Annotated in this window: 114 protein-coding genes and 1 tRNA gene (2 of these 115 only partly in view); 55 read left to right on the forward strand and 60 right to left on the reverse strand. The window is 64.9% G+C overall.

What is annotated here, in order from left to right:
• Positions 1-212 carry the end of a CGNR zinc finger domain-containing protein gene (locus tag ACX3O0_RS10555; protein ID WP_459088654.1) on the forward strand. 361 nt of this gene lie to the left of the window's left edge, so the window shows 212 of its 573 coding nt (coding positions 362-573); the start codon falls outside the window, past its left edge; it ends in the stop codon at positions 210-212.
• Position 213: 1 nt separating this feature from the next.
• Here ACX3O0_RS10555 and ACX3O0_RS10560 read toward each other — a convergent pair whose 3' ends face one another.
• The 14 genes from ACX3O0_RS10560 to ACX3O0_RS10625 all read right to left on the reverse strand — a co-directional run bounded on the left by ACX3O0_RS10560 (position 214) and on the right by ACX3O0_RS10625 (position 14,217).
• Positions 214-705, reverse strand: coding sequence for a 2-phosphosulfolactate phosphatase (locus ACX3O0_RS10560; RefSeq protein WP_459107674.1), 492 nt, complete (start codon positions 703-705; stop codon positions 214-216).
• A gap of 87 nt (positions 706-792) precedes the next feature.
• Positions 793-2,277, reverse strand: coding sequence for an aldehyde dehydrogenase (NADP(+)) (locus ACX3O0_RS10565; protein ID WP_459107675.1), 1,485 nt, complete (start codon positions 2,275-2,277; stop codon positions 793-795).
• A gap of 142 nt (positions 2,278-2,419) precedes the next feature.
• The gene (locus ACX3O0_RS10570; protein ID WP_459107676.1) at positions 2,420-3,421 is read right to left on the reverse strand and encodes a proline racemase family protein; all 1,002 of its coding nucleotides are present in this window, start codon (positions 3,419-3,421) and stop codon (positions 2,420-2,422) included.
• 2 nt (positions 3,422-3,423) lie between these two features.
• Positions 3,424-4,344: a dihydrodipicolinate synthase family protein gene (locus ACX3O0_RS10575; RefSeq protein ID WP_459107677.1), complete on the reverse strand. Its 921-nt coding sequence runs from the start codon at positions 4,342-4,344 to the stop codon at positions 3,424-3,426.
• Positions 4,341-5,801, reverse strand: a complete 1,461-nt coding sequence (locus tag ACX3O0_RS10580) for an FAD-dependent oxidoreductase (protein ID WP_459107678.1) — start codon at positions 5,799-5,801, stop codon at positions 4,341-4,343. Before ACX3O0_RS10580 ends, ACX3O0_RS10575 begins: the two co-directional genes overlap by 4 nt.
• Entirely contained in the window at positions 5,798-6,139 is a 342-nt protein-coding gene (locus tag ACX3O0_RS10585) for a (2Fe-2S)-binding protein (RefSeq protein WP_459107679.1), read from the reverse strand. Before ACX3O0_RS10585 ends, ACX3O0_RS10580 begins: the two co-directional genes overlap by 4 nt.
• Entirely contained in the window at positions 6,139-7,323 is a 1,185-nt protein-coding gene (locus tag ACX3O0_RS10590; protein ID WP_459107680.1) for an NAD(P)/FAD-dependent oxidoreductase, read from the reverse strand. Before ACX3O0_RS10590 ends, ACX3O0_RS10585 begins: the two co-directional genes overlap by 1 nt.
• Before the next feature lie 155 nt (positions 7,324-7,478).
• The gene (locus ACX3O0_RS10595) at positions 7,479-8,189 is read right to left on the reverse strand and encodes an ABC transporter ATP-binding protein (protein WP_459088670.1); all 711 of its coding nucleotides are present in this window, start codon (positions 8,187-8,189) and stop codon (positions 7,479-7,481) included.
• Positions 8,176-8,970: an ABC transporter ATP-binding protein gene (locus tag ACX3O0_RS10600; RefSeq protein ID WP_459107681.1), complete on the reverse strand. Its 795-nt coding sequence runs from the start codon at positions 8,968-8,970 to the stop codon at positions 8,176-8,178. Before ACX3O0_RS10600 ends, ACX3O0_RS10595 begins: the two co-directional genes overlap by 14 nt.
• Entirely contained in the window at positions 8,967-10,025 is a 1,059-nt protein-coding gene (locus ACX3O0_RS10605; protein WP_459107682.1) for a branched-chain amino acid ABC transporter permease, read from the reverse strand. Before ACX3O0_RS10605 ends, ACX3O0_RS10600 begins: the two co-directional genes overlap by 4 nt.
• A 1-nt stretch (position 10,026) precedes the next feature.
• Complete coding sequence (locus tag ACX3O0_RS10610; protein WP_459088674.1) at positions 10,027-10,920, reverse strand: branched-chain amino acid ABC transporter permease; 894 nt, start codon at positions 10,918-10,920, stop codon at positions 10,027-10,029.
• Positions 10,921-11,007: 87 nt separating this feature from the next.
• The gene (locus ACX3O0_RS10615) at positions 11,008-12,177 is read right to left on the reverse strand and encodes a branched-chain amino acid ABC transporter substrate-binding protein (protein ID WP_459088676.1); all 1,170 of its coding nucleotides are present in this window, start codon (positions 12,175-12,177) and stop codon (positions 11,008-11,010) included.
• 119 nt (positions 12,178-12,296) lie between these two features.
• Positions 12,297-12,962, reverse strand: a complete 666-nt coding sequence (locus ACX3O0_RS10620) for a GntR family transcriptional regulator (RefSeq protein WP_459107683.1) — start codon at positions 12,960-12,962, stop codon at positions 12,297-12,299.
• 142 nt (positions 12,963-13,104) lie between these two features.
• Positions 13,105-14,217, reverse strand: coding sequence for a mandelate racemase/muconate lactonizing enzyme family protein (locus ACX3O0_RS10625; protein ID WP_459088680.1), 1,113 nt, complete (start codon positions 14,215-14,217; stop codon positions 13,105-13,107).
• A 72-nt stretch (positions 14,218-14,289) separates the two neighbouring features.
• On the opposite strand from ACX3O0_RS10625, the gene ACX3O0_RS10630 reads away from it, so the two are divergent.
• Entirely contained in the window at positions 14,290-15,297 is a 1,008-nt protein-coding gene (locus tag ACX3O0_RS10630; RefSeq protein WP_459107684.1) for a proline racemase family protein, read from the forward strand.
• Positions 15,294-16,220, forward strand: a complete 927-nt coding sequence (locus ACX3O0_RS10635) for an ornithine cyclodeaminase family protein (protein ID WP_459107685.1) — start codon at positions 15,294-15,296, stop codon at positions 16,218-16,220. The genes ACX3O0_RS10630 and ACX3O0_RS10635 overlap by 4 nt, the downstream gene beginning before the upstream one ends.
• On the opposite strand, the gene ACX3O0_RS10640 is transcribed toward ACX3O0_RS10635, so the two are convergent.
• Complete coding sequence (locus ACX3O0_RS10640; RefSeq protein WP_459107686.1) at positions 16,217-17,497, reverse strand: alpha/beta fold hydrolase; 1,281 nt, start codon at positions 17,495-17,497, stop codon at positions 16,217-16,219. The genes ACX3O0_RS10635 and ACX3O0_RS10640 overlap by 4 nt on opposite strands.
• Positions 17,498-17,824: 327 nt before the next feature.
• Between ACX3O0_RS10640 and ACX3O0_RS10645 the strand changes: the two genes are divergently transcribed.
• The gene (locus tag ACX3O0_RS10645; protein WP_459107687.1) at positions 17,825-19,330 is read left to right on the forward strand and encodes a DEAD/DEAH box helicase; all 1,506 of its coding nucleotides are present in this window, start codon (positions 17,825-17,827) and stop codon (positions 19,328-19,330) included.
• 254 nt (positions 19,331-19,584) lie between these two features.
• Here the strand turns inward: ACX3O0_RS10645 and ACX3O0_RS10650 are convergent, their stop codons facing one another.
• The gene (locus ACX3O0_RS10650; protein ID WP_459088690.1) at positions 19,585-20,127 is read right to left on the reverse strand and encodes an NUDIX hydrolase family protein; all 543 of its coding nucleotides are present in this window, start codon (positions 20,125-20,127) and stop codon (positions 19,585-19,587) included.
• Positions 20,128-20,206: 79 nt separating this feature from the next.
• On the opposite strand from ACX3O0_RS10650, the gene ACX3O0_RS10655 reads away from it, so the two are divergent.
• The 3 genes from ACX3O0_RS10655 to ACX3O0_RS10665 are packed head-to-tail and all read left to right on the forward strand — an operon-like array spanning position 20,207 to position 26,239.
• Positions 20,207-24,850 (forward strand): ATP-dependent helicase, encoded by a 4,644-nt coding sequence (locus ACX3O0_RS10655; RefSeq protein ID WP_459107688.1) that lies wholly within the window; start codon positions 20,207-20,209, stop codon positions 24,848-24,850.
• Between the two features lie 33 nt (positions 24,851-24,883).
• Entirely contained in the window at positions 24,884-25,456 is a 573-nt protein-coding gene (locus ACX3O0_RS10660; RefSeq protein ID WP_459107689.1) for a thermonuclease family protein, read from the forward strand.
• A 6-nt stretch (positions 25,457-25,462) separates the two neighbouring features.
• A complete protein-coding gene (locus tag ACX3O0_RS10665) occupies positions 25,463-26,239 on the forward strand; it encodes a DNA-formamidopyrimidine glycosylase family protein (RefSeq protein ID WP_459107690.1) in 777 nt (258 codons plus the stop codon).
• A gap of 8 nt (positions 26,240-26,247) precedes the next feature.
• Here ACX3O0_RS10665 and ACX3O0_RS10670 read toward each other — a convergent pair whose 3' ends face one another.
• A complete protein-coding gene (locus ACX3O0_RS10670; RefSeq protein ID WP_459088698.1) occupies positions 26,248-26,925 on the reverse strand; it encodes a DedA family protein in 678 nt (225 codons plus the stop codon).
• Positions 26,926-27,094: 169 nt separating this feature from the next.
• Between ACX3O0_RS10670 and ACX3O0_RS10675 the strand changes: the two genes are divergently transcribed.
• The 3 genes from ACX3O0_RS10675 (at position 27,095) to ACX3O0_RS10685 (ending at position 28,601) form a co-directional block, all read left to right on the forward strand.
• Positions 27,095-27,871 carry a hypothetical protein gene (locus ACX3O0_RS10675; RefSeq protein ID WP_459107691.1) on the forward strand — a complete coding sequence of 259 codons (777 nt, stop codon included), beginning with the start codon at positions 27,095-27,097 and terminating at the stop codon, positions 27,869-27,871.
• 86 nt (positions 27,872-27,957) lie between these two features.
• Complete coding sequence (locus tag ACX3O0_RS10680; protein WP_459107692.1) at positions 27,958-28,212, forward strand: type II toxin-antitoxin system Phd/YefM family antitoxin; 255 nt, start codon at positions 27,958-27,960, stop codon at positions 28,210-28,212.
• On the forward strand, positions 28,209-28,601 hold the full coding sequence (locus tag ACX3O0_RS10685; protein ID WP_459088704.1) for a type II toxin-antitoxin system VapC family toxin: 393 nt from the start codon (positions 28,209-28,211) through the stop codon (positions 28,599-28,601). The genes ACX3O0_RS10680 and ACX3O0_RS10685 overlap by 4 nt, the downstream gene beginning before the upstream one ends.
• 9 nt (positions 28,602-28,610) lie before the next feature.
• Here the strand turns inward: ACX3O0_RS10685 and ACX3O0_RS10690 are convergent, their stop codons facing one another.
• Complete coding sequence (locus ACX3O0_RS10690) at positions 28,611-30,134, reverse strand: glycerol-3-phosphate dehydrogenase/oxidase (protein WP_459107693.1); 1,524 nt, start codon at positions 30,132-30,134, stop codon at positions 28,611-28,613.
• 4 nt (positions 30,135-30,138) lie between these two features.
• Positions 30,139-30,738 carry a TetR/AcrR family transcriptional regulator gene (locus tag ACX3O0_RS10695; RefSeq protein WP_459107694.1) on the reverse strand — a complete coding sequence of 200 codons (600 nt, stop codon included), beginning with the start codon at positions 30,736-30,738 and terminating at the stop codon, positions 30,139-30,141.
• A gap of 17 nt (positions 30,739-30,755) precedes the next feature.
• Between ACX3O0_RS10695 and ACX3O0_RS10700 the strand changes: the two genes are divergently transcribed.
• The 10 genes from ACX3O0_RS10700 (at position 30,756) to pcaC (ending at position 38,991) form a co-directional block, all read left to right on the forward strand.
• Positions 30,756-32,429 carry an FAD-binding oxidoreductase gene (locus tag ACX3O0_RS10700; protein WP_459107695.1) on the forward strand — a complete coding sequence of 558 codons (1,674 nt, stop codon included), beginning with the start codon at positions 30,756-30,758 and terminating at the stop codon, positions 32,427-32,429.
• Positions 32,422-33,252 (forward strand): SDR family NAD(P)-dependent oxidoreductase, encoded by an 831-nt coding sequence (locus tag ACX3O0_RS10705; RefSeq protein WP_459107696.1) that lies wholly within the window; start codon positions 32,422-32,424, stop codon positions 33,250-33,252. The genes ACX3O0_RS10700 and ACX3O0_RS10705 overlap by 8 nt, the downstream gene beginning before the upstream one ends.
• Before the next feature lie 29 nt (positions 33,253-33,281).
• The gene (locus tag ACX3O0_RS10710) at positions 33,282-34,067 is read left to right on the forward strand and encodes a glucosamine-6-phosphate deaminase (RefSeq protein WP_459088714.1); all 786 of its coding nucleotides are present in this window, start codon (positions 33,282-33,284) and stop codon (positions 34,065-34,067) included.
• Between the two features lie 57 nt (positions 34,068-34,124).
• Entirely contained in the window at positions 34,125-34,310 is a 186-nt protein-coding gene (locus tag ACX3O0_RS10715) for a DUF1918 domain-containing protein (protein ID WP_459088716.1), read from the forward strand.
• A 30-nt stretch (positions 34,311-34,340) separates the two neighbouring features.
• A complete protein-coding gene (locus ACX3O0_RS10720) occupies positions 34,341-35,129 on the forward strand; it encodes an IclR family transcriptional regulator (protein WP_459088718.1) in 789 nt (262 codons plus the stop codon).
• Between the two features lie 93 nt (positions 35,130-35,222).
• On the forward strand, positions 35,223-35,996 hold the full coding sequence (gene pcaH, locus ACX3O0_RS10725) for a protocatechuate 3,4-dioxygenase subunit beta (protein ID WP_459107697.1): 774 nt from the start codon (positions 35,223-35,225) through the stop codon (positions 35,994-35,996).
• The gene (gene pcaG, locus ACX3O0_RS10730; protein ID WP_459107698.1) at positions 35,993-36,526 is read left to right on the forward strand and encodes a protocatechuate 3,4-dioxygenase subunit alpha; all 534 of its coding nucleotides are present in this window, start codon (positions 35,993-35,995) and stop codon (positions 36,524-36,526) included. The genes pcaH and pcaG overlap by 4 nt, the downstream gene beginning before the upstream one ends.
• Positions 36,513-37,856: a 3-carboxy-cis,cis-muconate cycloisomerase gene (gene pcaB / locus ACX3O0_RS10735; protein WP_459107699.1), complete on the forward strand. Its 1,344-nt coding sequence runs from the start codon at positions 36,513-36,515 to the stop codon at positions 37,854-37,856. Before pcaG ends, pcaB begins: the two co-directional genes overlap by 14 nt.
• Complete coding sequence (locus tag ACX3O0_RS10740; protein ID WP_459088726.1) at positions 37,853-38,617, forward strand: alpha/beta fold hydrolase; 765 nt, start codon at positions 37,853-37,855, stop codon at positions 38,615-38,617. Before pcaB ends, ACX3O0_RS10740 begins: the two co-directional genes overlap by 4 nt.
• Positions 38,617-38,991 (forward strand): 4-carboxymuconolactone decarboxylase, encoded by a 375-nt coding sequence (pcaC, locus tag ACX3O0_RS10745; protein WP_459088728.1) that lies wholly within the window; start codon positions 38,617-38,619, stop codon positions 38,989-38,991. Before ACX3O0_RS10740 ends, pcaC begins: the two co-directional genes overlap by 1 nt.
• On the opposite strand, the gene ACX3O0_RS10750 is transcribed toward pcaC, so the two are convergent.
• Positions 38,988-40,211 carry a 4-hydroxybenzoate 3-monooxygenase gene (locus tag ACX3O0_RS10750; RefSeq protein ID WP_459088730.1) on the reverse strand — a complete coding sequence of 408 codons (1,224 nt, stop codon included), beginning with the start codon at positions 40,209-40,211 and terminating at the stop codon, positions 38,988-38,990. The two genes, pcaC and ACX3O0_RS10750, sit on opposite strands and share 4 nt — an antisense overlap.
• Positions 40,212-40,317: 106 nt before the next feature.
• Between ACX3O0_RS10750 and ACX3O0_RS10755 the strand changes: the two genes are divergently transcribed.
• The 6 genes from ACX3O0_RS10755 to ACX3O0_RS10780 all read left to right on the forward strand — a co-directional run bounded on the left by ACX3O0_RS10755 (position 40,318) and on the right by ACX3O0_RS10780 (position 45,716).
• Positions 40,318-41,490, forward strand: coding sequence for a thiolase family protein (locus ACX3O0_RS10755; protein ID WP_459107700.1), 1,173 nt, complete (start codon positions 40,318-40,320; stop codon positions 41,488-41,490).
• A gap of 48 nt (positions 41,491-41,538) precedes the next feature.
• A complete protein-coding gene (locus ACX3O0_RS10760; protein ID WP_459107701.1) occupies positions 41,539-42,393 on the forward strand; it encodes an IclR family transcriptional regulator domain-containing protein in 855 nt (284 codons plus the stop codon).
• 240 nt (positions 42,394-42,633) lie between these two features.
• A complete protein-coding gene (locus ACX3O0_RS10765) occupies positions 42,634-43,704 on the forward strand; it encodes a cupin domain-containing protein (RefSeq protein WP_459108473.1) in 1,071 nt (356 codons plus the stop codon).
• Positions 43,701-44,534: a fumarylacetoacetate hydrolase family protein gene (locus tag ACX3O0_RS10770; protein ID WP_459107702.1), complete on the forward strand. Its 834-nt coding sequence runs from the start codon at positions 43,701-43,703 to the stop codon at positions 44,532-44,534. The genes ACX3O0_RS10765 and ACX3O0_RS10770 overlap by 4 nt, the downstream gene beginning before the upstream one ends.
• A 4-nt stretch (positions 44,535-44,538) precedes the next feature.
• Entirely contained in the window at positions 44,539-45,291 is a 753-nt protein-coding gene (locus ACX3O0_RS10775) for a maleylpyruvate isomerase family mycothiol-dependent enzyme (RefSeq protein WP_459088740.1), read from the forward strand.
• The gene (locus tag ACX3O0_RS10780) at positions 45,282-45,716 is read left to right on the forward strand and encodes a MarR family winged helix-turn-helix transcriptional regulator (RefSeq protein WP_459107703.1); all 435 of its coding nucleotides are present in this window, start codon (positions 45,282-45,284) and stop codon (positions 45,714-45,716) included. The genes ACX3O0_RS10775 and ACX3O0_RS10780 overlap by 10 nt, the downstream gene beginning before the upstream one ends.
• Positions 45,717-45,895: 179 nt before the next feature.
• On the opposite strand, the gene ACX3O0_RS10785 is transcribed toward ACX3O0_RS10780, so the two are convergent.
• On the reverse strand, positions 45,896-46,678 hold the full coding sequence (locus tag ACX3O0_RS10785; RefSeq protein WP_459088744.1) for an IclR family transcriptional regulator: 783 nt from the start codon (positions 46,676-46,678) through the stop codon (positions 45,896-45,898).
• Positions 46,679-46,801: 123 nt separating this feature from the next.
• Between ACX3O0_RS10785 and ACX3O0_RS10790 the strand changes: the two genes are divergently transcribed.
• The 9 genes from ACX3O0_RS10790 to ACX3O0_RS10830 all read left to right on the forward strand — a co-directional run bounded on the left by ACX3O0_RS10790 (position 46,802) and on the right by ACX3O0_RS10830 (position 56,103).
• The gene (locus tag ACX3O0_RS10790; protein ID WP_459107704.1) at positions 46,802-48,007 is read left to right on the forward strand and encodes an FAD-dependent monooxygenase; all 1,206 of its coding nucleotides are present in this window, start codon (positions 46,802-46,804) and stop codon (positions 48,005-48,007) included.
• A gap of 92 nt (positions 48,008-48,099) precedes the next feature.
• A complete protein-coding gene (locus ACX3O0_RS10795; protein WP_459088748.1) occupies positions 48,100-49,059 on the forward strand; it encodes an ABC transporter substrate-binding protein in 960 nt (319 codons plus the stop codon).
• 58 nt (positions 49,060-49,117) lie between these two features.
• Positions 49,118-49,900, forward strand: a complete 783-nt coding sequence (locus ACX3O0_RS10800; RefSeq protein WP_459088752.1) for an ABC transporter permease — start codon at positions 49,118-49,120, stop codon at positions 49,898-49,900.
• Entirely contained in the window at positions 49,897-50,670 is a 774-nt protein-coding gene (locus tag ACX3O0_RS10805; RefSeq protein ID WP_459088754.1) for an ABC transporter permease, read from the forward strand. Before ACX3O0_RS10800 ends, ACX3O0_RS10805 begins: the two co-directional genes overlap by 4 nt.
• Before the next feature lie 16 nt (positions 50,671-50,686).
• Entirely contained in the window at positions 50,687-51,508 is an 822-nt protein-coding gene (locus tag ACX3O0_RS10810; protein ID WP_459088756.1) for an ABC transporter ATP-binding protein, read from the forward strand.
• Positions 51,505-53,157 carry a thiamine pyrophosphate-binding protein gene (locus tag ACX3O0_RS10815; RefSeq protein ID WP_459107705.1) on the forward strand — a complete coding sequence of 551 codons (1,653 nt, stop codon included), beginning with the start codon at positions 51,505-51,507 and terminating at the stop codon, positions 53,155-53,157. The genes ACX3O0_RS10810 and ACX3O0_RS10815 overlap by 4 nt, the downstream gene beginning before the upstream one ends.
• A gap of 134 nt (positions 53,158-53,291) precedes the next feature.
• Complete coding sequence (locus tag ACX3O0_RS10820) at positions 53,292-54,752, forward strand: benzaldehyde dehydrogenase (RefSeq protein ID WP_459088760.1); 1,461 nt, start codon at positions 53,292-53,294, stop codon at positions 54,750-54,752.
• A 20-nt stretch (positions 54,753-54,772) separates the two neighbouring features.
• On the forward strand, positions 54,773-55,465 hold the full coding sequence (locus tag ACX3O0_RS10825) for a 3-oxoacid CoA-transferase subunit A (protein ID WP_459107706.1): 693 nt from the start codon (positions 54,773-54,775) through the stop codon (positions 55,463-55,465).
• Positions 55,465-56,103 (forward strand): 3-oxoacid CoA-transferase subunit B, encoded by a 639-nt coding sequence (locus ACX3O0_RS10830; RefSeq protein WP_459107707.1) that lies wholly within the window; start codon positions 55,465-55,467, stop codon positions 56,101-56,103. The genes ACX3O0_RS10825 and ACX3O0_RS10830 overlap by 1 nt, the downstream gene beginning before the upstream one ends.
• 440 nt (positions 56,104-56,543) lie before the next feature.
• On the opposite strand, the gene ACX3O0_RS10835 is transcribed toward ACX3O0_RS10830, so the two are convergent.
• From ACX3O0_RS10835 to ACX3O0_RS10850, 4 genes are all read right to left on the reverse strand, one after another.
• The gene (locus tag ACX3O0_RS10835; protein ID WP_459107708.1) at positions 56,544-57,668 is read right to left on the reverse strand and encodes an ABC transporter ATP-binding protein; all 1,125 of its coding nucleotides are present in this window, start codon (positions 57,666-57,668) and stop codon (positions 56,544-56,546) included.
• 20 nt (positions 57,669-57,688) lie between these two features.
• Complete coding sequence (locus ACX3O0_RS10840; protein ID WP_459107709.1) at positions 57,689-59,425, reverse strand: ABC transporter permease; 1,737 nt, start codon at positions 59,423-59,425, stop codon at positions 57,689-57,691.
• Positions 59,426-59,480: 55 nt separating this feature from the next.
• Complete coding sequence (locus tag ACX3O0_RS10845) at positions 59,481-60,557, reverse strand: ABC transporter substrate-binding protein (RefSeq protein ID WP_459107710.1); 1,077 nt, start codon at positions 60,555-60,557, stop codon at positions 59,481-59,483.
• A 62-nt stretch (positions 60,558-60,619) separates the two neighbouring features.
• The gene (locus ACX3O0_RS10850; RefSeq protein ID WP_459107711.1) at positions 60,620-61,846 is read right to left on the reverse strand and encodes a M24 family metallopeptidase; all 1,227 of its coding nucleotides are present in this window, start codon (positions 61,844-61,846) and stop codon (positions 60,620-60,622) included.
• Between the two features lie 169 nt (positions 61,847-62,015).
• Between ACX3O0_RS10850 and ACX3O0_RS10855 the strand changes: the two genes are divergently transcribed.
• Together ACX3O0_RS10855 and ACX3O0_RS10860 are read left to right on the forward strand one after the other, a co-directional pair.
• Complete coding sequence (locus ACX3O0_RS10855; protein WP_459107712.1) at positions 62,016-63,140, forward strand: FAD-dependent monooxygenase; 1,125 nt, start codon at positions 62,016-62,018, stop codon at positions 63,138-63,140.
• Positions 63,119-63,907 (forward strand): IclR family transcriptional regulator, encoded by a 789-nt coding sequence (locus tag ACX3O0_RS10860; protein ID WP_459107713.1) that lies wholly within the window; start codon positions 63,119-63,121, stop codon positions 63,905-63,907. Before ACX3O0_RS10855 ends, ACX3O0_RS10860 begins: the two co-directional genes overlap by 22 nt.
• A gap of 23 nt (positions 63,908-63,930) precedes the next feature.
• On the opposite strand, the gene ACX3O0_RS10865 is transcribed toward ACX3O0_RS10860, so the two are convergent.
• From ACX3O0_RS10865 to ACX3O0_RS10895, 7 genes are all read right to left on the reverse strand, one after another.
• Positions 63,931-65,583, reverse strand: coding sequence for a thiamine pyrophosphate-binding protein (locus tag ACX3O0_RS10865; RefSeq protein WP_459107714.1), 1,653 nt, complete (start codon positions 65,581-65,583; stop codon positions 63,931-63,933).
• Positions 65,576-66,364 carry an SDR family oxidoreductase gene (locus ACX3O0_RS10870; protein WP_459107715.1) on the reverse strand — a complete coding sequence of 263 codons (789 nt, stop codon included), beginning with the start codon at positions 66,362-66,364 and terminating at the stop codon, positions 65,576-65,578. The genes ACX3O0_RS10865 and ACX3O0_RS10870 overlap by 8 nt, the downstream gene beginning before the upstream one ends.
• A gap of 64 nt (positions 66,365-66,428) precedes the next feature.
• Positions 66,429-67,334, reverse strand: a complete 906-nt coding sequence (locus ACX3O0_RS10875) for a VOC family protein (protein WP_459107716.1) — start codon at positions 67,332-67,334, stop codon at positions 66,429-66,431.
• Between the two features lie 38 nt (positions 67,335-67,372).
• Positions 67,373-68,185: an alpha/beta fold hydrolase gene (locus ACX3O0_RS10880; protein WP_459107717.1), complete on the reverse strand. Its 813-nt coding sequence runs from the start codon at positions 68,183-68,185 to the stop codon at positions 67,373-67,375.
• Positions 68,186-68,210: 25 nt separating this feature from the next.
• Entirely contained in the window at positions 68,211-68,555 is a 345-nt protein-coding gene (locus ACX3O0_RS10885; protein WP_459107718.1) for a RidA family protein, read from the reverse strand.
• A gap of 39 nt (positions 68,556-68,594) precedes the next feature.
• Positions 68,595-70,112, reverse strand: coding sequence for an aldehyde dehydrogenase (locus tag ACX3O0_RS10890; protein ID WP_459107719.1), 1,518 nt, complete (start codon positions 70,110-70,112; stop codon positions 68,595-68,597).
• Between the two features lie 89 nt (positions 70,113-70,201).
• The gene (locus ACX3O0_RS10895) at positions 70,202-70,717 is read right to left on the reverse strand and encodes a cupin domain-containing protein (protein ID WP_459107720.1); all 516 of its coding nucleotides are present in this window, start codon (positions 70,715-70,717) and stop codon (positions 70,202-70,204) included.
• A gap of 187 nt (positions 70,718-70,904) precedes the next feature.
• Between ACX3O0_RS10895 and ACX3O0_RS10900 the strand changes: the two genes are divergently transcribed.
• The 3 genes from ACX3O0_RS10900 to ACX3O0_RS10910 are packed head-to-tail and all read left to right on the forward strand — an operon-like array spanning position 70,905 to position 72,312.
• Positions 70,905-71,456: a MarR family winged helix-turn-helix transcriptional regulator gene (locus ACX3O0_RS10900; RefSeq protein ID WP_459107721.1), complete on the forward strand. Its 552-nt coding sequence runs from the start codon at positions 70,905-70,907 to the stop codon at positions 71,454-71,456.
• Between the two features lie 47 nt (positions 71,457-71,503).
• Entirely contained in the window at positions 71,504-71,851 is a 348-nt protein-coding gene (locus ACX3O0_RS10905) for an ArsR/SmtB family transcription factor (RefSeq protein WP_459107722.1), read from the forward strand.
• Positions 71,848-72,312, forward strand: coding sequence for an SRPBCC family protein (locus ACX3O0_RS10910; RefSeq protein ID WP_459107723.1), 465 nt, complete (start codon positions 71,848-71,850; stop codon positions 72,310-72,312). Before ACX3O0_RS10905 ends, ACX3O0_RS10910 begins: the two co-directional genes overlap by 4 nt.
• A gap of 9 nt (positions 72,313-72,321) precedes the next feature.
• On the opposite strand, the gene ACX3O0_RS10915 is transcribed toward ACX3O0_RS10910, so the two are convergent.
• From ACX3O0_RS10915 to ACX3O0_RS10970, 12 genes are all read right to left on the reverse strand, one after another.
• Positions 72,322-73,197: an alpha/beta fold hydrolase gene (locus ACX3O0_RS10915; RefSeq protein WP_459107724.1), complete on the reverse strand. Its 876-nt coding sequence runs from the start codon at positions 73,195-73,197 to the stop codon at positions 72,322-72,324.
• 5 nt (positions 73,198-73,202) lie between these two features.
• Positions 73,203-74,027 carry an enoyl-CoA hydratase/isomerase family protein gene (locus ACX3O0_RS10920; protein ID WP_459107725.1) on the reverse strand — a complete coding sequence of 275 codons (825 nt, stop codon included), beginning with the start codon at positions 74,025-74,027 and terminating at the stop codon, positions 73,203-73,205.
• A 29-nt stretch (positions 74,028-74,056) separates the two neighbouring features.
• Positions 74,057-74,887: an ABC transporter permease gene (locus tag ACX3O0_RS10925; RefSeq protein WP_459107726.1), complete on the reverse strand. Its 831-nt coding sequence runs from the start codon at positions 74,885-74,887 to the stop codon at positions 74,057-74,059.
• The gene (locus tag ACX3O0_RS10930) at positions 74,884-75,675 is read right to left on the reverse strand and encodes an ABC transporter permease (protein ID WP_459107727.1); all 792 of its coding nucleotides are present in this window, start codon (positions 75,673-75,675) and stop codon (positions 74,884-74,886) included. Before ACX3O0_RS10930 ends, ACX3O0_RS10925 begins: the two co-directional genes overlap by 4 nt.
• Positions 75,676-75,700: 25 nt before the next feature.
• Positions 75,701-76,516, reverse strand: coding sequence for an ABC transporter ATP-binding protein (locus ACX3O0_RS10935; RefSeq protein WP_459107728.1), 816 nt, complete (start codon positions 76,514-76,516; stop codon positions 75,701-75,703).
• Positions 76,517-76,590: 74 nt separating this feature from the next.
• Positions 76,591-77,598 (reverse strand): ABC transporter substrate-binding protein, encoded by a 1,008-nt coding sequence (locus tag ACX3O0_RS10940; protein ID WP_459107729.1) that lies wholly within the window; start codon positions 77,596-77,598, stop codon positions 76,591-76,593.
• A gap of 91 nt (positions 77,599-77,689) precedes the next feature.
• Entirely contained in the window at positions 77,690-79,087 is a 1,398-nt protein-coding gene (locus ACX3O0_RS10945) for an acetyl-CoA carboxylase biotin carboxylase subunit (RefSeq protein ID WP_459107730.1), read from the reverse strand.
• Complete coding sequence (locus ACX3O0_RS10950) at positions 79,084-79,296, reverse strand: biotin/lipoyl-binding carrier protein (RefSeq protein ID WP_459107731.1); 213 nt, start codon at positions 79,294-79,296, stop codon at positions 79,084-79,086. Before ACX3O0_RS10950 ends, ACX3O0_RS10945 begins: the two co-directional genes overlap by 4 nt.
• Positions 79,297-79,318: 22 nt before the next feature.
• Positions 79,319-80,890 (reverse strand): acyl-CoA carboxylase subunit beta, encoded by a 1,572-nt coding sequence (locus ACX3O0_RS10955; RefSeq protein ID WP_459107732.1) that lies wholly within the window; start codon positions 80,888-80,890, stop codon positions 79,319-79,321.
• Positions 80,887-82,437, reverse strand: coding sequence for a class I adenylate-forming enzyme family protein (locus tag ACX3O0_RS10960; protein WP_459107733.1), 1,551 nt, complete (start codon positions 82,435-82,437; stop codon positions 80,887-80,889). The genes ACX3O0_RS10955 and ACX3O0_RS10960 overlap by 4 nt, the downstream gene beginning before the upstream one ends.
• A 19-nt stretch (positions 82,438-82,456) precedes the next feature.
• Complete coding sequence (locus ACX3O0_RS10965; RefSeq protein WP_459107734.1) at positions 82,457-84,070, reverse strand: acyl-CoA carboxylase subunit beta; 1,614 nt, start codon at positions 84,068-84,070, stop codon at positions 82,457-82,459.
• The gene (locus ACX3O0_RS10970) at positions 84,067-85,461 is read right to left on the reverse strand and encodes a 4-hydroxyphenylacetate 3-hydroxylase N-terminal domain-containing protein (RefSeq protein WP_459107735.1); all 1,395 of its coding nucleotides are present in this window, start codon (positions 85,459-85,461) and stop codon (positions 84,067-84,069) included. The genes ACX3O0_RS10965 and ACX3O0_RS10970 overlap by 4 nt, the downstream gene beginning before the upstream one ends.
• A 107-nt stretch (positions 85,462-85,568) precedes the next feature.
• On the opposite strand from ACX3O0_RS10970, the gene ACX3O0_RS10975 reads away from it, so the two are divergent.
• The 4 genes from ACX3O0_RS10975 to ACX3O0_RS10990 all read left to right on the forward strand — a co-directional run bounded on the left by ACX3O0_RS10975 (position 85,569) and on the right by ACX3O0_RS10990 (position 88,420).
• On the forward strand, positions 85,569-86,063 hold the full coding sequence (locus tag ACX3O0_RS10975) for a MarR family winged helix-turn-helix transcriptional regulator (RefSeq protein WP_459107736.1): 495 nt from the start codon (positions 85,569-85,571) through the stop codon (positions 86,061-86,063).
• 121 nt (positions 86,064-86,184) lie between these two features.
• Positions 86,185-86,805, forward strand: coding sequence for a biotin transporter BioY (locus tag ACX3O0_RS10980; RefSeq protein ID WP_459107737.1), 621 nt, complete (start codon positions 86,185-86,187; stop codon positions 86,803-86,805).
• Complete coding sequence (gene fgd, locus ACX3O0_RS10985; RefSeq protein ID WP_459107738.1) at positions 86,802-87,821, forward strand: glucose-6-phosphate dehydrogenase (coenzyme-F420); 1,020 nt, start codon at positions 86,802-86,804, stop codon at positions 87,819-87,821. The genes ACX3O0_RS10980 and fgd overlap by 4 nt, the downstream gene beginning before the upstream one ends.
• Positions 87,818-88,420: a TetR/AcrR family transcriptional regulator gene (locus ACX3O0_RS10990; protein WP_459107739.1), complete on the forward strand. Its 603-nt coding sequence runs from the start codon at positions 87,818-87,820 to the stop codon at positions 88,418-88,420. Before fgd ends, ACX3O0_RS10990 begins: the two co-directional genes overlap by 4 nt.
• A gap of 16 nt (positions 88,421-88,436) precedes the next feature.
• On the opposite strand, the gene ACX3O0_RS10995 is transcribed toward ACX3O0_RS10990, so the two are convergent.
• The 5 genes from ACX3O0_RS10995 to ACX3O0_RS11015 all read right to left on the reverse strand — a co-directional run bounded on the left by ACX3O0_RS10995 (position 88,437) and on the right by ACX3O0_RS11015 (position 92,866).
• Positions 88,437-88,904: a DUF3237 family protein gene (locus ACX3O0_RS10995; protein WP_459107740.1), complete on the reverse strand. Its 468-nt coding sequence runs from the start codon at positions 88,902-88,904 to the stop codon at positions 88,437-88,439.
• Positions 88,905-88,906: 2 nt separating this feature from the next.
• Complete coding sequence (locus ACX3O0_RS11000; protein ID WP_459107741.1) at positions 88,907-90,415, reverse strand: acyl-CoA synthetase; 1,509 nt, start codon at positions 90,413-90,415, stop codon at positions 88,907-88,909.
• An 86-nt stretch (positions 90,416-90,501) separates the two neighbouring features.
• Complete coding sequence (locus ACX3O0_RS11005) at positions 90,502-90,954, reverse strand: MaoC family dehydratase (RefSeq protein WP_459107742.1); 453 nt, start codon at positions 90,952-90,954, stop codon at positions 90,502-90,504.
• A 64-nt stretch (positions 90,955-91,018) separates the two neighbouring features.
• Complete coding sequence (locus tag ACX3O0_RS11010; RefSeq protein WP_459107743.1) at positions 91,019-91,939, reverse strand: amidohydrolase family protein; 921 nt, start codon at positions 91,937-91,939, stop codon at positions 91,019-91,021.
• Positions 91,940-91,942: 3 nt separating this feature from the next.
• Positions 91,943-92,866: an SDR family oxidoreductase gene (locus ACX3O0_RS11015; protein WP_459107744.1), complete on the reverse strand. Its 924-nt coding sequence runs from the start codon at positions 92,864-92,866 to the stop codon at positions 91,943-91,945.
• Between the two features lie 83 nt (positions 92,867-92,949).
• Between ACX3O0_RS11015 and ACX3O0_RS11020 the strand changes: the two genes are divergently transcribed.
• The 4 genes from ACX3O0_RS11020 (at position 92,950) to ACX3O0_RS11035 (ending at position 95,560) form a co-directional block, all read left to right on the forward strand.
• Positions 92,950-93,417, forward strand: a complete 468-nt coding sequence (locus ACX3O0_RS11020) for a MarR family winged helix-turn-helix transcriptional regulator (protein WP_459107745.1) — start codon at positions 92,950-92,952, stop codon at positions 93,415-93,417.
• A gap of 61 nt (positions 93,418-93,478) precedes the next feature.
• Positions 93,479-94,648, forward strand: coding sequence for an acyl-CoA dehydrogenase family protein (locus tag ACX3O0_RS11025; RefSeq protein ID WP_459107746.1), 1,170 nt, complete (start codon positions 93,479-93,481; stop codon positions 94,646-94,648).
• A gap of 103 nt (positions 94,649-94,751) precedes the next feature.
• Positions 94,752-95,099, forward strand: a complete 348-nt coding sequence (locus ACX3O0_RS11030) for an ArsR/SmtB family transcription factor (RefSeq protein WP_459107747.1) — start codon at positions 94,752-94,754, stop codon at positions 95,097-95,099.
• Positions 95,096-95,560 carry an SRPBCC family protein gene (locus ACX3O0_RS11035; RefSeq protein ID WP_459107748.1) on the forward strand — a complete coding sequence of 155 codons (465 nt, stop codon included), beginning with the start codon at positions 95,096-95,098 and terminating at the stop codon, positions 95,558-95,560. Before ACX3O0_RS11030 ends, ACX3O0_RS11035 begins: the two co-directional genes overlap by 4 nt.
• 342 nt (positions 95,561-95,902) lie before the next feature.
• Here the strand turns inward: ACX3O0_RS11035 and ACX3O0_RS11040 are convergent, their stop codons facing one another.
• Both ACX3O0_RS11040 and ACX3O0_RS11045 read right to left on the reverse strand, forming a co-directional pair.
• Positions 95,903-97,555: a GMC family oxidoreductase gene (locus tag ACX3O0_RS11040; RefSeq protein WP_459108474.1), complete on the reverse strand. Its 1,653-nt coding sequence runs from the start codon at positions 97,553-97,555 to the stop codon at positions 95,903-95,905.
• Between the two features lie 68 nt (positions 97,556-97,623).
• The gene (locus ACX3O0_RS11045; protein WP_459107749.1) at positions 97,624-98,238 is read right to left on the reverse strand and encodes a TetR family transcriptional regulator; all 615 of its coding nucleotides are present in this window, start codon (positions 98,236-98,238) and stop codon (positions 97,624-97,626) included.
• A gap of 207 nt (positions 98,239-98,445) precedes the next feature.
• Between ACX3O0_RS11045 and ACX3O0_RS11050 the strand changes: the two genes are divergently transcribed.
• Positions 98,446-99,192 (forward strand): glucose 1-dehydrogenase, encoded by a 747-nt coding sequence (locus ACX3O0_RS11050; RefSeq protein WP_459088777.1) that lies wholly within the window; start codon positions 98,446-98,448, stop codon positions 99,190-99,192.
• 640 nt (positions 99,193-99,832) lie between these two features.
• Here ACX3O0_RS11050 and ACX3O0_RS11055 read toward each other — a convergent pair.
• Positions 99,833-99,920 (reverse strand) — tRNA-Ser (locus ACX3O0_RS11055).
• 74 nt (positions 99,921-99,994) lie between these two features.
• On the opposite strand from ACX3O0_RS11055, the gene ACX3O0_RS11060 reads away from it, so the two are divergent.
• Together ACX3O0_RS11060 and radA are read left to right on the forward strand one after the other, a co-directional pair.
• Positions 99,995-100,741, forward strand: coding sequence for an SGNH/GDSL hydrolase family protein (locus ACX3O0_RS11060; RefSeq protein ID WP_459107750.1), 747 nt, complete (start codon positions 99,995-99,997; stop codon positions 100,739-100,741).
• 42 nt (positions 100,742-100,783) lie between these two features.
• Positions 100,784-102,151, forward strand: a complete 1,368-nt coding sequence (gene radA / locus ACX3O0_RS11065) for a DNA repair protein RadA (RefSeq protein ID WP_459088783.1) — start codon at positions 100,784-100,786, stop codon at positions 102,149-102,151.
• A gap of 149 nt (positions 102,152-102,300) precedes the next feature.
• Here the strand turns inward: radA and ACX3O0_RS11070 are convergent, their stop codons facing one another.
• The 4 genes from ACX3O0_RS11070 to ACX3O0_RS11085 form a co-directional block, all read right to left on the reverse strand.
• A complete protein-coding gene (locus tag ACX3O0_RS11070) occupies positions 102,301-102,915 on the reverse strand; it encodes a hypothetical protein (protein ID WP_459088785.1) in 615 nt (204 codons plus the stop codon).
• Positions 102,916-102,928: 13 nt separating this feature from the next.
• Entirely contained in the window at positions 102,929-103,429 is a 501-nt protein-coding gene (locus tag ACX3O0_RS11075) for an amino-acid N-acetyltransferase (protein ID WP_459088787.1), read from the reverse strand.
• 54 nt (positions 103,430-103,483) lie between these two features.
• Positions 103,484-103,927: a hypothetical protein gene (locus ACX3O0_RS11080; RefSeq protein ID WP_459088789.1), complete on the reverse strand. Its 444-nt coding sequence runs from the start codon at positions 103,925-103,927 to the stop codon at positions 103,484-103,486.
• Between the two features lie 205 nt (positions 103,928-104,132).
• Entirely contained in the window at positions 104,133-106,619 is a 2,487-nt protein-coding gene (locus ACX3O0_RS11085; RefSeq protein ID WP_459088791.1) for an ATP-dependent Clp protease ATP-binding subunit, read from the reverse strand.
• 287 nt (positions 106,620-106,906) lie between these two features.
• On the opposite strand from ACX3O0_RS11085, the gene ACX3O0_RS11090 reads away from it, so the two are divergent.
• Genes ACX3O0_RS11090 through ACX3O0_RS11105 form a run of 4 tightly spaced genes read left to right on the forward strand, consistent with a single transcriptional unit; the run spans position 106,907 to position 109,315 of the window.
• On the forward strand, positions 106,907-107,506 hold the full coding sequence (locus tag ACX3O0_RS11090) for a hypothetical protein (protein WP_459107751.1): 600 nt from the start codon (positions 106,907-106,909) through the stop codon (positions 107,504-107,506).
• Positions 107,506-107,730, forward strand: coding sequence for a helix-turn-helix domain-containing protein (locus ACX3O0_RS11095; RefSeq protein ID WP_459107752.1), 225 nt, complete (start codon positions 107,506-107,508; stop codon positions 107,728-107,730). The genes ACX3O0_RS11090 and ACX3O0_RS11095 overlap by 1 nt, the downstream gene beginning before the upstream one ends.
• Positions 107,731-107,759: 29 nt before the next feature.
• Positions 107,760-108,350 (forward strand): hypothetical protein, encoded by a 591-nt coding sequence (locus ACX3O0_RS11100; RefSeq protein WP_459107753.1) that lies wholly within the window; start codon positions 107,760-107,762, stop codon positions 108,348-108,350.
• Complete coding sequence (locus ACX3O0_RS11105) at positions 108,347-109,315, forward strand: pirin family protein (RefSeq protein WP_459107754.1); 969 nt, start codon at positions 108,347-108,349, stop codon at positions 109,313-109,315. Before ACX3O0_RS11100 ends, ACX3O0_RS11105 begins: the two co-directional genes overlap by 4 nt.
• Positions 109,316-109,326: 11 nt before the next feature.
• On the opposite strand, the gene ACX3O0_RS11110 is transcribed toward ACX3O0_RS11105, so the two are convergent.
• The 4 genes in view from ACX3O0_RS11110 to ACX3O0_RS11125 are tightly spaced (at most 20 nt apart) and all read right to left on the reverse strand, a layout consistent with a single transcriptional unit that may run on beyond the window.
• Positions 109,327-110,124, reverse strand: coding sequence for an ABC transporter permease (locus ACX3O0_RS11110; protein ID WP_459107755.1), 798 nt, complete (start codon positions 110,122-110,124; stop codon positions 109,327-109,329).
• Positions 110,121-110,900, reverse strand: a complete 780-nt coding sequence (locus ACX3O0_RS11115) for an ABC transporter permease (protein WP_459088803.1) — start codon at positions 110,898-110,900, stop codon at positions 110,121-110,123. Before ACX3O0_RS11115 ends, ACX3O0_RS11110 begins: the two co-directional genes overlap by 4 nt.
• Positions 110,897-111,682 (reverse strand): ABC transporter ATP-binding protein, encoded by a 786-nt coding sequence (locus ACX3O0_RS11120; RefSeq protein WP_459088805.1) that lies wholly within the window; start codon positions 111,680-111,682, stop codon positions 110,897-110,899. The genes ACX3O0_RS11115 and ACX3O0_RS11120 overlap by 4 nt, the downstream gene beginning before the upstream one ends.
• A 20-nt stretch (positions 111,683-111,702) precedes the next feature.
• A protein-coding gene (locus ACX3O0_RS11125) for an ABC transporter substrate-binding protein (protein WP_459107756.1) crosses the window boundary here: on the reverse strand, positions 111,703-112,041 show its 3' portion. Its footprint extends 711 nt past the window's final position; only the last 339 of its 1,050 coding nucleotides appear in the window; its start codon lies off the right edge, out of view; its stop codon occupies positions 111,703-111,705.

Raw genomic sequence — 112,041 nt, forward strand, 5'->3', positions numbered from 1 at the left:
TGCGGGTCGCACAGGCGCTCGCCTCGGTGGCGCGGGACGCCGTCGACCTGTTCGGGGAGCGCGGTGCCGGGCGCATCCGCAGTTGCGCCGCAGCGGACTGCGCGATGGTGTTCTACGACGACTCGCGCTCCGAGAACCGCCGGTGGTGTTCGATGCAGCGCTGCGGGAACCGGGCAAAGGTTCGGGCGTACAGGGCGCGTGTGGCTGGGTAGGTCACTGGCGGAAGACGGGCACCTCGTCGACCGGGTCGAGGTCGGGCATCCGCATGCCGAGTGCCATGCCTGATTCTGAGGCGCTGATGAGGTGCGCGGCTCCCCGGCAGAGGCTGGTGTACGCGGCGCACGCTGCTGCGGCCTCCGGCGAGCAGTAGTCGATCCCCACGGCGGCGAGGGCGTCAATGACGGCGCCAGCACCCAGGAGGTCTTCGACGGCAAACCGCAGACTGCCGTCACTGCGCTTCTCGCCCGCGGCAATCACCGCGACGGTGAACCGGTCGCCGCGCTCCCCTTGCTGGGACAGCACCCACTCGGCAACTGCAGCAGAGTTGCGGATGCCTCCCGCGACGACCAGGGGGAGAGACGGCAGCTCCCGCGGCGTGGCGGGCTGCTCATCGACCCAGATGATGACATCCGCGCCGTCGCCCACCGCCGTCGCACCAGAGGTTCCCCAGTCGAAGCGAACCTGGTACTGGGCCTGCGGAGTCATGGGACCAGATTACCGGCGAAGGGCCTCGACGAGCTCGGCTGGTCTCGACGGGCTCGACCCGCTTGAGTTGCGCGACCCGCTTGAGGGTTACACGCGGGAGCCCCAGCTCCTGGAGACGCCCGCCGGGTTGCGCTGCTGCGGAACACCCCACGGGTTGTCGTCGCGCAGTGGCGGCGGCAACAGGTCCTGCGGCGCGCCCTGATAGGCGACAGGTCGCAGGAAGCGTCCGATCGCGGCGCTGCCGACCGAGGTGCTGGAGTCGTTGGTTGTTGCCGGCCACGGCCCGCCGTGTTGCATCGCCGGGGTGACGGCGACACCGGTCGGCCAACCCCCGAACAGCACGCGGCCGGTGCTCTGGGTGAGCCACCACACCAGCTCACGCAGCTCCGGGGTGTTCTCTCCGTCGGCGGCGTGCACCGTGCCGGTGAGGTTGCCCTGGAACAGTTCGACTGCCAGCGGCGCAAGCTCAGCCTCATCGTCGTACTCGACCAGCACCGAGAGCGGCCCGAAAGCCTCGTCGAGCAGTGTCTCGTGGTGTTCACGGAGCACGGATGCCGGCACACTGACGATGGTCGGCGTCGCCCAGCCGTTGCCATCCTCATCGACGCGGACGTCGCCCTCAGCGATCACGGTGACGCCCGGCGTCGACAGGATCGCGTCGCGCCGACCGCGGTAGCCGGCAGTGATGCCCGGGTTCAGCAGGCGGTGCTCGTTCACCACCGAAGCGGCGGATGCGATGCGCTCGGCGAGCGCGTTCTGCCCCGGCACGAACAGGAATCCCGGCTTGGTGCACAGCTGGCCGGCCGACCCGGCAACACTGGTCACGAACCCGTCCACGATGGCGTCGGCCGAGGCCGCGAGTCCCGCGCGAGTGACGAAGGCCGGGTTGACGCTCCCGAGCTCCCCGTAGAACGGGATCGGGGTGGGTCGCGCTGCTGCGATGTCTGCGAGCATCCGCCCTACCCGGATCGAACCGGTGAAGCTGCCCGCCTTGATGCGCGGGTCCTTCAGCATGTCGACCCCGGCCTGCTGCCCGGAGATCAGCTGGAGCACGCCCTCGGGCGCTCCGGCGGCGACCAGGGCATCCGAGACCACCTTCGCGGTTTCCACCGAGAGGCGCGGATGCCCGGAGTGGGCCTTGACGATGACCGGGCACCCGGCCGCGAGAGCAGCCGCCGTGTCACCTCCGGCGACCGAGAAGGCGAACGGGAAGTTGCTGGCAGCGAAATTCAGCACCGGTCCGACCGGGATGCGGTAGCGGCGGACATCCGGGCGCACGCCGAGCGCGAAGTCGGAGTCGGCCTCGTCGATGCGCACGTCGAGGTACTCGCCGTCGATGACGGTTTCAGCGAAAAGCTTGAGCTGCACCGCCGTGCGGTTCAGCTCGCCGGTGAGGCGTGCCTCGGCGAGCCCGGTCTCCTCCATCGCGGTGGCGACGAGGGATTCCCTGGCGGCGGTGAGCGCATCCGCGGCCGCGACCAGGGCGGTAGCCCGCTGCTGAGGCGTGGTGGTCGCCCACAGGGGGGCGATTTCGGCTGCGCGGGCCGCTATGCGGTTCAGGTCTTGGGACATTTTCGTGGTGCTCCTTAGTTACTTCGACAAGCTCAGTTGGTCTCGACAAGCTCGACCCGCTTATTTGCTCAGTTGGTCTCGACAAGCTCGACCCGCCTGACGGCTCGGTCCGCTTCAGGGTCTCAACCCGCAGAAATATCAGCTAGAACTGGAAGCCGGTGGGGAACGGGTCGGACGGGTCGAGCAGGTATTGTCCGATTCCGGTCACCCAGGCGCGGCCGGTGATGGTCGGCACGACAGCTGGGATGCCCGCGACGGTGGTTTCGCGCACCAGGCGTCCAGTGAAGCGCGAACCGATGAACGACTCGTTGATGAAGTCCTGGTCGAGCGGAAGTTCGCCGCGCGCCCACAGCTCAGCCATGCGGGCGGAGGTGCCGGTGCCGCAGGGCGAGCGGTCGAACCAGCCGGGGTAGATGGCCATGGCGTGGCGGGAGTACTCGGCGGTCGACCCTGGCGCGATAAACTCGACGTGATGGCAGTGGTCGAGTCCCTCGATCTCCGGATGCTGCGGCGGATTGGTGGTGTTGATCGCCTCCATGATCGCGAGGCCCGCCGACAGGATCTCCTGCTGGTTGTCGCGATCGAAGTCAAGGCCGACGGCATCCAGGTCGACCATGGCGTAGAAGTTTCCGCCGAACGCCAGGCTGTACGGGATGGTGCCGTAGCCCGGAACGTCCACCGTGTCATCCAGCCGGACGCTGTAGGAGGGAACGTTCTCGATCGTCACCGAGTCTGCGTGGCCGTCGCTGACCGCCACCCGCGCGATGACCAGACCGGCCGGGGTGTCCAGGCGGATGGTGGTCACCGGCTCGACGACCGGAACCATGCCGGTCTCCACCAGCACCGTCGCCACACCGATCGTTCCGTGACCGCACATCGGCAGGCATCCGGAGACCTCGATGTAGACGACGCCCCAGTCGCAGTCGTCGCGTGTCGGCGCCTGCAGGATCGCACCGCTCATGGCGGCGTGTCCGCGCGGTTCGTTCATCAGGAACAACCGGATGTCATCCAGGTGCTCCATGAAGTAGAGGCGCTTCTCGTTCATGGTGGCGCCAGGGATGACCCCCACACCGCCGGTGATGACCCGTGTGGGCATCCCCTCGGTGTGGGAGTCAACCGCTGTGTACATCCGGCTGGAACGCATGCTTAGACCTTACGGCTCGCGATGTAGTCGAGTGCCTTCTTGGTGTCCGCGGTCACCTGGGCGTGCTGCTCAGGGCTGAGCGGGCCACGCGGCGGACGGGTGACGCCACCGTAGGTCTGGCCGGTCAGGTCCATGGACAGCTTGATGGCCTGCACGAACTCGATCTTGGTGTCCCAGCGGAACACGGTGATCAACTGCTCGTAGATCTCGAACGCCCCGGCGATGTCTCCCGCCTTGACGAGATCGTAGATTGCGACGGCCTCCTTGGGGAAAGCGTTCGGGTAGCCGGCAAACCAACCCTGGGCGCCCACGACGAGCGACTCGAACAGCAGGTCGTCGGTGCCGCAGATGATGTCGATGTCGCACAGTTCACGAATGGCGAGGATGCGGCGGATGTCCCCGGAGAACTCCTTGATGGCCACAACTTCCGGGATCTCGGCCAGACGGGCGATGAGCTCTGGCGTGAGGTCGATCTTGGTCGAGAACGGGTTGTTGTAGGCCATGATGGGCAGCCCCACTTCGGCCACCTTCGCGAAGTGCTCGACGATCTCGTCGTCGTTCGACTTGTAAATCGTCGGGGGGAGAAGCAGGAGGCCGTCTGCGCCGTCCTCCTTCGCGTACTCTGCCCACTTCTTCGCGGCGTGCCAGCCGGTGCCGTGCACGCCGGCAATGACGATTCCGCGGCCATTCACTGCCTTGACGGCAACCTGGATGACCTTGCGGCGCTCCTCATCGGTGAGTGCTTCGTACTCGCCGAGCGATCCGTTGGGGCCGACGCCGCGGCATCCGTTGTTCATCAGGAAGTCGACGTGCTCGGCGAACTTGTCGTAGTCGACGGCGAGGCCGGCCGGAGCGGACGGGTCTTCCTTGAACGGGAGGGTCGTCGCGACGACGACTCCGCCGAGGTCAAAATTCTTGCTCATGGTTTTTCCTTTCGTGGAGCCTTCACTGGCTGCCGTGTGGTGGTTTGTTGGGTAGTGGAAGTGCGGATGGGGGCGCTGGCCAGTTCGCCGATGCGGATCGGAACCGCGATCGGGCGCCGGTCGCTCACGGTGCCGTCGCTGAGTGCGGATCCGGGAGCCTGCTGCGCGAGGAGATGCTCGATGGTGCGGCCGCAGATGCGGCCCTGGCAGATTCCGAGCCCAGCGCGGGTGCTCAGTTTCAGCGACCGAAGGGACTGCGAGTCTGTGGCCGCGGCCGCTGAGCAGAGGCTCCCGTAGTCGACTTCTTCGCAGCGGCACACGATGGTTTCCGCCGTCAGCCAGGCCGGCCAGCCGCGTTTGATGCCGTGGGCGGCTTCAATGCGGGCGGCGAACCGGGAGAAGACGGTGCGCCTGCGTTCGAGCGCCGGGTTGGTGCCGGACGCTCCTGCAGCGTAGTGACCGGCGATGGCACCTTCGGCCAGGGCGAGGTCCACCCCGCCGATGCTGGTGAGTTCGCCGGCCGCGTACACGTTCGGGATGGTGGTCTGCTGACGCCTGTCCACCCGGACGAACCGGTCGGCGTCGAGCTCGCACCCGACGGCGAGCGCCAGTTCGAGGCGTGGCGTGAATGCGTGGCTGACGCACACCGCATCGACGGCGATGGTCTTCTCGGTTCCGGGAATCGGCACCCAGTCGCGGTCGAGCTTTGCGGTGGTCACCGACTCGACGTGGGTGGTGCCGTGTGCAGCGATCACTGTTCGCCCGAGCAGATACGGGATGCGGTGCCTCAGGTGCCCGGCGAGGTATCCGGCCAGTTCCCATCCCTTGCCTGCAGCGGGGAGCAGCTGCCACGCCCGCGGCAGCCATCCGCGCACCAGCGCAGCGGTTCGATTGGCCTCCATGACAGCGACGACCCGGGAGCCGGTGGCGGCCAGCGATGCTGCCACCGGAAGGAGGAACGGTCCGGCTCCGGCCACGACAACACGCTGACCCACGGCGAGACGTTCCCCCTTGGCGAGTGCCTGGGCGGCGCCTGCGGTGAAGACGCCTGGCAGGTCCCAGCCCGGGAACGGCAGGGTGCGGTCGTGGGCGCCGGTGGCGAGCACGATGGCATCCGGCTGGAACGACACGCGTTCCCGGCCGTGGCCGTCCGGCTCGCCGAGCACCGCGTGCACTGTCGGGCGCTCACCTGCGTCGATCGCCCACACGTGCGCGCCGAGGACGATCTCGCATCCCGGGTCAGCGATCAGTTCGGTGGCCAGTGCCTGGAAGCGCGACCATCCGTGGTGCAGTTGTGCTTCCTTGCGCGCCGGGCGGTTCGGCGGGAGGTGTCGCCAGAACTGTCCGCCCAGGGAGTCTGAGCTGTCGAGGAGCACGACGTCAGCGCCGGCGGCCCTGGCCGAGCGGGCGGCGGCAAGACCCCCGGGGCCCGCGCCGATCACGAGTACCCGGGTCATCCTGCGTCACCCCCTGGAAGCGGATGTTCGGGCAGCGGATGCTGCTGAGTCGTCACGACGTCGCCATCCTTCGCCCTGCGCTGGCAGGCGCGGACATCCTCGACACCGTTGACGACCACCAGGCAGTCGAAACAGACGCCGATTCCGCAAAAGACCCCGCGCGGCCGGTCGTGCGCTGAGGTGCGACGGAAGCCCAGGCAGCCTCCGGCGAGCAGGACGCCGGCGATGCTCTGTCCGGCGACTCCGTGCACTTCGGACCCGTCGACTGTGATGACCACCGGGGTCGGCTCCGATGGCTGGATCGGGTCGGCCGCGAAGGGGAGCAGTCTCGCGGCCACTACGCGGCCTCACCGAGGTGCGCCGCGAGGCTCGCCCGGGCGGGCGAGTACGGCGCGACATCGAGCTCCGGTGCAGTGCCGGTCATCATTGCGGCGATAAGACTGCCGGTGACCGGCGCGAGGCCGATGCCCGCACCCTCGTGACCGGTCGCGTGCCAGAGGCCGGGCAACCGGTGGTCTGGACCGACCAGCGGGAGGTGATCGGGCATGAACGGCCTGAAGCCGCCATACGCGCGGATCACCTGGTGGGCGGCGAGGAATGGGAACAGCCTGAGCGCCTTGGCGGCGATCTCTGCCATCACCTCGGGTCGCATGGACGCGTCGAAGCCGATCTGCTGCCTGGAGGAACCGATCAGCACGGTTCCGGATGCCGTCGATTCGACGACACTGGACGTCTGCAGGGCGGCGTCATCCGACCCCACCGCACCGACATAGTCGGCGTCGTAGACCTTGTGGAAGATGCGGTGCCTCATCCTGGAGGTCACCAGCACGACGCCTCGGCGGGGGTGCACCGGCAGCATGACGCCGAGCGTCTGTGCCACCGTGCCCGACCATGGTCCAGCGGCGATCACCACGGCATCCGCCCGGAATTCGCCAGCCTCGGTGGTTACTCCAACCAGCGCGCCGTCGCGGCTCAGCAACGGCCCCGTGACTCTGGCGTTCTGCACCAGCCGAGCACCACGGCGCCTGGCTGATGCCAGCAGTGCTTCGGCCACGACCACCGGGTTCACCTGGGAGTCCTGCGGGTAGAAGACGGCTGCCGTGATGGTGGGGTTGAGCTCGGGCTCCAGCGCCAGCGCATCCGCGATGGACAGTTCTTCGGCCAGTACTCCGGAGCCGCGCTGGCGGGTGGCGAAGGCGATTAGCGGCGCGGCGCCGGCATCCGTCGTCGCGACGACCAGGCCACCCTTCTGCTCGTACTCGATGGCGGGGAAGTCCGGCCCCAGTTCTTCGGCGAGCTCAGCCGACAGCTCGGGCCACCGGGCGGATGCGCGTAGCGCCATCTCCAGTTCGGCTCCGGGCCCCTTGTCGGAGACGAGGAGGTTGCCTTCGCCGCTGGCGGTCGTTCCGGAGACCGCTGTGGTGCGATCGATGATGGTGACCGCCAGCCCGGCGCCGGCGAGGGAGCGGGCGCAGGATGCGCCGACGATTCCGGCGCCGATGACAAGCACGCTGTTCATCATGTGGCCCCCGCTCCTCCTCGTGAATGGATAATATGTAACATACTACAGGGCGGGAGCCTGGACAAGCTCGGCTGGTTTCGACCCTTCGACAGGCTCAGGGCAGGCCTCGCTTCGCTCGCTCGACCCGCTTAAGCACGCTCAGAGAGCGAATCTTGTCAGGCGCCGAGGTAGGCGTCGATGATCCTGGGGTCCGAGATCAGCTCGGAGGCCTGGCCCTCGAGGGTGGTAGCGCCATCCTCGATCACGTAGGCCCGGTCGGTGACCTTCAGCGCGGCACGGGCATTCTGTTCGACCAGCAGCACCGTCGTGCCCTCGTCGCGGATGTCGCTGATCACCTGCATGACCTGCGCCACGATCAGGGGAGCAAGTCCCATCGACGGCTCATCGAGCATCAGCATCTTGGGACCGGCGATCAGGGCGCGACCGATGGCGAGCATCTGCTGCTCACCTCCGGAGAGCGTTCCACCCTGCTGGCCTTTGCGCTGCTCGAGCAGCGGCAGCAGCTCATAGACGTGCTTGATGCGCTTGGCGATCAGCGCACGATCCTTCACCAGGTAGCCGCCCAGCTGCAGGTTCTCGAACACCGTGAGGGTGCTGAAGATGCGGCGTCCCTCTGGGACGTGGATCAGGCCGGAGCCCACGACGTCCCACGGCTTCGCCTTGGTGATGTCGGCTCCGTTGAAGCTGATCGATCCGGTCTGCGCACTGACCAGCGCGGATGCCGTGGACAGCGTCGTCGTCTTGCCCGCCCCATTGTTACCGAGAAGGGCGACGATCTCACCCTCCTCGACGCGGATGCTCAGCCCACGGAGTGCCTGCACCTTGCCATAGAAAACCTCGACGTTGTCGAACTCAAGCATCGCCATCTGCCCGCACCTCCTCGTCTTCGTCCTTGCCCAGGTAGGCCTCGATCACGGCGGGATTCGCCTTCACCTCGGCGGGAGTGCCATCCGCAATCTCCTTGCCGAAGTTCATGACGACGATGCGCTCTGAGACCTCCATGACCAGCCCCATGTCGTGCTCGATCAGCACGATTGCCGTTCCCAGGTCGCGGATGCGCCGGCACAGCTCGAGAAGGGACTGCTTCTCGTTGTGGTTGAGCCCGGCAGCCGGTTCGTCGAGCAGCAGCAGCCCGGACTTGCGGGCCAGTGCCCTGGCGATCTCAACCTGCTTCTGCTGGCCGTACGACAGGTTGCGGATCGGAACGCCGCGCTCCCCCTTGAACCCGACGAAGTCGAGCCAGTGGTGGGCTTCCTCGGTGTACAACGCCTCACTGCGCTTGAAGCGCGGAGTGTGGAAGATGGCGTCGAGGAAGTTCTGCCCGCCGTAGAGGTGCATTCCGGCGCGGACGTTGTCGAGCACCGTCATGTCGTGGAAGAGCCGCAGGTTCTGGAAGGTGCGCGAGACCCCGGCCTGGGCGATATCCGCCGGACGCTTGCCGGTGATGTCGACCCCGCCCAGCGTCACGCGGCCTCCGGTCGGCTTGTAGAAACCGGTGATGCAGTTGAAGGCCGAAGTCTTCCCCGCACCGTTGGGACCGATGACGGCGATGATCTCGCGTGCGTTGGCGCTGAAGGTGAGGCCGTCGACGGCCTTGACGCCGCCGAACGCGATCTGCAGGTCTTCGACCACGAGTACGGCGCTCATCGGGTCAGTCCATTCTGGATCGCGGTGTTGTCGCGTTTCAGCTTCGTCCGCTCAGCCTCGGAGGCGTGTGGCGGCCAGAACCCCTGCGGGCGGAACACCATCACGACAACCAGGAGGATGCCGAAGAGGAGGTAGCGGTACTCGGAGAAGTCGCGGAGCAGTTCGGGTAGCAGGCTGATGACCAGCGCGCCGATCACCACCCCCTTCATGTTGCCCATTCCGCCGAGCACCACGGCCATCAGCACGAGGGCCGACTGCAGGAAGAGGAAGCTCATCGGGGAGACCGCGGTGAGGTGGGACGCGAACAGGATGCCACCGAAGCCTCCCCAGACTGCGCCGAAGATGTAGGCGAGCAGTTTCACCTTGTAGGTGTGGATGCCCATCGCCTCGGCGGCGTCCTCGTCTTCCTTCACGAACTTCCAGGCCCGGCCGAGGCGCGACTTGCCCAGACGGGCGGCGGCCAGCACCAGGCCGGCGACCACGATGACGGTGAAGTAGTAGAAGATCACCGGATGCTGGAAATCGATGTTGCCGATCTTCAGGATTCCGGGGATGCCGAAGATCCCGGATGGGCCGCCGGTGATCGTGAGGTTGTTGGCCGTGATCCGGGTGATCTCTCCGAAGCCCAGTGTGACGATCGCCAGGTAGTCGCTACGCAGTCGCAGCGTCGGCGCACCGATGATGAGCCCGGCCAGGATGGTCATCACGATGACCGCCGGCAGGGTGAACAGCACCGGTAACTCGAACATCTTCGACAGGATCCCCGCGGTGTACGCGCCCACTGCCAGGAAGGCGATGTACCCGAGGTCCAGGAGCCCGCAGTAACCGACGACGATGTTCAGTCCGGCAGCCAGCACGACGAAGATCGCTGCGGTGGTCATCACGTTCAATGCGTACGGCGTGGCGATGATGAACGGCATGATCAGGGCGATCGCGAGGGCGGCCCAGCCGATGTGCTTGTTCTCGAAGATGCGGGTCATCCAGACGCCGACACTGCCCTTCTTCTCGGGCGGCCGGTTGGTCACGATGCTCGCGGTCTTGTCTTCCATCGTCATCTCAGACACGCTCCGTCACTCGTTCGCCGAGAATTCCCGTTGGTCGCAGTGTGAGGAAGAGGATCAGCACCGCGAACGCGAAGGCGTCCCGCCACTGCCCACCGACCAGCTGTGAACCGAAGGCCTCCACGAGCCCCAGCACCAGCCCACCGAGCATGGCTCCGCGGATGTTGCCGATGCCGCCGATCACGGCCGCAGTGAACGCCTTGAGGCCGATGATGAACCCCATGAGGAAGTCGATCTTGCCGTAGTAGGCACCAGCCATGACGCCGGCTGCCCCGGCAAGGGCGGAACCGATGAAGAAGGTACGACTGATCACCGAGTTGATGTTGACCCCCATCAGCAGGGAGCCCTTCATGTCGAGCGAGATCGACCGCATGGCCCGCCCCGTCGAGGTTTTCCTGATGTAGCGGTCGAGCGCGAACATCAGCACCGCCGCGATCACCATGAGGATCATCTGGGGCAGGGTGACGCGGGCGCCGAGGACCATGATGATGTCGCCGTCGAGTCGAATCGGGAACCCTCGCGGGTTCGGGCTCGCGATGGCGGCCACGCCGTACTCCAGGGCGAAGGATGCGCCGACCGCAGTGATGAGTACGGCTAATCGTGGCGCTCCGCGCAGGGGTCGATAGGCCAGCTTTTCGACGATGACACCGATGGTGCCGGTGAGCAGCATGCTGACCATCATCACGATGATGAGCGCGAACAGGCCCAGCGAGGTGGCGAAGCCGCCCAGCGAAGTGAGGATCGCGTAGCCGATGAATGCGCCGACCATGTAGATGTCGCCGTGCGCGAAGTTCAGAAGTTTGATGATGCCGTAGACCATGCTGTAACCCAGCGCGATCAGGGCATAGAACGAGCCGACGAACAGTCCGTCCCAGATGATTTGTGCCATAGCAGCCTGCTCCGTCGCAGAGAATCACGGCGTGACGCCGTGGCCGGTTCAGGTTTCGCCGGCCACGGCGTTACACCTCAGGTGGGTTTACTGCAGGTCGTCGAAGAGGACGAAGTCGCTGTTCTCCATGACCAGGATGACGAATCCGCCGCTGGCCAGGGTGTGCTCAGGCGTGAACGAGAGCGGCCCGGAGAACGCGTCGAACCCTTCCGTCGCCTCGAGAGCCGCGATGACATCATCCGTCGCCGTGCTGCCTGCCGACTCGATGGCGGCGGCGGCAAGGCGGACTGCGTCATAGGACTGGGTCGAGTACGGCTTCGGCTCCTCGCCGAACGCTGCCTCGTAATCCTCGATCCAGCTCTCCGCGCCCTCGATGGTGTTCGGGGTTGGCGTCATGGTGGCGTAGACGCCCTCAGCAGCAGCTCCGGCGATCTCCGCCAGGGTGCTGTCGGCGCTTCCGTCGGCGACCATGATGTCGCCCTCATAGCCAGCCTTGCGAAGCTGGTCGGTGATCAGGCCACCCTCCTGGTAGTAGCCGGTCCAGTAGACCATTTCCGCACCGGAGCCCACGATGTCCCGCACCACTGACGAGTAGTCGCTCTCACCGGCGTTCACCGAGGTGTTGAGAACGACCTCAGCTGCGCCGTCTTCGGTGATCTGCTTCTCGGTCTCGGTGGTGATGTCGACAGAGTAGGAGGTGTTGTCGTCAACCAGTGCGACCGTCGCGTAGCCCTGCTTCTTGATGAAGTCGAGCGCCGCGGTGGACTGCTGCAGGCCGGTGCCGTTGATCAGGAACACGGACTTGAGGCCCTCGTTGACGAGGTCCTGCGAGTTGGCGGCCGGGATGATCATCGGCACGCCGGCCTTGTCGAAGATCGGCAGCGTCGGAAGCGTGGCTCCCGAGCAGTAGCCGCCGACTGAGACAACGACCTCGCTGGAGACCAGCTTGTTCGCACTGGCGACAGCCTGCTGCGCGTCACACGCACCGTCGGCGACAACCAGTTCGAGCATCCGGCCGTCGAGCACGCCGCCGGCCTCATTGATCTCGTCTACGGCCATCTGGGCACCGTTGGACATGCTCGCGCCGGTGGGCGCACTACTGCCCGAGGTTGGCACGATCATTCCGATCTTGATGGTGCCGGTGTCATCGCCACCCTCGTCGCCGCCGCCAAGCAAACCGCCGCTACAGGCTGACGTCGTGAGTATTACCGCTGTGGCAATGCCGAGCATTACCCCCGCGCGCTTTGCGAGCTTCATTTTCTGCCTCTCCGTTGATGGTGAAAATGTGCATATTCCAGCGGCTGTGTCCGCGTCCTTGCACGTCCGGTACAATATTACATACTACAAAGCTGGGGGCAAGCGCCGTTATTGGCCCGTTATTCGGCCTCCGGGCCCCACCAGCTCAACACGTGGGCGAAGTGCGTTGCGACCAGCTTCTCCAACTGTTCGCCATCGCCCTGTTCCATGAGATCGAGCATTTCGTGGTGCTCCCGGCCAGACTTGCTGAGCTCGGGAGTGTTCGTCATCTTGGCCAGGCGTACCATCCTGGTCTGCGAGCGCAACTCCTTGACCATGGACACCAGTCGAGAGTTTCCGTGCAGCGCAAGCAGGCCCAAGTGGAAATCCCGGTCAGCTTCGAGAAAGGCGGTCAGGTTGCCAGCATCCGCATGCTCGCTGATCCGATCCGCCATCCGACGCCACGTTGGCATGTCCTCCTCGGAGATGGTGCCGGCCAGGGAGGCCATGATGGGAGCCTCCAGCATTGTTCGCACCTCGAGAATCTCCTCGAAATCGCGCTTGCTGACCTCGGTGACCCGAAAGCCCTTGTTCGGCACCGAGCGCACGAAGCCGCGCTGCTCCAGATCGAGGACCGCCTCGCGAACCGGTGTGGCTGAGACACCGAACTCTGCGGCCAAGCCCGGGACCGACACCATAGTGCCCGGAGCGAGCTCGCCCGAGACGATGGCGGCGGCCAGCGACGCACCGATCTGGTCGCGGAGGCTCGCGGACTTCTCCACTCTCTGGATGGATGAGACAGCCATAGTTCTCCTACCGGGGTGTGCCGAGCGCCAGAAACCATTGGCTCGCACTGTGCTTTATAGTATGTGCCATACTGCCGGGTCGGTGGTTAGCCGCGACCAATGGTGCGAGCGGCAGTACGGATGCGTTCTTGCACCGTGACCGTCACGCCGCGCCCTCCGACACCGTGAAGACGGCTTCGAGGTCGTCTGCGTTGACCTCGATGCCCAGCCCGGGCGCCGTTGGAGCCGATCCACGACCGCCGACGGACCGCGGGTTGTAACCGGCGACGTGCCCATCGGTCCAGTCGTTCATGAACGACGCGTTCTGGAAATTCTCCGGGCGCGTGCTCGCAGCCAGGTGGCTGACGGCGGCCGTGACGATGTCGCCGCCCCACGAGTCCTCGACCGAGATCATCATGTCGAGATCCTGCATGAGGTCGCGCATTCGTGCCGCCTGGGTGAGCCCTCCAACGCGGCTGATCTTAATGTTGATCGACACGGCGCCCGCAACGTTCTTGGCGTGGAACACGTCCTGCGGGGTGAGGATCGATTCGTCGAGAACGAGCGGCAGCGACGAGTGCCGCATCGCGAAGATTGAGTCTTCTGTGCTTCGGCACGGTTGTTCGATGAACACCGGCAGGTCGGCCATCTCCCGCACCGCGACCTGCGCTGCACGCAGGTTCCAGCCGCCGTTGGAGTCGGCGACAATCAGGGTGTCCCGATCGGCCACCTCGACCACGGCGCGCGTCCTTGCCGCATCCTCGTGCGGGTCGTTGCCCACTTTCAGCTGAAAACGGTGGATGCCGGCGGCCTGACGTTCCGAGACGAAGGCGGCCATGGCATCCGGAGCCCTCAGCGGGACCGCCTCATACAGCGGGAAGTCGTCCTGCAGCACACCGCCGAGGAGCACCGAGACGGGCAGGTCCGCTGCCTTGCCGAGCAGGTCCCAGCAGGCCACGTCGATGGCCGCCTTCGCATACCCGCCACCCAGCAGGGTGTCGTTCATCGTGCGCTGGACGGCGGACAGGTTGGTGGGATCCACACCGATCAGCCGGGGCGCGAGTGTGCGAAGAGCGGCGCGCACCTCGCGCCAATGCGTCGGCAGGTACAGGTCGCCGAGGGGTGTAACCTCGCCCCAGCCCTCTATCCCCTCATCGGTGCGCACCCGCACGAGCGTGCCGACCTCGGAGGTCGCCGCGCGGTTGCCCGACATGACGTATTCCCCATGGGCATAGTGCAATTCGTAGCCGAAGCAGTCGATGGCCGTGATCTTCATTAATCCCAAACCTTTCTTTGCCGGCCCGCCGCTGGCGGGACCAGTCGTGCGGGCATCGGGTACCATTCTAATATGTGGCATATTACTGATGCGATAGCGGCGACCGACTTTCACACCGCCGGTGAACCATTCCGAATCGTCACTGACGGGTTTCCCCAATTGGGCGGCAACACCGTCGCCGAGCGTCGCATCCTAGCTGCCTCCTCCCCCGAATTCGACGCCGTGCGGCAACTGCTCTGCCAGGAACCACGCGGCCACGCCGACATGTACGGCGGCTTCATCATGCCGCCAGACAACGAAGGCGCGGACTTCGGGGTGCTGTTCTGGCACAAGGACGGCTATTCAACCGCCTGCGGACACGGCACCATCGCGCTCGGGGTCTGGGCAGTGCAGACCGGTCGCGTCACGGCAGACCCCGACGGCGTCACTCCGGTGACCATCGATGTGCCGTCGGGTCGGGTGACCGCGTACGTGCACAGCAGCGGAGGCACCGTGACACACGTCGTCTTCGAGAACGTTGAGAGCTACGCCATCGTGCGCGACATTGAGGTGGCCACCTCCCGCGGCACGGTGAAGGCTGACCTCAGCTACAGCGGGGCCATCTACGCGTCTGTCGACGCAGCATCCGTCGGCCTGGCCGTCACCCCTGAGCACTACACCGACCTCATCGCCATCGGCCGCGAAGTGAAGTGGGCACTCAATGAGTCCGAGTGGGCGAAGCATCCGATAGACGACCGCCTCAGCGGGGTCTACGGCACCATCCTCTTCGACGACCTCGGGGACACCACCGACGGCCCCCACCAGCGCAACGTAACCGTCTTCGCCGACGGCGAAGTCGACCGCTCCCCTTGCGGATCAGGCACCGGGGCACGGCTCGCCCTCCTCGCCGACTCCGGGCGGATGCGCGAAGGCCTCACTCTCACCCATGACTCGATCGTCGACACCCGCTTCCTCGGACGCATCCGCGTCGCGGAGGGCGGCATCATCCCGGAGGTGGAGGGCATGGCCTACGCAACCGGAACCCACTCATTCACCCTCGATCAGGCCGACCCGGTCGGAACAGGATTCGTACTCAGATGAACACTCCCAACATTCCCTGGATCTCAGCGGAAGAGGTCTACTCCCGCGTCAGCTTCGCCGACGCCGTCGCCGCGTACCACCGCGACCTGCGTGCCGGAGTCGACCCGTCGAAGGACCTCCCGAAGCACATCGACAACACCACCAACGGCCAGGTACTGCTCATGCCGACCCAGAACTCCGAGTTCCTCGGCGTCAAGGTGGTCACCGTAGCGCCGGCCAACCCGGAGAAGGGCCTGGAACGGATTCAGGGACACTACCTGCTGTTCGACACCGCGACACTCTCACCGGTTGCCATCATGGACGGCGTCGCGCTCACCACGCTCCGCACGCCTGCCGTGTCAGCGGCCGCTGCCGACCTGCTAGCCGCCGAGACCTGCGACCACCTGCTCATCTTCGGCTACGGCCCGCAGGCGTGGGGCCACGTTGAAGCGCTTCGTGCCATCCGCGACATCAAGCGCGTCACCCTGGTCGGTCGCAACCGCGAACGCGCCCAGGTGCTCGCCGACCAGATCACCGAAAGCGGGATACCCGCCACCGTCGGGTCAGCCGATGACGTGCGGGATGCCGACATCATCGTCGCCGCGACCACCGCCCGCGAGCCCCTGTTCGACGGCTCGCTGGTGCCCGACGACGCCTGTGTGATCGCCGTGGGAAGTCACGAACCGGATGCCCGCGAACTGGACACCCAACTTATCGTGCGGTCCCAGGTGATCGTCGAAGACCGGAAACACGTGATGATCGAGGGTGGCGACGTGATCATGCCGATCAACGAAGGAGCGATCACCATCGACCATGTGGCCTCCATCCGCGACCTCGTTGTCGGCGACGTTGCGGTCGACCGCAGCCGGCCGCGAGTGTTCAAGAGCTCTGGCATGCCGTGGGAAGACCTGGTGGTCGCAGCAGAGGTCTACCGGCGCGGCTAGAGCACCCCTCCGCGTTCGGCGACGGTGTCAATGAGCCTGCGCACGATGGTGGCATCCTGCCGGATGCCGTCGTGCTCGAACTCGTTGGTAATCCAGAGGCGGCTGTTGCCGAGCGCGCGCTCGGTCTCGAGCGAGTAGCCCAGGTCGACGTACATGTCGTCGAAGTAACCGATCGCTGCGACCGGAACCTCGTTCACCGCGAGCCGCTCAGGGTCGTACAGCGTCGTGTAGTCGTCGTACTCGGCCAGGGCGTTCGCTGCGGCGGCGAACGGGCGTAGCGAACGGATCTCCTCCATCATCCAGGGGAACATCATCTCTCCGGTGAACACCAACGGGCGGGCCGCTGGGCCGAATACCGGGAATTCGGCACGGATGCGATCCGCCGACCACCCGGTAGCGCCGTTGCCGTTCCCGTAGATGCTCTCCTGCAACACCACGAACAGCGGATTGTCGGCATAGCTGGTCTTCTGCATGACCTGCTCGAGGAAGGTATCGCTGAGCGCTCCGTCGACGATCGCCTCGTCGAACAGCCAGTGCATGCGCTCGAAGCCCGGCCCCATCCCGAAGTCGATACCCAGCGTTTGCATGCGGCGAACGGTCAGGAGATCACCATCCGGCAAGCGGATGTCGTCGCCAGCGATGAGGTCGGCCACCCTTCCGATCACCTCGGCGTCGGCAGGGAAGCGCCGGTAGAACTCCGCGGCCTTCGCCGCCACCCGTGGATAGGTGTGGCGGTACACGTCGTCAGCCGACGGGTCGATGCTGGTGAGCCCTCCGGCCACATAGCATGCGTCCAGTGCTCCCGGATGCGCTGACAGGTACGCCAGCGTGATGAACCCGCCGTAACTCTGGCCGAGCGTCTGCCACTTCACTCCGCCGAAAACCGTGCGACGCAGGTGCTCCAGGTCGGCCACGATCGAATCGGCCCGGAAGCACAGCAGGTGGGCAACAGCATCCGCGGTGGACATCGCCGCAATCGCGGACCCCTGCACGCGAGAACTGCGGCCGGTGCCACGCTGGTCGACCAGCACCACCCGGTGAGTCTTCACGGCATCCGCCAGCCACCCTTCCCCAGGCATTGGCCGCGGTGACTTGCCACCGGGCCCACCCTGCAGGAACACCAGGATCGGAAGCTTCTCACGCCGCTTCGCCAGGTCGACGACCTCCCGCGCGAACACCTCGATGACCCGGCCATCATCCGGCGAAGACCAGTCGAGGGGCACAGTGACCGTGTGATCGATGACGTGCATTCCGGGGATGGTGTATTCCACTTTCACGATGCCGTCCTACTCCGAGATTCCCAAGGCGCGTGGTGCGCAGAGGGGTTAGTACAGTGTGACATTTTACCGGCTGCCTCGCCTCAGCTGAGCAGATGTCTGGCCGTTACTGCTACGCTAGGGCTACTTGTGAATCCATCGTTGGGTTCCCTGCGTCGTAGAACGCGTCTTCGCCCATTCGGGCCGATCATCTTTCTCACGGCGAACGGATGTGGCCATTGCCACCTTCGCCACTCTCACCGGATCTCGACAAGCTCGATCAGCGAGAACAAGCCTGATCAGCACTGTCGTCCGCCGGTAATGATGCCCGAAAGGCACCACCCCTTAATGTCTGAAACAACCTTCGGCGCGCTCGGCGTGCCCACCCCGCTGGTCAACGCCCTCACCGCGAGCGGCATCACCAGCGCCTTCCCCATCCAGGTCGACACCCTGCCGGACACCCTGGCCGGGCGCGACGTGCTCGGCCGCGGAAAGACCGGCTCGGGCAAGACCCTGGCCTTCTCCATCCCTATGGCTGCGCGCCTCGGCGGCAAGCTGGCCGGCGGCCAGCGTCGCTCCGGACGCCCGCTCGGACTGATCCTTGCCCCGACCCGTGAACTCGCGACCCAGATCGCCACTGCACTCGAGCCGCTGGCATCCGCCTACGGCCTGAAGAGCACCACCATCTTCGGTGGCGTCTCCCAGCAGCGCCAGGTTGCCGCCCTGAAGGCAGGCGTCGACATCGTCGTGGCCTGCCCCGGCCGGCTCGAAGACCTGATGAAGCAGGGCTTCGTCTCGCTCGATGCCGTCGAGATCACCGTGCTGGACGAGGCCGACCACATGGCCGACCTCGGCTTCCTGCCGGTCGTCACGCGCATCCTCGACAAGACGCCGACCAACGGCCAGCGCCTGCTGTTCAGCGCGACGCTGGACAATGGTGTCGACAAGATCGTGAAGCGTTTCCTCCACAACGAGGTGATGCACTCCGTCGATGACGAGAACTCGCACGTCTCCGACATGACCCACCACCTGTTCGAGATCGACAGTGTCGAAGCCAAGCGCCAGCTGGTCGAGAGCCTCGCCTCCGGAACCGGCCGCCGCATCCTGTTCATGCGCACCAAGCACCACGCCAAGAAACTGGCCAGGCAACTGACGGATGCCGGAATCCCGGCCGTCGACCTGCACGGCAACCTGTCCCAGCCGCAGCGTGACCGCAACCTGGCCGCGTTCTCCGCCGGTGACGCCAAGGTGCTGGTGGCCACGGATGTCGCAGCGCGCGGCGTGCACGTCGACAACATCGAACTGGTCATCCACGTCGACCCGCCGGCCGAGCACAAGGCGTACCTGCACCGCAGTGGCCGCACCGCCCGGGCCGGCAGCGCCGGCGACGTGGTCACCATCATGCTCCCAACCCAGAAGAAGGACACCCTGGCGCTGCTGCGCAAGGCCGCGATCGATGTGTCGCCGCAGCGCGTCACCGCGACATCGGATGCCGTGATCGCCCTGATCGGTCAGGTCGCCGCGTACGTCAAGCCTTCCCCGAAGGCCGCGACGCAGCACGGCGGAGGGCAGTCCACCGGCGCCAACGCCCAGCGCAAGCACGCCGCACGCGGCGCAGGCTCAGGCGCACCGCGCCGCGACCGTTCGGGGCGTCCGGCACGCGCCGGTTCTGGCTCCGGGGCAAGCGACTCGGCACGCGCCGGTGGCCGTGCCGGGCAGCCGCGCACGGGTGGCCGTTCGGCCTCCAGCGGTAACTCCTCGCGCAACTACAGCACCTCGAGCTACAGCACTTCCAGCTCGACCGCGGCCCCGGCCGGCGGCGAGCGCCGCTCAGGGCGTCGCGCCCAGGGCTAGCCCCGACTCAGCAACAACGCCCGGACATCAGGTTCTCGACCTGGAGTCCGGGCGTTCTGCGTCGCATCAGCGCGTCCATCCATCCGACCCTCCACCCATCCGACCATCCCCGTCAACAGGATGAATTCGGGTGCGACCGGCGCGTCGGAGCCAGCGGAGCGGCGTGCCGCCGAAAGCATCCTGTTGACGGAGGAGCTGAGCTGGAGGCGGGGCACGGCCAGCGAGCTGCGGTCGGGATTGCCGAGCGAGGCTGGTTAGGGGAGCACGCCCACTGAGGCGAGTCCGGCGCGCAACAGGGCGCCGCGACCGCCCTCGAGTTCTTCGCTGACGGTGAAGCTGGCGGCCTCCGCGGGCGTCATCCAGGTGATCTCGAGCGCGTCCTGCCTGGGCTCGCAGGTGCCGGTGACCGGAACGACGAACACCAGCGAGACCGCGTGCTGACGATCATCCGTGAACTGGCTGATGCCGGGCATGGGGAAGTATTCGGCGACCTGGAACGGCACCGGGCTGGTCGGCAGCTGGGGGAAGGCCATCGGACCGAGGTCCTTCTCGAGGTGGCGGAACAGCGCCTCGCGCACGGTTTCGCCGTACATGACGCGGCCGGAGACCAGGGCGCGCGTCATCTCGCCGGTGACGGATGCCCTCAGCAGCACGCCGACCTCCGTCACCTGGCCGAGGCCATCGATGCGAACCGGGACCGCCTCGACGTAGAGAATCGGCAGCCTCCTGCGGATCTCCAGCAGCTCGACGTCGGAAAGCCACGCCTTCTCGGGATCCGGGGTGCCTGTTGAGCTCATGCTCCATTGTTGCGCGAATATCACTGACACCGCGCACCCGGCGAGTGTCACTGTCAGCGGGTTAGACGAAGATGGAGGGATGGGAGCCCCCCTCGAGAAGTTCTCGCCCGCGACTCGGGAGTGGTTCGCCGGTGCGTTCGCCGCGCCCACCGATGCCCAATCGCAGGCGTGGGACGCGATCGCCGGCGGAACCCACGCACTTGTCGTCGCCCCCACCGGATCGGGGAAGACGCTGGCGGCGTTCCTGTGGGCGATCGACCGGCTGGCGACAGTAACGCCATCGACCGCCGGTGCCGGGGAGCGAGAGCCAGGCACGCGCGTGCTCTACATCTCACCGCTGAAAGCGCTCGGCGTCGACGTCGAGCGCAACCTGCGGTCACCGCTGGTCGGGATCACCCAGACCTCCCGCAGACTCGGCGTGCACGCGCCAGACGTGACGGTCGGCGTGCGTTCGGGAGACACCAGCTCAGCCGACCGGCGGATGTTGCAGCGTCGCCCGCCAGACATCCTGATCACCACCCCGGAGTCCCTGTACCTGATGCTCACCTCCTCAGCCCGGGAGACGCTGAAGTCAGTGGACACGGTCATCGTCGACGAGGTGCACGCCGTCGCCTCGACCAAGCGGGGCGCCCACCTGGCGCTGTCCCTGGAGCGCCTGGACGCCCTGCTCGAAAGGCCGGCACAGCGGATCGGGCTCTCGGCGACCGTTCGCCCGCTGGAAGAGGTGGCACGCTTTCTCGGGGGACGGGCACCGATCACCGTCGTCGCCCCGCCGGCGTCCAAGAAGTTCGACTTGCGCGTGGTGGTTCCGGTGGAGGACATGACTGAGCTGGGCACCGCACCGGTGCGTGAAGGTTCGGCGGCGGGGAACACCCCGACCCAGGGTTCGATCTGGCCACACGTCGAGGAGCAGATCGTCGACCGCATCCTGGAGCACCGCTCCACCATCGTGTTCGCCAACTCCCGGCGGCTGGCGGAACGGCTGACGGCCCGGTTGAACGAGATTTGGGCCGAACGAACTACGCTGGTGGAGGTTTCGACGAGCTCAACCAGCGCAGATGCCAGCTCAACCAGCGCAAGCGCGAGCCCACCGGCGGCGATCATGGGGCAGTCGGGCGCCACCGCTGGGGCGGAGCTTCTGCTCGCGCGGGCGCACCATGGGTCGGTGTCGAAAGACCAGCGGGCGATGATCGAGGACGACCTCAAGTCCGGGCGGTTGCGCTGCGTCGTCGCCACCAGCTCGCTGGAGCTCGGCATCGACATGGGGGCGGTCGACCTGGTGATTCAGGTGGAGTCCCCGCCATCCGTCGCCAGCGGGCTGCAACGCGTGGGTCGCGCCGGCCACCAGGTGGGGGAAATCTCGCGCGGCATCCTGTTCCCGAAGCACCGGGCAGACCTGCTGCATTCGGCTGTCACCTCCGAGCGGATGACCGCCGGCCTCATCGAGGAACTCTCCGTACCGCAGAACCCTCTCGACGTGCTCGCCCAGCAGACCGTCGCCGCCGTCGCCCTCGACCAGCTCGACGTGGAGGAGTGGTTCGACACCGTGCGGCGCAGCGCGCCGTTCGCCACCCTTCCGCGGAGTGCCTACGACGCCACCCTCGACCTGTTGAGTGGCCTCTACCCGTCTGACGAATTCGCGGAACTGCGCCCGCGCATCGTCTGGGACCGGGTGAAGGGCACCATCACGGGGCGGCCGGGGGCGCAGCGGTTGGCAGTGACCTCGGGCGGCACCATCCCGGACCGGGGGATGTTCGGGGTGTTCATGGTCGGCTCCAGTCCGTCGACAACGGTCGAGGGTGCTGCCGTCAGCCCTTCGACGAGCTCAGGGACCGGAGCCGGCGGCGGCCGGGTCGGCGAACTCGACGAGGAGATGGTCTACGAGTCTAGGGTGGGAGACGTCTTCGCCCTGGGCGCGACCAGCTGGCGCATTGAAGACATCACGCACGACCGGGTGCTGGTCAGTCCGGCGTTCGGGCAACCCGGTCGCGTCCCGTTCTGGAAGGGTGACGGCATCGGCCGCCCAGCAGAACTCGGCCGCGCCATCGGCGGGTTCACCCGGGAGCTGGCATCCGGTGCAGAGGGAGCAACGCGCGACCGCCTGCAGGCTGTCGGCCTCGACGAACTGGCGATCAACAACCTGCTGGCGTTCGTCGCCGAGCAGAAAGCGGCGACCGGGCACGTGCCAACCGACCGGACGCTGGTGGTCGAGCGCTTCCGGGATGAGCTCGGCGACTGGCGGGTGATCCTGCACTCCCCGTACGGCATGCAGGTGCACGCACCGTGGGCACTCGCGGTGGGATCGCGCATCCGTGAGCGCTACGGGATGGACGGCGCCGCGATCGCGAGCGACGACGGCGTGATCCTGCGCATCCCGGACACCGACGCCGAGCCGCCCAGCGCCGAGCTCTTCCTCTTCGACCCCGAGGAACTGCGCGATCTCGTCACGGCCGAGGTCGGCGGGTCAGCACTCTTCGCCTCACGCTTCCGCGAGTGCGCTGCCCGGGCGCTCCTTCTTCCTCGGTACAACCCGGGCAGGCGCTCACCGCTCTGGCAGCAACGCCAGCGAGCATCCCAGTTGCTCTCGGTCGCGGCGAAGTATCCGAGCTTCCCGATCGTCCTCGAGACGGTGCGGGAAGTGCTGCAGGATGTCTACGACCTGCCCGCCCTGACGGTGCTGGCCGGCGAGGTGGCGAGCCGTCGCATCCGCATCGTCGAGACGGAAACGGAGCAGGCTTCACCGTTCGCCCGCTCGCTCCTGTTCGGATATGTCGCTGCGTTCATGTATGAGGGCGACTCCCCACTGGCTGAGCGTCGGGCGGCCGCGCTGTCGCTCGACTCGACGCTGCTGGCGGAGTTGCTCGGCCGTGCCGAGCTGCGGGAACTGCTTGACGCCGACGTCATCGCGAAGACCGAGCGGGAGCTGCAGCGCCTCGACCCGGACCGCAAGCTCAAGGGTGCAGAGGGCATCGTGGACCTGCTTCGCATGCTGGGGCCGCTGTCAGCGGAGGAGGTTGCGGAGCGGCTGGAACTCCCTGACGCGGCAGCGACGGCTGAGGTCAGCCAGACCCTTCTGGAGGAGCTGGAGCGGGACGGCCGCGTGCTGCGGGCCACCATCGCGGGACAGCCTCGGTGGGCGGTCATCGAAGACGCCAGCCGCCTGCGCGACGCGCTGGGCACACCCCTTCCCATCGGCGTTCCGAGCGCGTTCATCCAGCCGGTCGACGACCCGGTCGGCGACCTGGTGGCGCGTTTCGCCCGCACCCACGGACCCTTCACGGTTCTCGCCGTCGCCGAGCGGCTCGGGCTCGGCACCGCGGTCGTGGCCGACACGCTGCGCCGGCTCGAACAGCAGCGTCGCGTGGTCGAGGGGGAGTTCCGGCCGGGAAGCTCCGGCAGTGAGTGGTGTGACGTTGAGGTGCTGCGCCGGTTGCGGAGTCGCTCGCTGGCGGCGCTCCGCCACCAGGTTGAACCGGTCGATGCACCGACTCTCGGGCGGTTCCTGGCCTCGTGGCAGCACGTGGCTGAACCACTGCGCGGCATTGACGGGCTGGTGCAGGTGATCGACCAGTTGTCTGGGGTGGCGCTGCCGGCATCCGCCTGGGAGTCCATCGTGTTGCCCTCGAGGCTCCGCGACTACTCGCCGGTGATGCTCGACGAACTGACCGCGACCGGCGAGGTGCTCTGGTCCGGTTCCGGAGCCCTGCCCGGAAGTGACGGCTGGGTGAGCCTGCACCTGGCGGATGGCGCGAGCGTGACATTGGCAAGTAGCGAGACGCCGAACGCAGGCGCAGAGGACGAAGTAGACGACCTGCAGCGGGCGGTGCTCGACGCGCTGTCCAACGGTGGTGCATTCTTCTTCCGCCAGCTGTCGGCGGCCCTCGACAGCACCGACGACAAAGCCCTCGCCACCGCCCTCTGGAGCCTGGTCTGGGCTGGCCGCGTCACCGGCGACACCTTCGCGCCGTTGCGAGCGCAACTGGGCGGCCCGGCACGCCCGAGCACCCGCCGAGTGCGTGCCTATCGCGGCAAGCGCGTCACGCTGCCCGCGCAGTCCGGGCCGCCGAACGTCGCCGGCCGCTGGTCGTTGCTTCCCGCCGGCGAGAACGACCCGACGATCCGGGCAGTGGCCACCGCCGAGAACCTGCTCGAACGGCACGGCGTCGTCACCCGCGGAGCGGTCACCAGCGAGGGCGTGATCGGCGGTTTCAGCTCCGTCTACAAGGTGCTGAGCGGGTTCGAGGAGACCGGCCGCGCCCGGCGCGGGTACTTCGTCGAGGGACTCGGTGCGGCCCAATTCGCGACCGGTGCCACCGTCGACCGGTTGCGTTCGTTCACGGTGGAAGCGGATGCGAGGCCACAGCTGCAGGCGTTCACGCTCGCCGCCACAGACCCGGCCAACCCGTACGGCGCCGCCCTTCCCTGGCCGAAGACCGACGGCACGCACCGGCCAGGCCGCAAGGCTGGAGCGCTCGTGGTTCTGGTCGACGGGGCACTCGTGCTCTACGTCGAACGCGGCGGCAAGTCGACGCTCACGTTCACCGACGACGACACCACGCTGGCCGTCGCCGCCGAAAGCCTGGCCGCGAGCATCCGCCGCAGCGTTGGTCGGGTCCGAGTGGAGAAGGTGGACGGCGTGTTCGTGATCGGCACGCCCCTCGGCGCCGCCCTCACCGCCGCCGGCTTCAGCACGACACCGCAGGGGTTGCGGCTGCGAGCCTGATCGCGCAGCCAGACCGACCATAGGATCTGGGTGATGAGAAGATTCGCCGGAAGGCTGCTGGTTGTTGCCGCGATAGCGATCGCGGCGTCGTGGGCGTTCGTCTCCGCCCTTCCGGCCGGAGGTGGCGGCGCAGCACCGCCGGTCGGTGCAGCGCCTGCCCCAGCGACTGCGGTTGGTCCGGCGACTGCGATCACCGCACCGGACTCCGCCGTCAGTATGGTCGTCACCCACGTTCACGACGGGGACACCCTCTTTCTCGCCGACGCGACAGGCGCCGAACTCAAGGTGCGGCTCATCGGCGTGGACACCCCGGAGTTGCAGCCGACAGCCGAATGCTACGCAGTCGAAGCTCGCAACTACCTGCAGAGCCTGGCCCCGGATGGCAGCACTCTCCGGGTGGCGGCCGATGCAGAAGCACTGGACCAATACGGCCGCAGCCTCTTCTACCTGTGGACAGAGTCCGGCGACTTCCTCAACCTGAGGTTGGTGGCGGACGGCTACGGCACTGCCCTGAGGATCGAACCCAATTCGGCCTATTGGAGCCACCTGGTCGACGCAGAGCGGTCGGCACAGCAAGGCGGAGCCGGAATGTGGTCGGGGTGCTGAGCGCCCATGCCTGAAGGCGACACCGTTTATCTGGCCGCCACCAACCTGAACGCCGCGCTGGCCGGACAGGTGGTGACCGGATGCGACATCCGGGTTCCCGCGTTCGCCACCGTGGATCTGACCGGGGAGACAATCCACGACGTGGTGTCCCGCGGCAAGCACCTGCTCATGCATATCGGGGATGCCACCGTGCACAGCCACCTGAAGATGGAGGGCTCCTGGCACCTGTACCGCCCGGGCACGAAGTGGAAGCGGCCCGCCTACCAGGCGCGGGCCGTGCTCAGCACCGAGCAGTGGGTCGCCGTTGGCTTTGACCTGGCCGAAGTTGCGGTGGTGGCGCGGAAAGACGAGGAGTCCATCGTCGGCTACCTCGGCCCGGACCCGCTGAGCGACGACTGGGACGAGGCCGAAGCCTTGAGGCGGATGCTCGCGGAGCCCGATCGACCGGTCGGCCTCGCCCTTCTCGACCAGCGGGTCATCGCCGGGCTCGGGAATGTCTACCGCAACGAGCTGTGCTTCCTGCGCGGGGTGCTGCCGACCCGACCAGTCGGCAAGGTCGCAGAACCGGAGAAGCTGGTGGAGCTCGGCCAGCGGCTCATCCACGCCAACCGCAACCGCGCAAACCGAACCACCACCGGCAGGCTGCGCGGCGAGACCGCGTGGGTGCACGACCGCGAGGGGAAGCCGTGCTTCCGCTGCGGGACGCCGATCCAGCGTGGCGCGCTGGGCGAGAACGAACTGCAGGAACGCAACACTTTCTACTGCGAGGTGTGCCAGAAGTGACGCCGGTGTCAGTTGCTGTTCAGCGATGCAGCCACTGAGTCCTGGCCCGGTACGACGCCTCTGCGTTCAGCACGGTCGACCCACCAGGTGTGTACGCTCACGACAATCGAGATAGCGATCACGATGCCCGCGATCGCATAGGCAACCGCCTTGACTCCGGGGATGGACGCGGCGAAGTATCCGATCACCGTGAGACCGACGCCCCACAGAAGCGCGCCCACGACATTGCTACTGAGGAACTTGTAGTAGTTCATCCGCCCAACCCCGGCGATCACCGGTACCACCGCACGCCCCCAGGGAACGAAGCGGGCGATGACAACCGACCACCACCCGTACTTGCGGTAAAACAACTCGGCGGCGGCGATCGCTTTGAGCGAGTAACGCCCTCCGTGACGATCGAGGTAGCCGCGCCCGTAGCGCGCGCCCAGCATGAAACCAACCTGGTCGCCGAGGATCGCCGCTATCCCGACGCCGATGGCCAGGACGGCAATGTTCAGGCTGTCCGTCGCTGCCACCACAATGCCGGATGCGAACAATAGGGTGTCGCCGGTGATGAACGGGATGAAGAGGCCCAGCATCAGTGCGGTTCCGGCGAAGACCAACAACCAGACGGCCAGATAGAAGACGACTGGTCCGGCGCTCAGCAGCACGTTGCCGAGGTCATCGCCGAGGGATGAGGCATGCATAGGTTAGGCAATCCTAACCTACGACGATGAGGATGGTCGAGCACGAGTTCGGCGACACTCTCCTCGTACTGGCACGAACAAGCGTTCGCGTTGCCCGAGTGTTAAGGTTCCCTAGAAGGACTAGTGCAAGCGCGTAATTCCCTGAACTCGAAAGGGCACATTCTCCGCAATGAGCTACACCAAGTCAGCGCTCCTCGACGAAAAAGGTTTCGTCATCCTGGACCAGTACGACCAGTCCCAGGACCCGAGAGAGTGGCTCGACCTCGAGTACGTCGATTGGAAGTCGTCCGGTGTCACGCGGTTCGCGCCGCTCGCATCCGCCAAGGGCGAGATCGAGGTGAACGGTTTCTGGAACCACACTCCGCCGCGCTCGGACAAGGACGGCGTATGGATCGAGTCGCAGGTGGCCAGAGCGCCGAACCTTGCCAGGCGCGCCCAGGAGCCGGGAGCGAGCGTAGGCCGCTGCCGGGTCATCGAGCTGCAGCCGAACGAGTACGCGGGCGCGCTGTACAACCTGCACCAGGACGACAACAACCGCCTCAACCCGGACGGAACCGGCTGGATCGTCCGCGGATTCTTCAACCTCTCGGATGATGCCGAATCGTTCATGACGCTGCGCGAAGACCGCTTCGACCCGAGCACCGAAATCCGCATTCCGCTCCCCGCCGGCTCACAGATCATCGTCGACACCCAGCGCTTCTGGCACGCCGTGTGGCACAAGGGACCTGAGCCCCGGTACAGCCTGATCACCTCGTGGGAATCCGGCCCGCAGCTCGACGCCTACATCGAGAAGCACAATGGACACAACGACCACGTGAACCCGCACCTCGACCAGAAAGTCATCGAAGACGCGCAGGATGAAGTGCAGCGGCGTCTCTCCGAGCGCGCGGCAGCGCTGGCCGACCAGGGCAAGGAAGACACCGGGCCGGAGAAGTCCGAAGCGTAGTCGCGCGCGCTACAGGAACCGTCCCGGGTCTCACACCCTCTTTTGTGCCTAAGGATTTGCTACAGTTGCTACGGAGGCCCTAAGCCATGGCGAGAACTATTGCGCATCGCGAATTGCGCAACAACAGCAGCGCGATCCTTCGGGACGTCCAAGCCGGCGAAACCATCACGATCACGAACCACGGTGAACCCGTCGCGGTGCTCTCTCCCGTCACGGATCAGCCGATGCCGAACGTTCGCGTAAAACGGGCGACGATCAAAGGCCGGTTCTCCGAGATCGAAAGCCGTACGAGCAAGCTACCCAGCGCAGAGATTCTCGAAGAACTTCGCGCAGAACGATGATCTGTTACCTCGATACCTCTGCTGCTTCGAAGCTCCTCTTGCGAGAGGCCGAGACTGACGCGCTGAAAGCCCAATTGGATGAGCTGCATGTCGGCGGTCTTCTCGTCATGGGCAGTTCGCTGCTCGAAACCGAGCTGCGAAGGACAGCCACGCGGGCAAGAGAACCCCAGTCGCTCGTAACCGAAATCCTCGATCGTCTCGAGATGTTCGAGTTGGATCAATCCGTGTTCCGCGCCGCCGGACTACTTCCTGGAGAACACCTCCGCAGCCTCGACGCTCTCCACATCGCCGCCGCCCTCAGGGTGGGAGCCGACGTGATGATCAGCTACGACCAGCGGCAGATCGATGCCGCGAGAGACGTAGGACTGAACACGCTGTCACCGGAATAGGCCGACCGGTTAGAGGGCGAGCGCGTAGGCCAGGATGCGCTCGGCGGCCGGGCGGGCACGCTCGGCATCGGCGGGGACCAGGCCGAGGCGGGTGCGACGGTCGAGCAGGTCGTCGACGGATGCCGCGCCTTCGGCCAGCACCCCGAACAGCAGTTCCTCGCCGGTGACCGTGCACCCCTCGACTAGCGGGCCGGCGCACTCCGGATGTTCACGGCCGAGCCGTTCGACCTCGGCAGCCTCTGAGCCGTACCGGCGCACCAGCCGCGCAGACTCCGCGTCGGCAGAACGGCCGGCACCGACCAGCGGCAGCGTGCGAGTCATGCACCGGCCAGCCGGCGGCAGCCGGCGCACCGCCGCGTCGACCGCGTCTTCCGCCATCCGACGGTAGGTGGTGAGCTTCCCGCCGACGATGGTGATCGGCCGCCCCGGCTTGTCCAGCACCAGGTGGCGGCGAGAGACATCCGCACCGGTGCCGTGCGCGCTGACCAGGGGGCGGAGCCCCGCGTAGGAGCCGACGACATCCGCCATCGTCAACGGCTCATCCATGTCTCTCCCGACGACGGTCAGCAGGAACTCGATGTCGACCGCTGGCGCCGTACCGGCCCGGCCATCCGCGTCGCGGTCCTCTACATCGGTCAGCCCGATGTAACAGAGACCGTCGGGCTGCGGCAGTACGAACACGAATTTGCCGAAGCGGCCGGGAACCGGCACGGTGTACGCCGCCGACGGGTTGCCGAGACGCTGCGACCGCACGATCAGATGGCTTCCGCGGCTAGGCGAGATGCGCAGGGCCGGTTCCAGGTCGGCAGCCCACACGCCGGTGGCGTTGATCACGACGCCGCCGTTCACAGTTAACTGGGTTCCGGTGCGGCGGTCGATGCCGGTCACAGTGGTGGCGGATGCTGCGGTCACCTGGAAGTCACGGATCACCTGCGCGCCGAGCGACGCCGCCGTTCGAGCGACGCCGAGCACCAGCCGCGCGTCGTCTTCCAATTGGCCGTCCCAGTAGAGAGTGCCGCCACGAACGGTGTCCGCCGGGATGGCGGGAACCAGCGCGTGGAGCATCCGCGAGCTCACCCTTCGTGGCCGGGGAAGCACGTTCCCCGGCAGCCCGGTTGCCCGGCGCATGCCGTCGGCGAGGAGGGTGCCGATCGTGGAGAGCGCGTATTCGACATGCTGCCCGCTGCGCAGGTCGGGGATGACGAACGGAATCGGCTTCACCAGGTGGGGTGCGATGGTGGTCATCAACCGCGCGCGCTCGACGGCAGACTCCCAGGCGAGCGCAACGTCACCGGTCGCGAGGTATCGCAGGCCGCCGTGCACCAGCTTGGAGCTGAACCGACTGGTGCCGCTGGCGAGGTCGTGCGATTCGAGGAGGGCGACACTGAGCCCTCGGCTGGCGGCGTCGAGGGCGACCCCCGCACCGGTTATCCCCCCGCCGACGATGATCACGTCCACGGAGTGATCGCCCAGGTGGGCGAGCGACGCCGCCCGCGTCGAGTCGTTGATCCACGAACTGGGCGAGCCGGGCATCCGTCTACGCCTCCGCCGCCAGGTAGGCGTTCAGGAGGGTGCGGAGCTCGGCGAAGCAACTCTCGAGTTCCCCGCGAGCGGCCAGGATCTTCGAGGAGAACCCGAAGCCCTGGAGGGTGACCAGAATGGCAGTCGCCATTCCCGGGCGGGGCTGGAGGGTGCCATCCGCTTCGCCCTCGGCGAGGAAGGCGCCGATCGCGTCGAGCACGATGGTTTGGCTGCTGCCGAAGCGGTCGGTCACGTACGGCACCAGCAGCTCAGGGTCGCGCTCGCCAATCGAACGGATGAGCGGTGACACGGCAAAGTTCCGCACACCGTCGACCGCGAAGTCGATCAATCGCTCGCGAGCGGTCGCCGCTGTGGCATGCGACTTCGCCTCGGCTGTGCTGACGGCGAACTCACGGGTAATGGTGCGCAGCACGGCTTCGTCGACGCTGCCCATCGCGCGGTAGAACGTCATGCGCGAGATTCCGGCACCCTCCGCGATGTCGTTGGCAGTGGTGCGGCGAACACCGTGACGGATGACAGCTTCGCGCACCGCATCCAGGATGAGGTCGTCGCGGGAGTGCTTGGTACCGTTTGTGTTGGTACTGTGTGACGACATGTGTAACACTGTAACGCATGGCCGCCGACATCACCGAGTCGATCTCGCACTCCGTCTGGAACGGGTGGGGCGACCCCGCCCACGCGCATCCGCTGGGCGATAACGCCCTGGCCTACCTCCAGCGGGAGCTCGACCTCCAGTCGATCGCGCAGGCGCATCAGCCGGTCGCACTCAGGGACGTACGCCCCGCCCCGAGCAGCCTTCCCGAAACGGCGATCCACGCCCTGGGCGCGATTGTCGGAGACGCGAACGTCGCCACCGACGAGGTGACCCGCGTCGTGCACGCCGGCGGCAAGAGCACGACCGACCTTCTGCGTCGCCGCAGCGGCGACATTGCGGGGGCTCCGGATGCCGTCATCTTCCCGGGCAGCAACGATGAAATCGCCGAGATCCTGGCGTTCTGCGCAACTGAGCGAATCGCCGTCGTGCCGTTCGGCGGCGGCACCAGCGTGGTCGGCGGGGTCGAACCGCTGCGGGGACCGTTCGCATCCGTCATCACCCTCGACCTCGGGCGGCTGAATCGCATGCTGACCATCGACACGGAATCTCGCACCGCGACCTTCCAGGCCGGTGTCCGCGGCCCGGCAATCGAGACGGCGCTCGCCCAGCACGGGTTCACGCTCGGGCACCTGCCGCAGAGCCACCAGCAGGCAACACTCGGCGGGTATGCGGCGACCCGGTCGGCCGGGCAATCATCGACCGGCTACGGGCGCAGCGACGAACTGGTCACCGCGATCCGGGTCGAGACACCGAGCGGCACCCTGAACCTGGGTGGACATGCGCCGGCGGATGCGACCGGTCCACACCTCACGCAATTGCTGCTCGGCAGCGAAGGCGTGCTCGGGGTCATCACCGAGGTGACAGTCACCATCGTGCCGTCACCGGCCGAGAAGTCGTACGGCGCCTGGGGCTTCCCGAGCTTCGAGGCCGGAGCGACCGCACTGCGGGCATTGATCCAGGACACCCCGGCCGGTGACCTGCCGGCCGTTGTCCGCCTCAGCGACGCGGCAGAGACGGCCGCCAACTTCGAGGTCGCCGGGGGGCGTACCGTCGCGCTGCTGCGTCGGTACCTGGCCGCCCGCGGACTGCAGCATCCGGCCCTCGCCCTGTTCGTCTGGGAGGGAGCACGCGGCCAGACTGCCGGGCGCAAGCGCCGGTGCGCACGAGGGTTCCGGGCGCACGGCGGCGTCTACGTCACGGCGAAGCCGGCATCCTCCTGGGACGACGGCCGCTTCCTGGCTCCCTACCGTCGCGACGAACTGCTCACCCGCGGCGTCTTCGTGGAGACCCTGGAGACCGCAGCATCCTGGTCCCGGCTGGCGGAAACCCACGCCGCGGTGCATGACGCCCTGACCAGCGCGCTCGGTTCCCGTTGCCACCTCCAGACGCACGTGTCCCACGTCTACCCGGGCGGCGCCTCCCTGTACTACACCGTGCTGGCGCCGCTTGAGGGCGACGGCCTCGAACAATATCGGCGGATGAAGACGGCCGCATCCGAGGCGATCGTGCGCTCTGGCGCGACCATCAGCCACCACCACGCCGTCGGAATCGACCATGCGCCGTACCTGGCAGCCGAGATCGGCGAACTCGGCCTCGCCGTGCTGGCGGCCGTCAAACGTACCCTCGACCCGGTGGGCATCATGAACCCCGGCAAATTGATCGGCCAGACGAAAGCAGAAACCGATGACTGAGAAGCTGACCAGCGTTGCCGGAATGTCGGTGCTCATCACCGGCGCCGCCATGGGTATGGGGCGCATCTACGCCAACAAGGCGGTCGCCGAAGGCGCCGCGCGCGTGGTGCTGTGGGACATCGATGAGGCGCTGCTGAACCAGGCGAAGGCAGACCTGTCTTCTCAGTCGACGGATGTCACGGTGCAGGTGGTCGACGTGTCCAGCCTCGAGGCGGTGCGGGCAGCGGCATCCGAAGTCCTCGCCGGCGGTCCGATCGATGTGCTCATCAACAACGCCGGCATCGTGCGTGGCAAGTACTTCTGGGAGCACGACCAGGAACGGGATATCGCCGCGACGATGAGCATCAACGCGCTCGCTCCGATGCATGTGACCCGCGAGTTCCTGCCGGCCATGATGGCCAGCCGCAGCCAGTGCCGGATCGTGACCATCGCATCCGCCGCCGGCCTGGTGTCCGACCCCGGGATGAGCATCTACGCGGCGTCCAAGTGGGCGGCCATCGGCTTCAGCGACTCGCTGCGACTGGAACTCACCAGAACCGGCCACGACCACGTCGGCGTCACGACGGTGTGCCCGACGTTCATCAGCACAGGCATGTTCGCGGGTGCGAAACCGCCGGTGCTGACCCGGCTGATGACGCCCGAGTACGTCACCGACCGCACCTGGAATGCGATGCTCGTCGGCAAGGCGCAATTGCTGCTGCCGTGGACCGTGCACCTCAGCAAGGTGCTGAAGGGCATCCTGCCGTTGCCCGCCTGGGACTTTCTCGCCGGAAACGTGTTCGGCGTCTACTCGACCATGAAGGACTTCACCGGCCGTAAGTAACACCAGCGAGCCACCGATAGGGTCGACTCATGCCTGAGATTGTCATTGTGCCGAGCCGCGAAGACGCCGGAAAACTGGTCGCCGACGCCATCCTCGACCTGGTCTCCCAGAAGCCGGATGCCGTACTGGGACTCGCCACCGGGTCCACGCCGCTGCCGGTGTACGAAGCGCTGGCGACGCGGGTCGCTGCGGAGAACGTCGACCTGGCCGGGGTACGCGGATTCGCGCTCGACGAGTACGTCGGCCTGCCGGAAGAGCACCCGGAGTGCTACCGCTCGGTGGTCAGGAGGGAGGTCGTCGAACGGCTCGGTCTGACGCCGGCGCTGGTGCGGGTGCCGTCGGGAGACCCTGAGCACATGCAGACGGCCGGTGCCGAATACGAGCAGGCCATCATCGACGCGGGCGGTATCGACCTGCAGATCCTCGGCATCGGGACGATCGGCCACATCGGGTTCAACGAGCCCGGCTCGTCGCTCGCCTCGCTCACCCGCGTGAAGACTCTCGCCATGCAGACCAGGCAGGACAACGCCCGATTCTTCGACTCGCTCGATGACGTGCCGACGCATGCGATCACCCAGGGCCTGGGCACCATCCTGCGGGCGCGCCACCTGGTGCTGCTCGCGTTCGGTGAGGCCAAGGCCGCGGCCATCGCCGCTGGGATCGAAGGTCCGGTCTCCTCCACCCACCCGTCATCGGTTATCCAGTTGCACCCTCGCGCCACCGTGGTGCTCGACGAAGCCGCGGCAAGCCGGCTGCAGAACACCGACTATTACCGCTACGCCTGGGAGAACAAGCCGTCCTGGCAGGGCGTCTAGCGACACCCTGTTGGCACCAGCCCTCTCGGCGTACCCTAGCGCCAGGAGGTGACTGCGATGAAAGCACAAGCAGGCGACCGGATCACGATTCGGGGCAGGACTGTGGACGCTCCGGACCGGCACGGTGAGGTCATCGAGACGCGTGGCGCAGACGGCGATCCACCCTTCGTCGTGAAGTTCGACGACGGACACGAGAGCATCGTGTTCCCCGGTGGCGACGTCGTCGTCGAGCACGAGGCGTGACGGCGAGACCCGCTCACTAGACTGCAGCGCATGGCGGGCAATACGGCAGAACCGGGAGCAACTGTCATCGCCCGCACCGCAAAACTGCTCGCCGCCTTCGATGGTGAGCATCCGCGCCTGACCTTGAGCGAGGCATCCGCCCGCTCCGGACTGTCGATGACGACGACGCACCGGATGCTCGGCGAGCTGGTCGAGGCGAAGCTGCTGTCACGGGGCTCCGACCACCGGTATTCGATCGGGCGTGCCCTGTGGGAACTGGGCGAGGTCTCCCCGCTGAGCCTCAACCTGCGGGAGACCGCTTTGCCCTACCTGCTGACGCTGTATGAGGCCACGGCGGAGAACGTGCACCTCGCAATCCTGGACGGCGTGGAGGCGCTCTACGTCGCGCGGCTGGTCGGTCCCCGATCCGTCCCCACCATCAGCAGAATGGGCGGCCGGCTTCCCCTGCACACAACCGGGGTCGGCAAGGCGCTTCTCGCCTGGCAGGACGAGGACTTCCTGGCTGCGTACTTCGCTCGCGAGTTGGAGCGCCCAACCAAGTTCTCCATCACTTCGGAGCCACGACTTCGGGCCCAACTCGCGGAGGTTCGCCACAGCGGATTCAGCCAGACGCACCAGGAGATGACGCTCGGCAACACCTCGCTGGCGGTCCCGGTGATGGGTCGTGGCGGTGCGCCGCTGGCTGCGGTCGGGCTGGTCACCCACACGATGAGGGCAGATGCCCTGAGGCTGGTTCCCGTGTTGCAGAAGGCCGCCGCAGGAATGTCGGCGAGCCTGCTCGAGCTGATGGATCGGGAAGGAACCGACTCGCTGGCCTAGTTCCGCTGAGCGGAAATCTTCCATTGTCCGTCGCTCGCTGGGGTGCCAAGGTCGATCGGGCGCCGGAATCAATGCGCCGGAATGAAGGACGACATGACACTCAGCGACCAGCAGCAGATCACCAGCGAGATCGATGCCAAACGCAGCCAATACGAAGCCGAACGCGCGAGTGGAGCGCCGGTGAACAACCGCACGACACTCGACTACCCGCCGTACCGGAGCAGCGTGCTGCGGCACCCCACCAAAGACCTGCACCACGCCGACCCGGAGACCATCGAACTGGTCTCACCGGCGTTCGGCCACAACGACGTCGCGGAGATCGAATCAGACCTCACCCTCCAGCACACCGGCGAACCGCTCGGTGAGCGCATCCTGGTCACCGGTCGCGTGCTGGACGGCGACGGCCGGCCAGTGCGGAACCAGCTGGTCGAGGTGTGGCAGGCGAACGCGGCTGGACGCTACATCCACAAGCGGGACCAGCATCCGGCTCCCATCGACCCCAACTTCACCGGAACCGGTCGCACGATCACCGATGACGACGGTCGCTACCGCTTCGTCACCATCAAGCCGGGCGCCTACCCGTGGAAGAACCACACCAACGCCTGGCGGCCCGCGCACATCCACTTCTCCCTGTTCGGCAACGCGTTCACGCAGCGGATCATCACGCAGATGTACTTTCCGGGCGACCCGCTGTTCCCGCTGGACCCGATCTACAACTCAATCGTCGACCAGGATGCCCGCGACCGCCTGGTCGCGACCTACGACCACGACCTCACCTCGCCAGAATGGTCACTCGGCTACCGCTGGGACGTCGTGCTCACCGGGCCCCAACGAACCTGGTTCGAGCCGGAAGGGGGCGACGAATGAGCCTCCTCCCCACATCAGGACAGACCGTCGGGCCATTCTTCGGCTACGCATTACCGTACGACGGCGGCGAAGACCTGGTCCCGGCCCATCACCCGAACGCGGTGCGCCTGCACGGCACCGTCTACGACGGGGACGGCACGCCGGTGCCGGACTCGATTGTCGAGATCTGGCAGGCGGATGCGTCCGGCACGATTCCGGATGCGCGCGGCTCGCTCACCCGGGACGGCTACACCTTCACGGGGTTCGGCCGGTCGGCGACCACCCGGGACGGCGGCTACTCGTTCACCACCGTCGAGCCGGGCGCGGTCGATGGGGCAACCCCGTTCTTCGCCTGCATCGTGTTCGCCCGCGGGCTGACCGACAAACTGCACACCCGCATCTATCTGCCGGGAGCGGAGGATGCCTTCCTGGCGTCCCTGCCCACCGAGCGGAGGGCTACCCTGATTGCACGCCGTCAGAGTGACGGATCGCTGCACCACGACATTCACCTGCAGGGTGAAGAGGAGACAGTCTTCCTTGACTTCGGATGATCCCAGCGCGGCAGATCACGGGCTGCTGTCCCCCTATTGGGCCGGCGCCCCGGTGGCCGAGGCGACCGGTGATGTCGCCGTGCTCCGCGCAATGCTCGATGCCGAGGTGGCCCTTGCCGCTGCCGAGGCGGCGCTTGGCCTGGTTCCGGATGCCGCTGCCGAGAAGATTCGCAGCGTCGCAGCCGAGCTCACCCTGGATGCGTCCCGCATCGCCACCGCGTCCAGGGCGGGAGGCAACCCGATCATCCCGCTGCTGGCCGAGCTTCGTGCGGCGGTCGGACCCGACGCTGCCGGGTTCGTCCACCTCGGGGTGACCAGCCAGGACGTGCTCGACTCGGCCCTGATGCTGGTAGCCCAGCGGAGCATCCGCTTGATGATGGACGACCTGGACACCGCGGTGTCGGCCCTTGCCGCCCTGGCGGATGGGCACCGCTCGACCGCCATGGCCGGGCGCACGCTGACCCAGCACAGTGTGCCGACAACGTTCGGGCTCAAGGCCGCCGGTTGGCTGGTGGGGGTGGCGGATGCGCGCGGCTTCCTCGGTGCCGTCTCGTCGGCGTTGCCGGCGCAGCTCGGGGGAGCGGCCGGAACGCTGGCCTCTTTCACCCAGCTGGCCCAGGGTCGCGAACTCGAGCTCGTCGACGCGTTCGCGAGCAAGCTCGGGCTGCAGTCCGCGCCGGTGCCCTGGCACACGATGCGCACGCCGATCACCCGGCTTGCGGATGCGCTCAGCGGGGTCTGCGTTGCCGTCGGCAAGATCGGCGCCGACGTGTCCCTGCTGGCACGAACCGAGATCGGGGAGCTGAGCGAGGCCTCCGGCGGCGGATCGTCGGCCATGCCGCAGAAGCAGAACCCGGTGCTGAGCGTCCTGATCCAGGCGGCCTCCCGCCAGGCGCCGGGACTCCTCGCCGAACTTCATCGCAGTGCCATCGCGGTCGATGAGCGCCCCGACGGCGCCTGGCACGTGGAATGGCAGACCCTCCGCGAACTGCTGCGGGTGACCGGGGGCGCAGCATCACTCGCCGCCGAACTGCTGCCCGGTCTGCGCGTCGACGCCGAGCGGATGCGTGCCAACCTCGCCATCTCCGGGCCGCTGATCGTCAGCGAGCGGATCATGCTCGCCGTCGGCCCAACCCTGGGCAATGACACCGTGCGACGGCTCGTCGGCCAGGCTGCGGGCAACCCGGCCAGCCTGCGGGACGGCCTCCGAAGCGAATTGCCCGACTGGAGCGAAGACTCGCTCGATGAATTGCTCGACCCCCTGAACTACCTCGGCCTGAGCGGCGAACTCATCGACCGAGCTCTGGCACACGTGCAGGCAACCGGATGAGCGTCCCCACGATTCGCGCGGCCAGGAGCGGGACAGCGGGCGCGCCCCTGCTCGTGCTCGGCCCGTCGCTCGGCACCTCCACTTTGGTCTGGGAGGACGCCGCCGCACTGCTCGAAAAGCGATTCGACATTCTCGCCTGGGACCTTCCCGGCCACGGCATCTCGCCCGCGGCCAGCGAACCCTTCACCGTTTCCGAGCTGGCGGATGCGGTGCTCGAGCTGGTCGGCGACCGCACCTTCCACTACGCGGGCGTGTCGCTCGGCGGTGCCGTCGGGCTGGAACTGGCCTTACGACATCCGGAGCGCCTCGACCGTCTCGCCATGATCTGCTCGCTCGCCAAATTCGGTGAGGCCAGCTCCTGGACGGAACGGGCCGCCCTCGTGCGGGCGCAGTCGACCTCGGTGCTGGTGGGAGCATCCGCCGGCCGCTGGTTCTCCCCCGGGTCGATCGCCCGGCTTCCCGAGGTGACCGGGAAGCTGCTGCACACCCTCGCCGACGCAGACGACGAAAGCTACGCGCTGTGCTGCGAGGCGCTCGCGGCGTACGACCTGCGCGGTGAACTCGGCGAACTGAGCCGGCCGCTGCTGGCGATCTCCGGGCACGACGACCCGGTCGCCCCACCGGATGCGATGGCTGAACTGGCGGCGGCGACGCCTCACGGGCGCGCCGTCGACGTGGCGGATGCCGGACACCTCGCCAGCGCGGAACAGCCCGCCGTCACCGCGCGGCTGTTGATCGACTTCCTCAGAAAGGACGGCTGATGGCCACCGACGACGAACGGCGCGACCAGGGCATGACCGTGCGGCGCGAGGTGCTCGGCGACGAGCACGTCGACCGAGCCAACGCGAACATCTCGGAGGTGACCCGGGACTTCCAGGACTTCATCACCCGGTACGCCTGGGGTGACGTGTGGTCGCGGCCCGGGCTCGACCGCCGACTGCGGAGCACCGTGACCATCACCGCGCTCATCGCCCACGGCCACTGGGAAGAGCTCGAGATGCATCTGCGTGCCGCCCTGCGCAACGGGCTCACCAAGGAAGAGGTCTCCGAGATCATCCTGCAGTCCGGGGTGTACTGCGGGGTGCCGGCAGCCAACTCGGCGTTCCGCATCGCGCAGGAGGTCTACGGCGACTAGTGCGGGTGCGTGAGGAACGGCAGCCCGGTGTAGATCTCGGCCAGGTGTGCCATCCCGCGTGGTGACCCGCAGAGCTGGCTGAGCTGCCCGAGCTGCACGTGGTAGTCGTAGTCCACATTCTCTGGATGCTCGGAGTCGGTCGACTCGTTGAAGCGGTGCAGCATCCGCGTCATCCAGGCGGAGAAGTGCTGGATCTGCCACACCCGTTGCAGCGAGCGCGGTGAATACTCGTCGAGCCCGGATGCGTCGCCGCTGCGATACCAGGCGACCAGCCCGTCGTGCAGGTAGCTGGCATCCGCTATCGCCAGGTTCAGGCCCTTCGCGCCGGTGGGCGGCACGATGTGGGCGGAATCCCCGACCAGGAACAGCTTGCCGAACCGCATGGGGTCGCTCACGAAGCTGTGCATCGGGGTGATGTTCTTGTCGAAGATCTCGCCGCGTTCCAGCTTCCAGCCTGGGGTGCCGAGGCGGAGGTCCAGTTCGTCCCAGATGCGATCATCCGGCCAGTTGGCGATGTCGTCGTGCGGGTCGACCTGCAGGTAGAGGCGGCTGACGGTCTCCGACCGCATGCTGTGCATGGCGAAGCCGCGCTCGTGCAGGGCATAGATCAGCTCGTCCGTCGACGGGTGAACGTGGGCGAGGATGCCCAGCCAGCCGAACGGGTACTCGCGCCGGTAGGTCTTCTTCTCGACGGCGGGGATGCTCGGCCGGCAGACGCCGTGGGCGCCATCCGCACCCGCCACGAAGTCGGCGGTCAGCTCGAAGTCTTCGCCGTCCTGGGTGAATCGCACGGTCACCGGGCCGTCGGCCACGTTCTCCAGTTCGACGCTCGAGACGCTGTACCGGGCGGGGGTTCCGGCCTGGTCGTGGGCGGCGATGAGGTCTTTCACGACCTCCTGCTGGCCGTAGACCCACACCGAGCGGCCGACGAGCTCGCGGAACGAGACGTGGTGTCGGCTCCCGTTGTACTGCAGGTAGATGCCGTCGTGGCGCTGGCCCTCCACCGCGAGCCGCCCGCCGAGGCCAGCCTCGGTCAGCAGGTCGACGGCCGCGTGCTCGAGGACTCCGGCGCGAACCCGCTGGATCGTGTAGTCGCGGTCACGGGCTTCCAGCACGACGCTGTCGATGCCGGAGCGTCGCAGCAGGTGGGATAACAGCAGTCCGGCCGGCCCTCCGCCGATGATTGCTACCTGGGTGCTGATGCTGGTTCGCGTGGCCACACTGCCGTCCTTCCGGTTCGCTGGGTTTCGCCGGGTTGATATTCCTCAATGATACGCTCATCATTAGAACACAAGTTCGCTATGCGCACACAATGGGAATTCTGAAATGACTGCCAGCTTTATCTATGATGCCGTCCGCACACCATTCGGCCGCTACGGCAAGGCCCTCGCCGGGGTGCGCCCCGACGACCTCGCTGCCGGCGTGCTGCGCGAACTGGTGGCGCGGCATCCGAACTTCGACCCGGCGACCGTCGACGACGTGCTCCTCGGCGATGCCAACGCCGCCGGCGAGGACAACCGCAACGTAGCGCGGATGGCAGCCATCCTGGCCGGCTTCCCCACCTCCGTGCCCGGCGCCACCCTGAATCGGCTGTGCGGATCGGGCCTCGAGGCGGTGATCCAGGCGAGTCGGGCCATCGAAACGGGCGACGCCGAGGTGATGATCGCCGGCGGAGTCGAGTCGATGAGCCGCGCGCCCTGGGTGATGCTCAAGCAGTCGCGCCCGTACCCGAGCGCGCACGAGACCATGCACTCCACCACCCTCGGCTGGCGGATGGTGAACCCGCGGATGCCGGAACAGTGGAGCGTCTCGCTGGGGGAGACGGCTGAGATTCTCGCGGAACAATATGGGATCAGCCGCGAGGCGCAGGACGAGTTCGCTCTGCTCAGCCACCGCAATGCGGCTGCAGCCTGGGACGAGGGCATCTACGACCGGGAGGTCGTTCCGGTGGCGGGCGTCGACCTCGCCAGGGACGAGAGCATCCGGGCTGACACCTCCGTGGAGGCACTGGGCGGGCTGAAGCCCGCGTTCCGGCCCGACGGCTCGGTAACCGCGGGCAACTCCTCGCCGCTCAACGACGGTGCCGGCGCGATCCTCATCGGTTCAGAAAACGCTCCGATCGACGCGGAGCCGCTGGCCCGCATCGTCTCCCGCGGCGTGCACGCCGTCGACCCCAACGTGTTCGGCATCGCGCCGGTCGAGGCGGCCAACAAGGCGCTCGCCCGCGCCGGCAAGACCTGGGCGGATGTCGATGTGGTCGAACTGAACGAGGCCTTCGCCTCGCAAAGCCTCGCCTGCCTGAAACTGTGGCCAGAACTCGACCCTGCGAAGGTGAACATTCACGGTGGCGCCATCGCCATCGGGCACCCGCTCGGCGCATCCGGTTCCCGCATCGTCGGACACGTCGCCCACGAGTTGGAACGTCGCGGCGGCGGCGTGGGTGTTGCCGCCATCTGCATCGGCGTCGGGTTGGGCCTGGCGATCGTGCTCGAACGCTGAGCGCGAGCCTGACACGGAGGACCCCTCCAGAGGAAGGATGATAGACGGATGACGCTTTCCGCAGACAGCACCGAATCCGACGGTTCCCGAGATCCGAGCGGTCAATACGTGCAGTCGCTGGCGCGAGGCCTCAGCGTCATCCGAGCTTTCGACGGTGACCACCCCGAAATGACGCTCAGCGACATCTCCCGTCGCACCGGCCTCACCCGGGCGACCAGTCGCCGCTTCCTGCTGACCCTGGTGGAGCTCGGCTACGTGAAAACGGATGGGCGGATGTTCAGCCTCACCGCCCGGGTGCTCGAGCTCGGCTTCAGTTACCTGTCCGCGCTGTCGCTGCCGGAGATCGCCCAGCCGCACCTGGAGCACCTGGCCGCCACCATCCACGAGTCGACATCCGCGTCGGTGCTCGACGGTGCCGACATCGTCTACGTCGCCCGCGTTCCCACCCGCCGCATCATGACGGTGCGGATCAACATCGGCACCCGGTTCCCCGCCTACGCGACCTCGATGGGCCGTGTGCTGCTCGCGTCGTTCAGCGCCGAAGAACTCGACTCCCACCTGGACGGCATCGACTTCGCGGGCCTCACCTCGCACACCATCACGACCCGCGAAGCACTCGTTGTGGAGCTCGGCCGGGTGCGGGAGCAGGGCTGGGCGATGGTCGACCAGGAGCTGGAGAACGGCCTGCGATCGATCGCGGCGCCGATCTGGCACGGTTCAACGGTCATGGCGGCGATCAACGTGTCGACCACCGCGAACAGCCACACGGTGGAGTCCATTCAGGAGAACCTCCTGCCCCCGCTGAAGCAGACTGCCGAGCGGATCAGTCGCGACCTGACCGCCTCCCGGCCTTTCACGCGTGCCAGCAACCACGGACTCAGCCCGACCAGTCATCCGCTGTAGCGCTCGACTTTTCTCGCAAGACCTCCCCGCCTGCCCACTTTCGCCGGGCATCCGATCGACGATGACGGAGTTTGTCTTCGATGACGGCGTTGTGAAGGGTGTCATCGAAGAGAAACTCCGTCATCGTCGAGCGGGGCGGCTAGTTCCGGCCTAGCGAGATCTGCGCGTTTGTGCATATAGTTGGGGTACTGAGCGTTTGCAGGTGCACCGCAGCACGAGAGGACGAACCCCGTGGAACAGATGGACGGCCACGCCGACACCCCCGAGCTCGAGCAGCTCTACCGCGACTTCGACGCGAACCAGCTCGCCCCGCTGTGGACGCAGCGCGAAGGCCTCATGCCGATGGCGCCGGAGCCGTCAGCCATCGCCCACGTCTGGAAGTGGGAGACCCTCTACGACCTCGCCAAGCGCAGCGGTGACCTGGTGCCCATCGGCCGCGGCGGCGAGCGCCGCGCCATCGGCCTCGCTAATCCCGGACTGCCCGGCACCGCCTACGCGACCCCAACCCTGTGGGCGGCCATCCAGTACCTCGGGCCGCGGGAGACCGCGCCGGAGCACCGTCACAGCCAGAACGCCTTCCGCTTCGTGGTCGAAGGCGAAGGGGTGTGGACTGTCGTCAACGGCGACCCGGTGGCCATGCGACGAGGCGACCTGCTGCTCACCCCCGGTTGGAACTTCCACGGCCACCACAACGACACCGACCAGCCGATGGCCTGGATCGACGGTCTCGACATCCCGTTCTCCAGCTACACCGATGTCGGCTTCTTCGAGTACGGGTCCGAGCGGGTGACGGATGAGGCGTCCCCCGCGGTCTCTCGCGCCGAACGGCTTTGGGGACACCCCGGGCTGCGCCCGCTGTCCGGACTTGAGAACAAGGCGAGCTCTCCCCTGGCCGCCTACCGCTGGGAGCACACGGATGCCGCGCTCCGCGAGCAGCTGCTTCTGGAAGACGAGGGGCACCCGGCCACCGTCGAGCAGGGGCACGCCGCCATCCGCTACGTCAACCCGACCACCGGTGGCGACGTCATGCCGACCATCCGCGCCGAGTTCCATCGGCTGCGCGCCGGCGCCGACACGCCCTCCCGTCACGAGGTCGGGTCATCCGTGTGGCAGGTCTTCGAGGGCGAGGGCAGCGTCGTGCTCGGCGGCACAGAGCACAAGCTCGTCACCGGCGACCTCTTCGTGGTGCCATCGTGGGTTTCGTGGTCGCTGCACGCCACCACCCAGTTCGACCTGTTCCGCTTCAACGACGGACCCATCATCGACCGGCTCAATTTCGCACGCACCTACATCCCTGGAGAAAACGCATGAAGCTCGCCACCCTACGCACCACGACCGGCAACACCGCTGTCGTCGTCACCGACGACAGCGCCATCGAGATCGATGGGGTGGCGGATGTCGGCGCCCTGCTCGGCAACCCGGAGTGGCGCGCGGTCGCGGAGGCCGCCGACGGCAAGGTGCACGCGCTCGACTCGATCGAGGACACCGCCTGGGCTCCTGTCGTACCGCAGCCGAGCAAGATCGTCTGCGCCGGACTCAACTACCGCAAGCACATCCTCGAGATGGGGCGCGAGCTTCCCGAGCATCCGACCTTCTTTGCCAAGTACCCCGAGGCGCTGATCGGCGCGTTCGACGACATCGAACTGTCACCGCTGTCGAACGCCGTCGACTGGGAGGCGGAACTCGCCGTTGTCATCGGTAAGCCGGTTCGGAACGCCACCGAAGCCGAGGCTGAGGATGCGATCGCCGGCTACGCGGTGCTCAACGACGTGACCATGAGGGACTTCCAGTACCGCACGCTGCAGTGGCTGCAGGGCAAGACCTTCGAGAACACCACGCCATTCGGGCCGTACCTCGTGACGACGGATGAATGGACTCCCGGGCCCACGATGAAGGCCGTCGTCGACGGTGACACGGTGCAGGAAGTCTCCACCGGCGAGCTCGTGTTCACGCCCGCCGCGCTCATCTCCTACTTCTCGCAGATCGTCACCCTGAACCCGGGCGACGTGATCGCCACCGGGACACCGGGTGGGGTCGGCCACGCCCGCAAGCCGCAGCGTTACCTGCAGAACGGTTCCGTGCTCGAGACATCCATCGAGGGCCTCGGCGCGCAGCGCAACGTCGCCGGGTTGGCCGGGTAGCACCATGGTCGCCCGCACCGACAAGACGCAGGATCCGGACATCCTCGCTGGCCTGCTGCTGGCCAGGCGCGGCACCGCTTACTTCGAGCGCAAGCTCGCCGAGCTGGCTGACGACGAGTTCGACGGGCCGTCGCTGCTTCCTGGCTGGGACCGGCGCCACGTGATCGCCCACGTCGGTTACAACGCGCGGGCGCTCACCCACCTGACCGAGTGGGCGGCGACCAGCGTCGAGACTCCGATGTACGCGACGACGGATGCCCGCAACGCCGAGATCGAATACGGCGCCACCCTGAGCCCGGCCGCCTTGCGCAATCTGAGCGCACACGCGGCCGTGCACCTGAACGTGGAGTGGCGCGACCTCGAACCGGAGGCCTGGGACGCCGAGGTGCGCACCGCCCAGGGGCGCACCGTCCCGGCCTCCGAAACCGTCTGGATGCGCACGCGTGAAGTGTGGTTGCACGCCGTCGACCTGGACAACGGCGGGAGCGTCAACGATTTCCCTGCCGAGTTGGTCGACCGGCTGCAGACCGATGTGCTGGGCGCCTGGAGCCGTCGCCAGGCCGAGGAGGGAATCCCCAACTTCGTGCTCCGCGCGGAGGACCGGGACGGCATCCGCTCCGTCACCGGTGGCACGGAGGATGGCGTCGAACTGCTCGGCACGGCGGCCGCCCTGACCCGCTGGGCGACCGGACGTGGGAGTCTCGGCGTTCACACCGCGAACGGCTCGCCGGTTCCGAAGTCACCACGATGGCTGTGACTGGCGAGACGGTCGAGCTGGCCGACTACACCGGGTTCCTGGTCAGGCGGGCGCAGCAACTGCACGCCGCCGTCTGGCAGCGCGAAGCATCCGCCGAATTCACCTCGGTGCAGTTCGGCGCACTCAACCTGGTGCACGCCAACCCGGGAATCGACCAGCGCATGCTGGGGGAGCACCTGCAGCTGGATCGGTCCACGATCGCGGATGTCTGCGCGCGCCTGGAGCGCCGCGGCCTGATCCTGCGCGACCGGGATCCGGATGATCGGCGCAGGAACATCCTGTCCCTCACCGAGCAGGGCGAGACGGTGCTGGCCGAGCTGCTCCCGCGAGCCGACCGTGTGCACGAGGTGCTGGTCGCCGGGCTCAGCGCACCCGACCGCGCTGAGCTGCACCGCCTGCTGACCCTCCTCCTCGCGGACACCTAGGCACGACCCCTCCTGCTCCGCGGAGACGTACTCACACTCCTCGGGGCCGGAGACCGCCGGAAAAGGCTGCCGCCGCTGTCGCCTCGCACGGAGACCCTTCCCACGTGCGGCGTGTTTCCAGCCGGTTTCGACAAGCTCAACCAGCGAAAGGGCGGGTTCGACGAAGTCGGTCAGGGGGGTCAGTGGAGGTCGGCTATGTCTCGCTCGATCGCGGCGCGGGTGGCGAGCAGCAGCCCGATCGTGCTGTCCTCCGTCAGTTTCTGCAGTCGCACCGCGGGGGCGGCCATCGAGAACCCACCGATCGCCCTGCCGTCACTCCCCAGCAACACAAGCCCGATGGCTGCGAGCCCGGTTTCGGTCTCGCCGATGTTGAGCGCATACCCGCGCGACTTGACGGCGCGCAACTCCCGGCTGAGCGCATCGAATTCCTCCTCGCTCATCGGGTCGGCGGTGTACGACGACGGGCTCTGATACAAACGGGCGAGCTGCGCGGGCGGCAACTCCGCCAGCATCGCCTTGCCACCGGATGCGAGCCTTGCCGGCAAGACAGTTCCCTGCCGGTCCCCGACGCGCAGGAAGTTCGACGACTCGAGCGTCAACAGGAATCGCACCGACGTCCCCACCCTGATCACCAGGTTGACCGTCTCATCGAGCTGGCCGAGCAGCACTTCGAGGTGCGGCTGGGCCCGATTCTTGAACTCCTTCGTCCACTCGGCCGCGACCGGTGGCACCCCGATGGCCGGCCCTGGCAGGTAGGTGCGCGACTCGTCCTGTTCGGCGAACCCTCGATACACGAGCATCGACAGCAACCGGTGTGCGGTCGATGGCGCGATGCCGAGTAGTTCCGCTGCGTCCTTCAGCCGGAGTCGCCCCTCATCGCGCAGCACCTGCACCAGGCGGAGCGCGTTGTCGACGGACTCCAGTGAGTAGGCCGGTTTCCTCCGCTGTGTAGCATTCTGCACAACAGAATTATACTCGGCGGATCGTATAGACAACTACAGGATACTCGCCCTAGTGTTACCCGCTGTCATTCTTACAGCCAGAATTTACTTGCTGTCCGAGTCGTCATCCGCGACGGTCGACACATGACAAACGTGATTATTGCCGGAGGCGGCATCGGTGGGCTCGCCGCAGCTGTGGGCCTGAGCCGCGCCGGAGCCACCGTTACCGTGCTGGAGCGGGAGCCTGACTTCAAGGAGGTCGGCGCCGGCCTTGAACTGGGCCCGAACGGCACCCGCGTGCTCGCCGATTGGGGTCTCCTCGATGAGATGCGCGGCTACGGCGTGCAGCCGAACGCCCTGGTGATCAAGGATGCCATCGACGGCCGCGAGCTCACCCGCATGGAGCTCGGCGCAGAGTTCGAGGAGCGCTACGGCGCCCCCTACCTTGTCGGCCATCGCAGCGACCTGCTCGCCCTTCTGCTGAAGGCCGCGCAGGATGCCGGAGTCACGTTGATCTCGAACGAGCAGGTCGACACCGTCTCGTCCGAAGGGGATCTGGCAGTCGTCACCACGGCATCCGGCAACCGCTACGAGGGCAACCTCGCCATTGCGGCCGACGGCTTGAACTCCCGGCTGCGCGGAAAGCTCGTCGACGACTCCCCCGTCGCTTCCGGTTACGTCGCCTACCGCGGGACGATCCTGATGAACGACGTCGACATTGACGCCGACCTCGAGAACGTCACCCTCTACATCGGCCCAGGCTGCCACTTCGTCCAGTACCCGATCCGCAAGGCCACCGCCGAGCAGGGCGCCCTGCTCAACCAGGTGGCCGTCTTCGAGTCCCCCGCATTCCTTCGGGGCGAGCTGGAGGACTGGGGTCGCCCAGGGGAACTGGATGCCGCGTTCGCGACCTGCCTTCCGAGCATCCGCCACGCCCTCACGTTCATCCCCCGCGAGCGCTGGTGGCTGATGTTCGACCGCGATCCGATCGAGCACTGGATCAGCGACCGGCTGCTGCTGCTGGGTGACGCCGCCCATCCGATGCTGCAGTACCTCGCTCAGGGGGCGTGCCAGGCGCTCGAGGACGGACGCGTGCTTCAGGATGCTGTCAGTCGCCAGGTCAGCGCGACACCGGATGTCGATGGCTGGCTTTCGGCCGCCGAACTCTTCAACCGCGAACGGGCACCCAGAACGGCGCGCGTGCAGCGGAACGCCCGAACCTGGGGCGAGTCATGGCACGTGGACGGCATCGGGCGCACCATCCGGAACATCCTCTTCTCTGACCGCAAGCACGACGATTACCGTTACACCGACTGGCTTTACGGGAAGGACGTTATCAAGCTCCCTTGACCCGAAACCAATCCGCTGTAGTGTTTAGAGAACACTTGTTCACATCCCGAACAAGCCTGCACCGCACGGCACGTTTCACAAAGGAGTGACACATGAAGAAATCACTGATGGTCGGACTCGCAGCCGCGTCCGTCCTCGCACTTACCGCCTGCGCGAGCGGAACCCCGGACACCGGTGAGGCTCCGGACCCGGCCGAGCCGACAGCGATCACCGTTGGCGTCATCCCCATCGTGGACACCGCACCGATCTGGCTCGGCGTCGAGAAGGGGTTCTTCTCCGACGAAGGCCTCGATGTCACGGTGCAGCCGACAACAGGTGGCGCGGCATCCGTCCCCGGAGTCGTGGCCGGCAGCTACGACTTCGCGTTCGGCAACTACGTCTCAGGCATGGTCGCCAACGACCAGGGCCTCGCACTGAAGTACGTCGCCAACGGAAACTCGACGGCAGGCGACCCCGACTTCGGCGCCGTGATCGTTCCGGGTGACTCCGACATCGAAAGCCCGGCGGACCTGTCCGGCAAGACCGTCTCGGTGAACAACCTGCAGAACATCGGTGACACCACCATCCGCACGGTCGTCGACGACGACGGTGGCGACTCCTCGACCATCAAGTTCGTCGAGGTCGCGTTCCCCGACGCCGAAGCTGCCGTGACGAACAAGCAGGTCGACGCGGCATGGATCCTCGCCCCGTTCCTCGACTCTGCCGTTGCCAACGGTGCCCGCGTGATCAGCTACAACTTCTCGGACTTCGACCCGGCACTGGACATCGCCGGCTATTTCACCACGCTCGACACCTTCGAGAACAAGCCGGAACTGGTCGAGGCGTTCACCACCGCGATGAACAAGTCGCTGGAGTACGCTGACGCCAACCCGGACGAGGTCAAGCAGATCGTGACCACGTACACGAAGATGTCACTCGAGCAGCTGGATGCGATGGTGCTTCCGAAGTTCAACGTCGAGTTCAACCGCGAGGCTATGGAGAAACTCGGCGCAGCCGCATTCGGCTACGGAACGCTGAAGGCAGAGCCGGACCTGGACAAGCTGCTCCCGTAGCCCGACCCGTACCAACCAAGCAGAAGCCGAGTACCCAGTGTCGAGTACGAACAGCAGGATGCGAAGTACGAAAGTGTCTGGTCCGCTCCTAGGACTGGCAGGCATCCTGCTGTTCCTGCTCGCCTGGGAGGCTGCTCCCCGGCTGGGACTCGTGCAGGAACGATTCCTTCCCCCAGCCAGCGAGGTACTGATCACACTGATCGACTACTTCGGCCAGCCTGCGTTCTGGAAGGACGTCGGCGAGACGATGCTGGCGTGGACCATCGGTCTTGCCATCTCGATCATCGCCGCCGTGGTGCTCGGCCTCATCATCGGCTCGAGCTCCTTCCTCAGCAAGGCCACCTACACCACCATCGAGTTCCTACGGCCGATCCCCTCGGTCGCCCTCATCCCGCTCGCCGTCCTGCTCTTCGGCGTGAAGATCGAGTCCTCCCTGCTGTTGGTGATCTACGCATCCTTCTGGCAGGTGCTCCTGCAGGTGCTTTACGGGGTGGCGGATGTTGACCCGGTCGCCAACAACACGGCGAAGAGTTACGGCCTGGGCCCGCTCGCCCGTGCCCGCTATGTCGTCTGGCCGACCGTGCTCCCCTACCTGATGACCGGCATCCGCCTCGCCTCCGCCGTGGCACTGATCCTGGCCATCACGGCAGAACTGGTCATCGGGTCTCCTGGCCTCGGCTACCAGATCGCGTTGACGCGTTCCGGCGGCGCGGTGCCCGAAATGTACGCGCTCATCGTCGCGACCGGCATCATCGGCATCATCATCAACCTGGGCATGCGATTCATCGAGAAGAAAGTGCTCGCTTGGCACTCCTCAGTCAGAAGTGAGGTCATCGCATGAGCACCCTCAAGCGCATTGCGTACTTCGTCGGCCTGCCGGTGTTGCTCATCATCATGTGGTGGGTGCTCACCCGCGGAGAACCCAACTTCTATGTGCCAACCCCGGAAGAACTGGTTGCCACGTTCTGGGAAGTCTGGGCCGGCGAACGGTTCGCGACAGACTTCGTGCCCAGCATCATCCGGCTCGTCATCGGGCTGATCGCCACGATCGCCCTCGGAATCGTTCTCGGCATCCTCATCGGGTCCTTCCGTTGGCTGCGCAGCCTGACCGAGCCACTACTCGAGTTCTTCCGCGCGATACCGCCGCCGGTGCTCGTTCCGCTGTTCATCCTGCTCATCGGAATCAACGACCAGATGATGATTTTCGTGATCATCTCCGGCTCGATCTGGCCGGTGCTGCTGAACACGGTTGAAGGAGTTCGCGCCGTCGACGAGGTGCTCATGAACACCAGCCGCACCTATGGGATCAATGGTTTCGCCCGCCTTCGGCACCTGGTGCTGCCAGCCGCCAGCCCGCAGATCATGACCGGGGTGCGGCAGAGCCTGTCGATCGGCCTGATCCTCATGGTGATCTCCGAGATGTTCGGAGCGTCATCCGGGCTCGGCTACACCATCGTGCTGTTCCAGCGCGGCTTCGCGATTCCGGAGATGTGGAGCGGAATTGCGGTGCTCGGACTCATCGGTATCGCCCTCTCCCTCATTTCGAAAGCGATCGAGGCCAAGGTGCTGCGCTGGTACCACGGTTTGAAAGAGGTGCAACGTGACAGTTAGCGGAACAGGACCCACCATGACGACGCCGATGCTCTCAATCAAGAACCTCAAGAAGACCTACCAGGTAGCCGACGGTGAGATTGAGGCGGTGCGCGACATCACGCTCGACATCGCCGAGGGTGAGCTCATCTGCGTGGTCGGACCATCCGGCGCAGGAAAGACGACGCTGCTGAAGTGCATCGCGGGCCTTCTGACACCGACCGCCGGAACCATCGAACTGGCTGGCACACCGGTCACCGGACCGCCGAAAGCCATGGCCGTCGTCTTCCAGGAGTACGGCCGCAGCCTGTTCCCCTGGATGACGGTTCGCGCCAATGTCGAGCTTCCGCTGAAGAACGCCGGGGTGTCGAGGGCCGAACGCGACAAGCTGGTCGCCGACGCCTTGGAGGCCGTCGAACTGGAACACGTGCCGGACAGCTATCCCTGGCAATTGTCCGGCGGCATGCAGCAGCGTGTCGCCATCGCCCGCGCGGTCGCCTACCGGCCGAAGGTGCTGCTGATGGATGAACCGTTCGCCGCCGTCGATGCCCAGACGCGCGCCGACCTGGAAGACCTGGTGCGCGACATCTGGCACAAGCTCGGGGTCACCATCCTGTTCATCACCCACGACATCGACGAGTCGGTGTACCTGGCGCAGCGCGTCATCATGCTCTCGAACTCACCCACTGTGGTGCAGGACGACCTGAAGATCGACCTCCCCGACCAGCGCGACCAGCTGGAGACCCGCTCCAGTAAGCGCTTCACGGAGTTGCGGACCCATGTTTACGAGCAGATCCAGCTGGCGAAGGCATCGAAGCCGACCGGTGTGACCGCGGTCCAGAAGGTCGCCCGGAGATGAAGGGCAATGCGATGAAGGTCAGCGAAGCGGTCGGCCGTGCACTCGTGCAGTGGGGGGTCGACCAGGTGTTCGGCGTTACCGGCAGCGGCAACTTCGAGGTGACGACCGCCATGGTCGCCGCCGGGGCGAAGTATGTCTCCGCTCGCCACGAGGGCGGCGCTGCAACGATGGCGGATGGCTACGCGCGCCTCGCGAGGAAGGTCACGGTGGCCAGCGTTCACCAGGGGCCAGGGCTCACCAACGCCATGACCGGCCTCGCCGAGGCGGCGAAGGCGCACACCCCGCTCCTCGTCGTCGCGGGCGAGACTCCGGCAACCATGAAGACCTCCAACTTCTGGATCGACCAGGCCGCGGCCGCTGAAGCACTCGGGGCCGTTGCGATCAGGCTGGAGTCGCCGGCGACCGCTCTGGCGGATGCCGCCCGCGCATTCACCATCGCCCGGACCGGCCGGCCCGTACTGCTGGGACTACCGCTTGATGTCCAGGCCGGCGAGGTCGACTGGAACGGCTCTGCCCCGGATCTCCCTGCTCCCGCGTCCCTCCCCGCGCCATCAGTCGACGGCGTCAACGAATTGGTGTCGCGACTGAGTTCGGCGCAGCGTCCGCTTATCGTCGGCGGCCGTGGCGCCTTCAACGCACACGATGAGATCGTCGGGCTGGCTGCAGCATCCGGTGCCCTGCTGGCGACAACCGCCATGGCGCGTGGGCTCTTCACCGATGACCCATGGAACGTGGACGTTATGGGCGGCTTCGCGAACGAGGCGATGTCCGAGCTCATCATGGATGCCGACCTGATCGTCGCGTTCGGCGCGTCGCTCAACCGCTGGACAGCCCGCAACGGCGAGCTCATCCGCGACACCCCCGTCGTTCAGGTGGACATCAACCAGGCTGCATTCTCGCTGCACCGTCGGGTGGAGGCATCCGTCATCGGGGATGCTGCACTGGTGGCTTCCGCGGTCGCCGACGCGCTTCCGGAACGACAGGATGCCGGCTACCGCACCGAATCCGTGGCGCAGAAGCTGTCGGCGGGGCGCCTGTGGCGCGACCAGTCTTTCGAGGCGCGCATCGCCGACGACCGCATCGACCCGCGTCTGCTCGCGGTCGCTCTCGATGAGCTGTTGCCGACCGAGCGCATTGTGACGGCGGATGCCGGTAGCCACACCGAGTACACGGCAATGTACCTGCAGGTTCCGGATGATCGGGGCTACTGCCTGCCCTTGGCCTTCCAGTGCATCGGCCTCTCCCTGGCCGCGGGCATCGGCGCTGCCGTCGCACGCCGCGATCGACTGCCGGTCGTGGGCGTCGGCGACGGTGGGTTCATGATGAGCCTCGTCGAGCTCGACACCGCTGTACGCCTCGGGTTGCCGCTGGTCGTCGTCGTCTACAACGACAGCGCCTACGGGGCAGAGGTGCACCACTTCCGGCACAGCGGCCAGCCGCTCGACATCGTCGAATTCCCGGAGACCGACATCGCCTCCATCGCGCGCGGTTTCGGCTGCACCGGCGTGACCGTGCGGTCACTGGATGACCTCGCAGGGTTGAGCGACTGGTTGGCCGGCGACCGTTCCACCCCGATCGTGATCGACGCGAAGACGATTTCGTTCCCGTCCTGGGTCGACGCGCACGCGTTCGTCGGAGAGCCCAAGTAGCGTCAATGGGGGTTTCGAGGACACCTCGCCAGTTGGGCCGTCCCGCCGCGTTGCAGCACCGGGCCCATCGTGTTACGTTCGATATATGAACTCGCGTTCGCTATGCGTACATATTTTGTCTTCAGGGAGGAATAATGACGTTCTTCGACCCCAGTGAGTGGGATGGCAAGCTCTACAGTTCGGGCTGGGTCACCAGCAAAGGTGGCAGTCAGGACATCATGGAGCCTGCCACCGAGTCGGCCATCGGAAAGTTCGGTGTTGCCAATACGGAGGATGTTTCCCGCGCGGTCGACGTGGCGACCGAGGCCCAGAAGTCGTGGGATGCGACCAGTTATGACGAACGCGCGGCGGTGCTCCGTCGAGCCGGTGACCTCATCGAAGCGCAGAGCGAGGTTCTCGGCCACTGGCTGATCCGTGAAGCGGGTTCCGCGAAGGGGAAGGCCGCCTTCGAGAACCACATGGTCTCCGGCCTGTTCTACGCTGCCGCGGCCATCGCCCAGGCCCCCTATGGACAGTTGCTGCGCAGCTCCAAACCCCGCCTCAGCCTGGCCCGTCGCATCCCAGTGGGAGTAGTCGGCGTCATCGCACCATTCAACTTCCCGCAGATCCTCTCGATGCGCTCAGTGGCGCCGGCACTCGCCCTGGGCAACGCCGTCATCCTCAAGCCGGACCCCCGCACCGCGGTTTCCGGTGGCCTCGCCTTCGCCGCAATCCTTGAGGAGGCCGGCCTCCCCGCCGGGCTCTTCCACGTGCTCCCCGGCGCAGTCGAGCCCGCTACCGCACTCATCGAACACCCCGGGGTACGCGTCATCTCGTTCACTGGATCGACCAATGCCGGCCGCTCCATCGGCCAGCTCGGGGCGAAGCACCTCAAGCGCGTTCACCTGGAACTGGGCGGGAACAACGCCATGCTGGTGCTCGGCGACGTCGATGTGCCGCAGGCCGTGTCGGCAGGGGCCTGGGGCTCCTTCCTTCACCAGGGCCAGGTGTGCATGACCACCGGCCGGCACCTCGTGCACGAGAGCATCTACGACGAATACGTCGAGCGCCTGTCCACCACCGCGAACGGGATTCCGGTCGGCGACGGGGCGACGACGGATGCTCCGCTCGGCCCCGTGATCGACGCCGGCCAGCGCGACCGCATCCACTCGCTTGTCACCGGCAGTGTGGACGCCGGTGCCAAGCTGACCGCCGGCGGAACCTACGAGGGGCTGTTCTACCGCCCGACCGTGCTGGCCGACAGCAAGTTCGACCACCCCGCCTTCGAGCAGGAGGTCTTCGGCCCGGTGGCACCGGTCATGAAATTCTCGACGCTCGATGAGGCCGTCGAGATCGTCAACCGGAGCGAGTATGGGCTCTCCCTCGCCATCCTCACCAAGGATCCCCTCCGGGGCCTTGCACTGTCCGACCGGATGCACAGCGGCATCGTGCACATCAATGACCAGAACGTCGATGACGAACCGATCATCCCGTTCGGCGGGGTCGGAGCATCCGGGACCGGGTCACGGTTCGGTGGTGCTGATGCCAACATCGAGGCGTTCACCGAGACCCAATGGGTGACGATGCAAAGCGATATCGAACGCTACCCGTTCTAAAGAAACCAGGAACCTGATACATGATTTCCAAGATCGTCAGCAGTGCGGCGGATGCCGTGCGAGACATCCCTGACGGCGCCACCGTGATGATCGGCGGTTTCGGCACGGCCGGCCAACCGGTCGAACTGATCGACGCCCTGATCGAGCAGGGGGCATCCGGACTCACCATCGTCAACAACAATGCGGGTAACGGCACCACTGGTCTCGCCGCGCTCCTCGGCGCTGGGCGAGTGCGGAAGATCATCTGCTCGTTCCCCCGGCAGGTCGACTCGCAGATCTTCGACGGCCTGTATCGGGAGGGCAAGCTCGAACTCGAACTGGTACCGCAGGGCACTCTCGCTGAGCGCATCCGGGCGGGCGGAGCCGGCATCGCCGGGTTTTTCACGCCAACCGCGTTCGGAACAACACTGGCGGAGGGCAAGGAGACGCGCAAGATCAACGGACGCGACTACGTCCTGGAGGACGCGCTGCTCGCCGATTTCGCCCTCATCAAAGCACACCAGGGTGACCGGCTCGGCAACCTTGTCTACCGTAAGACGGCGCGCAACTTCGGCCCCATGATGGCCAGTGCAGCTGGAGTCACCATCGCCCAGGTCTCACAGATCGTCGAGGTCGGTTCGATCGATCCGGAAACGGTGGTGACGCCGGGAATCTTCGTCAAGCGGTTGGTCGAAACCGGCGGCGCACTGCCGCCCGCTACGGAAGGGCAGTAATGAAGGGGCCACTCAGCCGCGACGATATGGCCAAGCGCGTCGCCCGGGACATCACCGGGGGCGCGTACGTGAACCTCGGAATCGGCCTGCCGACGAAGGTGGCGAACTTCCTGCCGTCCGACCGCGAGATCATCCTGCACACCGAGAACGGGATGCTCGGCATGGGTCCGGTCGCCGAGGGCGACCAGATCGACCACGACCTGATCAACGCCGGCAAGATCCCGGTGACTGAACTGCCCGGGTCGTCTTACTTCCACCAGGCCGACTCATTCGGGATGATGCGGGGCGGCCACCTCGACGTCTGCGTGCTCGGCGCCTTCCAGGTGTCGACATCCGGTGACCTCGCCAACTGGCACACCGGCGGGGCGGATGCGATACCGGCCGTCGGCGGTGCCATGGACCTGGCGATCGGTGCCAAGCAGGTTTTCGTCATCATGGAACTGTTCACCCGCGACGGCCAGTGCAAGCTGGTGGAGGAGTGCAGCTATCCGCTGACCGGCATCGGATGCGTGAACACCCTGTACACGGACTATGCCGTCTTCGACCTCGGGCCGGATGGCGCCGTGGTGCGGGAGATCTTCGGCGACACCACCATCGAGCAGCTGCGTGAGCTTACCGGGCTGGCGCTGCGCGCGTAGCCCTACTCTGGGTGGTCGAGTCGCCGCCTCTTGCTGGCCGCGTCGCCCGGCGAGCGCAGCGAGCACGCGTAGGTCCCCTGAGTAGGTCGCTCCGCGACCGTATCGAAGGGTCGACACCCCGTTAGGCCTCACTGACGTCCGCCAACTCGGGCTTCCCAGGATCTCAATTCTCCGCAGCTGGCGGTGACCAGTGAGCAAGATTGCTTCGGCACGGCCTCTCGTTCACCCCGACCGGCACGTTCTCCGCTTACTATCAGCCGCTGATCCATCAGTTCGACTCGAGCGATATCGCTCAGATTTCCTACCTTCGCAGGTCCGGTGCGCCTGTGCCTCGAGTCGAAAAACTTCGCCTTTCTCTGCAATCTGCAGCAGCGCCGTCACGATCGGCCCACCGCCTCGCTATCGGCCACGAAACATGGAAGAAGTGCTGGGTAGTACAGCTAGGGCACGAGAGCAGGAGCCTGATCAGCTGTTCGTTCAACGATTGCAGACGCAGAGGCGAGCGGGCTCAGCCGCACGACATCACCGACCCCAAAACCGGGCTCGATCCCGCTCCGAACGGCAACCACTCCCCACGGCGTCTCCATGTCGTAGCGGAAAGTCGAGCCCAAAAACACCTTCGATGAGACCCGAGCATCCACGGCGCAATTGCCGGGCGCCTCCGTTCCGAACGCGAATCCGCTGGGCCGGATGCCGACCGTTACGCCTGATCCGTCCGGCACCTGTTGCGCCGCAATCTGAAGCACGACGCCGTGACCGAGATCCACGTGCGCAGCGCCCTCTGCGTACTCCGTCACGACCCCTGGGAAGAGGTTCATCTTGTCCAGGAAGTTGGCTACGAACACAGAGTCGGGGTGGCGGTAAACGTTCTCCGGGTGCCCTACCTGCTCTATGCGGCCCTTGTTGAGAATCGCAATCCTGTCGCCAACCGAAAACGCTTCTTCCTGGTCGTGCGTGACGAGCACCGCGGTAATCCCAAGGCGGGATGTCAGGCTCTTGATCTCCTCGCGCACCCTGCCGCGTAACGCGACATCGAGGTTCGACAGCGGCTCATCAAGCAACAAGACTTTCGGCTCCAATGCCAACGCACGGGCTAGAGCCACCCTCTGCTGCTGACCCCCAGACAACTGGGTCACCGAACGATCAGCAACCGGGCCAAGGTCCAGAAGTTCGATAACGTTCGAGCTGCGACGGTGACTCTCGGCCCTTCCAACTCTCCGGGCGCCGTGTCGGAGCGCGAACTCGATATTTTTACGCACCGTCATCTGCGGCCAGAGTGCATAGCTTTGGAAGACCATGGCCTGGGGCCGCATCTCGGGTCCAACCCAACGATTGGCGGCACCGTCGAACACCACCTGATCATCGATAGCGATGCGTCCTGAACTTGGGCGGTCAAGTCCGGCCAGCATCCTGAGACAGGTGGTCTTGCCGGAGCCGGAGGGGCCCAACAATACAAAAAACTCGCCCTCCTCGACGCCGAAGGAAAGATGGTCGAGACCATGGACACTCGGTTTCCCCTTGCGGTTCGGCTGGAACACCTTGACGAGGTTGTCAACTTTGATCATGAAGCTCATCTCCAATCGAATTAGACGCGTGCTCGGCGCAACGCAGGAAAACAGCCAGCCACAAGGACCGCCATGAACACCAGCTGAAGAACACCGAGGGCGCTTGCCGTGGTGGTATCACCGGAGGTGCTGTAGAAGAAGATTCGCGTCGACAGGACCTGGTTACTCGGGCTGGACAGCATGAGAACAATGGTGAGCTCTCGCAATGCCAGCAGGGCCACCCAAAACCACGAGAATATGAGGCTCTCCCGAATTGCAGGCAGGACGACGCGAAAGAAAGTGCGCCCTCGCGGAACCCCTGAGGCAGAGGCAGCCTCTTCCAGCTCGGGATGCAGCTGGATGACCGCGCCACTGATCGTTCGGTGGGTAGTGGCGATGAACCTCGTGCTGACGGCGATCACCAAGAAGGCAACCGTGCCAGCAAGCGGTAGGAATTGGTAGGTGGTAAGACCGAAGCGCAGGAATGCGACTGCCATCACGATAGATGGGATCGCCAGACTCATCATGATTAAGAGGTCCAGCAAGTGCCGTCCGCGTGCGCGAGTGCGCTCAACAAACCACGCGGCACATGCCGAGAGGAGCACGGTGGCAGTTGCGACCGAGACGACGAGCATGACGGTGGGCAGGCCGACCACCTCTAACTCGTATCCCGCGTTCTGGTACCCCTTGAAGCTGATCTGGGCCAGCGCCTCCAGGCTCGGGGGTTGCACATAGGGCAGCAACGATGTCCAAACGAGCATTGCGACGGGAATCACAACGCTGATGGCGACAAAGAGCAGGAACAACGTGAATGCAAAGACGCGAGTGCGTCCGCTCAACGCGACCGGTGGACGGGCGGCGCGCTTGCCCGAGACTGTTGCCAACCGCGCAGAGCTCTTGACCGCACGGTAGTAACCGATCATGAGCAGACCAACTACTGCGGCGCCAAGCAGTCCGACTGCGGAGGCGAGCCCGTAGTCGGGGAGGCCGCCGGACCCCTGGATCGCTGTGTAAATCCACGTCGAAAGCACAAAGATTCGCTTCGGCATGCCCAGCATGCCCGCGTAGTCGAACATTTCTATCGCGATGATGAAGACGACAATCGTTGTGGCGAGGATTGTCGGCCAGATGACCGGAATGGAAAGCCGCACGGCGGTCACGAACTTTCCGACTCCATGGACAGTTCCCGCCTCCTCGATGCTCGAGTCGATCGAGCCGAACGCGGGAACCAGCAGGAAGAAGGTCAGCGAAACCAGTCCGAGCCCCTGTAGGACTGTGATCCAGGGCAAGGAGTATACGTCGAATAAAGGTTCGGTCGACCCGGTCAAGTCGTGCCACCAGACATTGGCGATGCCGTTGCTCGGGTTGGCGAGGTAGGTGTACCCGAGGGCGATCAAAAACCCGGGTACACCCACCTGCACTACCAAGGTGAACAACAAGAAGTTCTTCGCCCGAAAGTCGGTTCTCGCATACAGCCAGCACAACGGAATTGCGATCGCCATGGCGAGAACCACCGTGCCAACGCCGACGATCAGCGTGTTGATCACGATTGTTCCGAATGCCGGCGAATCCACCACTCGCGAGATGTTCCCAAGCGAGGGCTGGCCATCCACTGTAAGAGCCGTCCAGACCAGGGTAACAATCGGGATGATCAGCATCAGTGCAGCGAGCGCGATAGCGACTGTCACGCCTGCGATCGCGGGATCCTTCGGTCGCGATGCCGACCCTAACAGCACGTCGTCACCCTCGGCGAGCCGAGACTTCGCACGCGAGGGCACGACCTTATCCGTCAGCACTTTTCTTGATCCCCTTTGATCGTCAGTCTGCCGAGAACTACGGCGCGAGCAGTGGCTTCACTGCGTCGTTGAGCTCACCGGTGTTGACCCTCCACCAGTCGAGTGGCTTTGACCAAACTCCACCAGAAAGCGAGTCCAATTCGGAAAGATCGGTTCCGCTTGTTGTGTGGTTGGTCCAGTCAAGCAGCTCGTAGGCCAAGGTTCTTCCAGCGTCGGTCGAGAGCCAGTAACCGAGCAACTCGGCTGCCGCCGGATTGGCGGCCTTGTCGAGAACCACAGCAGCACGTGGAATCACGGGCGCGCTGATCGGTGCGTAAGCGATCGGAGCGTTGCTCTCTCGCTCATTCTTCCCGATGCGGATCCCGTAGCCGATCTCATACTCTCCGCTGATCACCTGAGCGCGGACGCCCGTCGGGTTCGGGGCAATGGCGACCTTCTGGTCTTTGAGCAGGCTTTCGGTGAAATCCACCATCCCCTCCTTGCCCATTCCGGCGGCCAGCGGGCTGAACACGTCGGGAAGCGCCGCAGTCACGATCTTTCCGTTCCACTTCGGCTCAAGAAGCTCGTCGAACGACTTCGGGGCATCCGCAGCGTCAACAAGGTCGGTGTTGTAGAAAACAGCACGCGCGATCTCGGCTACCGCAACAGCGTTGAGCTCCTCGGAGACATCGTCATCGTTTGCGCCGAGCGCCTTCCAATCCACGGACTTGATTGCGTCAGCGTCGTCCAGCCATTGCAGGATTCCGGGCACCGTTGCGATGAGGTCGATGTCAGGTGCCTGGGATGCAGCGAGCTGCTCCATGAGCTTTCCGACATAGGTCGGGTCCGGCTCTCCATTGATCAGGTTGATGGTGATCTTGACGCCAAAGTCACGCTCAAGCCCCTCGCTCAGCGATCGCCCGACGGCGGGGGTGACCGCGTCAGTACTGATGAAGAGGTTGACGGAGCCCTCCTCTGCGGCCCGCGTCGCCAAGTCCGAAAGTGCCGCACTCAGTTCGATCTCCTGCCCAGTGGATGCGCCCGGCTCGGTCCCGGACTCGGTGCCACAGCCGGTCAAGACCAGCGCCGCACTGGCGACAACACCTACCCATGCGAGATTTCTCTTGTGAATCATTGCCTCTACCTTTCATTTGGTGGCTGGCGATGAACTGCTTTGTCCACCGCGCCAAGGGTTGTTTAGAGCTCGACGTGATTGAACTTGGGTGACACCTTGTTGAGCTCCACACAGCCGTCCTTCGTTGCGACGACAACTCCGCCGACAATCGCGCCACGTGTACCCAGGCGCGCGTCAGGCTGGAGGGAGAAGGTCATCCCCTCCTTGATCTCGAAGTCCATACCCATGCGCTCTGGGTTGAGGGTGCCAAATCGTTTGGCGAAACCCGGAAGATGCTGGTCAATGGCTACGCCTGAGTCTCCTCCGGCGAGTAGAGGGTTTAGCGAGGCGATGTGCGGGGTGATGTGCCAGGCGTTGAACTCGTTGAGCGGCTCCTCCATGGCTTGGGCAACTTCGGCTAGCGTTCGGCCAACTCTGACGTTCTCGACGCCGAGGCGGTAGCTTGCCTCGGCGATCTCACCGCAGAGCCTGGTCTCTTCTGCCACCTTGCCCACGGTGAAGCTCATGTTGACGTGCGTGTTCAACTCTGCGTAGTTGGGAAAGAGTTCTCCCCACACCTGATCAGCGTCAGTCAAATGGCGAGCCTGCTCCGGCCGCGTCAGCCAGGTAGGCTCCCCCCACGAGTAGTTCTCAGCACCGGTTTGAAAGAGCATCCATGTCACTCGCATGCCAGCCCGCATCATCGAGTAAGCGCCCTCGGCATAGAGATCAGCTTCGGACACACCGGGAGCGGCGATACGCATCATTGCGTCGATCGCTCCGTCACCAGCGCTCGCTGCCCGAGCAATGTGCTCGATATCCTGCTCGCTCTTTTGCGCAATAAGCATTCCGAAGGCCGCGGTGAAGTCCTGGAAATCCACATTGGGCAGCTCTTTGGTAATGGCATTCCAGGTAATGTTCGGTACCCAGCCGGCTGGGTAGAACGCCGAGCCGTATCCGGTGCCGATCGTCCCGAGGCGCTTGTTGTCGAGGTTTTTTTCTTTAATCAACGAAACGATGCCGGGAACGAGCTTGCCCACTCGAATGTCCTGCACCCAAGTTTCCAAACCGCGCTCTACCGACAGCATGTTCTGGGCGGCAACCTGAGGAGCAAACGCCAGCATCGTGGGTGTCCCCTCGCGCGGAATTACGAACTGCTGGTAGCGCCGGTCGCGTCCAAACCACTGTCCTGCGTCGTACCGGTCGCTCCGGTCGGCACCGAACACCACGAGACCGTCGAGCCCATGCTCATCCATGAAGGCGTATGTCTTGTCCCAGCGGAACGTCTGCTCTGGATTCATTTCGTTCATCTTTCTTTGCTAACTTCCTTGTTAGGTCGGCCTCTAATTCATTTAGGGCTAAGACTCTTTCCGGTAAGAGGAATTGGCGACAACACCACTCTAACTGTTGTACTGTCTCTAAACTAGTCATATTCTGAACATATTGTCCATATATGAGCATTCAAAGAAGAGAGCGGTAATGACGAGGATTGGTATTTGTGGCGCCGGCATCGGGGGGCTGGTGGCCGCGATAGCGCTCCGTGGCACTGGGCAGGACGTCGCCGTATACGAGCAGGCGCCAAAATTTGCCCGGGTTGGTGCGGATATCAACTTGACGCCGAACGCCGTCCGCGCGCTCGATGGTCTCGGCGTGGGCGACTGCCTTCGGGAAACAGCGGCGCGCCCCGCGTATCGCATTAGCCGGACGTGGGACTCGGGCGAAGAAACCTCACGCTTAGAGATGTCCGATGATGCGCAGCTTCGCTATGGCGCACCTCAACTGACCATGCACCGCGCGGACCTGATGTCTTGCCTCGAGTCGGCGCTGCCCCGCGAGACCGTATCTTTCGATAGCCGGCTGGAGGATGCGAGGCAGACCGAGGAAGGTATCATCGTCACGTTCGCTGACGGTCGGCGCGACAATGTCGACGTCCTCATTGGGGCAGACGGCATCCACTCAAAGGTCCGTGAGGCGATGTTCGGAACTGAGAACCCAACCTTCACCGGCGTAGTTGCCTATCGGGCTGTTGTTCCGGTGGATCGTCTGGATGTGAACTACCCCAGCGACGCCTTCATCAAGTGGTGGGGTCCGAATCCTGAAACCCAGATTGTGACCTTCCCGCTCAACAGTGGCAAAGATATGTTCATCTTCGCGACCACCCCCCAAGACACTTGGCGGGAAGAGTCGTGGACTCAGCCTGGCGACGTTGCCGACCTCAAGCGCGCATATCGCGACTTTCATCCGGACGCTCAACGCCTTCTCAGTACCTGCGATGAAGTTCTGAAGTCGGCCCTATACGTCCGGGATCCGTTATCGACCTGGAGCGTCGGTTCAATGACCTTGCTCGGTGACGCTTGCCACCCCATGATGCCGTTCATGGCACAGGGCGCGGCTCAAGCAATCGAAGACGCCATCGTTCTGGCACGCCACCTCGGGTCAGCCGACCCACACGACATCCCGGCGGCCCTCACGAAATACGAAGCGTCGCGAATCGAGCGCACGGCCATGATCCAGATCAACTCGCGCGCGAACAGCTGGCTCAAAGAGGGGGGAAATGCGGACTGGGTCTATGATTACGACGCATGGAGCGTGCCTCTCTCGTGAACCGTCGTGCTGAATCGGATTCACCCACCGGACGCACCGTACGGCTCCTTCACCACATCCTTTCGGACGGCGAGACTTCGAATCTGAGCGAGTTGTCCCGCGCAACTGGGATCACCCGCGTGACGGCCATGCGTTTGCTGGCGGATCTGGAGGCCGCCGACCTGGTCGAGCGGCGGCCGGGTGGGGGGCACAGCATCGGGATGATGTTCCTGAAGCTATCGGCGCTGGCGCTGTCCGGCGAGGGGATGCCCTCCTTGGCCCGAAAGGTTACGGCGGCGCTCAGTACGGAGCTCGGCCTCTCCTCCTACTTCGTCGTCCCGGAGGGGCGCAGCGTTCTCTATCTTGTGCGGCAGATGCCCGAAAGGCTCCTGGTCAGCAACATCTCAATTGGGAGCATGATCCCAGCACACCTGACCGCACCTGGCCGAGTTCTCCTGGCGCTCATGACTCCGGAAGCACTGCGTGAACTCCTTGGCGACGAGCCATTCGAATCTGCGACGATTCACAATCCCACGACCTATTCAGATCTGGAGAGAGTGCTCGACGAGGATCGAGATCGCGGCTGCGCCTGGAGCTTTTCCGGGTTCGAAGCAGGAATCGATGCCTGTGCGGCGGCAGTCGTCGACCGCGAGGGCCGCGGAGTGGGCGCGATCAGCACTGCCGGACCGAGCGAGCGTTTCCGTGACGACCCGGATTTTCGCGACCGCACTCGGCACGCCGTGATAGCGGCCGCCAATGACCTATCCCTCCTTCTGCGCGGGATGTGATCTGGGGCGAGTACCCTAGTCCATCAGGAGTCCGGAATTCGGACCGGAGGCAGAAATGGTGTCGGCATAGGGCCGAAGGCGTCTACATCAACCTCGACCACCGCGGCCCCCCCGACTGTGAGTGCCGCCGCCAGAGCCTCTTCCACCTGCTCAAGCGATGACACATTCCAATATGGCAACGCAAGCGATTTCGCAAGCATCCCAAAGTCGGCAGTGGCCAGATCTACGCCCGATCTACGTCCGAAGTGGGAGTCCTGCGTGTTCCTCAGCACGCCGTAGCCTCGATCGTTGAAAACCAGGACAACCACCCAAGGGTTTTCTTGGGCTAATGTGAGCAGTTCTCCGAGGCTTACCGAGATTCCACCATCGCCAACCATCACCAAGGTGGGCAGCGCTGGCTGCGAGATTGCGGCGCCCAAGCCCATTGCGACGCCCTGCCCTATGCCGCCCCCTCTAGGAAAAACATTCTCCCTGGGGCTATCGATTGCCAGGAGCCGGTTACCCCACGTGCTCGATGGGATTGTGACATCTCGCGCGAAAATCGCTCCGCGCGGAAAGGCCGCTCGGACTGCATCGCAGATTGATGCCTGCCACCCGATCGATCCGCGCAACGTCTGACGGGCCAGCCTTCGCACGCGTGCAACTTCGGTGAGCCAGTCGTCCTCAGTTTGCGTCCGCGTGGGCAGCGCCTCTGTCATTGCCCGCAACGAGAGCGCGGCATCTCCTACTATGCCGACGTCCGTGGGGTAAGTCCGGCCGATTGCCGCAGGGTCAACATCGATTTGGATGTGTCTGGCCGGCAGCCGCAATTCGTAGTCTTTGGTCTCATTGGACCTGAAGTGGGTCCCGATGCTGATCATCAAGTCGGATTTTTCCAGTATGTCGGCCGAAGCTGGGCTACTCGCGAAGTTGCCAATGCAACTCCCGTGTCCCTCATGAACAACCCCGCGACCGGCGTTGCTTGTCAACAGCCCGGCTCGTGTTGTCGAAAGGAAGGCCTCGACTTCGGAGCGCGCCTCGATCGCGCCGCCGCCTGCCCACAGAAGCGGTCGCCGAGCCTCACGGATGAGCTCGACCGCCAAGGCGACAGCCGCCGGATCGGGCGACCGCGGTTCGGCCGGCGTGATGGATAGCTCCGTAACGGATTGAGGAGAGTACTGGAGATCGATCGGCCATTCCACGCTCACGGGGCCGCTGGGTGACGACAGGCTTTCTGCGGCGGCGCCACACAGGATATCTGCGGCCGAATCAGCGGAGTAGATCGTGTAGGCGGCCTTGCTGACGGACTTGAGCATCCCCGACTGATCCTGAGTCTCGTGAATGAAACCGCGTCCCTTACCAAGGTATTGGCTCTCAATTTGGCCGGTGACGTGCAGTACAGAAGTCCCAGCGCTGAGCGATTCGATGAGCGCCCCGGCAGCGTTTCCCGCCCCCGTGCCGGTGCTCGTGATTGCCAGGCCAATTGTTCCGCGGACCCTCCCATAGGCGTCTGCAGCGTTGACTGCAGCAGCCTCGTTACGCACTGGGACGAACCTTCGGTCCCGCGCTATCGCATCGACCAAAGGCAGGTTGTGCACGCTCACGACACCGAATGCGGTATCGATGCCCAAGGCATCCATCACTGCGACCAGAAGTTCGCCTCCGTTGGATATCGAACGCTGACCTGGTTCAGACATAGCGACTCACTCCCCCTGCGACCTCCACGGCGGTGCCCGTGATGTACGAGGCGCGGCGAGACAGCAAGAAAACGATCGCGGCGGCCACCTCGTCGGCCCTGCCGAACCGCCTCAAGACCACCCCGCGATCGTCTGCGATAGCCTGCGACCAGTCAGGGAATGTCTCAGCGGTGGCGACGGCGTCGTACCGACGAGTCCACTGCCCGGTGTCGATCAGGCCCACGCAAACGGAGTTGACCCGGATGTTCTCAACGCTGAGTTCGGTCGCGAGTGACTTCGAGAGGTTCAGAAGAGCCGCGCGTGCCGCACTCGTGGCAACCAACTGGCGTTCTGGTTGGCGCGCCAGCACCGCGTTGACGTTGACGATGGCGGCGTTAGCAGATTGCGCCAGGTGCGGCCGTGCCGCATGAATCGTGTTTGTCACACTGAAGATCTTGAGGGTGAGTTCATCCAGCCAGTCATCCGAAGTGGTGGATTCGAATGTCGACATGCGCGAAGCTCCGGCGTTGTTGACCACCGCGTCCAGTGCGCCGAACTCATCGATTGCGCGGTTCACCACTGCTTCCATCTGATCCGCGTTCCGCACGTCGGCTGTCTGCCAGACAAGCTTGCCCGGGTAGGCGTCCGCATAGGCGGCGAGGCTGCGCTCCAGCGTGCCAGCGTTGCGGCCACAGGTGACTACGTTTGCGCCCTCCGCGAGGAGTGTTGCTACGCACGCCAGTCCGATGCCAGAGCTGCCGCCGGTTATGAGCGCAGAGCTCCCCGTCAGTTCTAAGTCCATTGGTTTACCGTACCAGTTTCAATTAGTAATAAGTATCTTGGCTCTAAGAGAATTTGTGCCGGGTTCATGTCCACCCTGGGTCGGGTGTGCCGCCCATGTGTTTCCGCATATTCGCGGTGGGCGGTCCCGCCAGGCGGAAGAGGTCAGACAGCTCGGCGGTGCGGGGCCACACGCGCGGCATCCAGGTGGCCTCGTCGATCTGCAATACCTCCGCCGTGACTTCCGGCACGAGACCGGCCGGATCGATGTAGTAGGCGAACGCGTTATCGCCTGGGCCGTGCCGGCCCGGACCCCACGACGTTTCATGGCCGGCGACCTTTAGGCGTCCGATACTCCGGAGGAAGGCATCAAGACTGGAGACCTCATAGGCGACATGGTTTGGGGCCGCCCACTCCTGCTGATTGAAAGCAATTACATGATGGTCGGCGTTCGACCGAAGAAAGACCATCTTGTCTTCTGACCAGTCGCTAATGCGAAGACCCAGCAAGCGGGCATAAGAGGCAACAGCGGCGTCGATGTCAGTGGTGTTGAGCACACAATGAGCTACCTTCCTCGGGACGGCCCCAGCATCACCCCGCTCGGGAACCGCTAGAACCCCTGCGCTCACCTCAAGCACTCTGTTTTCGAAATCAGCAAATCGGAACGTGTATCCCCCACCAGGGCGCCCGGTTCGTCCAGGCTCCTCCACGATGCGGGCGCCTTCGGCACGCACCCACTCTGCGCAGGCATCCACCTCGGCCGGGGTCGCAACCGAGAACGAAATGTGGTCAAGACCGTTGCTCTCGCTGGAGTGCAACTCAAGCACGTGGTGCTCGGGACCAGACGCGCGGAGATACGCCGAGCGTTCAGATCTCTCGACCAGTTCAAGACCCCACGGGCCACTGTAGAAAGCAAGCGATTCCTCAAGCGCAACCGTGCGCAAGGCGACGTGGCGTAGCCCTCGAAGTTTGGGCGGGGTGAGCGGGGACATGTGACTCCTCATTTCCGATCGGCGACGGTGTATTGCCGTCACGAACTCTTGTTCACGCTATCCGAGACGTCGGCGGACGCCTCGAGGAATGCAATGACAGCGCTCGCGACCTCCGCGGGTCGCTCCTGAACCGCCGCATGCCCAGCATTCTCGATAACAGTGAAGCGGGCGCCGGGGATCGACTCGGCCAAGGTGGCGGACTCCGCAACCCCGGTGACGATGTCCTCCCCACCTACGAGAACCAGGGTGGGCGCCTCCACGCTTGAGAGGACATCCGAAAGATCAGTACTGGCCATCATGCGAGCAGCAGCGCGATAGCCCCCGAAACGGACTTCCCCCATTGCTACCTCAACGTCGGCCAGGACGGCCGGCGGGGCGCCCTTAGAGACCAGCCGCCGGGCTCTTGACCGAGCGAAGCGTTCCGGACCCCAGTCGGCCAGTTCGGCTACCCGGGCGAGCATCGCACGCACACCGCCTTCGTCCCGCGCTGACCCTCGCGTGCTGTCGGCAATTACGAGAGAACAAACAGCCTCGGGCCAGCGCTGAGCGAACGACATGGCGATCACGCCTCCCCAAGACGTGCCAAAGAGGTGAGCACGAGGTACTCCCAATTCCCCCAAGACCTCGAAAACGAGTCGGCAATGATCGATATCACCGACGGGATCGGCCGAACGGCCATATCCAGGCGCGTCCCAGCAGGCGGTTTGATAACCGCTCTCACTCAGGGCCACCGCGACGCCATCCCAGGTCGAAGCGTTTCCACCGATTCCATGCAGGAGGAACACGAGCGGCCCGCTGCCTCGCAGCACCACTGACGTCCCGTGAGATGACACCCATCGTTCTGTTCTCATCGGAGCCGATTATCCACCGGAGCCGCTACGGCTTCCTGAAGGCGATCGCCTCGATTTCGACGGTGGCGCCGTAAGGCAGAGAAGCCACGCCGACGAAGGATCGGGCGGGACGAGGCTCCTGGAACACCGCCGAATACTGTTCATTGGCCTCATCGCGAAGCGTTACGTCGGTGGCGAAGTAGGTCGTCTTCACCACATCCTGAAGGGTCATTCCGATGGTTGCGAGCCGTTCTGTGAGCCGGGCAAGAGCGGCGGCCATTGCGCTTCCCCTGCCGGGGACCGCTACGCCGTGTTCATCTACGGAGAGGGCGCCAGACACGAAGCCAAAGCCGCCAGCCTCGTATGCCGGGCTGTATGGGTGATCAGTCATGCGAATACCTTTCGTTGAGTGACGGACGACGCTCTCGCGTCAGAGGCCCGCCCATTCATTGGGATGATCAGAAAGATCGAGATAGATGCTTTTCTGCCTCATGTACGATCTGACCCCGTCGCGACCCTTTTCCGTGCCGTGACCGCTCTGCTTCATTCCGCTGAAGGGCGTTGAGATGCTGAACCGCTTGTACATATTGATCCACACGGTTCCTGCCTCGATCTCCCGCGCCACGCGAGCGGCGCGACGATAGTCGACAGTCCAGATGCCGCAGGCAAGGCCGAACACTGAATCATTCGCTTGACGAATAAGGTCCGTCTCGTCATCGAACGGGATAACAACCGCAACCGGTCCAAAAATCTCCTCCTGGCAAATCGCTGCGGTGTTGTCCACGCCCGCGATAATGGTCGGCAGATAATATGCACCGGCACGCAGGTCAACGGAGTCGGGAACTGACCCCCCGCAGAGAATCTCGGCACCGCCGTCACGCGCAGCCTCAACCATGGACGCCACCTGGTCGCGGTGCTCGTGTGTGATCAACGGACCAACTTGGGTGAGTGCATCCTGACCGGGACCCACTCTGAGTTGGCGAGCTCCTGCGACAAGTCGCTCGACGAACGCAGCGTAGATCGAGCGCTGAATGAAAATACGAGAACCAGCTATGCAGCTTTGCCCCGAAGAGGAGAAGATCCCATACAGCACCCCCGCAACTGCCTGGTCGACATCCGCATCCTCAAAGATGATTGTGGGAGATTTTCCGCCCAGCTCGAGACTGATAGGCATGATCTTCTCCGCCGCGACGTGACCGAGTAGACGACCGGTTGCCGTTCCGCCGGTGAAGGAGATCTTGCCGACATTCGGGTGCGCAGCCAGAGCATTACCCACTGTCTTCCCTGAACCCGGCAGCACGGAAAGCAGGCCAGGGGGCAGCCCTGCCTCTTCGCTGAGCCGACCCAGAAGCAGAGAAACCCACGGGGCCCAAACCGGTGGCTTGAGCACCACGGCATTTCCCGCCGCCAATGCAGGCGCCACCTTCTGAGCGTCGGTGGCGATCGGTGAATTCCATGGGGTGATAGCGCCCACAACGCCGAACGGCTCATACGTTGACATCGTCAAGTAGTCGCCCCGGGCCGGGGTGACGGCATTCTCCATGGTTTCGACTGCTGCCGCCATGTAGCGGAATGTTGCGGCTGCGCTGAAGGCCAGGGCCCGTGTTTCCGCGAGGGTCTTCCCTGTGTCCAACGTCTGCAAGGCTGCGATGTGATCTGCATTTGTCTCGATGGCGTTGCCAATTCGATGCAGGACGTGCGCCCGTTCGTGAGGAAGGGCCCTTGCCCACCCGGATTGCCGTGCCGTGCTCAGTCCCTGCTCCACGGCCGTATCGACATCGGCGACGACAGCCGAGTGCAGGGTCGCAAACGGAAGGCCGGTGGCAGGATCACGCGAGATGATCTCATGTCCCTTGCCACGGGCCCACCGACCCCCGACAAAAATCTCATCGGTCAGGTCCCCGGAAGACACTTGCCCTGCTGCCTCGTTGCTGTGCGGTTGCAACACGACGCCTTCCTCTCTTACTCAGCGGAACTTCGGACCCCGAGCGCGTGGCCTGGGCGATGCACATGCAAACCGCCCAGGCCAGCGGCTCATCAGCGGGTTACGCCGTGCATCTCCGAGGTCTTCGGGTAGAACGGCAACTCCGGCTTTTTGGAGCCGATGATCACGCAAATGATGGCATCGGTCTCGCTGACCGTACGGAGGCTGCGAGGGACACCTGCCGGCACGCGAATCAGGTCGCGGTAGCCGAGTACGCGACTTGCCTTGCGAGTGCCGTCCTCTACGTCGTGGATACTGAACTCGACTTCTCCTTCGAGTACGAAAAAGACCTCTTCGACGTCCGGATGAGTGTGCTCAGGTCCGACACAACCTGATGGGAGAACCATGTTCGAAAACGTGAAGTTCTCGGCCTGCAGGATGCTCGTGTCGGCAGAGTGGTCACCGGTGGCCCCCGATCCGATGTAACGCACCTGCGCACGGCGGAACTTTTCACCCATTTTGGTCTGGAACGCGAGGGCGCCCCAGTCCACGTTTCGGGTCTCGAGCAATGCGGTGGATGCGTCGATCATCTCTTCCAAATCGACCGATGTGCTCTGTTCAGTGGTCATTGTTCAGCCCTTCTCGCGGTGAGTGTCGGCGGCCTGCTCCAGCGCAAAGCCGTAATGCTCTAACTATCTTAGCGCTAAGACTACCGGGTATGACAGGACTAAGCTAGTGCGATGTAGTTGAGCCAATCCGTCCATAATTGCTTTGTACTGAGATGCTTTACCTATCAAACGATCGCGTGAGGGAACTGTGTCCAAGAAACAAGTCACTGAGCGGCACGACGCTGTCGACGAAATCCTGCGCGACTGGCACCGCGAGCGGCCCGAGCTGAATGTCTCCACCATTGGGGTCTTCGGCAGGCTCGCCCGACTTGTTTCCCGCCAGCGCACTATCCAGGACGCCACCTACCAGAAGCATGGGCTTACCCTCGCTTCCTTTGATGTGTTGGCGAACCTCCGCCGCTCAGGAGAAGTTCGCGGCAAGACAGCGGGGGAACTTGCCAAGTCCTCCATGCTGACAACCGGTGGAATCACCTTCCGTTTGGACAGAATGGAAGACGAGAACCTCATCGTTCGGGTACGCACAAGGCAGGACCGTCGCCTTGTTTATGCGCAGCTAACGGAACACGGGAAGAATGTGGCCGATCTTGCGCTCGAGGACCACCTGGAGACACAGCGCCAGATGCTGCAAGGGCTCACCCCCAAGGAGATAGAGCAGCTCACGGTACTTCTCAGGAAGATGGAGCTTTCCTTGACGGACCACGAACAGAAGTCGAGGCAGGACACGGCTAGCGAGTTCTGATGGCCGCGTCGTTGAACTATTTGGTTCAGTGATTTACACTGAACCACATGGTTCAACAACAGGTTCTCGATGGCCAACTCGACCGCGCTTTTGGCGCGCTGTCCGACCCAACCCGCCGTGGCATCCTGACCCGGCTCGGTAACGGCCCCGCCACCATTGGCGAGCTCGCTGAGCCGGCCGACATGACCCTCACCGGACTCAAGAAGCACGTGCAGGTGCTAGAGCACGCCGGGCTGGTCACCACCGAGAAGGTCGGGCGTTCGCGGTCGGTACGGCTGGGCACCGAACGACTGGATGACGCCATGCAGTGGATCACGTTCTACCAACGCCTCTGGGAGCGCCGCCTTGACGGTCTCGAGGTCTACTTCACCCTCAAGAAAGGAACGGACAAGTGACAGAGACAACAGGCACCATCGAACTGCGGATGACGCGGCTCCTCCCTGCGACGCCGGAAGACGTCTTCGACGCCTACACCGATGCCGAGAAGCAGAGAATCTGGTTCAGCATCCTGGACGAAGAACCCGGGGTCGTCGAGATCGAGGTCGACCTGCGGGTCGGCGGCAAACAGACCGCCGTCTGGGGGCCCAACCGCGACGAGCTGTTCCACGAGACGCAGGTGTTCAAGGTCATTGACCGACCGCACCGGCTGGTCACCACCTCCACCGGGGGCGACCCCAGCGGCGGGGAGATGAGCACCGAAGTGGAGGTCACCTTTGAGGAAAAGGACGGCGGCACACTGGTGACCGTCGTGCAGAGCGGCTTCCCCGACGTGCAGACCCGGGACTTCTTCCAGACCATGGCCTGGGTGGGAGCGTTCGACCGCATCGAGGCGTACCTCACTCGCGAGCACGCGTAGGGCATCCAGTCAGGATCGCGGTGAGGACGCCCACCGAGCCAGCACCGCATCCATCGCGTCGAGGAACTCCTGAGGAGAGTCAAGGATCAGGTGGTGGTGGGCCCCGGCGATGGCGAAAACTGCTTCGTCACCCAGCGCGTCGCGAGCTGCTTCGACATCCTGCACCCTGACTACACCAGAGTGCTCTCCCCAGACGAAGCCCACTCGCTCAGCCAGCCGATCCGGGATGCTCCAATGAACCGGATCGCGAGGTTTGCGACGGCTGAAAATGGCGGGGTCGAACTTCCACACCCAGGAATTGTCGTCGAGCCGGGTGACGCTGTGACCGGCGATGTAGTCGAGGAGACCCCGATCGGGAAGCGGCTGGTCTGGTACCAGCCGGAACCGCGAGAGCAGCTGCTCGCGCAGCGCATACCGCACGCGCTCGCCGACATCGCCATCCGACTGCATTCGTACGGGCTTGAACGGCCGCCCCACCGGAGAGTCGACGACAACCAAGCCGCCCCACGGGGCAGGGTCCCGCTGCACGGCAGTCAAGGCGACGACGCCGCCGAGGGAGTGGCCGATCAGCACTGCATCCGGCGCCGCACCGCTCGCCCGCCGTATCGCCTCGACGTCTTGCGCCCAACCGTCCAGTGAATAGCCAAGCACCCAATCCGAGTCCCCGTGCCCCGTCAGGTCACAGGCAACGACATGGCCGATACCTGATCGCAGCATCGCGGGCGCAAGGTGGTCCCACCACCTCGAGTTGGCACCGGCACCATGGACTAGTACGACAGCGGGTGCACCCGGCACGCCCCACTGATTCCACGACCGCCGAACGCCCGCCTCGACGGCGGACAATCGTTCTGGGGGCCTGTCGAGGTCAGGGAGTATGGACACCATCTCTGTCACCTCCCGGTGAACGACGGCGCTCGTCGCTCGACGAATGCTCGCGTCGCCTCGGCGGCATCCTCGGTTGCGATGCACCGCACCATGCGCGCCGCTTCCTGGTCAAGCGATTGCTCGAAGGTGAGCTCGTCGGCATCCACGAGGTTTCGCTTCATCAGCGCGAGCGCCATCGGTGGAGCAGCCACCAACTCGTTGGCAATCGCGGATGCGCGGGCAACCACGTCGTCGCAGACCTCAGACACGAGGCCGATCCGTTCTGCTCGTTCCGCGCCGAAGGGAGCGGGAAGCAGGTACAGTTCTCGAGCCCTCGCGCTTCCGAGCAGCCTCGTCAGGAGCCAGGTTCCACCGAAGTCACCCGAGACGCCGGCAGTGAGGAACGCCGTCGTGAATCGAGCGTTCGACTGCGCAATTCGCAAATCAGCAGCGGCAGCAAGGGAAACCCCTGCCCCAGCACACGCGCCGTTGACCGCCGCGATCGTGATGGCAGGCATGGTGCGCAGCAACTGGCTGATCTGCATCAACGACCGCAGCCTGTCCTGCTGCCGGTCGGGCGCAATCCCGTCGAGAACACCCCCACCGACACCTGTCTTGAGATCACCGCCGGCGCAGAACGCGCGCCCAGCCCCCGTGAGAACGAGCACCCGGACTTCAGGAGTCGCGGCGACCTCCTCCACCCGCGCCAACAAATGGTCGAGCAGGTCGGCGGTGACCGTGTTGAAGCGCTCCGGACGATTGAGGTGAAGCCAGGCCACCGGGCCACTTCGGCTGAGAACCACCGGAGTCTCGCCAAGAGAGGCGGTGGTAGCGCGGGGAACGTCGGTCACGAGCATCTTCCTTTGAACGGGCCGGAGACTCATCCGACCGGGCGGGAGCCCTCGGGCCAGCGGCTGAAGATGATCCGCTGCGCCAGTCCGAACAGCACGTTGATGAGGTATCCGAACAACCCGATCATGACCAGGAGGCCCCATACGGCGGAAGACTCGAAGAACTGCTGCTGGTCGATCAGAAGCCTCCCGAGGCCCTGCCCCGTGCCGATGATGTCGGTCACGAGCGTGACGATCAACGACATCGAAACGCTGATGCGCAGACCAACCATGACGCTGGGTCCGAGCGAGGGCACCACAACCTTGAACAACTGCTCCGCCCGGCTCAGCCCCAGACTGCGAGCCATGTCGAGGCGCACCGGCGGGATACTCCGAATCCCCGTCACCGTGTTGAGCAGGATGGGCCAGATGATGGCCAGCACCACGATCGTGACGGACGATGGCAGATCGGGGCCTAGCAGCAGCCCAAGTGCTGGCACGATTGCCGGCGGTGGCACGGCTCGGAAGAAATCCATGAACGGAGTGAGCGCCCTGTCCAACAGGGGAATCAACCCGATCAGGATCCCCATCGCGACCCCGATGATCGTCGCAATGATGAGCGACAACACGAAGGTGGTGAGGGTGCGCTCAACCGCGGGCATCAGCAGGCCCGCCTGGTGCAGGTCGTAGATCGCCGGAAACCACGTATCCGGTACCGGAAACGAGAACGGGTTGGGGCTGCCCAGGACCTGCCAGAGCACGACAGGGATGATGAGCAACAGGACACCGCGAATGGCGAATACGGGTCGTGAGACTGCCTTCAGGAACGGCGAGGCCGGTCTGGCCTGAACCAGCGAATCCTTGCTGCGCAGGATGCTCACGAGGTTCTCCCTAGTGCCGAGCCGCCGCCCGGGAGTGCCTTTTGCACACCCGCGATCATTCCGGCGTTGAGCAGGTATCCGATCAGACCCGAGATAATGATCCACACCCACATTTGGGCGGGCTGCAGGGCAAGCTGCGAGTAGAAGATTCGCCCACCGATGCCTTGCGGGTTCATGAGCAGTTCACCAACGATGACAACGACCAGCGCGTGGATCACCGCCAGGCGCGCCCCCACCAGGATGGACGGCAGCGCTGCAGGGAACACGATCTTGCGGAAGGTGTCCATGTCGTTGAGCCGGAATGACCGTGCCACCTCCAGCAGGCGAGGGTGAATCTGTGACACGCCTCCGATGGTGTTGATGGTTATCGGCCAGAGCGACGAGAAGATCGCCACATAGAGTTCGGTGGTGCCGGTGGGACCCCAGATGAGCAATGCGATCGGCATGAGTGCCACGACGGGCAACGATCGCAGCACGTCGACCGTGCCGAGCGTGTAGTTCCGCACGAACGGCACGAGTGCAATGGCGGAGCCCAGGATGACTCCCGCCACGATCGCAATGGCGGCTGCGGCGATCGTGATCACCAGGGAATGGACGATCGGGGGCACCAACTGCCCTTCCATCAACAGCTGCCAAAAGGATTCACCGATCTCGAACGGCGAGGGCAGGAAGTCGATGTTGAGCACCGTGACGCTGGCCACCTGCCAGCCGACGATTACGACGACGGGCACGAACATCCCGACGAAATTGATTCGTCGATACCACGCCGCCCTCTGCCCGCTTCTCACGCTGGCAGGCTTGACCTCCACCAACTCAGTCCGCCTCAATTGCCAGCGCGAGCGCGTGCCGGGCAGCAAGGTACTCGGGAAGCTCACGCGTTTCGATCTGGTGGCGCGGCCGGGCAAGGTTCACGTCGTACTGAAGGGTGAGGCGACCCGGTGTCCCGGCGATGACGAAAACGCGGTCGCTCAGGTACACCGCCTCATCCATGTCATGCGTGATGAACAGGATGGTGGAACCGGTCTGCTCCTTCAGGCGCAGCAGCTCGTCCTGGAGCGAGGCCTTCGTCATTGCATCGAGCGCCCCGAACGGCTCGTCCATGAGCAGGACCTTAGGCCGCATGGCCAGGGCCCGCGCGATCTGGACGCGTTGCTGCATACCACCAGAGAGACGCCACGGAAACTCGTTCCGGCGGGAGTAAAGCCCGACCATGTTGAGTGCCTCGTCCACGCGCTCCTCACGCTCCCGGCGAGAGAACTTGCGTTCGAGGCCGAGACCGGCGTTACGTGCGACGGTGCGCCAGGGCAGGATGGCGTTGCCGTAGTCCTGAAAGACGGTGACCACCGTCTCGGGCGGACCCGAGATCTGCTGACCGTAGACCTCGACCGAACCCTTTGTGGCCTTCAGCAGGCCCCCAAGCACTCGGAGCAACGTCGTCTTGCCGGTTCCTGAGCGTCCGACGATTCCCACGATCTCGCCAGGTCGCATCGTGAAATCGATGTCCGTCAGCACGGAGAGCTGGCCGCTGGAGATAGTCAGGTCGACCGAGACTCCCGACAACCGGTAGGCGTCGGTATCGACAACCTCGCCTGCTGGGGAACCTGCACGATTCACTTGGTGGTCAGACATATGCACCTCGGGGTTCTCTCGAGTGGTCAAGCGGGGGAGAGAGGATGCCAGTGCCGGCCCCCTCTTCATTGTGATTAGCCCAGGTCCACGAGGATTTCCTTCATCGGCGGGAGGTTGGGAAGCATTCCGAGCTCCGCGTACAGCCTCTGCATGGGCGCAAGGTCGTCAGCGGTGATGTCGATCTTCCAGTTGGTCAAGGGGTGTCCGACAACCAGGTCCTTGGAGAGACCAATCCAGTCCATCAGCATGTCCTTGGCTTCGGCATCGTTGTCCTTGACCCACTGCACCGCTTCGATCATCGTCGCCTTGACGCGTCGGAGTGCCTCCGGGTTTGCCTCCGCGTAGTCTGCGGTGGTCACCAGCACGCTGGCGAGGAGTTCGTCCTGTCCGGTGGCAAGCAGCGTCGGGTCACCGAGCGCCTTATAGCCCTGCTTCTCCAGGTTCACTGCGTGCGGGGTGATGCTCCACACTGCTGAGACCTGATTGGCCTTGAGCTGATCGGCCTGAGTCTCCCATGGCACTACTACCTTGGGAGTCTTCGCGGAGTCGCCGCCCTGCTTGTCGATCATGTAGTCCATCGCGGTGGTCGCGAACCCGGTGAGGCTCGGTACACCCAGGGTGGTTCCGGAAAGATCGCCGAAGTCCTTCACCGACTTGTCGTTGGTGAACACGGGGAACGAGGGCAGTTCGGTGGTCGAGTTGCCGACCCCGGCGAAGATCCTCAGAGGCAGGCCCTTCTCGACCGCCTCGAACGAGGACTGCTGGGTGGTTTGGAGCACATCCGACTGCTGGCCCAGAGAGGCGATGCCGGCCGGGCCAGGGGTGATCTCCGTACCGACGAAGTCGATGCCGTTCTCTTCCCACATCCCCAGACGGTCGGCCACCACGATCGGCAGCGTCGACGTGCCCACGTTGTAGGACAGGCGAACGGTAATGAGCTCCTGTTCGGTCTCCGTGCCTGGGTTTGCAGCCGGGGTCGGCTCCGAGGAGGCACAGGCCGCGAGGCCGCCGAGGAGGGCGAAAGCCGCTACTCCTGCCAGCATCCGGCGAACAGGGGTACGCATGATTCCATTGGTCGTCATTGACATCTACTCTCCATCGAGCGCTGCCTTGAAAGGCAGATAAGTGAATGGTTCAGGAAATAACTGTTGTAAACAATAACATAGGTGATGGTCAATGCACAGTCTCGGGAGTGGGCAGTTTCGTCCCCTTCAGCCATGACCGGTCCTCGATGAGGTCGGCACAGGTCTCAGAGGCTTTCCACTGTGGTGAGGCGAGCAGGTGCTGGTGGAATGGCAGAAGTGTTGCCACGCCGTCGATAGTGAAATCGTCCAGGGCTCGCATCATCAGAGCCGTTGCCTCGTCCCGCGTCTCAGCCCATACGATCACCTTCGCGAGAAGGGGATCGTAGTAAGCGGAGACCTCGGAGCCAGCTTGAACACCGGAGTCGACGCGTACATGAGGGCCGGATGGCTCGGCATACTGAGTGATGACCCCGGGCTGTGGGAGGAAGTTGCGTGCAGCCTCCTCCGCGTTGATGCGGCACTCGATCGCGTGCCCGCGAAGGCTGACCTGATTCTGCGCGACCGACAGAGGCCTGCCCGCGGCGATCATGATCTGCTCCTCGACGAGGTCCACACCGGTCACCATCTCGGTGACCGGATGCTCCACCTGGATGCGCGTGTTCATTTCGAGGAAGAAGTATGAGCCATCGACGTACAGGCCCTCCACCGTTCCCACGGACCTGTAGTCGACCGCCTTGGCCGCCTGCACCGCGATTCGTCCGATACGCTCACGCATCTCGTCCGTCAATGCGGGGGCGGGGCTCTCCTCCACGAGCTTCTGGTGCCTGCGCTGAACCGAGCAGTCCCGCTCGAACAGGTGCACGACCGAACCCTGCGAGTCAGCCATCACCTGCACCTCGATGTGGCGAGGATTCTCGAGATACCGCTCGATGTACACGGTGGAATCACCGAAGAAACGGGCGCCCTCCTGGGCTGCGCCCTCGAAAGCCTCGTCGATCTCCGCGGCGTTGCGCGCAACTCGCATGCCCTTGCCGCCGCCGGCCCCGGATGCCTTCACGACAACCGGATAGCCCACACTCTCAGCAATCGAGCGAGCCTGCTCCACATCCTCAACCGGGTCAATGACACCGGGAACGACCGGAACACCCGCCCGTTGCATGAGGCGTCTCGCCTCGATCTTCGAGCCCATGGCCCTCATCGCCGACGCAGGCGGCCCGATGAAGACAATTCCCGCCTCTTCGCAGGCATCTGCGAGTGCGGGATTCTCGGCAAGCAGACCGTAACCGGGGTGGATGGCCTGCGCTCCGGTTTCGAGTGCGGCGGCAATGATGCGGTCGATGCGCAGGTAGCTCTCCGCCACCGGATTGCCGCCGATCAGGACGCTCTCGTCTGCGAGCGAGACGTGCACGCTCTGCGCATCGATCTCGGAGTGGACGGCCACGGTCGCGATATCGAGCCGCTTGAGTGCCCGGATGACACGCACGGCGATCTCGCCCCGGTTGGCGACCAGGACCTTGTCGAACAGCACCGGTGCAGGGGACGTCATTCGATTGTCGCTATCAACGTACCGGGGCTGACGGAGTCCCCCTCTGCGACGTGGATTCCGGCGACCACACCGGAGATGACCGACTCGACCGGGATCTCCATTTTCATCGACTCCAGGACCACCAGGTCGTCGCCCTCTTCGACCGCGTCGCCCACGGCAACGACGATCTTCCAGACGACGGCCGTCAGGTCAGCCTCGATCTTCACCATTAGTTCTCCTTGATTGAGGTCGTCACGGGCGCAGGCTCCGTCTTTTTGCTACAGGGTCCATCGTGCGATAGGCCGGACCGATCCACCGGCACAAGATCGCGCGGGTGTCCCGAGGGTCGATGACATCGTTGACCCCGAACCTGGCCGCCGTACGCAACGGAGAGCCGAGGGCAGAGAATTTCGCCTCGAGCTCCGACCGGCGCGCATCTGGATCTGGCGACGCTTCGATGTCTCGTCGATAGAGAGCGTCGACGCCACCCTCGACCGGCATGGGGCCCCAGCGGGCGGAGGGCCAGGCGATGCGGTTGTTCAGCCTGCGCGTCGGGCCGTAGGCTGCACCGCCGACACCGAACAGGCGCCGGGTGACCACGGTGTACCAGGGAATGGTGCACTGCTCGATCGCGGCTAGTGCCCTCAAGCCCCGTCGGATGGTCCCGCGCATCTCGGCATCAACCCCGATCACGGTGCCCGGCTGGTCCGCGAGGTTCACCATTGGAATGTTGAAGGTGTCACACAGATCAATATGCCTGGTGAGTTTCTCGGCGGCCTGGTCGTCCATGCCACCGCCGTAGAACTTGGGGTCATTCGAGATGAAACCGACCGGATAACCGTCCAGGCGGGCGAAGCCGACGATGGACGAACGACCCCAGCCGCGACCTACCTCGAACACACTGTCGTGGTCGAACACCGCGCGGATGATCTTGCGCGAGTCGTAGATGGAGCGAACGTTGCGAGGGATGATGCCCAACAGAAAGTCGTCACGCCGCTCCGGGTCGTCAGTCGGCTCCGTGCGCTGGGGAAGTTCGTGAACGCTCTGAGGTAGGTACGAAAGAAAGCGGGCGGCCTGGGCGAGGGCATCCGCCTCGTCGACGGCAGAGTTGTCGACCACCCCGCTGTGCTTCGCATGGATCTGGGCCCCTCCGAGCTCTTCGGCAGTGACCCGTTGGCGCATTCCGGCTGCGACCACCGGCGGGCCGGCAGCGAACACCTGGCCGATACCTTCGATCTGGACGGAGAAATGCGAAGCGGCGACCCGCCAAGCTCCCAGCCCCGGGCATGGACCGCAGGCAATCGACACGACCGGCACTTCGGACAGCACCGAGAGCCATTGCCACTGGGTGGCCGCCGGCATTGACGTATAGCCTCGGTCCTCCATGCCCTTGAGACTTGCCCCCGCCATATCAACGAGGCGCACAACCGGCATCCGCATCTCGACTGCCAGAGTCTCGATGAAGGCCCGCTTAGCCGACCCCACCTCGTTGGGAGTCCCGTTCCCGACGGTGAAATCATCACCGCACACCGCAACGTCGCGACCGCTGACCCGTCCAACTCCGATCAGGACGTTGGACGGCACAAACGATGAGCCCAGCTCGGTGCTCTCATCGTCTGCGAAGCCGGACAAGGTGCCAATCTCCTCGAAGGAGTCTTCCTCGAATAATCCGGTGATGCGCTCCCGAACCGTCCACTTGCCCCTGGAGCGCTGCTTCTCCAGCGCGACGTCCCCTCCCATCGCAAGAGCGCGCTCCTTTCTCGCCGCGATCTCATCGACTTCGGGCTGCCAGTTGTTCGAACCACCCGCCCCAACGCTGGTCATGCGAGTTCCACCGAATACTCCCGCCGCAGGGCAACACGATCGATCTTGCCCATGGCATTGCGTGGGAAGTCCTCCACAAAGTGGATCTCCTTGGGTGCCTTATACCCGGCCAGCTTTTCCTTCACTGCGGCCGTGATGGCATCCGTCTGCTCGGTTCCGGCGTCAGTGCAGCCGTCGGCCAGCCGCACGACACCGACCACGCGCTCCTCCATGACGGCGTCGGGCGTACCGATGATGGCCACCTCTGACACGAAGTCGAGGGCGGCCACGACATCTTCGATTTCCTTGGGGTAGATGTTCTCCCCGCCAGAAATGATCATGTCCTTCTTCCGGCCGACGATATACATGTAGCCCTCATCGTCGATGCGTGACAGGTCGCCCATCTTGAGAAAGCCATCCGGTGTCAGCGCTTCCGCGGTGATGTCGGGACGGCCGAAGTACTCGCTCATCATGAAGTCGGAGCGCACCTCGAGTTCCCCCACTCCCCCAGCCTGGAGGATTGTCCCGTCGTCCGCGACGATTCGCACGTCGACGCCGGGCGCCGGGCGCCCGACGGAGTTGAGCCGCTCGTGGAATTCGGCCCCACCGATGGAAGACACCATTCCTGACTCCGTCGATCCGTAGAAGTGGATCAGCTCGGCATTCGGGAAGTGCTCCTGGATTCTCAGGAACTGGGCGGGTGAGGCGCCGTTCCCGCCGATTCCGCATGATCGCACGCCCGAAGTGTCAACGCCCTCCAGCGCCCCCGACTCGAAGAGCAGCTGGAACTGCGCCGGGACACCCGAAATGTGGGTAACCCCTGCGGCGATGTTGCTGGCGGTGACCTGTGGCTTGAAGCGGATGATGCGGGTCCGACCACCCTGTATGAGCGTCTGGAGCGGACCCGTCCCGCCGCCGACGTGGAACTGCGGTGCCCCGCGCAACACGAAGGCGCTCCTGCCCTGCGGCTGCACCATCACCGAGACGACAGCCTCCAGAATCCGCTGCTGCTGGGTGCGGGCGACGCCCTTGACCTGTCCGGTCGTACCGCTGGTGAAGATGATCTCGTGCGGAGAGTCGGGTCTTCCCCCGAAATCCAGGTCGGGATCGACTTCGCGGTAGATCTCCTCCAGGGGTCGCCAGCCGGCCGGCACCGGAACATCCGCCGTGCCGACCGTTAAGCGGTGCTCGACGTTGAATTCGTCGCAGATTGCAGCCACCTTGTCAACGTGGTCCGGGTGCACGATGAGGCACGCGGGCCGGACCAGTGAGATCGCGGCGCGGAGCTCGGCATCACGCAGCCAGAAGTTGAGCGGGCTGAATCGCAGCCCGGCCTTCGCCGTTCCGTGGTAGGCGATGACGTATTCGGCGGTGTTCGGACTCAGCCACATGACCGAGTCCCCGTTGCGGAGCCCCAGGTCGCGCAGGCCGGCCGCGAGGGAGGAAGTGCGCTGGTGCCACTGCGCATAGGTGTACTGCACCGAATCGTCCTCGATGGCGATGCGGGAGGCGTTTCCACCGGCAAGCGTCCGGACTAGATCCTGATAGCTGAACATGTCGTAGGTCATCCTTGGTTAGGCTCTGGGCTCACCAGCGGGTGGGCCAGCTCATGAGGGGCTTGGGGGACTTCGCGTCGTAGGCGTTCGGCGCAAGGCGCTCGAGGTCGCGCACAATGACGCGGCGTGATTCAGCGGGGTTGATGACCTCGTCGATGCGCATGCGGCGTGCCGGCACGTAGGCGTCGAACTCCGTCTCGAATTCGCTCTCGGACTCGGCGAGCACGCGCTGTCGCTGGTCGGCGCCGAGACCGCTCAGATCATTGCCGACGACCACCTGGGCGCCGGCCTTCTGGTCCATGAAGCCGAACCTGGCGTTGGGCCAGGCGTAGAGCCCGTCGACAGACTCGAAGATGCCGCCCAGGGCAAAGTACCCGAAGCCGTAGGCCTTGCGCAGCACGACCGTGAGCTTGGGAACGGTGAGCATCGCGAACGCCTGCTGCATCATGATCGCGCGGGCGAGGAGGCGCTCGTGCTCCACCTTCTTGCCGACCATGAACCCCGGAAGGTCCTGCAGGAAGAGGATCGGGATGTTGTTGGCCTCGCACAGACACATGAAGCGGATGGCCTTGTCGCACGAATCCGAGTCAAGGGCGCCCGCCTGGAACATCGGCTGGCTGGCGATGACGCCGACGGAGAATCCGCCGATACGGGTCAGTGCGGTGATCAGGGGGCGACCGAATTCCGACTGGATCTCAAGGAACCTGCCGTCGTCTGCCAGTCTCCGCAGAACCTTCCGCATGTCGTAGGCGCGACGCATACGGCTCGGCACCTCGTCGGCGAGAGTGACGTCGATCAGGGAGTCAGGGTCGAAGGGCGTACGGTCTGGAACACTCCACGAGTTGGAGGGAAGATAACTCAGGATGTCTCGCACGATGCGAGCGGCATCCGCATCGTCTTCCGCGCCGAAATCCACCTGTCCGGTGATCTGCATGTGCACGTCGACCCCGCCGAGTTCCAGAGCCGTCACCTGTTCGCCCGTCGCAACCTCGATCAGACGGGGTGACGTGATCGACAGGGAACTGCCGCGCACCTGCACGACAAGGTCCGAGTGAGCCGCGGCGAACGACGACCCCCCGAAGGACTGGCCGGTGATCACCGAGATCATCGGAATCCGTCGTTGACGCATGGACGACGCCGAATCGAGTTCCATTTCGGTGAGCCCCTCGGCACCCAGAATGTCGGGGATGCGCGCTCCCGCGCTTTCGCCGAGGGCGACAAACGGGTTTCCGCGCTTGAGCGCTTGGGCGAGCATCCGCTTCTTGCGTCGGCTGCCCATGGTCGCCGTGCTGCCACGCTTCACGTTGATGTCGTCGGCAACGATGGTGATCGGCCGACCGTCGACCTTCGCATGTCCGGTGATCTTGCCGTCACCGGGAGTCGTCTCGCTGTCGGATGCGCGCCCCGAGACGACGAACGTTCCCACTTCCTCGAACGAGCCCGCGTCGCTGATCATGTCGATGCGTTCGCGCGCCGTGTTGACGGTCGCGTCGAGCGGATGGTCGACGCGCTGCCTGCCCCTGAACGTGCGAACTTCCTCGCGACGGCGCAGCAGGTCCTCCGTCGCCAACAGCTGGCCTTCATCCTTCAGCCGCAGGCGGACGGGCGTTGTTTTCGCGTTCACGGAATCGTCGACGTCAGTCATACGCTGCTCGCGATCGGTTCCCGCCGATGCTCCATCAACTCGAGAGCCATGTTCTTGGCGCGCTCCATGTCGAAGTGGTTGCGCATGACCAGCCGCTGGGCGTAGATCCCTCCGCCGGCCTGCACGGTGGTGACGCCGATCCACCCACCGAAACCGTCTGAGGTGAGGTTTCGAATCAGTTGGAACAGGCGGATGCGGTACTCGCCTGACTCCGAGGCTGCGGCCATGTACTTGTCGAGGTAGTCCCTGAGTTCTGGGTTGTCGTAGTCGGCCATCGAAGGCGTGGTGACGATCGACCCGCCAGCGACATCGACAAGGTCGCGAACCGTTGTGGCCCACTTGGTCGCTGCGAGGACTTTGGCCGCATTGATGTAGAGCTCATTCGGCGTGAAGACCCCGTTCGAGAACGTCGCGGTCGCAATCGACGCGTCCAACGTGGCGCGCAGCAGAGTGGCGTTGAGTACCATCTCGTTGATCTTGTCCCTGATGTGACTGATCTTCTGCGTTCCGTTGGCTTCGGCGATCAGCTGGGCCAGCCCGGCCGCCTGCTCAGCGCGGTTCACCTGGCCTGACGTGGCGCCCAGGCGCTCCCACAGGCCCAGGCTGTGCGCGAACACGGCGGCCTCGTTCGTCTGGCCCTCGAGGAAGATGCGGTCATTGGGCACGAAGACATCGTCGAAGATCACGAATCCTTCCGGAATCGCCCGATCCCAGCTGAGTGGGTAGTCGCGCGGGTCTGCGGAGTCCTCGCTCAGCGGGAGCACCGACACGATCTTGACACCCGGCGCGTTGACCGGAACACCGCAGGCGATGGCGTACTCCTCTTCGCCCGGCTTCATGCGCTTCGTTGGCATGACCATCATCTCGTGGGCCATCGCCGCACCCGTGATGTGGAGCTTGGCCCCACGGATGACGACGCCGTCCTCACGACGCTCGACGATCCTCAGGTACTGGTCAGGGTCAGCTTGCGCTGCCGGAGCGAGCGAACGGTCGCCCTTCGAGTCCGTGATGCACTGCACCATCCGCACGTCCCGCGCCTTGCACTCGGCAACATAATTGCGGATGCGCTCTGAGCCGAGTGGGAACACCGGTTCCAGGCGATCCGCGGCGGTCAGCAGCGACATGTAGGACTGGTAAGTGAGGTGAACAAGCATGTCCGCGTCGTGCAGCTCGGTGAGTCGATGCCGCATGGCCTCGGTGCTCGTCGGCACCTCCATTACCGGGTTGAACGCGTCAGGGCCCGGTTCATAGAATCGGTCATAGGAGTCGGCGAAGCGGTCTATCGTGCTGCGAAACTCTGGCACGGCCGTGATGTCCGCCAAGCGTTCACCGCGATAGTAGACGGATCGCCCGTCCAGGAGTGACTCTCGGTATTGAGCACCTGACAGCATCTACAAGCCTTTCACACCATTGGAATTAGCACTTCCCGGTCACGATAGCATGTGTTCTAACTTAGAACAATCCAGTTCATAAACCATCGGGGCGATATAGTACTTTCATGCCCAACTCTCCATCGTCATCGCATCTGGCCACCAGTGGCGTCACCATGCTGCTCGGCCAGTTGGGCAACGCCGTTGTGCGGGGCCTGAAAGAGAAACTCAAGCCATATGAGCTGCATCCCCGGCACTATGCAATCCTGAGCGAATTGTCCCGCACGCCCGGAATGTCCCAGCAGGCTGTAAGCAATCTGCTGCTCATCCACCGGAGCGCAATGGTCGCACTGCTCGACGACCTGGAGTCCCGCGGGTACCTCACCCGGGAGCGCAATGCCGAGAACAGGCGGGAACACTCGCTGTTCCTCACCGACTCCGGAGTGAGCGTCCTGGCCGAACTCCGTCCGCTCGCCGCGAGTTTCGAAGACGAATTTCTCTCCCGACTGAGCCCGGAGGGGCGCACCGAACTGGTGCGACTGCTTCGTGAACTGTCTGAGGCTCACGACTTTGAGCGAATGCTTGCCATCGATGCCGACGCATCCGCATTGAACGGCACTTAGGGCACACAGAGGGCCTAGTCCTTGCAATCTCGGATGGGATTGTATATATCTTGAACAGTTCATTATTCGCACGCTCTTATCCGAATGAACTACTTCCAGAATGCAAGGACGCACCGTGACCATGTCAGCCATCGCTCTGCCGCTTCCCTCACGCTCGACCATTATCGACCGGGTCGCCCCCACCAGCCGGGTCACCACCAACGTCCTGCTCATCGTCGCAGGCGCTGCCGTGACCGCCGGTTTCGCCCAGATCCAGGTGCCGCTCTGGCCCGTTCCAGTGACTGGCCAGACCCTGGCGGTCATGCTCGTCGGGGCCAGTCTCGGCGCACGCCGCGGAGCCGCCGCACTGGCCTTATACATTGTCGCCGCTCTTGCCGGGCTGCCCGTCCTCGCCGGGTTCAAGGGTGGCCTCATCGCCGTAACCACCCCCAGCTTTGGATTCGTGATCGGTTTCGTCTTCAGCGCTGCGCTCATCGGCTTGCTCTCCGAGCGCCGTTGGGACCGTCGACCCTCACTCGCACTCCTGGGCTTCCTCGCCGCCAGTCTCGTTCCGTTCGCATTCGGATTGCCCTACATGGCGTTCATACTGGGCGGCCTCGGGCTGCCCAATGACTTCGCGACCGTGATTGCACTCGGGGTTGTGCCCTTCATCATCGGCGGCATCGTCAAGTGGCTCATTGCTGCAATGACCCTTCCACTGCTGTGGAACCTCATCAACCGTCTCGACTCAACGCGGTCATGACCATCCCTCGCTCGCTGAAGCTCGGCGTCAAGGCCTCTGCAGAGCAGTTCGCACCGCGGGAACTGGTGGAGGTCGGCGTGCAGTGCGAGACCTATGGTTTTGACAGCGTCACCGTAAGCGATCATTTCCAGCCGTGGCGACATGAGGGGGGTCACGCACCCTTTTCGATTGCCTGGATGACCGCGGTAGGGGAGCGCACGGAAAGAATTCTGCTCGGCACTTCAGTGCTGACGCCCACGTTCCGTTATAACCCTGCCGTGCTTGCTCAGGCATTCGCGACCATGGGTTGTCTCTACCCAGGGCGAGTGCTCCTCGGAGTCGGCACTGGAGAAGCACTCAATGAGATGGCCACCGGCCTCCAGGGAGACTGGCCACCGTTCGCGGAGCGGCTCGCGCGACTGCGGGAGGCGATCAGCCTCATCCGACAGCTGTGGACCGGCCAGCGTATCGATTTTCAGGGAAAGTACTTCTCCGTTTCCGGGGCGACGATTTACGACCTCCCGCCCTCGACGATTCCCGTCTATATCGCAGCAGGTGGACCAGTGGTGGCGCACCACGCAGGACTGCTGGGGGATGGCTTCATTTGCACCTCTGGCAAAGGAATGGACCTCTACACCGACAAGCTCCTGCCCGCGGTGAGCAGCGGGGCAGAAAAAGCAGGGCGAAGGCTGTCGGACATCGACCGGATGATCGAGATCAAAATCTCATACAACCGCGATCGGAGTGCAGCACTCGAGAACACCCGATTCTGGGCTCCGTTGTCGCTGACCGCCGAGCAGAAGCACTCCATCGGCGACCCGATCGAGATGGAGCGGGCGGCCGACAGTCTCCCGATCGAGCAGGTTGCCCGACGCTGGATAGTGGCGTCAACGCCGGAAGAGGCGCTCGCCGGCATCCGCCCGTACATTGCTGCCGGACTCAACCACCTCGTCTTTCACGATCCAGGCCATGACCAGGAGCGATTCCTCAGGGAGTTCTCCGAAGACGTCGTTCCGCACCTACGGGCGCTGGCGTGACGATAGCCGCCACCCTCGATGCGTCCACCCGCACAAGCATGCGGGTGGATGCTGTGCTTGATGCGGCGGATGTGATCCTGGCCCGCCGGGGCGAATCCGCCGTCACCATTCCCGAGTTGGTGCGCCTCACCTTCATTGAGAGCCCCACGATCTACCAGCTGTTCCCGGACCGGCACGCCGTGCTCACGGCGCTCCTGGAGCGATACCTTGATGCGCTGTGTACCGAACTCGGGCGCGCCTGGACGCACCCGGCACCACCAACCTGGGAAGAGCGAATCGACAGGCTGATCAGCTATGCCGTGCGGTTCCTCGAGGCACATGATCCTGCGAGAACCTTGATGCTCGGCGGCCCGTACTGCACCGTGAGCCCGCTGCAACGCCTCGCTGCGCGTGAAGGACTGGACCGGTGGGTGATGCAGGGCCTCCGGATCGACCTTCCACGGCATACGGATGTGTTCGGTTACGCAATGGGTATTGCGGCTGCCACGTTCCGCCATGGCTACCTCCGCCACGGCAGGGTCACCGTTCAGACCGGCGAGCATGCGACGCGAGCCGTCGTGGCATACGTGGCGTCATTCCTCGGTCCGTCAGACCGGTAGTCGCCGGAGACGACGATCAGGTCACTTGATATGCCGTGTATCTGACAGCATCCGCATCGCGCACGCAGGAGGCGACGAACAGGGCGCGCTCCATCCACGCGAAGCGGGGCGCCGACGTCTCGACGGTGATCGCGGTCCGGAAGTAATACTGCGACGGTTCCGCCTGATGACCACGCAGGAGCGCTTCAAGCACTTCGGGGGGTCCGCTGCGTACGCCGACGACGTGTAATAGGAGAAGATCCCCGACCTCTGTGCGAGCCGAGTACCTTCCGTTGATCTCGATCGAACCGTCTGGGCGGACAAGCTGCCAGTCGGCTCCCCCTGGCAATATGTCGGCAACCAGGGCACCGGATACGGTTCCACCGACGATGGGCGCGACCCGACGATGGCCGGCGCGTGTGACACCGTGGTCTTCGAGTAGGCCGAGTCGCACGTCGACATCGAATGCTGCCACGAGGGCGGGGACGGGGGCGGGGGCGGGCATGCTTATGACTCAGCGAAACGCGCGCGCAAGTCCGCCTTGCGGATCTTCCCGCTTGCAGTGCGAGGCAACTCGTCGATCACCACCGTCTTGACCGGCAACTTGAAACGCGCGAGCCGACCATCGAGGTACTCCCGCACCGTGTCGGTATCGATGGACGCGCCGTCACCTACGGTGAGCACGGCCCAGGGCACCTCGCCCCAGCGGTCGTCCGGAACGCCGATGACGGCCACGCCGGTGACCCCCTCGATGTCGTTGATGAGGTTCTCGATCTCGGCAGGGTAGATGTTCTCACCCCCCGAGATGACCATGTCCTTCAGCCGATCGGAGATATGCAGGTAGCCGTCAGCGTCAAGATAACCGAGGTCACCGGATCGGAACCAACCGTCGTCGGTGAAGGCCTTCGCGGTGGCGTCGGGAAGTCCGTGGTAACCAGCGAAGACGTTCGGGCCCGAAATCTCGATCTCGCCCACCGTCCCGCGAGGAACCACCCGTCCCCGCTCGTCGGCGATTCGGACGTCGGTGAAGAAATGCGGAAGCCCCACGCTGCCCTGCTTGTCGCGTGTCCGATCGGGGGACAGCGACGTGGCACCGGGCGCCGTCTCGGTCATCCCGTAGCCCTGCGAGAATGACAGGCCGCGCTGCTCGTAGGCGTTCAGGACGCGGCTCGGCACCGCGGAGCCGCCACAGGTGAGCTTGCGCATCGTGGACACATCGGTGGTTGCCCAGTCCGGGTGGTCGCAGAGCATCTGGTAGGTCGTCGGAACCCCGGCGAGCATGCTCACGTCGTACTGCTGGATCAGCGCGAGCGCCCGGCGCGGCTCGAACCGCTTCTCGAGGATGATCAAGCCGCCATTCAAGATGATCGGAAGGGCCCCCATCCCAAGCGAAGCCACGTGGAAAAGTGGTGAGATCATCAGCGCCACATCAGTGGAGACGATGTCGTAATCGACGATCACGTTCAGCGCGGACCAGGTGAGATTCCCGTGGGTGAGGACGGCTCCCTTGGGCTTGCCTGTGGTGCCGGAGGTGTAGAGTATCGCGGCCGGGTCGTCGAGGGTGACGACGGCGGCGGCGACACGACCGATGGAAGCCTTCGCGAGCAGTTCGCTCAGCCCCCCTGCGCCAGTCACGATGCGGTGGGGTACGGATGCCGCGACCTCGGCAACCCGCTCGGTGAACTCCAGGTCATGGATGAGCGCGCGCGCCCCGGAGTCGGTGAGCACATGCTCGATCTCCGGCGGCGCGAGTCGCGTGTTGATCGGAACAAAGACCGCCCCCAACTGAACGGTGCCGAACAGCGCGGCGAGGAACTCGGGACTGTTCTCCCCCAGGAACGCGACCCGGTCACCTTTTCCGATGTCGCGCTGCGCAAGAATCGCGGAGATGCCGTCGGCCATGTCGGCGAGGCGTCGGTAGGTGAGCGTCTGCCCGTCGCCATGCACAAGGGCGATCTTGTCCGGCGTCTTCAGCCGGCGCTTCGCCATCCAGGATCCGAGTCCGTGATTGTGCATATCTCTCCTCTTCGAGTTGGTGTGTGGGTCACCACCGAGCACGGTGAGCCTGCCGGCAACGCGATCAGCCGGCCCGGATTTTCGGCTCAGGCGTAGAAGCGCTGCAGGCTACGGGCAACCACCGCTGGCTTGCTGTTGCCTTCAGCTTCGATTGTGACGTCGACGGTGAGCTGGTAGCCGCCCGAGATCTCGGTCACCTCGACGAATTCGGCGGTCGCCCGCACACGGGACCCCACCTTCACTGGCGAAACGAACCGAACCTTGTCGAGGCCGTAATTGACCTTCGTCGTGACGCCCTCAACCTGCAGCAGCGACTCCCACAGCGGGATCAGCAGCGACAGGCTGAGGAAGCCGTGCGCGATCGGGCCGCCGAACGGACCATCTTTGGCACGCTCCGGGTCGGTGTGGATCCACTGGTGGTCGTCGGCCGCGTCGGCGAACGTGTTGACACGTTCCTGGGTGATGTCGATCCACTTCGATGGGCCGAGTACGGTGCCGACGAGCGTGGACAGGTCGGAATGGGTGACCGTGGTGGTCATGGTGTTCTCCTTGATTCGGTTGGGTCAGGCGAGGGCGGACGCGCCGGTGGGAAGCGCCCGATGATCAGTGCATGACGATCGCTGCGTCGGACACAGGACCGGCCGCCGCGAGTCCGAGCAGGCGCGCGGCGTTGTCTTTGAGGATGCCGGGCATCACTTCCGGTTTGAGCGCTGTCTGTGTGACGTCGTTCAGCCAGCGGTCCGGCGTGATCATCGGGAAATCCGACCCGAACAGGATGCGCTTCTTCAGCATCGAGTTCGCGGCGCGCACCAGCTCTGCCGGGAAGTACTTGGGGCTCCACCCCGAAAGGTCGATCCAGGTGTTGTGCTTGTGCGTCGCCACCGAGAGCGCCTCGTCCTGCCACGGCACCGAAGGGTGGGCCATGATGATCTGTAGACCGGGGTTCTCCGCTGCGACGCCGTCGAGCAGCATGGGGTTCGATAGACCCAGGCGCAACCCGCGCCCGCCGGGCAGGCCGGCACCGATGCCGGTCTGACCGGTGTGGAAGAGTGCCACCACGCCGGCCTCTGCCATCGCGGCATAGAGCGGCTGGAACCGCGCCTCGCTCGGGTCGAAGCCCTGCACCGTCGGGTGGAACTTGAACCCCCGCACTCCGGATTCGTCGATGAGGCGCCGAACGCGGTCCAGGGCGTCCTCACGATTGGGGTCGACGGACCCGAATGGGATGAGTACGTCGTTGTGGCGCACCGCACCCTCCGCGATCTCCTCGCTGGAGACCGGCGGATGGTTCAGGTTCGTCTCGGCGTCGACCGAGAAAACGACGGCAGCCATCTTCCGTTCACGGTAGTAGTCGGCGATCGAATCCAGGTCGGGGCGACCGGCGTCCGTCGAGAAGTACCTGGTGGCCGCTTCGTTGAGGTCGCCCGGCAGCGATGTGTGACCGGTGCCATCGATTTCGATGTGGACGTGGACGTCGATCGCGGTGATCGCTGCGATGTCGATCGCAGGCTCATAGCGGGTCATGTGTCACGCCTGCTTGGGCTGCAGTTCTTCGGGGAGCGGCGGGAACTTCTCGCCGATGTCCTGCAGGTTGTCAGTCAGCACGGTCGCGTTGGCCAGGAGGGCCTCGTAAGTCCATCCGCCGTCCTGGTACTCGGTGACGACCGGTTCCGGGTGCGTCCAGACCTGAATCCGGTCGCCGCCGACGCCGATGGCCTGACCGCTGATGCCCGCAGCCTCATCCGAGGCCAGGAAGGCGATGAGGCCGGAGACATCGGATGCCGAGCCGAAGCCGATCTCGCGACGGAAGAACGCCGGCATCGGCTCGCCCTTGGCCTCTGCCTCGATCGCGGCCGAGAAGTAGGGCACGGTGGCAGTCATGGCGGTCGCGGCGACCGGGATGACCACGTTGGCGGTGATGCCGGCCTTCTTGAGCTCCAGCGCCCAGGTTCGGACCATGCCGACGATGCCCGCCTTGGCCGCAGCGTAGTTGGTCTGGCCGAAGTTGCCGCGCTGACCGGTGGGCGAGCCGATCGTGATGATGCGACCGGGGATGCCGTTCTCGCGCATGTAGGTGGCTGCTTCCCGCACGCAAGTGAAGGTGCCACGCAGATGCACGTTGGTGACGAGGTCGAAGTCCTCGTCACTCATCTTCCAGAGCACCGTGTCGCGCAGGACGCCGGCGTTCGTGACGAGGATATCCAGGCGACCGAAGACGTCGACGGCCGTCTGCACGAGCTTCTTCGCCGTGTCCGTCGAGCCGACGGCAGCGACGACTGCAGCAGCCCGGCCGCCCGCGGCCTCGATCGACGCGACCGCATCGCTGGCGGTCTGCTCGTCGACGTCGTTGATGACGACCGCCGCGCCTTGGCGGGCGAGTTCTTGGGCGTAGGCCAGGCCGAGACCTCGGCCCGAACCGGTGACAATTGCGACTTTGCCGTCCAACGACATGATGGCTCCTTCGTTCGTGAGTCGATCCCACCACAATTTAGTGGACATTGTCAATTATTGTCACCTGAATATATAGTGGGTGGATGACCGCCAACACTTCAACTCCGCCACGCCGCGAGCGGCTGGCGCAAGGCGTCATCGGAGCAGACCTGAGTTTCCTCCTGGCACGCGCGAATGCCGTTTCGCTGTCCGCCGCGAACGCAGGTCTGGCTGCCCACGGACTGCGCGTCCGTTCCTACTGCGTCCTGGCGCTCGCCTGCGATGGGGCCAGGCCCAGTCAGAAAGAGATCGCTGAATTCCTGAGGCTCGACCCCAGCCAGGTCGTCAGCCTCATCGACGAACTGGCCGGGCGGGGTCTCGTCGAACGTGTGCCAGACCCACGCGACCGCCGCTTCAACGTGCTCGTCGCGACGGACGCCGGACTCGAAGTCCACTCCCGCGCCCGAGTGGACATCGTCCGCGCGGAGGACACCGTGCTCTCGATTCTCACCGCAGACGAGCGTGACGCGCTTGCCAACGTCCTCCGGAGACTCGCGTTCGCGAACGAGTGACACCGCGCGTGCTGCGCGTTGCCCCCCCTCCCTCATATCAGCCCATAAGGAAGAGCCGGTTATGACCTCTGTATCGCTCCCCCGCACGATCTTCGGTGAATCGCACGACGAGTTCCGCGATGTAGTCCGCCGATTCGTCGAACGCGAGGTCACGCCCAACCTGGAAAAATGGGGTGAAGCTGGCCGAGTCGATCGCACCCTGTTCCACCGGGCAGCCGAGACAGGACTGATCGGCATCACCGCGCCGGAGGAGTTCGGCGGCGGCGGCGTGGACGACTTCCGCTTCAACGCGATAGTCATCGAAGAATTCGCTCGCGCCGGCGCGAGCGACGTGTCCATGTCCATCAGCGGCGAGAACGACCTGGTCGCGCCGTACTTAGTCAACTTCGGCACGCCAGAGCAGAACGAGCGCTGGCTCGCCCCCATGCTCGCGGGAGACAAGGTCGGCGCGATCGCGATGACCGAGCCAGGCACCGGCTCAGACCTCGCCGCGATCACGACGACGGCAGTTCTGGACGGTGACCACTTCGTGCTCAACGGTGCCAAGACGTTCATATCCAACGGCCTGCTCGCCGACTTCTTCATCGTCGCGGTACGCACAGACCCCGCGGCCGGCCGCAAGGGCATCAGCCTGCTTGTCGTGGATGCCGACACCCCGGGCTTCACGCGCACCGGACCGCTGAAGAAGATCGGCCTGCCCGCGCAGGACACCGCCGAGTTGTCGTTCGCAGACGTCCTCGTCCCGCGGTCACAGGTGCTGGGCGGCGAGGGGGAAGGATTCACCAACATGCGCCGCAACCTCGGGATCGAGCGCCTGAGCATTGCCGTCACTTCCATGGCCCGGATGCGCGCGACATTCGAGCAGGCACTCGCCTATGCATCTGAGCGTCGCGCCTTCGGAACCCGCATCGCCGACTTCCAGGCCAACCGCTTCTACCTCGCCGAACTCGCAACCGAGATCGAGGTGACGCAGACGTTCATCGACCGATGCATCCTCGACGCCTCGGGCCACGCATTGGACGAAGTCACTGCCGCGATGGCCAAATGGTGGACGACCGAGTTGCACCAGCGCGTCATCCAGCGCGCGCTCCAGCTCCACGGCGGTTACGGCTTCATGCGCGAGTACGCTGTTGCCGGCGACTACATGGACTCCCGCGCCGCCACCATCTTCGGTGGCACCACCGAGATCATGAAGGAGATCATCGGCCGTAAGCTCACCCGACTGAGTTGAACGGTACACACGCTAAATAACGCACCCCGGTCGTTGGGAACCATCCCCTTCCGCGGCTCAAGACTTATTGAACTATTCGGTTCAGTGTTGCACACTGAATCACATGGTTCAACAACAAGTTGTCGATAGCCAGCTCGACCGCGCTTTTGCCACGCTGTCCGACCCGACCCGCCGTGGCATCCTGACCCGGCTCGGTAGCGGCCCTGCCACCATCGGCGAGCTTGCCGAGCCGGCCGGGATGACCCTCACTGGCCTCAAGAAGCACGTGCAGGTGCTGGAGGATGCCGGACTGGTCACCAGCGAGAAGGTCGGGCGTTCGCGGGAAGTGCGGCTGGGCACCGAACGACTGGATGACGCCATGCAATGGATCACGTTCTACCAACGCCTCTGGGAGCGCCGCCTTGACGGTCTCGAGGTCTACTTCACCCTCAAGAAAGGAACGGACAAGTGACAGAGACAACAGACACCATCGAGCTGCGGATGACGCGGCTCCTGCCCGCGACACCGGAGGAAGTCTTCGACGCCTACACCGACGCCGAGAAGCAGAAGATCTGGTTCAGCATCCTGGACGAAGAACCCGGCATTGTCGAGATCGAGGTCGACCTGCGGGTCGGCGGCAAGCAGACCGCCGTCTGGGGGCCCAACCGCGACGAGCTGTTCCACGAGACGCAGGTGTTCAAGGCCATCGACCGACCGCACCGGCTGGTCACCACCTCCACCGGAAGCGACCCCAGCGGCGGGGAGATGACCACCGAAGTGGAGGTCACCTTCGAGGAAAAGGACGACGGCACCCTCGTCACCGTCGCGCAGAGCGGCTTCCCCGACGTGCAGACCCGCGACTTCTTCCAGACCATGGCCTGGGTGGGAGCGTTCGACCGCATCGAGGCGTACCTCACTCGCGAACGCGCGTAGGGCATCCGCCCCCTCCGCGAGACGGGCCAAAGCGCGAGTGCCCCGCCGCGGCCACCCGCATTTTGGCCCGGCTCGCGTTCTTGGGCTCGCGAAATCGGGAGGTGCGGCTCCAACCGCCGTAGCAGGCGGACGAAGTCGCGAACGTGCATGTCGTCACTCGGGGATGTACCGGCCATGCCCGTCATCTTCCCATTAGTAGGAGACTCTGACCGGCTGCACTCACACAGCGGCCCAGGCTTGGGGCGCGCGCCCTCCAACTTTCTGCGGCCCGCCGGGCCATAGCTGCCGAAATACAAACGGGATGGTCAGCCTCGCGATTACCAAACCGCTCGGCACAGCCTTCTACTTTCCGTTGTCCTCCGTGATGAAGTCTGCCGCGCGCCAGGCAAGGGCCATGGTGGGCGCGGCGGTGTTACCCGAGACCTGCATGGGCAGGACCGAAGCGTCCACAACACGCAACCCCGTCACGCCGCGGACTCGCAGCCGGGAGTCCACGACGTCGTCATCGTTTGGCCCCATCGCGTTGGCACCCACCGCGTGGTAAATGGTCGCGCCGTTGTCGACTGCGTATTGAATCACTTGGTCGGGAGTCGACACTGCCTGACCTGGATACTCTTCCTCGGCAATGAGCTCGGCGATTGGGCTTTCCGCAAACACACGCCGCGCCTGATCGAGGATGGTCGAGGTGACTTTTCGATCGACCTCCGTTTGCAGGTAGTTCGCGTCGATGACCGGCAGGTCGTCCGGACCCTTGCCCGAAATGTGGATCGAACTAGTTGTGGTGGGCCTGATCTGATAGCCCAAGTACATAATCCCGGAATGCTTCGCGAGGCGCACCGCGTCGAAGCTTTCGGCATCGAGCGCCAGCGGCACGAACAGTCCCTGGATGTCGGTGCGATCGAGTTCAGGCGACGACTTGAATCCGGCGAGGATGTTGTATCCGGCATCCGAGATGGGGCCGCGCCGGGTGAGCAAATACTTGAACCCCTCCCAGCCCTGTTTCGGTAGGGAGTTGAGCCGCTGCGTGAGACCGATCGGCTCCTTGAACTTGACCTGCATTGCCACGCCACGCTGCTCGATGACACGTTCACCGAGGTTCGGGCTCTCCACCCGCACGTCAACGCCGGCCCCATTCAGGATGTCGGGGCGCCCGATTCCGGACCGCTCGAGCAGCATCGTGCTCTCGACGGTGCCACCTGAGAGAATCACTTCCTTGCGCGCAAGGAAATGCTGCTTCTGTCCGCGCCGCTGAGTACGCACGCCAGTGACTCGCGTGCCGTCGAAAGTTAGGTAGCCGACCCGCGTTCGGGTCAGATAGGTCAGATTCTTCCGCTTGCTTGCCGGGCGTAGAAATGCGCTGGCCGCGGAGACGCGAAGGCCGTTGCGCACGCTCGACGGCGTCATCCCGATTCGTTCGTGCTCGACCGCGTTCACGTCCTCGACGACGTCGAGACCGGTCTTCGCGGCGGCCGCGAGGATTTTCTCCGTGATGTCGTCCTTCTCGGCAAAAGAGACTCCGTACGGGCCGTCGCCTCCGCGCATCGGCGACGAGCCGAGCACATGGTTCTCCATGTTCTTGAAGATCGGCAGCATCTCGTCCCAGCCCCAGCCCGGGTTGCCGAGCTCGACGAGTTCGTCGTAGTCCTTTTGAAACCCACGGGTGTACATCATGCCGTTGACGGTGGTTGATCCGCCGGTCACTTTGCCGCGGGCCCATACCTCGCCCAGTCCACCCGCGCGGAATGGCAGCGTCGGATAGCGATACGCGTAGCGGTCGCCGTTGAGCGTGAAGAAGAACCCCTTCGGGATCGAGTGCATTGGGTTGGCGTCCGATCCACCGTATTCAAGCAACAGCACGGAGTTGTTCGGATCTTCACTCAACCGGTTCGCGAGCACGCTGCCGGCAGCTCCGGCCCCAACGATGATGTAGTCGTACGTGTTCTCGCTCATGTGCTCCTCCGTCTGGTATCGACCAGGCGGGAATTGGTGCAGCATCGGGTCGATCTTCAAGTCCAGAGTATCGGTACCCAGTACCGAAATCAAGGGGCCACGTCGGCGCGGGCTTATGCGGGCATATTGTCGACCCAACGCTGCAGGTCGTCAACAAAGCGCCCGAGCCGCAATTCGAGTTCGGCAAGCACCCCGGACGGCTCCTGCATCAGGTCTGCGTCGCGGGCGCCGATGAACGCCAGCAGAACCGCCTGCACCGCACCGCCGATCGCCTCGGGGGTGAAGTCGTCAGGGCCGGCGCCGGCACGCGTACGAACGAAGTCGGAGACCACCGCGGCCCAACGCTGCCAGTGGACAGCCTCTTCGGCTCGCTGCTCCGGCGCTCGCTGCAACCGAAACCGCTGCAGCCAGATGCCCGTGGCGTCCACGTCGCTTGAGAAGGCGTCGAGGATTCCGTGGAGTACGGCGGTCGCGAGGGGTTCGTCACGTAGTCGCGACCTGAGCGCCTGCTCAAGCCGAACAAGGTGCGCGTCGAACGGCGCCCACAAGATATCGCTTTTGCTGCGGTAGTAGCGGAAGAAAGTGGTGCGGCTCACGCCACTAGCGGACGCGATCTCCGGGATCGTCGTGTTCTCGAAGCCCTTGGCGGCAAACAGAAGCACCGCTGCGGCCTCTACCGCCTCCCTCGAGGAGGCGGCTGGTCGCCCTGGGCGTCGCTGGGTGCTCACAAGTCGAGCCTAGAGCGGTCTGCGGACGGCCAGAAACTGGCTCAACCGAGTTGATCGACTACCAGCGGCAGCGTGAGTCCGGCCGGACCCACCATTGCGCAAGGAATAGATAACTCATTCCATGCGTTTGCATAAATATCAGTTGACGGCGGTCACTAATATCGCCGCTCTACAATGCAGGGCACAACGGAAGAAGGAGTAAATATCATGGCCAGACTTGATGGCAAGGTGGCAATCATCACCGGTGCTGCACAAGGAATGGGTGAGGCGCATGCGCGTCTTTTCGTCGCAGAGGGCGCGAAAGTTGTGCTCACCGACCTCAACGAAGAGCGCGGGAACAAGCTCGCGAGCGAATTGGGCGAGAATGCTCGATTTATTAAGCAGGACGTTGCGTCGCTTGCGGAATGGCAGACGGTGGTCGACACCGCCGAGAAGGAGTTCGGCCCTGTCACCGTGCTGGTGAACAACGCCGGAATCATCGGCCCGGTCGTTGAAACGGTCGAACTCAGCGAGGAAGACTACCTCAAGATAATCGCCGTCAATCAGCACTCGCAGTTCTTCGGCATGAAGAGCGTTATCCCCTCCATGCAGAAGGCCGGCGGCGGTTCCATCGTCAATATCTCATCGACTGCCGGCATGCTCTCAGTGGTCGGTTCGCCAAACTTGGCCTACGTCGGAAGCAAGTTCGCATCGCGCGGCATGACCAAGCACGTCGCATTGCAGTACGGCCCCGACAACATCAGGGTGAACTCGGTACACCCCGGATACATCAAGACGCCGATGATGGCCGCAGCGACCGACGAAACCGGCGGCGGCATCGCGGACCAGGTCCCCCTGCGCCGCATGGCCGAGCCAAACGAGGTCTCCGAACTGGTGCTGTTCCTAGCCTCCAACGCATCCTCCTACATCAGCGGCACCGAGCACGTCATCGACGGCGGACTTATCGCCGGATAGCTTCAAACGGTGGAGTGCTCCTGAGCGATCAGGAGCATTCCGCATCCCTAGCGTGAGCTCGGCCATGAGCGCGGCACGAAGCACGAGTCGTGCCAATACGGGCCCATCACGAGCGAGGGGAAGGTGCTCTTGGAGGTGTCTGGTTCGAGGGCAAATCTTCGAAGGAGCTTGAATCTGGGCTGAGGCGGCCTGGAATCGTCTTCAATTCAAGATGAGCTGCCGAATGGCTTCCTCGGCAGCGCCGCTCGCAAGTCCAGCCGTGGCCGCACCGGACAGTGAAGCGAGAAAACCCCGGAGCGTAGCCAAGCCGGCTTTAATCTTCTTCTTCTCCGGCTCAACCTTCGTGAGCTCCGTAAGAACTTGGCGACCGACCTCATCTGCTCGTTGTGGACGATAACCACATCCTCCGTGCCAAACGAACTGCGCGTCCGCGCCAAGAATCGGTGCTGACTCGTAAAGCGATCCATAGCCGTCTCCTTCGGTACGCCGCAAGGTTACTGGCTCTAGACAACCCCCTCGAGTATCAAGGCGGTACGCGCTCTCAGCGACGCTGTTACCGCTGCGTTACCGGTCGTCGTTCAACGGGTACAAGAAAGGCCCCGATTCCCAGTGTTTCATAGGAGAATCGGGACCTTCGCAGTGGCGGTGACGGTGGGATTTGAACCCACGGTAGCTTTCACTACACAACTTTTCGAGAGTTGCACCTTCGGCCGCTCGGACACGTCACCGCTGACGATTGTAGTACACGCCCGATGTGCGACTTTCCAGCCGAACACGAGGATGCCCTACCTACGATCGTGGTGTGAAACGCATTGCCATCATCGTCGCCGCTGCGGCCAGTGTGGTCCTTTCCGCTGCATGGGCAGCCGTCAGCGCGTTCAAGAGTCGCCGGCGCAACGGATCGGCACGACTGGCGCTGACCCTGCCGGTGCACTCAGCCTGGTGGCGCGAGCACGCGAAACGCGACGGTGAAGTCTTGTACGTGGCAGTCGGCGACTCGGCCGCACAGGGGATCGGCGCCAGCAAGCCGCATCGCGGCTACGTCGGCACAGTCGCCGCCCACCTGCGCAAGACCACGGGCAAGACCGTGCGCGTAGTCAACCTCAGTGTGTCCGGCGCCCGGCTGCGCGAGACCCTTGAAACCCAGGTGCCACGGCTCGCCCGCCTGACCCCTGACGTGATCACCGTCTCGATCGGCGCGAACGACATCGCCAGCTTTGACGAGGTCCGCTTCGATCGTGAGCTGCGGGAGTTGGCGGATGCCCTGCCGCCGCATGCGATCGTCGCCGACCTGCCCTCCTTCTTCTTCGGCGAGGCCGAGCGGCGGGTGCGCATCGCCAACGGCATCGTGCACCAGGTCATCGGCGAGTACGGCTTCACGCTGGCACCCCTCTACAAGGCGACCCGCCGCCAGGGTGCCGCGCGGATGGCACTGAACCAGGCATCCGCCGACCTCTTCCACCCCAACGACCGCGGCTACCGGGTATGGGCGTCCGCGTTCCTCCCCCTCGTCGACCGCGCGGTGGAGGCGTTGCCCACACGAGTGTGAGCCTCGGCGCCCGATGACGGATGCCTCGCTTAAGCTGGCAGCATGGCCCGCACCTCCCCCACGTTCCGCTGCACCGAGTGCGGGTGGTCGACCCTCAAATGGGCGGGCCGCTGTGGGGAGTGCCAGGCCTGGGGAACGGTCGTCGAAGCGCACGACGCGACCGGCATCCTTCGTGCTGTCAAGGCCGTCGCCGTCGGCGGTGACCGCGTCGCCAAGCCGATCACCGAGATCGGGGCGGAATCCGTTGCCCACTGGCCGAGCGGTATCGCCGAGTTCGACCGGGTTCTCGGCGGTGGCATCGTGCCCGGTGCCACGATCCTCCTGAGCGGCGAGCCTGGCGTCGGCAAGTCGACGCTGCTGCTCGAAGTCGCTTCGAAGGCCGCGGCCATCGGGCAGAAGATCCTCTACGTCACAGCGGAGGAGTCGGCCAGCCAGGTGCGGCTGCGGGCCGGGCGCACCAACGCCCTCCAGCCCACCCTGTACCTCGCCGCCGAAACCGACCTCGCCACCATCCTCGGCCAGGTCGAGCAGATCGACCCGGACCTGCTCATCGTCGACTCCGTGCAGGCTGTTTCCTCCTCGGCAACCGAGGGGCTGGCCGGCGGAACCTCCCAGGTGCGGGAGGTCGCATCCGCCCTCATCCGCGTCTCGAAAGATCGCAATCTGCCCATCCTTCTGGTCGGACACGTCACCAAGGACGGCACCATCGCCGGCCCCCGCCTGCTGGAGCACCTGGTAGATGTCGTTTGTCAGTTCGAGGGCGACCGTCAGAGCGGGCTGCGCTTCATCCGCGCCCACAAGAACCGGTTCGGGCCGACGGATGAAGTGGGCTGCTTCGAGATGACCGGTGACGGCATCGCAGAGGTCGCCGACCCCAGCGGGCTGTTCCTGTCGCGCGGAACCGGGGCCATCCGCGCTCAGGTCAGCGGCACCTGTGTGACCATCGCCACCGAGGGTCGGCGCGCCCTCCCGGTGGAGGTGCAGGCGCTCATCGTCGAGACGAACGCACCCCAGCCGCGCCGGGTTACCAACGGGGTCGACTCGTCACGGGTGTCCATGCTGCTGGCGGTGCTCGAGCGGCGCGCGGGGCTCAAACTCAGCAAGTTCGACGTCTACGTGTCAACCGTCGGCGGCATCCGCCTTACCGAACCGGGGGCAGACCTGGCCATCGCGCTGGCCATCGCCAGCGCCTACAGCGACAAGGCTTTCCCGGCGACTCTGGCCGCGATCGGCGAGATCAGCCTGGCCGGGGAGATCCGGCCGGTGTCGCAGGCGAAGCAGCGGGTCGCCGAGGCCAGGCGACTCGGATTCACCACCATGATCGATGACACCGCGCCCCACCTGCGCGAGGCAATGCGCACGGCGTTCGCCACCGCACAGCTCGACCAGCCCGACGTGCCGTCCTTCTAGGGGCTGCCGCGGCATCCGCCCTCGTGTATTTTGCGCTGCGCTGCTCGATCCGCTGCACCAACGCCGAGAGCGGGCTCCTCCATTCACGCGCCGGTGAAACTTGACGGGCGCGTGAAGAGTTCACCCGCGTGCGGCGGATGCGAACAAACTCAGTAGAGCAGGAACTGCGCCGTCTTCTCGGGCTTGATGTCACCGAGGCCCACCCGCAGGTGGTAGCTCGCACCATCCGCGGCCACCGGCGAACGCTCGCTGGTGCAGGTCGCCGGGTCTGAGCGGGTGCGGTCCCACGGGATGGGCGTGGTGGTCTGCTTGACCCCGGGCTCGAGGGCGACCTTCTGCGGTGTGCGCTCGGCCTGGCAGTCCGTCGATCGCCAGTACGTCTCTGAACCGCTGGTGATCTCGTACAACTGCATGTCGGTTCCGACGTCTGCGACGCAGGCGACGCTGCCGTTGTTCACGATCGACATGCTGATCATCGGTTGCACTCCCGACGCGTACTGCGTGTTGTCGGTGACCGGCTCAACCGTCACATTCTCGGGGTTGCACGCCTCCCCCTCCTTCTGCACCGGCTCATCCGTCGGCTTGGTGGTGGACGAGGTTTCGGTTGTCGGCTTCTTGTCGTCGTCGGCTGCTTCGGCGCCGGGGCGGAAGATGATGAGCAGCACGACGATCAGGACCGCGAGCGCGCCGAGGCCGACGAGGAGTCTGCGGCGCCAGTACACCTGTGGTGGCTGGGGGCCGACGGGGTTACGGAACGTCGACATGACCCAAGGGTAGCTAGAGGTTCTTCAGCATCCGCGTATTGCCGAGCGTGTTTGCCTTAACTCGGGAGAGATCCAGGAACTCGGCGACGCCCTCATCCGCTGATCGCACCAATTCGGCGTACAGCTCGGGGTCCATCGGTTCCTCCGACATTTGCTCGAAACCGTGCTTCTTGAAGAACTCAACCTCGAAGGTGAGGCAGAACAGGCGGTGGATGCCCAGTTGCGTGGCCTTCTGCTCCAGGCGATCGAGGATGGCGTGCCCGACTCCGCGCCGCAGCCAACTCTCCTCGACGGCGAGCGTGCGCACCTCCGCCAGGTCTTCCCACATGACGTGGAGGGCACCGCAGCCGATCGCGTTGCCGTTCTCGTCTTCGGCGATGTGGAACTCCTGGATCGACTCGTAGAAGACGACCCGCTCCTTGCCGAGCAGGATGCCGCGGTCAACGAGGGGGTTGATCAACCGTTGGACGTCTGGCACATCGCTGGTGCGAGCCGGCCGCACGGAGAAAGTCACTTTTCGATCTTATGGGTCGCCGCTGGCCGCGCGCCGTACACGTTTGCGTATACCTCAGGCGAATGCCGCGGCGAGCAGTGGCGCGGCAAAGATGGCGGCGTAGATCAGGCTCAGCCACGGTTGGTATGCGACATACATGCCGTGCCAGGTCATGCTCCACGGGTGCCGGATGAGAACCCACCCGATCACGTCGACCACGATGGCCACCACCGCCCAGGTGGCGGCAAGCGTCCAGGCATGGGCCCACACATCATCCGGCCGGACGACCGAGAAGTACGCCCACGCGGCCGGCGGGAAGAGCACGATGTTGTAGAGCGGATGCCACGGCAGCGTCGCGCGGTACGACGACACGTCGTACACCGAGCTGATCACGACGCCCTCGTCGGTCATACCGAGGGCCTTCCAGTTGAAAACGGTGTGCCCGATGCCGACCGCGGTGACGACGAAATAGGCGATCCAGAACCACAACATTGACTGGGCGATATCCATGGCGAGCACCCCCCGACCCTATCGGCGAATGCCCTGCGGGAATGTCCACTGACGATGACGGTGGTTGTCGACGATGACGGTGCAACAAACACCGTCGACGTCGACAAACACCGTCATCGTTGGGCTGGCCTGGCGAAAAGGGGGGGTCGGGTTTCCCCGACGCCCCCTCCAGGTTTCGATACGGCGCTGCGCGCCTACTCAACCCACAGACGCGCTACGCCTCGAGCGCGGCCGCCGGCTCCTCGATGGCCTCGCGGCCGGGCTGGCGTGTCGTGCTGAACACGTAGTCGCCGTCGACGTAGTCCACGTGTACGTGGTCGCCGGCGTGCAACTCGCCCTGCAGGATGCGCTCGCTCAGGCGGTCCTCAACCTCGGACTGGATCGCGCGGCGCAGCGGCCGTGCTCCCAGCGCGGGGTCGAACCCGACCTTGATGAGCTGCGCCTTGGCCGCGGCCGTGAGTTCCACGGTCATGTCGCGGTCGAGCATCCGCTCGCTCAGGCGCCCAACGAACAGGTCCACGATCTGGAGCAGTTCGACCGGGTTCAGCTGCGGGAACACGATGGTCTCGTCGACGCGGTTGAGGAACTCCGGCTTGAAGTTCTTCTTCAGCTCTTCGACAACCTTCGCCTTCATGCCTGCGTAGCTCTGAGCCTCGTCGCCTTCGATGGTGAAGCCGACCGGGCCGCCCGTGATGTCCTTCGTACCGAGGTTGGTGGTCATGATGATCACGGTGTTCTTGAAGTCGACGACGCGGCCCTGGCCATCCGTCAACCGGCCCTCCTCCAGAATCTGGAGCAGCGAGTTGAAGATGTCCGGGTGCGCCTTCTCGATCTCATCGAACAGCACCACGGAGAACGGCTTGCGGCGCACCTTCTCGGTGAGCTGCCCGCCCTCTTCGAAGCCGACGAACCCGGGAGGGGCACCGAACAGCCTCGAGACGGTGTGCTTCTCGCCGTACTCGCTCATGTCGAGGGCGATCAGCGCGTCTTCGTCATCGAACAGGAACTCGGCGAGCGCCTTGGCCAGCTCCGTCTTACCGACACCGGTCGGGCCGGCGAAGATGAACGAACCGGATGGCCGCTTCGGGTCCTTGAGGCCGGCGCGGGTGCGGCGGATGGTCTTGGAGAGAGCCGAGATGGCCTCCTCCTGGCCGATGACCCGCTGGTGCAGTGCCTTCTCCATGAAGACGAGACGCGCGGTCTCCTCCTCGGTGAGCTTGAAGACGGGAATACCGGTCGCGGCGGCGAGCACTTCGGCGATGATTCCCTCGTCGACGGTGCCGGTCGAGCCGGCTTCGCCACTCTTCCACTGCTTCTCGAGGCGCAACCGCTCACCGAGCAGCTTCTTCTCCTCATCGCGCAGCGATGCGGCCTTCTCGAAGTCCTGGTCTTCGATGGCGGCTTCCTTCTGCCCGCGAACGCCCGCAATGCGGTCGTCGAACTCGCGCAGCTCCGGCGGGGCGGACAGGATCGACAGCCGCAGGCGTGCGCCTGCCTCGTCGATCAGGTCGATGGCCTTGTCCGGCAGGAAGCGGTCGGCGACGTAGCGGTCTGCCAAATTGGCAGCGGCGACGATGGCGCCATCCGTGATCGACACCTTGTGGAACGACTCGTACTTGTCGCGCAACCCCTTCAGGATGTTGATGGTGTGCGGCAGGTTCGGCTCCTCGACACGCACCGGCTGGAAGCGGCGCTCGAGCGCGGCATCCTTCTCGAAGTGCTTGCGGTACTCGTCGAGCGTGGTCGCACCGATGGTCTGCAGTTCACCGCGAGCCAGGAGCGGCTTCAGGATGCTGGCGGCGTCTATTGCACCCTCGGCAGCGCCCGCACCGACAAGGGTGTGGATCTCGTCGATGAAGGTGATGATGTCACCGCGGGTGCGGATCTCCTTGGTCACCTTCTTGAGGCGCTCCTCGAAGTCACCGCGGTAGCGGCTGCCGGCGATGAGCGAGCCGAGGTCGAGCGTGTAGAGCTGCTTGTCTTTCAGCGTCTCCGGCACGTCGCCGCGGACGATCGCCTGGGCGAGGCCCTCGACGACTGCGGTCTTTCCGACGCCGGGCTCACCGATCAGCACCGGGTTGTTCTTGGAACGGCGGGAGAGGATCTGCATGACCCGCTCCATCTCCTTCTCGCGCCCGATGACCGGGTCGAGCTTACCGTCGCGGGCGGCCTGGGTGAGGTTGCGCCCGAACTGGTCGAGAATCTGGCTGCCGGCCTGTGCACTGGCCTGCTCGTTGCCGCCCACCTGCACCTGCTCCTTCCCCTGGTATCCGGAGAGCAACTGAATGACCTGCTGGCGCACCTTGTTCAGGTCGGCGCCGAGCTTCACGAGAACCTGGGCTGCGACACCCTCGCCCTCGCGGATGAGGCCGAGCAGGATGTGCTCGGTTCCGATGTAGTTGTGGCCGAGCTGCAGCGCCTCGCGCAGGGACAGCTCGAGTACCTTCTTGGCTCGCGGCGTGAACGGGATGTGCCCGGTCGGCTGCTGCTGGCCCTGGCCGATGATGTCCTGCACCTGCTCGCGCACGGAGTCGAGCGAGATGCTCAGCGACTCGAGCGCCTTGGCAGCGACACCCTCACCCTCATGGATCAGGCCGAGCAGGATGTGCTCGGTCCCGATGTAGTTGTGGTTGAGCATCTTGGCCTCTTCCTGGGCCAGGACAACCACGCGACGGGCTCGGTCGGTAAATCGTTCGAACATCTCTGAATCTCCTCAGGCATCGTGGCGGTTGGATGCCGTTACAAAGAGAGTAACGACCGCACCCTTGGATTTGCTCCCCTGTTCGCCGTGGGCGTTAAAGCACCGGACCGGCGCCCGGCACAGACCCCCACCATCGCGACCCGGGCCATTTTGCGGGTGTGCCTCGCGGATCACTCACAAGATGACCCGGCTCGATGGATGCGGGCAGCGGATGCGCTTGCGCACCATATCGAAAGTCGTTATGTTAACGACTGTCGTTGTTATCGATAATCGTTAGGAAGCGAAACGTGAAGTCTTCACAAGGTGACCGAATAGCCCTCTGGCTTGTGCTTCTGGCGGCACTCGCCTACTCCGTCGCCACACTCATCTTCGGGGTGGGTCACAGCGCACAGGTCATGTTCGCACCAGGCGAGACACCGGTGGGGCTACTGGCATCCGCGGCGGTACCGACGGATCTGGACGGGGAGGCAACGATCGTTTCCGGGTCATTCACGGATGCCTCCCTCACAGTGAGCGGGCTCAGCACCTTCGCGCGGGTCATGCTGTCAATCGGGGTCGCAGTGGGGCTGGTCGCGAGCCTTGCCGTTTCGCTGGCAATCGCCTACTTCTGCTGGTCCCTGTTGCGGGCACGACCGTTCCGGCGCTCGCTCACCGTCGCCGCGATCATCGCCGGAACGGCCCTGAGCGTCGGCGGGCTTCTCGGCCAGGCCGCCACCGGGTTCGGAACCATGCAGGCCGCACTCGACGTCGATCCCGCTCTGGCCGTCTTCGAGGCGGGCTTCTGGTTCGATCCGGCTCCCCTCTTCGGCGGCTTCGCCATCCTGGCCCTCGGCATCGCGTTCCAGCTCGGCGAGCGCCTGCAACGCGACACCGAAGGGCTCGTCTGATGGGCGAGGTGGACGAGGAGAGCACGGGCATCCACTGCCGCCTCGACGAGCTGCTGGAACAGCGCGGGATGACGCTCACCCGGCTGAGCGAGCTTGTCGGGGTGAGCATCGTCAACCTCTCGGTGCTCAAGAACGACCGGGCGAGGGCCATCCGCTTCTCCACCCTGACTGCCATCTGTGACGCACTCGAATGCGAGGTGGGCGACCTGCTCGTGCGCGATTAGGCTGGTTTCACGGACGATGGGAGCCGACCATGCCGCAGGACCCGCCCGACCACGGAGTGGACCCAGACGAGCAGCCCACGCAGCCGCTGCCGGAAATACCTCCCGAAGCGGCAGCCGCCGCTGCCGCGGGCGCCGCCCCGGGCGAAGCGGATGCCCCAACAGTCGCCTTCGAGCCTGTGCCGGCGTCGACGGAACCGATCGCGCCCTACGTTCCGATCGCCGACTACTCCTCCGAACCCACGGTTGGAGCCGGCGGTGGCGGCGCTGCTCCGCCGCCAACGACCCCCGACCGTAAGTCTCCGGTGCCCTGGCTGATCGCCGCAGCCGTGCTGATCATGGGCGCTGCGATCGCGATCGGCCTCTGGCAACCGTGGGCGGGCGACACCCCGGGACCCACGACCTCACCTGACCCGAGCGTGTCGGTCTCGCCGACCATACCTCCAATCGAGACACCGACGGAGCAGCCCACCAGCGAGCCGAGCCCGCCCGACGAGCTGGCGCCAGAACCGGAACCAGAACCAGAACCGGAACCGACGCCCACTGAAGAGCCAGGCCCCACGCCCTCCGATACGACGCCGGCAAACCCTGGCACGACGGAACCAGCAAAAAGAACGCCATGAGCAACCTCGAACGCGACCCCGAAGAGCTGGTCTGCACCTCTGAAGATGCCAACGGCTTCCGCATCCTGGAACCACGCGACGTACCGCTCGGCGGCCCCCGCGCCATGGACGTACGCCGCACGCTGCCCCAGCGCGGGCACTCCCTGATCGGGGCCTGGTGCTTCGCCGACCACTACGGACCGGATGACGTCGCGGTCACCGGCGGCATGGTCGTGCCGCCGCATCCGCACACCGGGTTGCAGACGGTGAGCTGGCTGTTCGCCGGCGAGGTCGAGCACCGCGACTCCTCCGGCGCCCACGCGATGGTGCGCCCCGGCGAGCTGAACCTCATGACGGCCGGCCGCGGCATCCAGCATTCCGAAGTGTCCACATCGACAACGCGGATGCTGCACGGCGTTCAACTGTGGACCGCACTTCCCGACGCCTCCCGGCACACCCGCCCGATGTTCGAGCACTATGTGCCGCCGGTCGTCGAGTTTCCGGAGGGCAGCATCAGCGTGTTCATCGGCAGCCTGGTCGGCCAGAAGTCGCCGGCCACCACGTTCAGTCCGCTGGTCGGAGCGCAGGTCGACCTGAAGGCCGGGCAGTCGATCACGCTGCCCATCGCCTCCAGCTTCGAGCATGGGGTTCTCGTCGACAGCGGCGTGGTCAGCGTCGAGGGCAACCCGGTGCCGAAATCGCATCTCGCCTACCTGGCCCCCGGTCGCGAGGAACTCCGACTGGAAGCGACCACGGCATCGCGACTCGTGCTCATCGGCGGCGAGCCACTGAACGAGCAGATCGTCATGTGGTGGAACTTCATCGGGCGCAGCCACGACGAGGTCGTCGCCTATCGGGCGCAATGGCAGTCAGAGGTCGTCGGTGGGGGAACGGATGCCGGGCACTTCGGCGTCGTGCAGGGCTACGACGGGCCACCGCTGCCGGCGCCGGCCATGCCGACGGTGCGGCTCAAGCCGCGGGGTTAGCGTCGACGGGCTCAGGCACCCGGTCCGAGCAGGCGCGCACCCGTGCGCGTCCCGCCCTTCTGCCACGGCAGCAGAACGGGCTCGAGTACGCGGAACAGCACGTTGATGAACAAGCCGAGCACGCCCGTCAGCACGATGCCGGCGTAAACCTGATCGACCGCGAACTGCTGCCCCGCGCGGCGGATCATCGACCCGATCCCGCTTTCGGCACCGACGTATTCGGCGGCGATGAGCGTGATGAGGCACGTCGCCAGGCCCAACCGCAGGCCACTCACGAGCGCGGGGGAGATCGCGGGGAACAGGAATCGGGTGAAGTACCGCACGCCGGTGGCCCCGAAGTTGTGTGCCGCCTCGATCAGCTCAGGGTCGACGTTCCGCACGCTTCCCCTCGTACTGATGATGATCTGGAAGAACGCCGTGGCGAAGGCGGTCAGGATGTAGGCAACCTCACCGCGTCCGACGATGATGATGAACAGCGGCAGGATGGCGATCTTCGGCAGCGGGTAGAGGGTGTCGGTCACCGGACGGATCAACATTTCCACGATGCGCCATTGCCCGGATGCGACGCCGATGATCACCCCGGAGACAGCCGCGAGCGAGAACGCCAAGCCCAGTCGCTGCAGCGTGACGAGGAGGTCGACCCCGAGGCGGCCGTTCAGGAACTGGTCGACCGTCACCGCTGCGACATCGCTCAGCGGGATGAAGAAACGCGGGTCGAGCAGCCCCAACCGTGTTGTCAGCTCCCAGGCGACGACGAGGAGGATCGGGATCGCGAGCAGCTGTGCCCAGGACCGCACGGCGGGGCTCACGAGGCCACCCGGGTATCCACGCGCCAAGGCAGGAGGCGACCGGCGAGCGCTTCGAACCCGGCGGAGCTGAGCAGGCCGAGGACGGCGATGCAGAGGAGGGCGACGTACATGTCGGTCACCCGAAGGATCTGCCAGTTCGTCCACAAGAAGTTGCCGAGCCCGGTCGGCGCGCCGACCATCTCGATCGCGATGACGGCGATCAGGGCGAACCCGAGGGAGATCCGGATCCCCGTGACGATCGACGGCAGCGAGCCCGGCAGGAGCACCCGGAAGAAACGCCGGGACCCGCGGCACTCGTAGTTGTGCGCGACCTCAAGGAGCGTCTGGTCGATGCTCCGCACGCCGGCGACCGTGTAAAGCACCATGACCACCAGCGGCGTCACGAGCGCCGTCAGGAGAATCGCCGCCTCGGTGCGGCCGAGCACGAAGGTGAGGAATGGGAAGAAGAGAACTCCGGGGATCGGGTACAGGAAGGCCAGCACGGTGCCGAATCCGCTCTCGGTCCAGCGGGATGCGGTGATGGCGATTCCGAATGTCACCCCGATGACGATCGCGAGAGCGATCGTGATGAGCACCCGCACGACAGTCGCGACAAGGTCCCCGCCCAGACCGAATTCGACGTCGAAGATGATCGTGCCCCGCGCGACGATCTCAGAAGGCGGCGGGAAGAACGTCGGGCGGAGCACCTCTGTGCGGCTCAGCACTTCCCAGATGCCGAGTACGAGAACCGGTCCGACGATGGCCGCCCACTTCTCGCGGAAGAAGCGGGCGATCACCGGCTGTCTACTGCCATGGCGGCCTGAACCTCGTCGCGGAGGTGATTCCAGATGCCCTGCGAGAGCTCAGCGAACTCCTTGGTGCCGCGCAGTTCCGGCCCCCGAGATAGCGGGAAGTCGAGCTCGATGATCTCGCGCACCCGACCGGGTCGCGCCGACATCAAGACGACTCGGTCGGAGAGGAAGACTGCCTCATCGATCGCATGAGTGATGTACAGCACGGTCGGTTGCGACTCCTGGCGCAGTTCCAGGATCTGCTCCTGGAGGAGCGTCCTGGTCTGCGCATCCAGCGCGCCAAGCGGCTCGTCCATGAGCAGGATCTCGGAGTCCTGCGCCAGGGCGCGCGCAATCCCGACGCGCTGCTTCATCCCGCCCGACAGCTGGTGGGGGTAGAAGTCCGCGAACTTGCCCATCCCCAAGCGTGACAGCTGGGCATCCGCGATGTCCGCTGCCTCCGCTTTGGGGACGCTCCGGTTGCGTGGACCGAACATCACGTTGTCCCGCACGGAGAGCCACGGGAACAGCGCATGCTCCTGGAACACCATTGCGGTCTTCGGCCGTCCTGGCTTCGAGGTGGCGATGTCCACCGTTCCCGACGTCGGCTCGTGCAAGCCGGCGACGAGGCGCAGGAGGGTCGACTTCCCACACCCCGACGGACCGACGATCGAAACGAACTCCCCTTCGGCGATGTCCAGCGAAATGTTCTCGAGGGCCGTCACCTCCTGCTTGCCGGGGAAACGCTTCGAGACGTCGGTCAGCCGCACTTTGACATTGTCGTTCACGATGCCGGCCATCCTTGATGTTAGTTATCGAGAACGGCGTCACGCCAGGTGAAGTCCCAGATATCCTCCTCGGGGATGATCTCCGAGTAGTTCAGCGACCCCTGCTCCATGAAGAACTCCTGGTAACCGAGCACGACATCGAGGTCGACGCTCAGGTCGGCGGTGATGTGGTGCTGCCGTGACGCCGCGACCACGGCGGGGTCGGCGCCAGTGTATGACTCGATGAAGCCGAGCATCTCATCGGTATCCCAGCCTCCTTCGGCGAGTTCAGCCGCCGAATTGGCGTAAGCCTCCATGAACCCTTCCGCCAGCTCGGGGTTCTCATCCGACCAGTCCGTGTTGAAGATGATCCCCGTGAA

It is taken from the genome of Homoserinimonas sp. A447, from assembly GCF_054489325.1.

Excerpts from the sequence above, each read along its gene's own strand:
- ACX3O0_RS10560 (WP_459107674.1), bottom strand. The coding sequence starts at position 705 with ATGACTCCGCAGGCCCAGTACCAGGTTCGCTTCGACTGGGGAACCTCT.
- ACX3O0_RS10565 (WP_459107675.1), bottom strand. The coding sequence starts at position 2,277 with ATGTCCCAAGACCTGAACCGCATAGCGGCCCGCGCAGCCGAAATCGCC.
- ACX3O0_RS10570 (WP_459107676.1), bottom strand. The coding sequence starts at position 3,421 with ATGCGTTCCAGCCGGATGTACACAGCGGTTGACTCCCACACCGAGGGG.
- ACX3O0_RS10575 (WP_459107677.1), bottom strand. The coding sequence starts at position 4,344 with ATGAGCAAGAATTTTGACCTCGGCGGAGTCGTCGTCGCGACGACCCTC.
- ACX3O0_RS10580 (WP_459107678.1), bottom strand. The coding sequence starts at position 5,801 with ATGACCCGGGTACTCGTGATCGGCGCGGGCCCCGGGGGTCTTGCCGCC.
- ACX3O0_RS10590 (WP_459107680.1), bottom strand. The coding sequence starts at position 7,323 with ATGATGAACAGCGTGCTTGTCATCGGCGCCGGAATCGTCGGCGCATCC.
- ACX3O0_RS10595 (WP_459088670.1), bottom strand. The coding sequence starts at position 8,189 with ATGGCGATGCTTGAGTTCGACAACGTCGAGGTTTTCTATGGCAAGGTG.
- ACX3O0_RS10600 (WP_459107681.1), bottom strand. The coding sequence starts at position 8,970 with ATGAGCGCCGTACTCGTGGTCGAAGACCTGCAGATCGCGTTCGGCGGC.
- ACX3O0_RS10605 (WP_459107682.1), bottom strand. The coding sequence starts at position 10,025 with ATGACGATGGAAGACAAGACCGCGAGCATCGTGACCAACCGGCCGCCC.
- ACX3O0_RS10610 (WP_459088674.1), bottom strand. The coding sequence starts at position 10,920 with ATGGCACAAATCATCTGGGACGGACTGTTCGTCGGCTCGTTCTATGCC.
- ACX3O0_RS10615 (WP_459088676.1), bottom strand. The coding sequence starts at position 12,177 with ATGAAGCTCGCAAAGCGCGCGGGGGTAATGCTCGGCATTGCCACAGCG.
- ACX3O0_RS10620 (WP_459107683.1), bottom strand. The coding sequence starts at position 12,962 with ATGGCTGTCTCATCCATCCAGAGAGTGGAGAAGTCCGCGAGCCTCCGC.
- ACX3O0_RS10625 (WP_459088680.1), bottom strand. The coding sequence starts at position 14,217 with ATGAAGATCACGGCCATCGACTGCTTCGGCTACGAATTGCACTATGCC.
- ACX3O0_RS10630 (WP_459107684.1), top strand. The coding sequence starts at position 14,290 with ATGTGGCATATTACTGATGCGATAGCGGCGACCGACTTTCACACCGCC.
- ACX3O0_RS10635 (WP_459107685.1), top strand. The coding sequence starts at position 15,294 with ATGAACACTCCCAACATTCCCTGGATCTCAGCGGAAGAGGTCTACTCC.
- ACX3O0_RS10645 (WP_459107687.1), top strand. The coding sequence starts at position 17,825 with ATGTCTGAAACAACCTTCGGCGCGCTCGGCGTGCCCACCCCGCTGGTC.
- ACX3O0_RS10650 (WP_459088690.1), bottom strand. The coding sequence starts at position 20,127 with ATGAGCTCAACAGGCACCCCGGATCCCGAGAAGGCGTGGCTTTCCGAC.
- ACX3O0_RS10655 (WP_459107688.1), top strand. The coding sequence starts at position 20,207 with ATGGGAGCCCCCCTCGAGAAGTTCTCGCCCGCGACTCGGGAGTGGTTC.
- ACX3O0_RS10660 (WP_459107689.1), top strand. The coding sequence starts at position 24,884 with ATGAGAAGATTCGCCGGAAGGCTGCTGGTTGTTGCCGCGATAGCGATC.
- ACX3O0_RS10665 (WP_459107690.1), top strand. The coding sequence starts at position 25,463 with ATGCCTGAAGGCGACACCGTTTATCTGGCCGCCACCAACCTGAACGCC.
- ACX3O0_RS10670 (WP_459088698.1), bottom strand. The coding sequence starts at position 26,925 with ATGCATGCCTCATCCCTCGGCGATGACCTCGGCAACGTGCTGCTGAGC.
- ACX3O0_RS10675 (WP_459107691.1), top strand. The coding sequence starts at position 27,095 with ATGAGCTACACCAAGTCAGCGCTCCTCGACGAAAAAGGTTTCGTCATC.
- ACX3O0_RS10680 (WP_459107692.1), top strand. The coding sequence starts at position 27,958 with ATGGCGAGAACTATTGCGCATCGCGAATTGCGCAACAACAGCAGCGCG.
- ACX3O0_RS10685 (WP_459088704.1), top strand. The coding sequence starts at position 28,209 with ATGATCTGTTACCTCGATACCTCTGCTGCTTCGAAGCTCCTCTTGCGA.
- ACX3O0_RS10690 (WP_459107693.1), bottom strand. The coding sequence starts at position 30,134 with ATGCCCGGCTCGCCCAGTTCGTGGATCAACGACTCGACGCGGGCGGCG.
- ACX3O0_RS10695 (WP_459107694.1), bottom strand. The coding sequence starts at position 30,738 with ATGTCGTCACACAGTACCAACACAAACGGTACCAAGCACTCCCGCGAC.
- ACX3O0_RS10700 (WP_459107695.1), top strand. The coding sequence starts at position 30,756 with ATGGCCGCCGACATCACCGAGTCGATCTCGCACTCCGTCTGGAACGGG.
- ACX3O0_RS10705 (WP_459107696.1), top strand. The coding sequence starts at position 32,422 with ATGACTGAGAAGCTGACCAGCGTTGCCGGAATGTCGGTGCTCATCACC.
- ACX3O0_RS10710 (WP_459088714.1), top strand. The coding sequence starts at position 33,282 with ATGCCTGAGATTGTCATTGTGCCGAGCCGCGAAGACGCCGGAAAACTG.
- ACX3O0_RS10715 (WP_459088716.1), top strand. The coding sequence starts at position 34,125 with ATGAAAGCACAAGCAGGCGACCGGATCACGATTCGGGGCAGGACTGTG.
- ACX3O0_RS10720 (WP_459088718.1), top strand. The coding sequence starts at position 34,341 with ATGGCGGGCAATACGGCAGAACCGGGAGCAACTGTCATCGCCCGCACC.
- pcaH (WP_459107697.1), top strand. The coding sequence starts at position 35,223 with ATGACACTCAGCGACCAGCAGCAGATCACCAGCGAGATCGATGCCAAA.
- pcaG (WP_459107698.1), top strand. The coding sequence starts at position 35,993 with ATGAGCCTCCTCCCCACATCAGGACAGACCGTCGGGCCATTCTTCGGC.
- ACX3O0_RS10740 (WP_459088726.1), top strand. The coding sequence starts at position 37,853 with ATGAGCGTCCCCACGATTCGCGCGGCCAGGAGCGGGACAGCGGGCGCG.
- pcaC (WP_459088728.1), top strand. The coding sequence starts at position 38,617 with ATGGCCACCGACGACGAACGGCGCGACCAGGGCATGACCGTGCGGCGC.
- ACX3O0_RS10755 (WP_459107700.1), top strand. The coding sequence starts at position 40,318 with ATGACTGCCAGCTTTATCTATGATGCCGTCCGCACACCATTCGGCCGC.
- ACX3O0_RS10760 (WP_459107701.1), top strand. The coding sequence starts at position 41,539 with ATGACGCTTTCCGCAGACAGCACCGAATCCGACGGTTCCCGAGATCCG.
- ACX3O0_RS10765 (WP_459108473.1), top strand. The coding sequence starts at position 42,634 with ATGGACGGCCACGCCGACACCCCCGAGCTCGAGCAGCTCTACCGCGAC.
- ACX3O0_RS10770 (WP_459107702.1), top strand. The coding sequence starts at position 43,701 with ATGAAGCTCGCCACCCTACGCACCACGACCGGCAACACCGCTGTCGTC.
- ACX3O0_RS10775 (WP_459088740.1), top strand. The coding sequence starts at position 44,539 with ATGGTCGCCCGCACCGACAAGACGCAGGATCCGGACATCCTCGCTGGC.
- ACX3O0_RS10780 (WP_459107703.1), top strand. The coding sequence starts at position 45,282 with ATGGCTGTGACTGGCGAGACGGTCGAGCTGGCCGACTACACCGGGTTC.
- ACX3O0_RS10790 (WP_459107704.1), top strand. The coding sequence starts at position 46,802 with ATGACAAACGTGATTATTGCCGGAGGCGGCATCGGTGGGCTCGCCGCA.
- ACX3O0_RS10795 (WP_459088748.1), top strand. The coding sequence starts at position 48,100 with ATGAAGAAATCACTGATGGTCGGACTCGCAGCCGCGTCCGTCCTCGCA.
- ACX3O0_RS10800 (WP_459088752.1), top strand. The coding sequence starts at position 49,118 with ATGCGAAGTACGAAAGTGTCTGGTCCGCTCCTAGGACTGGCAGGCATC.
- ACX3O0_RS10805 (WP_459088754.1), top strand. The coding sequence starts at position 49,897 with ATGAGCACCCTCAAGCGCATTGCGTACTTCGTCGGCCTGCCGGTGTTG.
- ACX3O0_RS10810 (WP_459088756.1), top strand. The coding sequence starts at position 50,687 with ATGACGACGCCGATGCTCTCAATCAAGAACCTCAAGAAGACCTACCAG.
- ACX3O0_RS10815 (WP_459107705.1), top strand. The coding sequence starts at position 51,505 with ATGAAGGGCAATGCGATGAAGGTCAGCGAAGCGGTCGGCCGTGCACTC.
- ACX3O0_RS10820 (WP_459088760.1), top strand. The coding sequence starts at position 53,292 with ATGACGTTCTTCGACCCCAGTGAGTGGGATGGCAAGCTCTACAGTTCG.
- ACX3O0_RS10825 (WP_459107706.1), top strand. The coding sequence starts at position 54,773 with ATGATTTCCAAGATCGTCAGCAGTGCGGCGGATGCCGTGCGAGACATC.
- ACX3O0_RS10830 (WP_459107707.1), top strand. The coding sequence starts at position 55,465 with ATGAAGGGGCCACTCAGCCGCGACGATATGGCCAAGCGCGTCGCCCGG.
- ACX3O0_RS10835 (WP_459107708.1), bottom strand. The coding sequence starts at position 57,668 with ATGATCAAAGTTGACAACCTCGTCAAGGTGTTCCAGCCGAACCGCAAG.
- ACX3O0_RS10845 (WP_459107710.1), bottom strand. The coding sequence starts at position 60,557 with ATGATTCACAAGAGAAATCTCGCATGGGTAGGTGTTGTCGCCAGTGCG.
- ACX3O0_RS10850 (WP_459107711.1), bottom strand. The coding sequence starts at position 61,846 with ATGAACGAAATGAATCCAGAGCAGACGTTCCGCTGGGACAAGACATAC.
- ACX3O0_RS10855 (WP_459107712.1), top strand. The coding sequence starts at position 62,016 with ATGACGAGGATTGGTATTTGTGGCGCCGGCATCGGGGGGCTGGTGGCC.
- ACX3O0_RS10860 (WP_459107713.1), top strand. The coding sequence starts at position 63,119 with ATGGAGCGTGCCTCTCTCGTGAACCGTCGTGCTGAATCGGATTCACCC.
- ACX3O0_RS10865 (WP_459107714.1), bottom strand. The coding sequence starts at position 65,583 with ATGTCTGAACCAGGTCAGCGTTCGATATCCAACGGAGGCGAACTTCTG.
- ACX3O0_RS10870 (WP_459107715.1), bottom strand. The coding sequence starts at position 66,364 with ATGGACTTAGAACTGACGGGGAGCTCTGCGCTCATAACCGGCGGCAGC.
- ACX3O0_RS10875 (WP_459107716.1), bottom strand. The coding sequence starts at position 67,334 with ATGTCCCCGCTCACCCCGCCCAAACTTCGAGGGCTACGCCACGTCGCC.
- ACX3O0_RS10880 (WP_459107717.1), bottom strand. The coding sequence starts at position 68,185 with ATGAGAACAGAACGATGGGTGTCATCTCACGGGACGTCAGTGGTGCTG.
- ACX3O0_RS10885 (WP_459107718.1), bottom strand. The coding sequence starts at position 68,555 with ATGACTGATCACCCATACAGCCCGGCATACGAGGCTGGCGGCTTTGGC.
- ACX3O0_RS10895 (WP_459107720.1), bottom strand. The coding sequence starts at position 70,717 with ATGACCACTGAACAGAGCACATCGGTCGATTTGGAAGAGATGATCGAC.
- ACX3O0_RS10905 (WP_459107722.1), top strand. The coding sequence starts at position 71,504 with ATGGTTCAACAACAGGTTCTCGATGGCCAACTCGACCGCGCTTTTGGC.
- ACX3O0_RS10915 (WP_459107724.1), bottom strand. The coding sequence starts at position 73,197 with ATGGTGTCCATACTCCCTGACCTCGACAGGCCCCCAGAACGATTGTCC.
- ACX3O0_RS10935 (WP_459107728.1), bottom strand. The coding sequence starts at position 76,516 with ATGTCTGACCACCAAGTGAATCGTGCAGGTTCCCCAGCAGGCGAGGTT.
- ACX3O0_RS10940 (WP_459107729.1), bottom strand. The coding sequence starts at position 77,598 with ATGACGACCAATGGAATCATGCGTACCCCTGTTCGCCGGATGCTGGCA.
- ACX3O0_RS10945 (WP_459107730.1), bottom strand. The coding sequence starts at position 79,087 with ATGACGTCCCCTGCACCGGTGCTGTTCGACAAGGTCCTGGTCGCCAAC.
- ACX3O0_RS10950 (WP_459107731.1), bottom strand. The coding sequence starts at position 79,296 with ATGGTGAAGATCGAGGCTGACCTGACGGCCGTCGTCTGGAAGATCGTC.
- ACX3O0_RS10955 (WP_459107732.1), bottom strand. The coding sequence starts at position 80,890 with ATGACCAGCGTTGGGGCGGGTGGTTCGAACAACTGGCAGCCCGAAGTC.
- ACX3O0_RS10960 (WP_459107733.1), bottom strand. The coding sequence starts at position 82,437 with ATGACCTACGACATGTTCAGCTATCAGGATCTAGTCCGGACGCTTGCC.
- ACX3O0_RS10965 (WP_459107734.1), bottom strand. The coding sequence starts at position 84,070 with ATGACTGACGTCGACGATTCCGTGAACGCGAAAACAACGCCCGTCCGC.
- ACX3O0_RS10970 (WP_459107735.1), bottom strand. The coding sequence starts at position 85,461 with ATGCTGTCAGGTGCTCAATACCGAGAGTCACTCCTGGACGGGCGATCC.
- ACX3O0_RS10975 (WP_459107736.1), top strand. The coding sequence starts at position 85,569 with ATGCCCAACTCTCCATCGTCATCGCATCTGGCCACCAGTGGCGTCACC.
- ACX3O0_RS10980 (WP_459107737.1), top strand. The coding sequence starts at position 86,185 with ATGTCAGCCATCGCTCTGCCGCTTCCCTCACGCTCGACCATTATCGAC.
- fgd (WP_459107738.1), top strand. The coding sequence starts at position 86,802 with ATGACCATCCCTCGCTCGCTGAAGCTCGGCGTCAAGGCCTCTGCAGAG.
- ACX3O0_RS10995 (WP_459107740.1), bottom strand. The coding sequence starts at position 88,904 with ATGCCCGCCCCCGCCCCCGTCCCCGCCCTCGTGGCAGCATTCGATGTC.
- ACX3O0_RS11000 (WP_459107741.1), bottom strand. The coding sequence starts at position 90,415 with ATGCACAATCACGGACTCGGATCCTGGATGGCGAAGCGCCGGCTGAAG.
- ACX3O0_RS11005 (WP_459107742.1), bottom strand. The coding sequence starts at position 90,954 with ATGACCACCACGGTCACCCATTCCGACCTGTCCACGCTCGTCGGCACC.
- ACX3O0_RS11010 (WP_459107743.1), bottom strand. The coding sequence starts at position 91,939 with ATGACCCGCTATGAGCCTGCGATCGACATCGCAGCGATCACCGCGATC.
- ACX3O0_RS11015 (WP_459107744.1), bottom strand. The coding sequence starts at position 92,866 with ATGTCGTTGGACGGCAAAGTCGCAATTGTCACCGGTTCGGGCCGAGGT.
- ACX3O0_RS11020 (WP_459107745.1), top strand. The coding sequence starts at position 92,950 with ATGACCGCCAACACTTCAACTCCGCCACGCCGCGAGCGGCTGGCGCAA.
- ACX3O0_RS11025 (WP_459107746.1), top strand. The coding sequence starts at position 93,479 with ATGACCTCTGTATCGCTCCCCCGCACGATCTTCGGTGAATCGCACGAC.
- ACX3O0_RS11030 (WP_459107747.1), top strand. The coding sequence starts at position 94,752 with ATGGTTCAACAACAAGTTGTCGATAGCCAGCTCGACCGCGCTTTTGCC.
- ACX3O0_RS11040 (WP_459108474.1), bottom strand. The coding sequence starts at position 97,555 with ATGCTGCACCAATTCCCGCCTGGTCGATACCAGACGGAGGAGCACATG.
- ACX3O0_RS11050 (WP_459088777.1), top strand. The coding sequence starts at position 98,446 with ATGGCCAGACTTGATGGCAAGGTGGCAATCATCACCGGTGCTGCACAA.
- radA (WP_459088783.1), top strand. The coding sequence starts at position 100,784 with ATGGCCCGCACCTCCCCCACGTTCCGCTGCACCGAGTGCGGGTGGTCG.
- ACX3O0_RS11070 (WP_459088785.1), bottom strand. The coding sequence starts at position 102,915 with ATGTCGACGTTCCGTAACCCCGTCGGCCCCCAGCCACCACAGGTGTAC.
- ACX3O0_RS11085 (WP_459088791.1), bottom strand. The coding sequence starts at position 106,619 with ATGTTCGAACGATTTACCGACCGAGCCCGTCGCGTGGTTGTCCTGGCC.
- ACX3O0_RS11095 (WP_459107752.1), top strand. The coding sequence starts at position 107,506 with ATGGGCGAGGTGGACGAGGAGAGCACGGGCATCCACTGCCGCCTCGAC.
- ACX3O0_RS11100 (WP_459107753.1), top strand. The coding sequence starts at position 107,760 with ATGCCGCAGGACCCGCCCGACCACGGAGTGGACCCAGACGAGCAGCCC.
- ACX3O0_RS11105 (WP_459107754.1), top strand. The coding sequence starts at position 108,347 with ATGAGCAACCTCGAACGCGACCCCGAAGAGCTGGTCTGCACCTCTGAA.